The 115,343-nt window shown below is 42.6% G+C and carries 75 protein-coding genes (1 of these 75 running past the window's edge); 30 read left to right on the top strand and 45 right to left on the bottom strand.

Annotated elements, in window-relative coordinates:
• Positions 1–1,581, bottom strand: the 5' portion of a protein-coding gene (locus tag FNH22_RS07870) for a thioredoxin family protein (protein ID WP_221420236.1). The gene continues 393 nt to the left of window position 1, outside the view; 1,581 of the gene's 1,974 nt are visible here — the first part of the coding sequence; it begins with the start codon at positions 1,579–1,581; the stop codon falls past the left edge of the window.
• A gap of 258 nt (positions 1,582–1,839) precedes the next feature.
• Positions 1,840–2,292 (bottom strand): protein-disulfide reductase DsbD domain-containing protein, encoded by a 453-nt coding sequence (locus FNH22_RS07865; protein ID WP_143397808.1) that lies wholly within the window; start codon positions 2,290–2,292, stop codon positions 1,840–1,842.
• Between the two features lie 1,378 nt (positions 2,293–3,670).
• On the opposite strand from FNH22_RS07865, the gene FNH22_RS07860 reads away from it, so the two are divergent.
• On the top strand, positions 3,671–8,194 hold the full coding sequence (locus FNH22_RS07860; RefSeq protein WP_143397807.1) for an SUMF1/EgtB/PvdO family nonheme iron enzyme: 4,524 nt from the start codon (positions 3,671–3,673) through the stop codon (positions 8,192–8,194).
• A gap of 41 nt (positions 8,195–8,235) precedes the next feature.
• Here the strand turns inward: FNH22_RS07860 and FNH22_RS07855 are convergent, their stop codons facing one another.
• From FNH22_RS07855 to FNH22_RS07825, 7 genes are all read right to left on the bottom strand, one after another.
• Entirely contained in the window at positions 8,236–9,501 is a 1,266-nt protein-coding gene (locus FNH22_RS07855; RefSeq protein ID WP_143397806.1) for a hypothetical protein, read from the bottom strand.
• Positions 9,502–9,628: 127 nt separating this feature from the next.
• Positions 9,629–11,452: an FG-GAP-like repeat-containing protein gene (locus FNH22_RS07850; RefSeq protein ID WP_143397805.1), complete on the bottom strand. Its 1,824-nt coding sequence runs from the start codon at positions 11,450–11,452 to the stop codon at positions 9,629–9,631.
• A gap of 48 nt (positions 11,453–11,500) precedes the next feature.
• Positions 11,501–12,988: a hypothetical protein gene (locus FNH22_RS07845; protein WP_143397804.1), complete on the bottom strand. Its 1,488-nt coding sequence runs from the start codon at positions 12,986–12,988 to the stop codon at positions 11,501–11,503.
• A 144-nt stretch (positions 12,989–13,132) separates the two neighbouring features.
• A complete protein-coding gene (locus tag FNH22_RS07840) occupies positions 13,133–14,776 on the bottom strand; it encodes an aryl-sulfate sulfotransferase (protein ID WP_143397803.1) in 1,644 nt (547 codons plus the stop codon).
• 128 nt (positions 14,777–14,904) lie between these two features.
• Entirely contained in the window at positions 14,905–16,272 is a 1,368-nt protein-coding gene (locus tag FNH22_RS07835; RefSeq protein ID WP_143397802.1) for a hypothetical protein, read from the bottom strand.
• A 40-nt stretch (positions 16,273–16,312) separates the two neighbouring features.
• Positions 16,313–17,830 (bottom strand): RagB/SusD family nutrient uptake outer membrane protein, encoded by a 1,518-nt coding sequence (locus tag FNH22_RS07830; RefSeq protein ID WP_143397801.1) that lies wholly within the window; start codon positions 17,828–17,830, stop codon positions 16,313–16,315.
• A gap of 25 nt (positions 17,831–17,855) precedes the next feature.
• Entirely contained in the window at positions 17,856–20,891 is a 3,036-nt protein-coding gene (locus tag FNH22_RS07825) for a TonB-dependent receptor (protein ID WP_143397800.1), read from the bottom strand.
• Positions 20,892–21,406: 515 nt separating this feature from the next.
• Between FNH22_RS07825 and FNH22_RS07820 the strand changes: the two genes are divergently transcribed.
• Entirely contained in the window at positions 21,407–22,318 is a 912-nt protein-coding gene (locus tag FNH22_RS07820; protein ID WP_143397799.1) for an AraC family transcriptional regulator, read from the top strand.
• A gap of 4 nt (positions 22,319–22,322) precedes the next feature.
• On the opposite strand, the gene FNH22_RS07815 is transcribed toward FNH22_RS07820, so the two are convergent.
• From FNH22_RS07815 to FNH22_RS07800, 4 genes are all read right to left on the bottom strand, one after another.
• On the bottom strand, positions 22,323–23,906 hold the full coding sequence (locus FNH22_RS07815) for a sodium:solute symporter (RefSeq protein WP_143397798.1): 1,584 nt from the start codon (positions 23,904–23,906) through the stop codon (positions 22,323–22,325).
• Between the two features lie 4 nt (positions 23,907–23,910).
• Entirely contained in the window at positions 23,911–25,464 is a 1,554-nt protein-coding gene (locus FNH22_RS07810) for a hypothetical protein (protein ID WP_143397797.1), read from the bottom strand.
• Positions 25,461–26,495 (bottom strand): glycosidase, encoded by a 1,035-nt coding sequence (locus FNH22_RS07805; protein WP_143397796.1) that lies wholly within the window; start codon positions 26,493–26,495, stop codon positions 25,461–25,463. The genes FNH22_RS07810 and FNH22_RS07805 overlap by 4 nt, the downstream gene beginning before the upstream one ends.
• A gap of 261 nt (positions 26,496–26,756) precedes the next feature.
• Positions 26,757–27,293 (bottom strand): dihydrofolate reductase family protein, encoded by a 537-nt coding sequence (locus FNH22_RS07800; protein ID WP_143397795.1) that lies wholly within the window; start codon positions 27,291–27,293, stop codon positions 26,757–26,759.
• A 548-nt stretch (positions 27,294–27,841) separates the two neighbouring features.
• Here FNH22_RS07800 and FNH22_RS07795 point away from each other — a divergent pair.
• The gene (locus FNH22_RS07795; RefSeq protein WP_143397794.1) at positions 27,842–29,620 is read left to right on the top strand and encodes a hypothetical protein; all 1,779 of its coding nucleotides are present in this window, start codon (positions 27,842–27,844) and stop codon (positions 29,618–29,620) included.
• Between the two features lie 117 nt (positions 29,621–29,737).
• Here the strand turns inward: FNH22_RS07795 and FNH22_RS07790 are convergent, their stop codons facing one another.
• From FNH22_RS07790 to FNH22_RS07765, 6 genes are all read right to left on the bottom strand, one after another.
• The gene (locus FNH22_RS07790) at positions 29,738–30,247 is read right to left on the bottom strand and encodes a group 1 truncated hemoglobin (protein WP_143397793.1); all 510 of its coding nucleotides are present in this window, start codon (positions 30,245–30,247) and stop codon (positions 29,738–29,740) included.
• A gap of 22 nt (positions 30,248–30,269) precedes the next feature.
• Positions 30,270–30,722 (bottom strand): hypothetical protein, encoded by a 453-nt coding sequence (locus FNH22_RS07785; protein WP_143397792.1) that lies wholly within the window; start codon positions 30,720–30,722, stop codon positions 30,270–30,272.
• A 143-nt stretch (positions 30,723–30,865) separates the two neighbouring features.
• Positions 30,866–31,249 (bottom strand): group 1 truncated hemoglobin, encoded by a 384-nt coding sequence (locus FNH22_RS07780; protein ID WP_185154120.1) that lies wholly within the window; start codon positions 31,247–31,249, stop codon positions 30,866–30,868.
• Positions 31,250–31,660: 411 nt separating this feature from the next.
• Entirely contained in the window at positions 31,661–33,013 is a 1,353-nt protein-coding gene (locus tag FNH22_RS07775; protein ID WP_143397791.1) for a RagB/SusD family nutrient uptake outer membrane protein, read from the bottom strand.
• A gap of 11 nt (positions 33,014–33,024) precedes the next feature.
• A complete protein-coding gene (locus tag FNH22_RS07770) occupies positions 33,025–36,012 on the bottom strand; it encodes a SusC/RagA family TonB-linked outer membrane protein (protein ID WP_143397790.1) in 2,988 nt (995 codons plus the stop codon).
• A gap of 735 nt (positions 36,013–36,747) precedes the next feature.
• Positions 36,748–37,323 carry a hypothetical protein gene (locus tag FNH22_RS07765; RefSeq protein WP_143397789.1) on the bottom strand — a complete coding sequence of 192 codons (576 nt, stop codon included), beginning with the start codon at positions 37,321–37,323 and terminating at the stop codon, positions 36,748–36,750.
• Positions 37,324–37,625: 302 nt separating this feature from the next.
• Between FNH22_RS07765 and FNH22_RS07760 the strand changes: the two genes are divergently transcribed.
• The 7 genes from FNH22_RS07760 (at position 37,626) to FNH22_RS07730 (ending at position 47,582) form a co-directional block, all read left to right on the top strand.
• On the top strand, positions 37,626–38,678 hold the full coding sequence (locus tag FNH22_RS07760; protein ID WP_143397788.1) for a FecR family protein: 1,053 nt from the start codon (positions 37,626–37,628) through the stop codon (positions 38,676–38,678).
• Positions 38,679–38,714: 36 nt separating this feature from the next.
• Positions 38,715–42,323 (top strand): TonB-dependent receptor, encoded by a 3,609-nt coding sequence (locus FNH22_RS07755; protein WP_143397787.1) that lies wholly within the window; start codon positions 38,715–38,717, stop codon positions 42,321–42,323.
• 17 nt (positions 42,324–42,340) lie between these two features.
• Positions 42,341–43,762, top strand: a complete 1,422-nt coding sequence (locus FNH22_RS07750) for a RagB/SusD family nutrient uptake outer membrane protein (RefSeq protein WP_143397786.1) — start codon at positions 42,341–42,343, stop codon at positions 43,760–43,762.
• A 75-nt stretch (positions 43,763–43,837) separates the two neighbouring features.
• Positions 43,838–44,722 (top strand): PIG-L deacetylase family protein, encoded by an 885-nt coding sequence (locus FNH22_RS07745; protein ID WP_143397785.1) that lies wholly within the window; start codon positions 43,838–43,840, stop codon positions 44,720–44,722.
• Between the two features lie 71 nt (positions 44,723–44,793).
• The gene (locus FNH22_RS07740; RefSeq protein ID WP_143397784.1) at positions 44,794–46,026 is read left to right on the top strand and encodes an MFS transporter; all 1,233 of its coding nucleotides are present in this window, start codon (positions 44,794–44,796) and stop codon (positions 46,024–46,026) included.
• Positions 46,023–46,883: an ROK family protein gene (locus FNH22_RS07735; RefSeq protein ID WP_143397783.1), complete on the top strand. Its 861-nt coding sequence runs from the start codon at positions 46,023–46,025 to the stop codon at positions 46,881–46,883. Before FNH22_RS07740 ends, FNH22_RS07735 begins: the two co-directional genes overlap by 4 nt.
• 102 nt (positions 46,884–46,985) lie before the next feature.
• Entirely contained in the window at positions 46,986–47,582 is a 597-nt protein-coding gene (locus tag FNH22_RS07730) for an RNA polymerase sigma factor (RefSeq protein WP_143397782.1), read from the top strand.
• A 34-nt stretch (positions 47,583–47,616) separates the two neighbouring features.
• Here FNH22_RS07730 and FNH22_RS07725 read toward each other — a convergent pair whose 3' ends face one another.
• Entirely contained in the window at positions 47,617–50,244 is a 2,628-nt protein-coding gene (locus tag FNH22_RS07725; RefSeq protein ID WP_143397781.1) for a hypothetical protein, read from the bottom strand.
• A 307-nt stretch (positions 50,245–50,551) separates the two neighbouring features.
• Here FNH22_RS07725 and FNH22_RS07720 point away from each other — a divergent pair, with 307 nt between their 5' ends.
• Positions 50,552–51,763 carry an FAD-binding oxidoreductase gene (locus tag FNH22_RS07720; protein ID WP_143397780.1) on the top strand — a complete coding sequence of 404 codons (1,212 nt, stop codon included), beginning with the start codon at positions 50,552–50,554 and terminating at the stop codon, positions 51,761–51,763.
• Positions 51,764–51,810: 47 nt separating this feature from the next.
• Here the strand turns inward: FNH22_RS07720 and FNH22_RS07715 are convergent, their stop codons facing one another.
• The 14 genes from FNH22_RS07715 to FNH22_RS07650 all read right to left on the bottom strand — a co-directional run bounded on the left by FNH22_RS07715 (position 51,811) and on the right by FNH22_RS07650 (position 77,966).
• On the bottom strand, positions 51,811–52,506 hold the full coding sequence (locus FNH22_RS07715; RefSeq protein ID WP_143397779.1) for an aspartate/glutamate racemase family protein: 696 nt from the start codon (positions 52,504–52,506) through the stop codon (positions 51,811–51,813).
• Between the two features lie 30 nt (positions 52,507–52,536).
• A complete protein-coding gene (locus FNH22_RS07710; RefSeq protein WP_143397778.1) occupies positions 52,537–53,127 on the bottom strand; it encodes a DinB family protein in 591 nt (196 codons plus the stop codon).
• Between the two features lie 174 nt (positions 53,128–53,301).
• Positions 53,302–54,633, bottom strand: coding sequence for an MFS transporter (locus tag FNH22_RS07705; protein ID WP_143397777.1), 1,332 nt, complete (start codon positions 54,631–54,633; stop codon positions 53,302–53,304).
• Between the two features lie 100 nt (positions 54,634–54,733).
• Positions 54,734–55,648 (bottom strand): ROK family protein, encoded by a 915-nt coding sequence (locus tag FNH22_RS07700; RefSeq protein WP_143397776.1) that lies wholly within the window; start codon positions 55,646–55,648, stop codon positions 54,734–54,736.
• Between the two features lie 57 nt (positions 55,649–55,705).
• Positions 55,706–57,652, bottom strand: coding sequence for an amylosucrase (locus FNH22_RS07695; protein ID WP_143397775.1), 1,947 nt, complete (start codon positions 57,650–57,652; stop codon positions 55,706–55,708).
• Positions 57,653–57,654: 2 nt separating this feature from the next.
• Positions 57,655–59,316, bottom strand: a complete 1,662-nt coding sequence (locus FNH22_RS07690; RefSeq protein WP_143397774.1) for a glycerol-3-phosphate dehydrogenase/oxidase — start codon at positions 59,314–59,316, stop codon at positions 57,655–57,657.
• 147 nt (positions 59,317–59,463) lie between these two features.
• A complete protein-coding gene (locus tag FNH22_RS07685) occupies positions 59,464–61,185 on the bottom strand; it encodes a sodium:solute symporter (RefSeq protein WP_143397773.1) in 1,722 nt (573 codons plus the stop codon).
• 124 nt (positions 61,186–61,309) lie between these two features.
• Positions 61,310–62,923: an alpha,alpha-trehalase TreF gene (gene treF / locus FNH22_RS07680; protein WP_143397772.1), complete on the bottom strand. Its 1,614-nt coding sequence runs from the start codon at positions 62,921–62,923 to the stop codon at positions 61,310–61,312.
• The gene (locus tag FNH22_RS07675; RefSeq protein ID WP_143397771.1) at positions 62,920–64,272 is read right to left on the bottom strand and encodes a vanadium-dependent haloperoxidase; all 1,353 of its coding nucleotides are present in this window, start codon (positions 64,270–64,272) and stop codon (positions 62,920–62,922) included. The genes treF and FNH22_RS07675 overlap by 4 nt, the downstream gene beginning before the upstream one ends.
• Before the next feature lie 82 nt (positions 64,273–64,354).
• Positions 64,355–66,370 carry a glycoside hydrolase family 65 protein gene (locus tag FNH22_RS07670; RefSeq protein ID WP_143397770.1) on the bottom strand — a complete coding sequence of 672 codons (2,016 nt, stop codon included), beginning with the start codon at positions 66,368–66,370 and terminating at the stop codon, positions 64,355–64,357.
• Entirely contained in the window at positions 66,367–69,747 is a 3,381-nt protein-coding gene (locus FNH22_RS07665) for a VCBS repeat-containing protein (RefSeq protein ID WP_185154119.1), read from the bottom strand. The genes FNH22_RS07670 and FNH22_RS07665 overlap by 4 nt, the downstream gene beginning before the upstream one ends.
• Positions 69,748–69,795: 48 nt before the next feature.
• Positions 69,796–73,245 carry a VCBS repeat-containing protein gene (locus FNH22_RS07660; RefSeq protein ID WP_143397768.1) on the bottom strand — a complete coding sequence of 1,150 codons (3,450 nt, stop codon included), beginning with the start codon at positions 73,243–73,245 and terminating at the stop codon, positions 69,796–69,798.
• Between the two features lie 18 nt (positions 73,246–73,263).
• Entirely contained in the window at positions 73,264–74,934 is a 1,671-nt protein-coding gene (locus tag FNH22_RS07655) for a RagB/SusD family nutrient uptake outer membrane protein (RefSeq protein WP_185154118.1), read from the bottom strand.
• Positions 74,935–74,945: 11 nt separating this feature from the next.
• A complete protein-coding gene (locus FNH22_RS07650; RefSeq protein ID WP_143397766.1) occupies positions 74,946–77,966 on the bottom strand; it encodes a TonB-dependent receptor in 3,021 nt (1,006 codons plus the stop codon).
• A gap of 558 nt (positions 77,967–78,524) precedes the next feature.
• Between FNH22_RS07650 and FNH22_RS07645 the strand changes: the two genes are divergently transcribed.
• The 3 genes from FNH22_RS07645 to FNH22_RS07635 all read left to right on the top strand — a co-directional run bounded on the left by FNH22_RS07645 (position 78,525) and on the right by FNH22_RS07635 (position 83,568).
• Entirely contained in the window at positions 78,525–79,748 is a 1,224-nt protein-coding gene (locus FNH22_RS07645) for an alkaline phosphatase family protein (protein WP_143397765.1), read from the top strand.
• 775 nt (positions 79,749–80,523) lie between these two features.
• Positions 80,524–82,854 carry an alginate lyase family protein gene (locus FNH22_RS07640; RefSeq protein WP_185154117.1) on the top strand — a complete coding sequence of 777 codons (2,331 nt, stop codon included), beginning with the start codon at positions 80,524–80,526 and terminating at the stop codon, positions 82,852–82,854.
• A 447-nt stretch (positions 82,855–83,301) separates the two neighbouring features.
• A complete protein-coding gene (locus FNH22_RS07635; RefSeq protein WP_143397763.1) occupies positions 83,302–83,568 on the top strand; it encodes a hypothetical protein in 267 nt (88 codons plus the stop codon).
• Between the two features lie 248 nt (positions 83,569–83,816).
• On the opposite strand, the gene FNH22_RS07630 is transcribed toward FNH22_RS07635, so the two are convergent.
• Positions 83,817–85,295 (bottom strand): SusD/RagB family nutrient-binding outer membrane lipoprotein, encoded by a 1,479-nt coding sequence (locus FNH22_RS07630; protein WP_143397762.1) that lies wholly within the window; start codon positions 85,293–85,295, stop codon positions 83,817–83,819.
• Positions 85,296–85,305: 10 nt separating this feature from the next.
• A complete protein-coding gene (locus FNH22_RS07625; RefSeq protein ID WP_143397761.1) occupies positions 85,306–88,446 on the bottom strand; it encodes a SusC/RagA family TonB-linked outer membrane protein in 3,141 nt (1,046 codons plus the stop codon).
• 459 nt (positions 88,447–88,905) lie between these two features.
• On the opposite strand from FNH22_RS07625, the gene FNH22_RS07620 reads away from it, so the two are divergent.
• From FNH22_RS07620 to FNH22_RS07610, 3 genes are all read left to right on the top strand, one after another.
• The gene (locus FNH22_RS07620) at positions 88,906–89,535 is read left to right on the top strand and encodes a TetR family transcriptional regulator (protein ID WP_143397760.1); all 630 of its coding nucleotides are present in this window, start codon (positions 88,906–88,908) and stop codon (positions 89,533–89,535) included.
• A gap of 188 nt (positions 89,536–89,723) precedes the next feature.
• Entirely contained in the window at positions 89,724–90,368 is a 645-nt protein-coding gene (locus tag FNH22_RS07615; protein WP_143397759.1) for a hemolysin III family protein, read from the top strand.
• A gap of 170 nt (positions 90,369–90,538) precedes the next feature.
• Entirely contained in the window at positions 90,539–91,054 is a 516-nt protein-coding gene (locus tag FNH22_RS07610) for a hypothetical protein (protein ID WP_143397758.1), read from the top strand.
• A 336-nt stretch (positions 91,055–91,390) separates the two neighbouring features.
• Here the strand turns inward: FNH22_RS07610 and FNH22_RS07605 are convergent, their stop codons facing one another.
• The gene (locus tag FNH22_RS07605) at positions 91,391–92,398 is read right to left on the bottom strand and encodes a 2-hydroxyacid dehydrogenase (RefSeq protein ID WP_143397757.1); all 1,008 of its coding nucleotides are present in this window, start codon (positions 92,396–92,398) and stop codon (positions 91,391–91,393) included.
• Positions 92,399–92,760: 362 nt separating this feature from the next.
• On the opposite strand from FNH22_RS07605, the gene FNH22_RS07600 reads away from it, so the two are divergent.
• Complete coding sequence (locus FNH22_RS07600; protein WP_143397756.1) at positions 92,761–93,402, top strand: hypothetical protein; 642 nt, start codon at positions 92,761–92,763, stop codon at positions 93,400–93,402.
• 125 nt (positions 93,403–93,527) lie between these two features.
• Here the strand turns inward: FNH22_RS07600 and FNH22_RS07595 are convergent, their stop codons facing one another.
• Together FNH22_RS07595 and FNH22_RS07590 are read right to left on the bottom strand one after the other, a co-directional pair.
• On the bottom strand, positions 93,528–93,722 hold the full coding sequence (locus FNH22_RS07595) for a cold-shock protein (protein ID WP_143397755.1): 195 nt from the start codon (positions 93,720–93,722) through the stop codon (positions 93,528–93,530).
• A gap of 85 nt (positions 93,723–93,807) precedes the next feature.
• Positions 93,808–94,791, bottom strand: a complete 984-nt coding sequence (locus tag FNH22_RS07590) for an acyl-CoA desaturase (RefSeq protein ID WP_143397754.1) — start codon at positions 94,789–94,791, stop codon at positions 93,808–93,810.
• A 375-nt stretch (positions 94,792–95,166) separates the two neighbouring features.
• Between FNH22_RS07590 and FNH22_RS07585 the strand changes: the two genes are divergently transcribed.
• On the top strand, positions 95,167–95,673 hold the full coding sequence (locus FNH22_RS07585) for a hypothetical protein (RefSeq protein WP_143397753.1): 507 nt from the start codon (positions 95,167–95,169) through the stop codon (positions 95,671–95,673).
• A 104-nt stretch (positions 95,674–95,777) separates the two neighbouring features.
• Here FNH22_RS07585 and FNH22_RS07580 read toward each other — a convergent pair whose 3' ends face one another.
• Positions 95,778–96,698, bottom strand: a complete 921-nt coding sequence (locus FNH22_RS07580) for a DUF4476 domain-containing protein (RefSeq protein ID WP_143397752.1) — start codon at positions 96,696–96,698, stop codon at positions 95,778–95,780.
• 382 nt (positions 96,699–97,080) lie between these two features.
• Between FNH22_RS07580 and FNH22_RS07575 the strand changes: the two genes are divergently transcribed.
• From FNH22_RS07575 to FNH22_RS07550, 6 genes are all read left to right on the top strand, one after another.
• Complete coding sequence (locus FNH22_RS07575; RefSeq protein WP_143397751.1) at positions 97,081–97,452, top strand: DUF1801 domain-containing protein; 372 nt, start codon at positions 97,081–97,083, stop codon at positions 97,450–97,452.
• Between the two features lie 253 nt (positions 97,453–97,705).
• On the top strand, positions 97,706–98,554 hold the full coding sequence (locus tag FNH22_RS07570) for a DMT family transporter (RefSeq protein WP_221420235.1): 849 nt from the start codon (positions 97,706–97,708) through the stop codon (positions 98,552–98,554).
• Between the two features lie 82 nt (positions 98,555–98,636).
• Positions 98,637–99,494 (top strand): methylated-DNA--[protein]-cysteine S-methyltransferase, encoded by an 858-nt coding sequence (locus FNH22_RS07565; protein ID WP_143397750.1) that lies wholly within the window; start codon positions 98,637–98,639, stop codon positions 99,492–99,494.
• A gap of 4 nt (positions 99,495–99,498) precedes the next feature.
• Positions 99,499–100,218: a 2OG-Fe(II) oxygenase gene (locus FNH22_RS07560; RefSeq protein WP_143397749.1), complete on the top strand. Its 720-nt coding sequence runs from the start codon at positions 99,499–99,501 to the stop codon at positions 100,216–100,218.
• 4 nt (positions 100,219–100,222) lie between these two features.
• The gene (locus FNH22_RS07555; protein WP_143397748.1) at positions 100,223–100,468 is read left to right on the top strand and encodes an Ada metal-binding domain-containing protein; all 246 of its coding nucleotides are present in this window, start codon (positions 100,223–100,225) and stop codon (positions 100,466–100,468) included.
• The gene (locus tag FNH22_RS07550; RefSeq protein ID WP_143397747.1) at positions 100,455–101,060 is read left to right on the top strand and encodes an alpha-ketoglutarate-dependent dioxygenase AlkB; all 606 of its coding nucleotides are present in this window, start codon (positions 100,455–100,457) and stop codon (positions 101,058–101,060) included. The genes FNH22_RS07555 and FNH22_RS07550 overlap by 14 nt, the downstream gene beginning before the upstream one ends.
• A gap of 14 nt (positions 101,061–101,074) precedes the next feature.
• Here the strand turns inward: FNH22_RS07550 and FNH22_RS07545 are convergent, their stop codons facing one another.
• A complete protein-coding gene (locus FNH22_RS07545) occupies positions 101,075–101,530 on the bottom strand; it encodes a hypothetical protein (RefSeq protein ID WP_143397746.1) in 456 nt (151 codons plus the stop codon).
• A gap of 297 nt (positions 101,531–101,827) precedes the next feature.
• Here FNH22_RS07545 and FNH22_RS07540 point away from each other — a divergent pair, with 297 nt between their 5' ends.
• The 5 genes from FNH22_RS07540 (at position 101,828) to FNH22_RS07520 (ending at position 111,046) form a co-directional block, all read left to right on the top strand.
• Positions 101,828–102,391 (top strand): hypothetical protein, encoded by a 564-nt coding sequence (locus tag FNH22_RS07540; RefSeq protein WP_143397745.1) that lies wholly within the window; start codon positions 101,828–101,830, stop codon positions 102,389–102,391.
• 286 nt (positions 102,392–102,677) lie between these two features.
• Positions 102,678–103,529, top strand: coding sequence for a DUF1571 domain-containing protein (locus FNH22_RS07535; protein ID WP_143397744.1), 852 nt, complete (start codon positions 102,678–102,680; stop codon positions 103,527–103,529).
• Positions 103,530–103,651: 122 nt separating this feature from the next.
• Positions 103,652–106,948 (top strand): glycosyl hydrolase, encoded by a 3,297-nt coding sequence (locus FNH22_RS07530; protein WP_143397743.1) that lies wholly within the window; start codon positions 103,652–103,654, stop codon positions 106,946–106,948.
• Between the two features lie 232 nt (positions 106,949–107,180).
• Entirely contained in the window at positions 107,181–107,732 is a 552-nt protein-coding gene (locus FNH22_RS07525) for a heme NO-binding domain-containing protein (RefSeq protein ID WP_143397742.1), read from the top strand.
• A gap of 278 nt (positions 107,733–108,010) precedes the next feature.
• Positions 108,011–111,046, top strand: a complete 3,036-nt coding sequence (locus FNH22_RS07520) for a hypothetical protein (protein WP_143397741.1) — start codon at positions 108,011–108,013, stop codon at positions 111,044–111,046.
• Positions 111,047–111,129: 83 nt separating this feature from the next.
• Here the strand turns inward: FNH22_RS07520 and FNH22_RS07515 are convergent, their stop codons facing one another.
• From FNH22_RS07515 to FNH22_RS32875, 4 genes are all read right to left on the bottom strand, one after another.
• Positions 111,130–111,591 carry a CBS domain-containing protein gene (locus FNH22_RS07515; RefSeq protein ID WP_143397740.1) on the bottom strand — a complete coding sequence of 154 codons (462 nt, stop codon included), beginning with the start codon at positions 111,589–111,591 and terminating at the stop codon, positions 111,130–111,132.
• Between the two features lie 188 nt (positions 111,592–111,779).
• Positions 111,780–113,561: a hypothetical protein gene (locus tag FNH22_RS07510; RefSeq protein ID WP_185154116.1), complete on the bottom strand. Its 1,782-nt coding sequence runs from the start codon at positions 113,559–113,561 to the stop codon at positions 111,780–111,782.
• Positions 113,562–114,213: 652 nt separating this feature from the next.
• Positions 114,214–114,477, bottom strand: coding sequence for a hypothetical protein (locus tag FNH22_RS07500; protein WP_143397738.1), 264 nt, complete (start codon positions 114,475–114,477; stop codon positions 114,214–114,216).
• 758 nt (positions 114,478–115,235) lie between these two features.
• Positions 115,236–115,343: transposase domain-containing protein (locus FNH22_RS32875; RefSeq protein ID WP_143397737.1), on the bottom strand; the 108-nt coding region annotated here is incomplete at its 5' end.

Raw genomic sequence — 115,343 nt, 5'->3', positions numbered from 1 at the left:
CAATCCCTTAGCATAATCATTAAAAGCCAGGATGTTATGAGGTGGCATTAAATGAGCTCCATCCGGTAACTCATCATGATTTGCTGCCGCTGTGCCACCACCGGACTTAGCGAAACCTACCCCATAAGGCGATTCACTATAATGTTGTGGAGGTGGAAAGGCACTTATTAAATTCAAAGGAGCTCCCCATAAGCCCGGGACCATGTAAAGGGTAAATGACAATGTTACTAATCCCAAACTCAGCCTGCCCACGGATATATGTGACAGGGGTGAATCATGAGGCAATTGAATTTTACCAAATAAATAGAGGGTCAAGCCTCCGAAGATGGCGATCCAGATAGAAATAAAGACTTCGCGTTCTAACCAGTGTAACTGCAATACTAAATCAGCATTGGATAAAAATTTAAACGCCAATGCCAGTTCTAAAAACCCCAGTACGACTTTAACCGTATTTAACCAACCTCCTGATTTTGGCAGTGAGTTCATCCACCCCGGAAATGCAGCGAATAAAGCAAATGGAATGGCCAGGGCCAGAGAGAACCCTAACATACCAATAACAGGACCAACCTGGCTACCTCCTGAAGCGGCTTCCACCAATAAGGTACCAACAATAGGCCCTGTACATGAAAAAGAAACAATGGCTAACGCCAGGGCCATAAAGAAAATGCCAATAAAGCCACCCCGGTCAGCCTGCCGATCTACTTTATTTGCCCAGGTATGAGGTAATACAAGTTCAAAGGCACCCAAAAAAGAAGCGGCAAATACTATCAGGAGCAGAAAGAAAATGATATTGAACCAGACATTGGTAGCCAACGCATTCAGGGCATCGGCCCCGAAAATTAAGCTTACCAATGATCCTAAGAAAACATAGATGATAACTATTGACAAACCATAAACCACAGCATTTCTCACTCCTGCAGCCTTACTTTTACTCTGCTTTGTAAAAAAGCTGACCGTCATGGGTATCAGCGGAAACACGCAAGGAGTTAACAGAGCAGCAAAACCAGAGAAGAAAGCGATAAAGAAGATCGTAAACAGGCCTTTTTCACTTTTACCGGCAGGATCTTTTGATGCCGATGGTGCATCACCTTCGTCATCAGTATTTTGGGCCTGACTGCTATTGCCGTCAGCAATGAAGAAAGTAAGTTCTACCTCATTAGGCGGTAAACATTTTGTGTCATCACAGACCATAAACTCTACAAAACCATTTACCTGCGTTTTATCTCCTACAACTTCTATACGTTGTTCAAATACAGCTTGGTTTTCAAAATACTTGATCTGCATATCAAAAACCGGATCATCTACCACATGTCCTTTCGCTTCAGAAGTATTACCAATGAGCTTAAATGCCCCATTTTCATCATCATAAATAAAGGTAGTAGGAATTGGGCCGCCTTCGGGCACTTCTTGTGAATACAAGTGCCAGCCTGGATCTATGGTGGCTGTGGAAACTAGTTTATAGGCTGTATCAGAGGTCTTCTCAACTGACGTATGCCACTTCACAGGGTCATGTACTTGTGCTAATGCATAAAATTGGCAAAGGAATGAACATATAAGTACACTGGCTACTTTTTTCATCATGGATAGTACAATTTGGTGTTAGTCCTGGGTTGATGTATATCTTAAAATATCCTTAAACAAACGTCATTGCGATGAAGAAGAATGAGGAAGAGTCAATCTCCTGATCGTGGCATGTAAATCGAATAAATACACGTGCCAAGACCAGGAGACAGCCGCGGTCGTATCCCCCCTCGCTGTGACGATGATCTTTTTCTTCCTTGGCTTTAATAGCTTGGGTATAAATATCTGATTTTTAGATAACTACACCTAAAAACCAACCTACTTTACTTCAAAAGTCAGGTCTACTTCCTTTGGGGGTAGGCACATCTCGTCGTTACATACCATAAACTCTACGACTCCGTTCACTTTGAAAGGTGTATCATTTTTGAGTTTAATGCGCTGCTTAAATGCTGTCTCCTCACTAAAGTATTTAATGCGCATTTCAAAGATCGGATCATCCACGGTATGGCCTTCCGCTTCTTTCGTATTCCCCTTTTTCAGATAATTGCTATTCCCTTCGAAAGAGAAAACGGTTGGTCTCGGTCCATCATCCGGTACGGACTGCGCATATAAATGCCATCCATCTTCAATATGAGCAGTGGCTATTAATTCATATTCCGTATCCGATACTTTTTTAGCTGAAGTACTCCATTTCACAGGGTCATGGATCTGCGCCTTTACTGTTCCTGCAACAAGTAATGTCAGTACTACTATCAAATTACTTTTCTTCATTTTATTTATATCTGATTTTCGTGCAATAATACATTTCTATTCTAAACTTCAAAGGAGGTGACCCTGATGCCATCTTTTTGGCACCAGGATCGTTTACCGTATCTAACCTAACCTAAACCAAAACGGTATGTTGACTCAGAAACATTATTGTTTCCTTATGCATTGACCTCCCCAGTTTTAGTTGAACTTCATAATGTTTTAAATCAACAGTATGTGCTACTGATCCAATGAACCTGATTTGATAATGATCAGTTGATCAGGATCTATATTTTTTTTATGACCTTATTGACCTCTTCTAATATAACGGCCTCTACATCTTTGGGATATTGATCAATGTAACCTGACTCCAGCTCTTTATTTGGTTGCGCTTCCTTGAGCGAGGGCTAATGGCTAAACAAATGTCACCAGCAAAGCCAGTAGGATTAGTTTCAATTTCATTCTTACGCGTTAATTTCTGTTTTTTAATATTTTCTATCAGCCACAACATCCTATTCAAAATATCTCAATAATTATAATACAATTTTAAGCCTTGTAACTCCCATTGGTCCGCTTTAAAAATTATAGCAAAAGTCATTAGACCAGGTTTGAATCTTGCTTGTTACTTTATTCTCTTTGCCATTTTTCAGGCATAGAACAGACTGTTAAGCCTTTATGGCCGTTTTTTCGATAGGTAGTGCCCATGATTTTCTTTTTTCTAAAAATGCTGTAAAAAGCCCGTCCATTAAGTTGTGGTACAGGGTTGGCTCAACCCAAGGTATAAGCCACATTTATATGTAATAGTACTTGCTTGTTAAGACTCAATCCTTTACGTCTGACAAAGCAGACTCCTTCATCTGTCTGATCCTTTCATGGCATTGGTCCTTGTCTGTATTTAATACTTTGGCACTACCTTATAATTAAGTAACTCCATGTTTAGCTAGCTACTTGAAAAGTACTTCTATACTCTTATATCGTCTTGCCTGAAGTTCCTATAGTATGAAATTATCTCATGTCATAAAAGACACTGACATCAAGAAAAATACATTAGAGGGTTACTTTTTCCTATCACGCTTGTAGTTATACTGAAAAGTTAATGTTCTTAAAGGATAAAATCACGACATGCCCGAAAGCAAGTCATTCAATAATCTAGATTTCTTCGGAGGGTATTTGTAAGATTTGCTGAATAAAATGTGGCCGTGACTTTAAAAATGACCAAGGTTGGTTATATGATTTCAGCAGTGCAAATCAGAACTTTAACCTTAAAGATTTTTGAACTTTTCAGAGAGAGTTAAAATAACAGGCAGCATACAATTTTTAAAAAATGTAACCATAATTGCGCGAAGTTGACCTGCTAAAACTTCATTTTTTGACGCACAGGCATACATACTAGATTAGTTTTATGAAAAAGCCATCATCATTTCAAGGACAGGTATGGGTCTTACTTCTTTTGTTAAATTCCCTGACCGCCACAGCTTATTCTTCAGACGTAGCATTGATGATCCCTCAGGACAAGGCGGACAGGTTACCGGTAGAGAATTCATTCGGTTTGGTATGGATCGATGTCCAGGTCCCGCCCGGTTCAAGCGTCGCTTACGACTTATATTTCGGAACGGATACTGATCCTTCATTATATAGATCAGGTATTACCGACGGATGGACCGATGGTACCGCCAGCGCACTTACCTTTCCACATAACGCCGACACTACTCTTTTTGTATATAGTGAAGGTACCACGCCATTTGAATACAACACCACTTACTACTGGAAGGTGGTGGCTAAAATAGACAATGGTACTGTGTATAGCAGTGAAGTATTCAGCTTTACCACCGTCCGGAAAAACACTGTACCTTCCCTTCCGCAAATAACTTACCCTGTGCATTTTGCCAAAGATATTCCCAGCAAAAACTTAACGCTTCAATGGTCACCAAGTAATGATCCGGATAATGACCCGGTGACCTATAAACTCTATTTCGGAAAGGCAACGGGTAACCCGCCTTTAATAGCGGAGGGGCTTACCGGCAACAGTTACAACATCCCCTTTCAGCAGGAAGACCAGGCCACTTATTTTTGGAAAGTGGAGGCAATAGATGGTTATGACGGAAGTATCGTGTCAGGACCGGTTGTAAGATTTACGGTTGAAAACTATTTTAATGATCCTCCCACCGCACCAACATCGTTATTACCTGATGGCAGTATCCCCAATATAGGGAAAGAAATCACCTTTAAATGGGGGATTTCAAGTGATAAGGACAAGGATCAGATAAGCTACAGCATATATGTTGATGACACTCCGAACCCCACCACTTTGGTAGCTGAAAACATTCAATATGATCAAGTCACCCTGTACATTGAGGAAGCTTACAACAGGAAATACTGGAAAGTGGTAGCTACGGATGGAGTGAATGCTACTGAAAGCCAGGTACTGTCCTACATCCCGTATGAACGCCCTCAGGCACCTGAATTGTTAATAAAGGACCAATTCATTAACATAGGCCGGCGACCTAGACTTCAGTGGACACCAACTACACTTAACCCCGATGAGGTTATTTATTACGATCTGTACCTGGATAAAAACCCTGCTCCAACTACCCTCATGGCTCCCGGACTTCGGGAAAATTTCTTTGAGGTTGCCGTAAAAGAAGCCTATGCTACTTATTATTGGAAAGTGGTAACAAGAAATGAAAGCGGGGTACTTTTCGAGTCTCCGGTACAATCCTTCACCCCGTGGAAAAACGATAATAACGCTGTTCAAATTGAAATGATTGATATAGACGGCGGAGAGTTTTCAATGGGTCATCCTGAGTTAACCATGCTTGTCCCGGGTTTTGAAACATTTGGTAAACTTTTTGTAAAGGAGATCACACCACAGCGCACCGTTTTCCTGGATGACTTCAGTATGGCCAAATACGAGATCACCTATGCTCAGTTCCTGGCTTTTTTGAATGCTACAAAAGATTCATGGTATGTGGATGCTGACAAAAACAGGCTGCTATACCATCCGGGCATCTTGAAGATGGATAACAATGGTCATTTCACAGACGTTGATCCTGTCGCCCTCTGTCACGTGAAATCAGACGCCGCTACCTTTGACTTTAAAAAACATTCCAAACTTACCTGGGACGGCAGCCAATTATCGATAAAAGCGGGGTTTGAACAATATCCTGCCAACTGGCTTACGATTAAGGGTATGGAACTTTTTGTAGACTGGGCAGATAAACGATTACCTTCCGAAGCAGAATGGGAATATGCAGCAAGAGGTGGTAATCAATCACAAGGATATACCTACAGTGGTTCTAATAATGCCCGTTCTTGTGCATGGTTTTTATTTGGAGATGTGAATTTAAACAACCCTATGACAGGGAATAACTTCGGAGACCCTTCCAAGAATAACAAGGGAACCAACATTGTCGGTTTGAAGGCAGCAAATGAATTAGGGCTCCATGACCTTTCAGGTAATGTCAGGGAGTTATGCTCGGATTATTACCTGGAAGAGCAGTATTTTTACACCGAGTACTTCAATCCTCAGGGTCCCACGTCCGGAACAACTCGAACAGCACGTGGAGGAAGTTATGAAGGCATTCAATCAAAAATTATGACCCGAGCCAGAAGCCTGGCAACACAAGGGGTCACAGGCATACGAACGGTAGCAAGTCATTCACAATCAACTACCATTTTATTACATGGTATAGTGCGTGACGAACACGAACAAGTGATAAAGGGCATTTCTCTGAATAGCGGAAAATCCATCGCTACTACGACACAAAGAGGACGATATCAATTGAGGGTAAATAAAGAGGAACCCATCGTTATTACACCGTCCCACCCTGATTACATCTTTTCCCCTTCGTCCATTGTACTGGAGGGTCTTGACAGAGTAACCACAGGGCTCAATTTCACAGCGTACCTGAAAAGAGAAGTTAAAATATCAGGAACCGTTACCGACCAAAATGGTAAAGGGGTCAATCGGGTTCACATCAAAGGCGTACCCGATGAAGTATACACGGATAGAAACGGTCATTTTTCCATTCAAGTACCGAAGAATACAGAATATACGATATCGACTGAGTTATTAGGGTATAGATCTACTCAAGAACGTGTTGTGAGTGTTGTACAAAGTAATATCCCGAATATTAATTTCACCATGGAACATGTGGGTTATGCCACATTAAGAGGAAAAGTAACAAAACAGAATGGTAATCCAATCAATAACATTTGGATTAGCGGACTGGACCAGGAGGTTTATTCACTTGGCGACGGATCCTATTTTACGCAATTGACCATTGGATGGTCAGGAGTGATCAAACCTGTACGCAACCATTCTTCTCTATTTTCTCCGTACACGGTTGAAATCGACAGTTTTGCGGGAAACATGGAGGTGAACTTTCAGGAATTGCCGGTACAGAGCGCCATATTTTATAGCGGAAAAGTGGTAGATCCAGAAGGTAATCCGGTGGAAGGGGTAAAAATTCATGGTTTCGATGGCAAAAAAGCAATCACGAGTAAAAAAGGTGAATTTGGCGTTAAAATGGCATGGAGTTGGACCGGCCCCATTACTCCTGAATTAGAAGGGTATACTTTTTCACCCCCTTATCATGACGCCTATGTTGCACAGACCTGGAATACCCCTCCCCCTTCGCAACCCTATTTCATAGCCATACCCAATGGTGATTACCAGATCTCCGGTACCGTCACGGATAAAAATGGCCACCCTAAGCAAGGGGTTTCCTTGAATGGTTTTAACAAAGCGGTAAGAACAGACCTGAACGGAAATTACAGCGTACGGGTAGCAACAAATGCCTCATATGTTATCCGGCCGGAGCTAACAGGATATAATTTCAGTCCGGAGGTTTTTGAAATAAGTAATGTCAGCGAAAATATTACTCAGAATTTCATAGCTACGGAGACCACCAATACAACGTATACGTTGACCTTCAAAGTGAGCAATGGCACAAACGCCATTGAAAATGCTATAATAAATTTTGATGGTTCGAATTATACTTCAGATATCAATGGAGTAGTCCCGGTCCCGAATGTAGCAAAAGGTACCTTCCAATATACAGTAACCGCACAGGGCTATGAAAACGCAAGTGGAACGGTTACCATAACCGATAAAAATAGCAATGAATCCATCGTATTAACCGCTTTACAAAACCCTGTTCATACCGTTACTTTTGATATAACAGATGGCACCGGTGCTGTCGCCGGCGCCATTGTAAACTTTGCCGGCTCACTTTACACAACAGACCTAAATGGCTCTGTACTGATCATGAATGTTGCTTCAGGTATCTATAGCTACACCGTAACTGCAGAAGGCCATATGGATATGAGCGGCACACTCACTATCATCGATCAAAGTATCATTGAAACCATCACATTGACCGACCGACCCGACCCCTTTTATAGATTAGCTCTTAATGTAACTGATGGCAGCCATCCGATCAAAAATGCCAGAGTAGACTTCAATGGTTCTGCTTATACTACTGACGCAGCCGGAGTAGTCATACTAAACAATCTGGAGGCAGGATCTTATGACTACCTGGTATCAGCAAAGGGTTATAAAGAAACCGAAGGAACGGTTACCGTTACAGACAAGGATATTATCAAAACGGTTGCTCTGGAAATAGTCACCAATAGGGAAGAAATTATCCAGGCGGAGATCAGGTGTTATCCAAATCCAACCGATGGTCAAACAACGCTGAGTATAGAAGGATATCCTTTCAGGCAGGGGCGCATAACGATGGTCAACCCACTAGGACAGTCTGAAACCATTCCTCTTACAGCAGGAGTTACCGGTTATACGTTGAATCAAGCAGGCAATAATACTTTTTTTAACAAAGGAGGTATTTATATGATCATGATATACCTGGATTCGAAATTGGTTGACACGAAAAAACTGGTTGTCAGCAAGAAATTCCAGGAATAACTCTCTTGAACCCGCATCATGACAGATATTATGTGAGCGATTCACTTGATGTCATTCATTTCATTGGCATACCGCTTAATGATCTCAAGTGTACTGCTGTCCGTATCATACACCGAATACCACCCCTGATATTCATGCGGAGGGTCTCCAATGAGGTCATCACCCTGTTTCCATATCGCTTTAGGCACCCTTGGGCGTCCTTCTCCTCCCCAGGCCCAAAAATTCACTCCGGACATGTTATTTCCTGATAATACTAATCTCTTTGCCGTCTCAAACAGAAAGGTATAATAATCATCTCTGTGACTGACGCCTGATGACGGGGAATGGTCGTCTTTGTCCCTGCTCATACCAAACTCCTCCAATACCATAGGTTTTTTAAGTTTGTTGGCTATTTCAAGGTGATCAAGCAGGTATTTTTCAGCTTTGTTCCTGGCTTTTTCCAGCGCTTTCGCCCCTCCCTGAGGATCGTACCAACCCCAGTTCTGCACCCAAATGTGCATCGTACAATAATCTACCCATTTTACCTGGTGGTCTTTACGAAAATTTGTACCCGCCCAGGAAGAAGCGGTATTGCCTTCACTTCCTATGGATATCAAGTGGTTTTTATCTTCGCTTCGAATGAACCGTGCAGCTAGTTTGATCCATTTTCTGTAAGCTTTTACATTATTCGCACCTTCCGGCTCATTGGCCAGCTGCCATGACATGATGGTGGGATCATCTTTATAAACAATACCGGTCAGGGAGTTGGTACGGTTCACCATTTTTTTAACATGGTCCTGATAAAACCTTAGGGCTTCTTTGTTTGAGTAAAACCGGGCAGAATACCTTTGATATTTTCCCCAGCTTCCGTTTTCGGCCGGTGGCGGGTATGGTATAGGCTCATGGGTAGCCCAGTTCACGTATTGGGCCATTCCTCCTGACCACGGCCAGAAGTTATTCAGGCACATCACCGCCAGCATATCTCTTTTACTCATTTCGTATAACAAATAATCCAACCCTCTCAGTAAATCTTCATTATACTCTCCGGGAGCGGTTTGTAAGGAGGGTTGGACTCGCCAGGGATCAGTGTCTGCTCCTTCTGAGGACGCCATAACACGTAAATTTGTAATTCCCAGATGTTGAAGTCTATCCAGTTCCCGGGTTAATCGAGCCGTATCCAATGCTCCTAAATGCATGCCGTACCAAAAATTAGTACCCAAGTAATAATATGGCTCGCCGTTTCTTATGAATTTACCATTTTCAATCGTGACCATATCCTGGGCATATGCTGTAAAAGTGATGACTATAAGAACGGCACAGAGCTTCATTGATTTTGAAAGTAAGAAATAAAATCTTTGCGATTTGAAAAGCATGAGCACGTTAAAAATGTTGTAATTCGAATGGGCTGACCCTGGTCTGTTCATGTGAGCGTTCAATCATCAAATTATTTAGGGATTAACGTATGCCATGGTGTAATAACTTTCCTTTTACGGACGTATTATTATAAGTTATGGTATAGTAGAACAGACCATTTGAAAGCGTGTCCAATCCATCGCTTCTCAGCTGATGTATACCTCCCCGATCGTAGTACCGAATGCTTTCATAAACTACTTTTCCCAGCTTATCCATGATTTTCAGGACAACATCTCCTCGCTCAGGAATGGTAATATCCCACGTCAGTTCATTTCCAAATGGATTTGGGTAAGGTCTTTTTAACTCAACAGCAACGGCATCTGTCAATGAAAGGACCACTTTTTCATTTTCTTCTATGGTTATGGTCTGATTGGCATTCACATTAAAAAATGTTTCTGTAATGCCCGTAGGCCATGTGATCTCAATTTTATCAATTTTTTTATTCGCTCCCAATCCAAAATGAACAGGTTTAATACTTTGCCCAAGAAAATTGGCCCCATGATGATAACGATGGAATGTCTCGTCCCCTACGCTAAGGCTGACTTTGCTGCCAAAAGCATTTTTATTAGAAACGGTCCCTTCCAAAGATATCTTGATCCAGTTCTTGGCATCTGATGCCGCTTGATCAACCTCATTCCTGTACAGGTAAGGTGGGTTTAACCAGTTGGCTACCGCAATATCCAGATCACCATCATTATCAAAATCAAACACTTCCACACCTTTTGCCCTAAACCGGCCATCCGCATTGGAAGTTAAAGATTGGTCTTTAAAGCCCGTCCCTCCTTCGGATGCGTCATTGACAAAAAGCACATTGCTTGCCTCGTAATTAAAATGTCCGTTACCAACGTAAAGGTCCTCATCCGTATCATGGTCACAATCTAAAAACCGGGTCCCCCAGGCCCATCCTGCTTTCCCGACTTTCATCTTCTTTGAATTTTCATCAAAATAGCCGTCACCATTATCTGTTAAAAGCGCATTAGGATGAATAAAATCAATATTCGTAATGAATATATCAAAGTGGCCGTTGTTATTGTAATCTCCTATGGTCACCCCCATTCCATCTCCTTTGTCATTTACTCCCCGTGCTTCTGACTCTTCGCTGAAAGGCAAATCAGGTCCTGCGTTTATGTAAAGCCTGTTTTCCCCGAAATCATTTACTACGTACAGGTCAGGTAACGTATCATCATTTACGTCAAGAGCAACACTGGCCCAGGTAGCGCCATTATCACCTATTTTAAGTTGATCTGTTATATCTCTGAATGTACCGTCAGCCCGGTTCTCATACATTACATTATAGCGATGCAGATCGGTAGTTGGATTATGCCAAACACTGAGGTATAGATCCAGGTCCCCGTCAAGGTCATAGTCCCACCATAGTCCGCTGGAATAGTGACAGGTATAACAGGAAACCAACCCGGATGACTCAGTCACTTCGGTAAAGGTGCCATCGCCATTATTATCAAATAACTGCACTTGCCGAAAATGGGTTAGTAAAAGGTCAGGATCTCCGTCATTGTCATAATCTGCCCATGAAGCGCCTTGCTTTTGCCCCATACCGGATAAAGGACCGTTATTAATGTATTGACTGGCAAATCCCGCTTCTATGGTAACGTCCACGAAGTGATCTCCTTCATTTTTGTAGAGTCTGCTCCATGTTGACGGATCGTCCTTATCGAATGATTTGGCCGCTACAAAGAAGATATCTTCGTCCCCATCCATGTCATAATCAGCTACCGCTACACCATTACAATGTTTTGACGCCGCTATTCCCGTAGCCTCGGCCACTTCTGTAAAATGCTGACCTTTTACTGCGTTAACCACCGTTAAAACGGACAATATGATGATCGCTATTGGGGTCCGTTTCATTTTACATTGAGCTTTCAGTATGATAACTGCTTCAGAATGCGAACATTTTTAGTAGTCAAAATTGGTGAATACTACCAGTGTTTCCTTTTCTATTTCAAAGGAATGCCCTGTGCCTAAATTCATTTCTACGTTTGACGCTACAGGAACCGGAAACCCGTCACTATCTACCGGTCGTTCCGTTTCTGCATAGATGAATTTTTTGCATCCGGTCAACACCGTATCATTGTCAAACTTCAGGTTGATGTTTTGAGTACTTTCAGTAGTGTTTAACACCGCGACCATATATTTCCCATCCCTGGTTACTGCAATAGCGTTCAACCTTTTCTTAGAGGGTATTTCCACTTTATAAACCTGTGTGCCGGTTTGCATATACCTCGATAACAGAGAGGACGGATAAAACCATGGACGTATGGCTTCTTTATCTGCTCCACCAAACAACTCTTCCCCTAAAATATTCCAGAAGCCCCATACTTTAAGGTCTTTACCATTTCCACCGTTGGTATTATGCATAGCGTCATCCATGCTCCAGGCGATCATTCCGGAGTATCCCACATTAATGAGTTGCATTGTGGCATTTGCCATGTCTATGCCGTAAAAGAAATCAGAAACAAACATATTGGAGTCGTCGCCGGCAAAAGGATCCGCTGCAATCCTGCTTTTGTTTTCCGTATCCAGGAACAGGTCCAGTGACGGACTATACTTGTAGCCCAGTTCTCCCATAACAATTTTCTTACCGTCAGGCACCTTATCTATATATGCAGCGATCACGCGGGTATATTCCCTGTTTCTCACCACCGACTGTGCCGGGTACGTGTGAATGTCATAAAGCCCTGTCTGATCTCCCAGGTCTCGCTCGGTATCTGTGATCCAATTCGTAAAATTAGTGTCCCAAATGGCGATGTCCGGACCGGCTATGCTTAATTTATCCGTCAACCCTCTTTCTTCCAGCTTATCGTAAAAAAATGTGACGGCTCTTTTCCAAAGATCATAATTACCATCTGTTGCAGACCAATTTCCATTGGGTTCATTTACCATGGTATAATATTTAATGCAAGTGAAGTTTTTGGTATTGATAAGGTAGTCCACGTACCTTGCGGCATCTGAAAGGTTGGCTTCATTGATCGTATTATTACCTGCATTTACCATACCACCACCCCAATCGCCAAACATAACAGTAATGTCATTGTCTGTACAGTATTGAAGGATCTTTGCCAACCCTTCCAGGTGAAGTTCTTCATCATACCCTCCTGCCTGGGCGTACTTCCAACCCGCAGCAATCATCACGCGCATGAACTTAGGGCGCATGTAATCCAATCGCTTGTACATTTTTTGCCAGTCCGCCTCTGATATTGGGCTGTTCCAATTCAGGTAAGCATTAGGATAGGCGTCCCATTGTGCTCCGTTCCCGATATAGCTCGAATTGATAACCTCTTGTGTTTTTACGAGAATCTCATCGGAACTTACATCCGTATCACCTGGATCGTCACTCTTACAACTGCCCATGAATATCGCTAAAACAAGTATTAGTGCACTCATCACTTTCATTATGAAAAAATTAGTCGTTAAAAAATATGCTGTTATAGTCTTTTTGTAAACCATTTTACTGAGGTCGGTTTATAGCATTCTCATGTTCCAATACCACATTCATTATCCGTACTTCCAAAGTATATTTCAAGTTGTTCATTTGTTCACCATAAGTCTTTTTCTGACTCCGTTTATTTGTAATACATATACACCGGGAGTCATTCCCTCCAGGTTGACCAGCGTTTCATGATCAAAAAACTCCTGATGAACCTGATAGCCATCCATGCGGTACATTAACAATTCAGATTTATGTATATTTGATGAGACAACTACGTAGTGTTGTGCCGGATTAGGAAATATAGAGAATACATTTTCAAACCCCTGATCCACACTGGTTACTATGCGACATGACTCAAGAGGAGTTGCCGGATTCAGCTCAATAGGACTTCCCCCCGAAATATCCTTATTGGCGAATCCAGCAAAACCCAGGGCATAGCGTTCCGCCCTGAAAACTACATTATCAGGATTTTCCTGACCATCCGGAATGATGGAAGTCCCTTGCTCCAGGGCGCCACGAATGGAAATGGGGTTAACATATTCCCATACGATCTCATTTTGTGGGTCTAGCTCGAAAAAAGTACCGTGAGCGCCATCATCTACCAGCAGATTACCATTTGGCAATTGTTGAACACCTGAAATAAACCAGGAGTAGAAATTCGTAGGTACCGGGGCGGTATATTCCCAGGAAAACTCCTGCGGCAGGTAACCGGCGCCTGTATAATCATATTTGCCTTCATCGTTCAAGGGCGGCTCTAACTTTACCAGTGAACTGTATTTTCCTTCAGGTCGTCCTTTTCCATTATTAAATATCAGTATCTTACCTTCATCCGGTAAGCCTTTCTCTATCCATTGGACGTTGTGCTGTTTAAACAATTTTTGGTCCGTACCGGTACCCTGGCCGTAGGTTTGAGGGTTACCCCAACGATACAACAGGTCTCCTTTCGGGCCAGCCGCATCTTCCCGGCTGATGCTATGATCGATCACCCAAAATTCATCAAAAGCATGTACACTGATCACGATCTGGTCCAGATCTGGGTTATAGTCGATAGCATTCGCGTGGTGCCAGTCAGCGGAGGAAGTGGGCGCATAGTTTATATCGACTTTTCCGGGATTTTCACTAATAACGCCATAGTTAGGCTTATTGCTATCGTAGTCCTGGACAAGATGGTCCCAGGAATGCCACTCCCAAACGATTTCGCCGGCATCCGCTCCCGAAGGTTTTATTTCCACCACCTGTTCCGGCCAAAGCGCCTTACGTTCGGGGTCAATAAGCTCTGGTTTTCTGCCTGCTGCTAACGCCTCTTCCTCCGTCTTGTACTCCCAGGCAAGCAATAAAATGTTTCCGTTGGGAAGCACCTCAAAATCATGGTGCTGTCGATTATTTTCATCGTTAAACACATAATGCCATATCAACTCGCCCTCCCAATTGAATTGCTCTATGATCCCTCCTGAACCACCAGCATTCATTCGGTCATTTTTCAACCTTCCGGCCCTGAAAAGTGAGCCGTCTTCCACTAAATACACCGCATTTCCCGGAGGATATTCACTGTTCCAACGATTGACAAGTTCTCCGCAGTTATTGATGAGATAGGCAGAACTATTGCCATGAGGCGAAAAAAGTGTGTAACCGTCGAAAGACTTTTCAGGATCGTACGATAAAACACCTACCGTACGGTTTTCCTGGGCAGGCAATTCGACGGTAATCACCACCAATAACCAAAGTATTAAAATCTTCTTCAATTTGAAGTGTTTCACGGGTCAAACGAATAAAACAGAGGCGACCAGCGTTCAGGATGACCTGAAGCATAAAACATAACGTTTCTGCCATACAAGACCCTATATACTTTTCTGATCGTCACTCTCAATTGTTATTTTTCTTTACTATGCGCCAGGTCATCAATGTAAACTATCCTGGAAACATCATCATTTCCTTCATCAAAGAACCAGGTAAGCTTCTCAATAGTCACACCGGACAGGTCCTGACCCGAATAATCGAAAATAAGCTCCTCCCATTCGTTCGTTTTGGTTGTTTCAGCTGATACTGAATTTCTTGTGTCTCCATACTCCAGTCTCATCGTCATTTTGACCGCACTGGCATTGGGGTTATACACTTTTAACCTGAATTTCTGACCGTTAGCAATATCAAACGTTAGATTAGATACTTCCACACCGATCAGGGCGTTGGCTTGAGTGTAACCATAGCTGCTGGCTTCTACCTTGGATAGTCTTACCACCTTGGAGCTTGTATTTGGCTCTGAAGCATCAGGGTTATCCAAAACATCGGCCGTTCCTCCCAACCAGGAGACAGACATGATATTATTTCCGTCTTCAAAGGACGCAAGGTTGGTAATGATCTCTTCTTTTTGCGGCACTTCTTTGAATTGCCTGAAGTCATCGATATAGAATACCCTCGCTTTATCTCCATTTCCTTCATCAAAGAACCAGGTAGTTTTCTCCACAACAACACTGCTAAGATCTTGCCTGGAATAATCAAAAAACACCCTTTCCCAACCACTACTCACTGTGGTAGTGGTAGATACAGAGTTACGAAGGTCACCGGATTCCAGCCTCATGGTCATTTTGGCCGGGTCGCTGTTAGGATTATAGACCAATAATGAAAATACCTGTCCATTGCTCAGGTCCCAATCCACCTTAGAAACCTCCAGACCTACCAACGCATTGGCTTGTGTATATCCATAACTAGACGCATCAATTTTTGATAACTGCATCACTTTATTGGACGGGTTGTCCTCATTGGAAAAAGGATTATCAATTTGAGTAGCCACACCCCCTAACCAGGATACTGTCATGATATTTTCACTTTCCTCAAAACTGGTCAATAAAAACCCTGCATCAGGCTCTGGTTCAGGCTCAAGGTTATTCACAAAAACCATCCAGTCTTTCGTACGTCCGTTAGCAGCCGTGATCGTATACGTTACAGTATCCGAGCTAAAGTCATGCGTACTGCCGGATGCAGGAGTGATACTGGTGCCCGGTGTAATTTCAATAATAGGTGATAATGCCGTCAAGTCATCTTCTTCGCCAACAATAACCTCCAGAAAGGCACGAACAATCTGATCATTGACGGCAGGTTCTCCCAGCATTCCCTCTACTGAAATGGTGGTGATCTCTGCCTCAAAACCCTTATCGTTGAGTATTCCGTCTTCTTCTTCACAACTGTTCAAAAAGGCCAGTGCCATGAACGCTGTCAGTATATATTGAATTCTTTTTTTCATTGCAAAATGTGTTATAGTTTGCGGATCAAATAAAAGCGTTTTACTCACCCAACGTAGGGTTTTGATTAATTTCCGTATCGGGAATTTCGAAGTAATAGGCATTTCTAACGATCGTTTTGCCATATTGCCCTTCCAGTACTTCCTCCATTTTACCTAGTCTTCTTAAGTCAAATAAATGTTGAAATTCGTATGCCAGCTCCCAGGTCCTTTCCTGGTAAACAGCTTCCCTGAATTCCTGTACATCGACAATGCCCGAAAGAGGATCGAGCCCTGCTCTTTGCCTCACCTGATTAATGGCTGCAAATCCTTCAGGAGTAGGGCCAACAGCTTCTGCAAACGTGAGCAACACCTCAGAATACCGTATAATGGGATAGTTATTTCCTGATATATCCACTCCGCTGGTACGCCCCGGGTCGAGGTATTTTAATGTAAATGGGCGGTCCATTCTACCGTTTGCTATCGAATATTCGGTAGTATCGCCGTCATTTGAAATTACCTGAACCTCAGTCCCAAACAATAATCTTTTTCTATTATCACTATCATCATAAGTATCGTAGAAAGGTATTTCTACCCATACATGCTGCCAGCCAGGACCAATGACATACCCTCCCTGCTCTTCGGGCAATACAGCATTCAGGTTATCGAAAAATGGGGTGGTCAGGGTACCGGCGATATCCAATGCACCAATGTCCGTTCGACTGGCAACAACGGAAAAGATCTGTTCCGGTCCGTTTAGCGCTTCATTATTGTATATAGAGATCAGATCATTGTTAAAAGTGTAAGTAGATTGATCGTTGATCACTTTCCCGGCAAAAAACGCTGCCGAATCATAGTAATCGTTTACTCTCGGCGTGGCAAATTCATACCCGGGAAGTTTATCGGTATGCTGCCCTGCGCTGGCCAGGAATAAATAAGCATCAGCCAAAAGACTCTGTGCAGCTACCTTATTGGCTCTTCCTCTACGTCTTTGAAAATCCATCAGACTTTCCGCTTTACGCAAGTCTGAAATAATGAACTGGTAAATATCTTCTATGGAACTTAAAGGAAGGTTGGCATCATCCAGACTTGCCAGGCTTTCTTTTCGCAGAGGAACCTGTCCGAAGAGTCTTACCAGGTTATAATAGCTGTGGGCCCTCAGGAAATATCCTTCCCCTACAAACTGGTTCCTCAATTCTTCATTCATCGTAACATTCGGCACATTCTCTATGATGAACAACGCCCGGTTTATTACAATATAGGCATGCCGGAAGGACGACCTGGTATCGTCATTGGTCCGGTCCTGCAAATAATTATCCAGGTCTATCTGGGCCTGAAAGGCATCACTCTTTTGTGTGAATTCCTCTGTGGCCTGATGCATGGTATAAAAGTGATTCCGGGAGTAATATCCGAGCGTCGGATAAACGGAATAGGCAAAAAGTACGGTAGATTCCGCATCTTCGGCAGATATGGGAAAGTCATCTTCATTTAATCTCCCGAAAACTTCTTCATCCAGTGAGCATGACTGAAGGGTTATGGCCAGCACACTGATCAGGGTTAAGTATAGCTTAATTTTTTTCATGTTTTTAACAGTTTACCGGATCGTATTATTGAAATGATACATTTAAGCCAAGCGTAAATGTCCGTGCTCTCGGATAACCCCCGTTATCGATGTTAGGTACTTCCGAATTAGCTACGTTAGGATCAAAACCGGAAGATATCTCCGGGTCGTACCCGGAATATCCGGTAATTACAGCAAGATTATCCCCCGTCACAAACACTCTAAGGTTACTGACATGCTTTACTTTTTCCATAGCAAAATCGTATCCCAGTGTAACATTGGCCACCCTCATGAAAGAACCATCTTCTATCCACCAGTCGGAAATCCTGTTCCTCCTTCCTCCTCTTAAGCTTGGCCATTCGTTAGTAGGATTTTCAGGGGTCCATCGTTTTGCCTGGTCAGGGCCATCAAATTTTTTAGCATTGAAAATGTCCTGTCCCAGGGATGCGGTAAGCAATACATTGAGGGAAAATCCTTTATATTCCAGGTTATTCGTGAAGCCCAGGGTCAGATCGGGATAAACATCTCCAATCACTGTTCTGTCTTTTTCGTCGATTACACCATCATTATTGAGGTCGACATATTTATATTCTCCGGGTAAATAATCCTCCGGTTCCAAACCACGTACATCGTAGATCTCCCCCTCCTGTATGATACCATCTGTTTTGAATCCCCAAATGATATTGGAGGTCTGGCCCACCTGCAGCCTCGCTGGCCGGTCTCTGAAATTTTCAAGGAAAGGTCCACGATCAAACCCGTCAGTATCCGGTTGGTCAATATCTATCAATGTGTTCCTGTTGAAAAAGGCATTGGCATTGATATTCCATCTAAAATCGTCATTGGATACTACTGTCGCATCCAAGGCGATTTCCAGTCCTTTGTTTTCAATTTCACCGTTGTTTACTAACACAAAATCGTGTAACGATGAAAAAGGTAATGGTTGCCGTCTAAGTACATCCGTAGTACGTTTCACATAGTAATCCGCTGTCAGGTTCACCCTGCCTTCCAGGAAACTCAGGTCAACGCCAATATCTAAGGTATTGGTCGTTTCCCATTTCAGGTCAGGACTACCGAATTGGTTGTGATCGGGACCGAAACCTACGGCAAGAACAGGCCTGGTATTACCGTTCGGATAGGACTGGTTCACCAACAAGTTCAACGAATTGTAAGGATTTAATGCTCCTACACTACCCGCAACTCCGTAACTCGCTCGCAATTTCAATTGGCTGATAGCCCCTGCGGACTGCATAAAGTTTTCCTCATGTACCTTCCAGGCTACCGCAGCCGCGGGGAAGAAACCCCATTTGTTATTGGCGCCAAACTGGCTGTGTCCATCTCTTCTGCCTGTAAGTGTAACAAGGTATTTGTCAAATAACGTATAATCAATTCGACCGAACTGGGAAAGTATCCTCGTCCTGTACTGATTGTTTTCCACAAGTTGAAGGGTCCCTGCCTGTAGTGCCTGGTTTCGCAATACATCATTCACAAACTGCTGACTGGTGAGCCTGGAAGAACGAAACTCTGTGTCCTGGTAGGTAGTCCCCAGCAATGCTTTGATCCTGTGGTCTTCATTGAATTCTTTCGTATAGGTAAGTACTGACTCGCTAAGGATCCGGGTTTCTTTGAAATTATTGATGATACCTTCTCCGTTAGTGGATGCGCCGCGTAACGTAGTCCTTGGATTGTAAGTATCCGTAATAGAATTACCGATCCGTACCCCGACATTGGTTTTAAAGTCAAGGAAATCAAAAATCCCCCAATCCAGGCCGGTTTGAAGGATCAGGTCCAGGTTCTCACTTTCTCTTGAAATGTCTTCGGAAAGCACGATAGGATGGTTCTGGTCCTGTTCTATAAAAAATAATGTACCATCCGGGTTATAAACGGGAAATGCAGGAAACCTTCCGATACCACCTAACGCTTCCGAGTTGACGTCATTGATAAAGCTCACCTTCACATCGCCATTGACCTTGACGTTTTCCAATACATTTTGCTGCACAGCGAATGCTCCTGATATCTTACTGTAATCGTTTCCTATCACCGTACCTTCCTGGTCAAAGTAGGTTCCGGAAAGCCTGAAAGTACCCTTATCAGAACCTCCTGAAAAAGCCACATTTACGTTTTGGGTAAGCGCCTGTCTGAGCACAAAATCGACCCAATTGGTCTGGTAAGGCCAGGCATCACTCTCCAGTTCAGCTATGGTGGGAAAATAGGTCCCGTTCCTTTTCTCTCCTGAAAAAGGGATAACGAAATTCCGGGTGTCATTGAGCACAGATTCATTGGCCAGTTGAGCGGAAAGAATGGGATCTGTTGTAATAGGCAGGTTATCGGTGATCACATTGGTAACGCTTGTTTGAGCATTGATACTCACTTCATTGCGTCCCTCGGTACCACGTTTGGTGGTGATCAGGATCAGGCCGTTAGCTGCCCTGGTACCGTATATGGCTATTGTAGAGGCATCTTTAAGCACTTCTACCGACGCCACATCTTGCGGAGCGATCTGCCTCAGGTCTCCTGCGTTGTCCAAAGGAAATCCGTCAAGAATGATCAGCGGTGAGTTATTTCCTCCTATAGATGCCCCCCCTCTTAGCTGAACAATGGACGCAGCGCCGGGCTCTCCACTACTATTGGTAATGCTAAGGCCCGGCACCTTACCCTGAAGCATAGGCTCCAGGTTAGCGCTGGGCATGATCGGCAGGTCTTTGGCCTTTACCTGAGCTACCGAACCTGTGAGGTCCTTTTTGTCTACTTCTCCATAACCAATGATCACTACTTCACTCAACTGCTCAATATCGGCTACCATAACGACATCTATAGTATTCTTGCTTCCTATCACTATCTCTTCCGTGAGAAAGCCGATAAAAGAGAATAGTAGCACATCACCGGAGTTGACATTAATTATGTAGTTACCATCAATATCTGTTGTAGTACCTGTAGCGGTCCCTTTCACTAAGATATTAACACCGGGCAGCCCTTCACCGGTTAATATATCACTTACCTTCCCCCGTACTTCAATGGCCTGACTAAACGCTGAATTCAGCATCAGCATTAAGCCGGTGATCAGAATAGTAAATTTTTTTTTCATAAGTATAGATTTGAATTTTTAATGAAATATGAACTGCTCATATCGTTGTAAAAAGTTTCTTGCTTTTTATCGATGCGATCCGTCATGTCCTTGTTACCGAATATCTAAATTATTGATTTACAGAGTTCTTGTTTGGCAGAAGAATATTGATGGATAACATTGATCATGGTTTGGATTTACTTAATGAATACAATAAAATACTAGATCAAAGGTCTTGAGATAAGGGCTCAAAAAGTAATACAATAAAGTAAGTAAATGATACGATCATGAATTAAACAGTATCAAACCTCAATCATGGCAATGTAATTCTGGCAAGATTTTCAGCTCGAAACGAAATATTATTTACAAATTGGCATAATTATCAGGCCTCTAGTAAATTAGATTCGATTATCTTTATTTTGACAATTTTGAAATTCTATTTCCGAAATGATACTATAATGAGGACAACATCAAGTCAGACCTCTCTTTTCATCATGTAATTCAATGAATTAACCTAAATTATCCATGCATTTTTTATGAAAATATATTCTGAAATAACTCCGCTAAATTCTGACGACATATTTGTGATCCTGGACCATCGCAACGCTAAATTTGATTATCCTGTGCATATGCATCCGGAATATGAACTGAATCTTGTCCTGAATTCCGCCGGAAATAGAATAGTAGGCGACTCCGTAGCAAAATATGGTGAAGCCGATCTGGTGCTTATAGGCCCTAATACGTACCACTGTTGGGAAAAAGATGATGACAGCAAGGAAGATACTCATGTTGTCACCATCCAGTTTGAGCAGAATTTCATTAACAATGATCTCCTGGCAAAGAACTCTTTAAAACATATCAAACACCTCCTTGAACATTCCGTGAGAGGCATAGAGTTTTTCGGTAAAACAAGGGCCATGGCCTCCGAGAGAATTCAAAAACTACCCGGACTCAGTGGTTTTGAATCTGCTATTGAATTTCTGACCATTCTAAACTTATTGGCAAGCAGTAAAGAGCAAAAAAACCTGACCAGCGTAGGTTTTAGTTCTAAACCTGAGCACAGCATCAGTACCCGGATCAACGAGGTTTATTATCATGTCCTTGAAAACTACAACGACGTGGACCTAAATCTGAGCAGTGTGGCCCGCAAAGTGAATATGAGTGATTCTGCCTTTAGCCATTTTTTCAAAAAAAGAACGAATAAAAGCTTTACTCAGTTTGTGATCGATCTCAGAATCGGACAAGCGTCCAAACTTTTGTTGGAAACAAGCGACAGCATAGGGCAGATCTGTTATTCCTGTGGCTTTAATAATGTCTCTAACTTCAACAGGCTGTTCAAAAAGAACCGGGGCTCCACACCAAGGAATTACAGAAATCAGTTTCAGGATCACAGCATTACCTCTGAACAGGTTCCTGAAATAAAAGAGGAATATTTAAGAGTCGTTTAATCCGTTACCAGTAAAGCAAAGCGAAGAGAAAACAAAAAGCAATCAGTACTATAGAAAGCACTCTGTAGTTATTATACCAAACTACTCCTTTGAGGTGCATGGATTCCTTTGTAAATAGACTCTTTTTCCATACCATACTTTCAATTACTTTTTCCGGAGATGGCTTAGTAACTAAACTTGCTACAATGGTAATAATCATAGATGCACCCAAAATGAATGGTACCATTAACAGGAAGTGCATATCCGCCATAAAGGTACGGTCCTTGAAGATCAACAAGAAAACAGCTACAAACAGCCCGCCTATCAGTCCTGAAAAAGCACCGGTAGCAGTGGCGCGCTTCCAAAATACTCCAAGAAAAAAAACACTTACAACAGGAGGTGCGATATAAGACACCATGGTTTGGTAATATTTCACCAAAGTACCAAACTGATCAATATGTGGCGCCCAGAGGGCCGCGATGATCACAATGACCGTAGCGGAGAGCTGTCCTACTTTAACCAGTTTTTTGGTATCTTTTTCACCACTTATTTTAGCATAAAAGTCCATGGTAAAGATGGTAGAAGCGGAATTGATCACAGCACTAAAAGAAGAGGCTAAAGCCGCCGTCAAAGACGCGATAATAATACCAATTAGTCCAATAGGCATCAGTTCTTTAATAAGTTTAGGGTACACCTGGTCCGGGTTCTCCAGGCCCGGAAATAAATATTGGGCCCATACTCCCGGAAAAATAAAGATGTAAAGCGTCAATACCATCAGGGCTCCTGCCAGGAACATCCCTTTTCTACCATGATCAATGGATTTTGCACTTAATATCCTTTGTACCAACATCTGATTGTTTCCCCAGAAATAAAAAGCCAATACCGGAATACCCACGATCATGCCTAACCAGGGCACAATAGGGTCGTCCATCGGTCTTACAATGTGTAGGGTCAGTGTATTCTCAAAGTTTTGATAGAAAACATCCCAGTTATCAATGGCGTTATACGTGAGAAAAGCGAGGATAATGGCTCCAAAAAGAAGCATGATCGCCTGAAGTAGCTCTGCGTTAATGGCAGATGAAAGTCCGCCGGGAATAGTATATAAAGCTACCACAGCGGCTATAAAAATAACGATGAGTTGAATACTGGCTTCAGGATAGATAAGCTGTATCAGAATAGCCCCGGCATAAAGGGTGACGGCTGCATCGGCAAACACATTACTGATAATGGTAATGAATGAAAAATAATATTTCGATCTTTTGTCAAAACGTTTTTCAAGGAACTCAGGCATGGTGAACACACCGGAATTAATATAAAAAGGTAAAAAGAACCACGCAAAAAACACCATGACCAAAACCGAAACCCACTGAAAGTTAAACACGGCAAGTCCCGTAGCATAAGCCTCACCCGACCAGCCCAACAGGGAGGAACTGGAAACTCCCGCCGCAAAAAGCGAAAAGCCTACGACCGGCCATTTCATATTTCTTCCGGCCAGGAAATAGCTTTCCGAGCTTTTATTACTCACGTGCTTCAATGCCCACCATACCATGCCTATGATGTAGACAAGAATGATGATCAGGTCAATCGTACTTAAATCAATATTGGCCATAAAGTCAGTCTTCCAGGGACGTTAATACAAGTACACTTGTTGGCACCAAATGGATATTGAAAGCCTCTGAAAAATCAATCATCCGGGAAACTTTCGGGATTTTGAGCTTATTATTCTTGGCATTATAGTTTGGCTCTTCATAACGATATATATCATACCTGCTGTTTAGCCCTAACCTGGGGATCTTGACTTTTATATCCTGTGCCGTTTCGGTGTTATTAACTACGGCAATAGTTATTTTATCTCCAATGCCGGCTGCCACTAATCGAACGCCGTCCACCCCGGTAGCGTCTGACTTCAAAATCGTAGCCCCTTTTGGAAAGTATTTACTCATCCAGCTCCACGGATAAAACCATGGTCTGATCTCTTCATCCGCCGGGTTATTGGTAACTTCCGTCCCCAGAATATTCCAAAACCCCCACCTTTTAAGTAACGTGGTATCTCCGGTATCTCCCGAGGTATGCATGGCATCATCCAAATCCCAAACTATCAGTCCGTCAACTCCACAGTTCATGCACTGGATAGCGGCATCTACCATGTCAACGCCGTAGTCGAAATCATATACACGCATATTGGAATCGGGCCCGGCGTAGGGATCCCCCTCTATCCTCCGGTCATTTTCCGATTTTAACTGTCCTGATTGTTCTTTCATACCAATTTCCCCCAGAAAAAATTGTTTGCCCGTACCATCAACAGCGTCCATGACTTTATCAAGATGCAAAAATTCAGCTACTTCACCATTTTTCACGGTATTCTGGCCCAGGTAGGCATGCACCTCATACGCCCCGAGTGACATATCCAGGTCTTTAACAGCGCGGGTGGTCCATTCCCATCCTTCAAAAGAGGTCTTTGGGTTATTGTATTGGGGGACCGTTCCAGGGCCTGTAATAGAAAGATGCTTGCCCAGACCTCTTTTTTCTAATTCATCCTTCAGCAACACAACTCCGGCAGCCCATTGTTCATAATCTCCGTCTGTTGAAGCCCAGTTCCCATTGGGTTCATTGATCAGGTTGTAGTATTTTATACAGGTGTATCCTTTTTCAATGATAAGATGATTAAGATACTCTCCTATCATTTCAATCCACCTGGGATCAGTAGCATCTGTGATATGATTTTCAGGTTTGTCTTCCACATCATAATTGGGGCTACCCCACTCTCCAAAAACGACAGTCACGTCATTTTTTTGACAATAATCAAGCAGTTTGTATAAGGTTTTTACTTCCTGGGTGGTGAAATCTATTATAGGATTTCCTTCAGTATCCATCCCTTTGTAATATCGCCACGTCGCCTGATCCATAATGCGAATAAACGGGGGCCTCATCTTATCCAGCCTGGCAATTAGTGTGTCAAATTTTGAAGGACTCATCAAAAACCTCCATTCTGCTTCCTCTGAATCAGCATGAGGATAAGCCGACCATTGTACACCGTTCCCGATATAATTGTCTCCTATGGGTGCATCGAGCCAGATGTTAACCGCATCATCTTCCGAAAGGGGAGCACAGGAAACAAACGTTAGTATCAGAAAAGCAAAGCCACAGAAATAATCGTTATACCTCATACTTCGCTTGACGCTAAGGTCTTTGTGTTCGCTTTTATGAAACGAATAAGTTCTTCTACCTGGCAAGTGGCTACGCCACAATATTGGTCTGCGCCACCGTAATAAACATAAAGCACACCGTCCACAATGACATTGCCTGTGGGAAAGACACACCCCTGGTATAATCCGTTTAATTCGTATTCATGCTCCGGCTCCATTATAAAATCCGTAGTCCTGCCTATTACCTTTTCCGGTTCATTTAAGTCCAGCAATAATGCTCCCACTCTGTAAGTGCCACCATAATCCACTCCGTGGTAAAGTGTCAACCATCCCGCATCGGTTTTAAGCGGGGGTGTGGAACCGCCAATTTTCTTTTCCCAGGCCTCTTCACCTTTGGCCAATAACCTACTGGTGGAAAAGTCCCAATCCATAAGGTCATCTGCATAAGTGATCCATATGGCCGGGTGATCTGTACCAAAAGTTTCTCCTACCCACTGTTTAGCGCGGCTTAATAAAACATATTTTCCATTCACCTTTTCCGGAAAAAGGATCACATCTCTATCGTCCAGCTTCGGTAGTGTCATTCTACCCAGTCTTTTGAATGTCCTCAGATCATCTGAAATAGCCAATCCTGTATTGGCGATATTCTTCTTTAATACGGAGGGCGCATTTTCGCCAAGATCAACGGAGGTCACTTCATCATAGGCAAGTTTCCAGTATTGCCCGGGAGGGTACGCCCTATACGCATAAGTAACATAGTATTTATCATCAAATTTGACAATACGGGGATCTTCCACACACCCGGCGTCAGGTCCGTCAATGCTGGGTGAAAAAACGGGTTCAGTAGAAACACGCTCAAAATCAAACCCATTGCTGCTGGTAGCAAGACCAAAATGCACATAATGTGTATCATCATGACCTGCCGCCCGGTACAAGAGGTAAAATACTCCATCCTCATACCACGCTCCCGGATTACAAACAGCCAATGACTCCCAACTATTAGTAGGATTAGGTATAAGAACGGGATTATTACTGCCTTTTTTCAATTTCATAGGAATGCGCTTAAACGTATTTACAGAGTATCAACTAAAGCGGTAAAGATAAAACAGTCAAAAGCGGGCAACTACCATTAAGAAGTCAAAAAGTGATACAATGTTGAATTAGCCGACGTCAATAGAAACTGACCGGAATTTTGATCGGCCCGTTGTAAATAGAAGAACAGAGATGATTTGAGGACTTTAAAGTAAGGGAGCCCACCCCAGGTGTTATAACAGGGCTCAACAGGATCTAAAATAGTTTTCTAATGAATAGATTTAGTCTTTAATCAATTCATATGTAATGATTTGAAGCCCATCATTAAATCTCTCAACATCCATTAATGAGGTATTCACTTTCGTAGAAGATGAACCAAACAACCTGATCCCTTCTCCTAAAATGACAGGGTTTAACTTCAGTTTTAGCAGGTCAATCTGTCCATGGTCAAGCAACCAACCGGCAAATTCACCGCCCCCACAAAGGTAAATGTCCTTACCTTCACCATTCTTTAAAGCAATGATCTTTTCTATATCAAGTTTAATTGCCTGTACTTTTTCATGAGGTGTCGGAAAAGCTAAAGTGTCGGAAAAGATATAGTGCTCCATGTGAGGATAAGCAGGCTGACCAGGCGTGAGCCCATACTGATATCCAAACTCATAGGTCTTTCTTCCCATGATAACAGTATCAAAGTTTAACAGATCATTCTGATATTTTTCAACACCCTCACCTTGCAGGATAAATTCGCTTATATCATTACCAGGACCCGCAATAAATCCATCGAGGGAAACCGCTACATAGTACACTATCTTTCTCATACTCTTGTTAATTACTTATTGTTTAAAAACCCCTTTCAGGACTCAGTACTTTTCTCTACTCAATTTTACATATTTTATTTTGGCTTAGTGATTTCTATAAATAAGTTGACAGACTCTATTTACCAGGTTTATTGTTTCGTTTTTTTCTTTTTGACACACGTTGGTTGCGGGATCCGAACCTGTATATATATGTATGACATGTTCAATCGCATTTAACCACTTTTCGCCAAGCTACCTTTACTTTATGTAAAAAAATAAATAACCCTCATGTACAAAACGCCTACAATTGCCTAATGCCTATGCAGGTTGCATATATGGTTCAAAAAGTTTTCAAAGCGATCCAAGATCTGCTTTAATGTGACAGACTTATTTAAAACATATTTCCAATTGTGTAATTTGGATCTGCGTATAACCATCTACATACTGTATACATACAGGTTAAAACCGTTTAAAGATTTCGTTACAAGATCCTAAAATTTAATCTTTCGCCCCTTTAAGCAACTTGTCGGCGTATACATGCCAATACTTTTCATAAATCCCGCTGAATAATGAAAAAATCTGTCTTATTGATTTTGTTAATGATCTTCTCCCGTCTTTGGTCCATGGCAAATACCAAAGAAGATGTCGATGCATTGTTTTATTTAGGACTAAATGGGAAAAACTTAGCCCCTGACTCTATCGTCACCATTGGAAAGAGAATGTTCATAATCAGTGAGGACCTCAATTACTCCAAAGGTGTAATGAAAGCCAGGGTCATTCAGGGAATTGGTCATTTGTTCTCCAACCAATTGGACTCGTCGTCCACTCAACTCTTAGCCGTACTGCAACTGGCCGAAAGATCAAATATGGAGGTAACTTTTGAATCCGGATTGGCCAAAAATTTCCTTGGGAGCGTTTTTACCCGACTCAATAACCTGGAAAGGGCCAAGCAATGCTTCCGTGACGCCCGTCAGATTTTTGAAGAGGTAAATAATAAAAGTTACCTCTGCCTGGCTACCACAAACCTTGGGGGCATCTTCGGTCAACAAGGTAGCTACCCGGAAGCTATGAACTACTTTTTAGCCGCAAAAAAACTAGCTAATGACCCTACTGTTCCCATAAGAAGAAAAGCAGAGGCTATGTCTAATATGTCGACATTATTCAGCCTTATGGGTAAAAAGGAAGAAGCCTTACGCTACGCATTCAGTACCCTGGCCATTGATAGGGAACACCAGTTGATGAGAGGTGTATACATCAGCCATAATTTAATAGCCAATATATACAACCGATACAACGACCTGGACAGTGCACTGTTCTACTACAACCTGAACATTGAGACCATTCCTTCCGGCAACCCCAGGTTTACCCCCGTATTGACCCGGGCGATCAGGGGGATCAGCCATATTCTTATTGAGCAGAATAAGTTAGATGAAGCCATTCGTTTGTTAAAAAAATTGGAAGCCAAAGGGGTCAATTATCAGAAAGAGGCATTTTACAATGCGATAGCATCCAACTACTTAAAATCAAAACAATACGACAGCACACTTTTTTATGCCAGGATAGCACTGTCCATCGCCCAGGCAAACAAAGTAAAAAGTGGAAGCAAGTACGCTTCTCAACATTTACAGCAGGCATATTTCCACCTGAAGGCCTTCGATTCTGCCTATTACTATCAGCGTCTCTGTCATATTTATAATGACTCCATATACAACGAATCCAACGAACGAAAATTCAACAACTCATTAATAGCACTGGCCACCCTTGAAAAACAGCAGGAAATAGATAAGCTCAGGCAAGAAAGGGTAATTGACAGATTGAACGGGCGTATTACAACGGGTAGTTTAGCCACCGGGATTTTGTGTGTACTTATTATTTTTGGCTTCTACCGTAATAAGCAACAAACAAAGCAAAAATCGCTTCAACGAAAACTCGAGCTAAATCAAAAGCAACTTACAAACCACACCTTGAATATGGTGCATAAAAATAACGGCTTTACACAAATAGAAGAGGAACTGAAAAAAATGCGCAGGCAGGGTGAAATAAACTTTCAGAAGCTTCTCAATATTGTAGTTCTCAATAAGTCCGCAGAAAAAGATTGGGACAATTTCCACAATTACTTTAGTATGGTCCACCCTGATTTTGAGAGGAAACTCATGCTCAAATTTCCAAAATTAAGCATGGGGGAAAGGCGGCTGACCTCACTTGTCAAAATGAAACTTACGAACGCAGAAATCGCCTCTATATTGAACATTGAATCCAATAGCGCCAGGATGAATAAGTATCGTTTAAAAAGAAAGCTGGAATTAAGTGAGGAGATGGACCTATACGATTATATAAGTAATTTGTAACTCGGAACATGAAAGCCTATAAACAAAAAAGAGGCTGACCAAACTAGTGGCCAACCTCTTTACCTAACACAATTGTATGACTGTGTTTCCGTTCTGTTGATAAGTGCTTTTATCAGGTTAAACTATTGCATTTCTACTCTGTTCCAATAGATTCCTGTACTCGGTAAGTATTGATTCATCTGAAATCCCCGCATCCTTGGCTCCCTGTATCATTGCATTTAAAAAGGCATCAAATACCTCATTGGTGATATTGTCCACATTTGCCATTCTCGGATTAGTAGGTGCATGGGCAGCTTCCATGCTAAGGCCGTTATAGGTTGCAGGACCACCTGAAGATGCATCAACAAAATCAGCGATATTTTCTTTCAATGCATCCAAACCTGGCCCCGAACCTCCTTCATCCACTAATACGACTTCAAAAAATGGTGTAAGGGCTGGGTCTGATGCTATGGCCAGAATGGATTTTTCTACTGCTTTGTCTATGCCTGTCCTCTCTCCCAGTTTTTGATAAAGTGATGATTCGCCGCCATTATCGTCGTCTTTCTCACACCCCCCTATTAAGGAGGAAACGGATACTATCATAACCATGGATAGCAGAGTTGAAAGATAAATTTTAGTTGTTTTCATTTTTTATTGTATTTGATTTAAACTATTTGGTTTTATTGTCTCCCATTAAATCCTGGAAAATCGAACCTATTCGATAAGTGAGTGATTTTTTGTCCAGCACCGGGCAACTGGTCACAGGCCCGACTCCTTTTTCAGGCACATATTGTGATGCTTCAAAATGACCTGCCCGCATAAACCTGTCAAACACCTCTTGCGATTTGTAGCTACCCTTCGCTGTAGCATATACCAAAGTGCCTTTTTCCGAATTCAGATAGCTATCCATCACTTCAGGTATGGTATCTATGACGCTTTGGGCTTTTAAAATGGTTAAAGAATCCAAAGGAGATTCCTGAAACTCAATTCTTGTCAGGTGCCAGTTGGTGCCGGGTTTCTCTGAAGAACGGGTGACGGAATACACATGTAAAAACAGTATTACCAAAGGAGTAACGATCAAAACAAGTGACCATGCGATCAATTTTTTAACGCGGGTTCTCATTATTCTTAAGGTTTAATATGACATCATTTGATAGTGCTTAATTGTGCCTTTAATAAAAAGCAGGCACCATTCCCGGTAATGACAAAAAATGCTTTAACGGTTATTTGCCTATTTTATTTATTCATCAGGTGTTTTGAAGAAGTTTAGCGGCTCAGCACATCACTCCTTGTACCGCCCACCAGTTTCATCACTTCATCGATAAGGTCTGAAGGGACCTTTAATTCGACCAGGGTACTTTGCAAATGTTGTGCTACTGCATCAAAGTGCTTATTACCGAGCCCTTTAGATACTAAACGACTATGTGCATTTCTCAAGTCTTTTCCACTATATTTTACCGGCCCTCCAAATGCATAAGTCAAAAAGGACTTTTGTTTTTCTATTTGTATCTTCATATCAACATCGGTGAAGAAATGGCTGACCAGATCATCTGCCAGTATTTTGTCATAAAATACTTCTACTGCCTTATCAACAGCGCCTTTTCCTCCGATCTGATCATATAAGGTCATTTGATCGTTTTGCTTTTCCATGGTTAATCGTGTTAAGTTTTGAACTAAGGCATACGCCTGTTAATCAATTTCGAAAGTGGGGAAAACTTCATGCGATATGGCATTTGGGGTGTATACAAAGTATCTACATCCATAAAAAAGGCCTTTATGGGGTCGAGGAAGCAGAAATAAAACAAAAAATTATTCGGGAGTGTCCCAGGTCCGGGTCCGGTAATAAGGTAATGTCAATCACTTGTGCATGGGAGTACTAATGTTCACCTTAGCAATATCATATTATGAATTGACCCGCAGTAAAAAAAGAAACTGTATAAGAACTCTTATGGTCAGAGGTTCTTTGGGGAATTAAGAATAATCGACAAAGTGAGTTCAGAACAGGTTAAAATAAAGAAAGGCACCACACGATGCCTTTCCTTGCCTTAAATCATAAACGGATTAGCCTGCATTAGCCAAATCCCATTGTACTTCACTAAACTCTCGCGGCATTCTGTCAAAAATAACATCATCAGGGTCATTCCGTGGCAGTTCTTCGAGTCGTCCGTATCTTCTCATATCCACCCATCGATGACCTTCAAACCACAGTGAGAATCGTTTTTGCCTTAACATTTCATTAAGCAATGAATTTCTGTCAGTAGCTCCGGAATAATCTGCCAATTCATAAGCATTCCTGATCACATCAATGGCCTCTATCCCATTCGTAGAATTATCTCCCTGAACTTGTATGGAAGCTTCTGAGAAGAGCAATATGAGTTCTTCATTTCTAATAATGGAAACAGGAGACAATTCACTTGCATACACTGCAAGTTCGTAATCTCCTGTTATTGGGGGTTGGCTTAATACTCTTGGTTCATCACGAAGTCTGACTTTATTGATCCTGGTATCTCCTGGCTCAAGGTCAGGTACAAATGACTCATGTGCAAAGATTATGCTTGCCGCTGAAGATTGTGGCGGATCATAAAAAGGGTTTAGAATATCCGGAGCAGCACCATAAACATGCGTGGGGCCGGTGCTCAAAGCTCCGTTCAGATCCAGAAATGACTCATTCAGCGCCGCCAGGGCTCCATCCCAGTCCTCCTGGTATACGGCTATTCTCGCTGCCAGGGCCCTGTTAAAGGTCCTGAATGTAGCCGGGGTATCAAAACCTGTAAAGCCTGAAGAAAGGGTAAACGGAAAAGCTGAACTTCCTCCGGATAGCTCCTGCGCACCTAAATCATTTAATCGCTTAATTTCTGCTAATGCTTCCGTATAAGAAACAAAGGGACCCGGGTTAAAAGGGTCTGCTACATCTATCCTTATTCCGTTTTCTCCCTGCATATTAAGATTATGTAACATAGCAAATGCCATAATGGTATTGCAAAAACCACTGATCACCGTTTTTTCTTCATCCGAAATGGAAGCGCTTATTTCAGCAATCCGTTTGAAATCATCTGCTCTCTTCCTCATATCAGAAAAGTCGTCCCAGTATTGATTCAGGAAGGTGGCGTTATCAATAGTCTTATCTCCTATCCTGCCCAGCAATTCATCATAAGCCCGGTTATCCGTAAGCTGAAGGTTATAAACCTCTCTCCCAAATGTTCCTGAGGTGCGATAATATCCGAACAAACCATCTCTCATTCCATCCATTACACCTGTTGCCAGTTGTTGGATCTGCGCCTGAGATGCGCCATTATCCAATGAGTTCAAAGATGGATTATTGGGATCGGCCAACTCATCAACGTCAAAAATGGCATCGCAGGAAAAAAGTGAAACACTCAATATGATCGTAATAATTATGTTAAACAGTTTCATGTTCTTCAGTTTTAAAGTCCTATTTCTAAGTGAAAAAATATGCGTCTGCTGCTGGGAAAGCTACCCAGATCAATGGCACCACCTACCGGTCTGCTACTGAACGTGGATACCTCAGGGTCCCAACCGTAAAGATCCGTGTAGTCCGATATGAGCAGCAGGTTATTCGCAGATACACCCACACGTATTTTTTCCAGGTTCCCATTGAGGATTGAATTCACCAGGGGTTTTGGCATTGTATAGTACAGCCCCACTTCCCTTAACCTAAAGTAAGAGGCATCTGCAATAAAGTCTCTTGAAAACTCCCTGTCCGCACTATTGATAGTCCCATTATTGTCAGAGTCTTCACCAAAATCATTGGAAACCCCACCTTCATCCATGAGCAATAAAAAAATGTTGCTATTGTAATTCCCTTCAGACCAGTGCCATAACATAGAAAACTCAAAACTATTAAGGAAGGTAATTGAATTGAGCCAACTCATTTGAAAATCCGGCTGAGACTCTTCCAGAGGACTTAGCTCTCCGGCCAAAGGTCCATCTTCTATTCTTGGAAGACCATAAAATCTTGTTGGCGAGTCTCCTTCTCTGAATTGATTTCTTCCAAAAGAATTCCCAAAGGCAGGTCCTATGTTGGTGACAGGTATAACGGATTTGGTCACTTCTGTTTCGTTGGTCCACCATTGCAATCGCGTATTCCAGCTTACTCTATTGGTTTTTACCGGATTCGCATTCAGGGCTAACTCAAGGCCTCTGTTTTCCATATCACCCACTGGAAAGGCCTTTACCTGTACCACGCCAGTGGAACGGGCAAGCACAAAAGGCCTTATCAGATCACGTACTTCTTTATTGTAGTAAGTGGCCTCAAGGTTGACCCGATTATTGAACAGGCCTACATCGAAACCAAATTCAAGCTCAGCCGCTGTCTCAGGCTCAATATCCGAATTACCTAAAAGTGTGGATGCACGAACCCCTAATGAGCCGTCAAAGTTCTCTGTGATAAGCGCTGTAAATATGTCTCCGAAAGCAGGAACGCCTCCTGTTTCTCCGTAGGCACTGCGCAATTTAAATTGGCTGATAATTCCCGACGGAAAGAAGTCAAATTCATGCAGGTTCAAGGCTACCGATGCTTTTGGAAAGGCAAAAAACTTATCAGGGTCACCGTTTAAATTTGATTTATCCAACCTGACCCCCAGGGTACCGATAAGCTTATCATCATAATTGGCCTCTTGCTGGGCCACCAAACCCACATCTTGCCAACTCACAAAGGTCTGGTCAAAGCTTTGATTGTTCCCATTCCTGGGGTTTCTGTCCCCTGCCGGCAACCCGGTTCCCTGAACCCAGCTAATATCTCTTTCCGTAGTAAGCCTGGTAACGCCTACCTGGGTAGTTAACCCGGTTTTATTCAGCTGCCAGTCGGCCAATAGAAATGCCTGCCAGTTAGTATTAAAGTTTACACTTTTGGTATGTCTTGCAGCACCCGGGTTGGCATTGCTCCGTTGCGATTGAAGGTCATCAGGCAGATACAAAAAAGAAGCTGTATTGAGATAATCTACCCCTCCCTGAAATGCAAATTTCACCGATACATTGTCCTTCTTCAGTAAAAAAGCGTTCAGAGATGCTGAAGTAATAAACCGATTGGTCGATTCATCATTTACGGCTTTATCAATTATAGCAAAAGGGTTTTCTCCACGATAAGGGCTATCGGGATAATTACCGAACTCATCGGGTCTCAAAAAATTAGCATAATTAGGAGTGTAGGCATATTGGTAGGTCAGAGAAACATCGTTATTGGAATTGGAAGTCCAGCCTCGCTGATTGTTTGAATTAATGTAGTTGGTAGAAATGGCTACATCAATGGCCTTCGACACTTTATGGTTTACATTGGCCCGTATTGAATTACGCTGATAACCCGTATTACGGACAATACCTTCTTCATCCAATAACCCACCGGACACAAAGAATTGTGTCTTGCTTGTCCCACCGGAAATACTAAGCTTCGTATTGGTAAGCCTACCTCTTTCACCAAATAACTCATCCTCCCAGTCTACCAGTCCCGAACCGGAAAGTGCATCAGATAACCTTTGTCTTTCCAGGTTGGCCCGGTCACTGCCTGCACCGTATATCAGATCAATCTTTTCATCTGTCCAGCCTGACTGGCCCAGATCGGTCAACCTTTCTGCGAAACCAATGTCCTGCTTGAAATTAATGGAGGTCTTACCTTCTTTACCACGCTTAGTGGTAACGATGATCACACCATTATTAGCCCTTGCACCATAGATAGCTGCTGCAGATGATCCCTTAAGTACTTCCATTGTTTCTATATCAGAGGGGTCAAGATCTGATACTCTGTTAGTAGGGTTACTCTGTAACGAACCACCGGCGGCATTAAATGAAGCCGAACCCCTTCCGTTGTCAAACTGTGAGTTATTTACATACACCCCATCTACGATCCATAGTGGTTCATTACTACCTGAAATGGTAGACACTCCTCTGAGCTGTACTGAGATACCTCCTCCCGGGGCGCCTCCGTTTGATTTGATGTTCGCTCCTGTAAATTTTCCGTAAATAGCAGCATCCACCGTCTGAGGGGTGGTGCTGCCCATAAGCTCTTCGCCGGAAACAAAACCCACAGAATTTGCAAGGTTTGATCGTTTGATCGTTGATGCCAAACCACTGATAACAACTTCTGACAGTTGTTCTACATCCGGTGACATCCTGACATTGATCACGGTTTGTGAGTTAACCTCAATTTCCTCAGTAGCCATGCCAATGAAAGAAAAGACGATCACCCGGGCGTTACCCGGAACGGATACGGTATACTCTCCGTCAATGTTTGTCACGGTACCACTGGTAGTACCCCGTACTACCACATTAACACCGGGTAACGGTGAACCATCATCGACAGAGGTAACCTTGCCACTTACCGTTTTTTCCTGGGCCCATAAGCCAGAGACCCCGATGATGTAAATTGAAATAAAATAGAATAGTAAAAACTTCTTCATCTTGTTTGAGTTAGGTTAAAAAAAGCTTCTCAGTCTTTACTGAATCATAAAATCATCAGAAGCCAATAAAGACCTTACTCAAAGGTCAATTACTATTTATCCAGATAAATCGGGGGGGAATGAGGGGATTCAACAATCCTACATCTATCTTATTTTTAATTAATTACAGGTAAAATTCAATAGTTAAACTCAAAATGTGGTATCAATAAATTAAAATAATCACCCAATTTGGGTACGATAAATAATGTAATTCATGGAGGAAGTAAAGCACATAAAGGTTTTTAGCAAATCCGTCTTGATCCATAAAATAATGGCCTTACTAAAGTCGGGCACTCAATCTCTCCATTAAAAATCAGAAGAGGCCAATCAAAAACACTTCAAAGGAATGCATGCATTTGTGACAGCAACTCTCGCTCTAATATTAGATCAAACACAATAACTTGGTTAAGTTATATCTATATGGAGAATAGACATGAAATGATCACTGTCTTATGATCTATCGAAAGTAGTTTTAGGAGGTTTATCGAAATAAAATTACACCTCTAATCCCGTAGTTGGAAATGAATCAAATGAACCTAATCTTACGAAGTTATAATCCGGAGGTTTTTTCAATGCAGGCAGCAAGAAATTTACCCCCAATAAAGGGGGAATAAATTTACCTATATGTCTATGGCTATGTTATTGAAGAACTTTTACCGATTCCTCATACAGCCATGTAATGATCTTGATAAGACCTTAGTCATTATCTACCACCCATGACCACCCTACTTCACCAAACCCTGTAGATAATCTGTTTTTTCGCTCTAATTCCATATCCTCTTCCCCATTCGCATTGAAATGTTCATCCAGGTTAAGGAACCCAAGCTGTCTGTCTTTTATCTTCGAAAGGGCAGTCCCGACGGCACCTATCCCCTGGATACCCACAGAAACCCAGGGATTACTGGCACCCAATGCAGCAATGAGTTGCGATCCATCCGAATTACCAAGAAATGACCCTATCTCAGAAAGTTTTTCACCAAAATCACGCTGTCCCTTACGTGAATGCATCAGCCAAAGTCTTGCTCTGACTGAAAAATCTGACGGCATATCCCGTTCCAACACAAAAAGCCCTTCCGTACCTTCCCCTTCCGGTTCAAATTGGACCAGGTTTTCTGCCGGTTTTCTTACTTTAATAAAACCAGAAGGTAATGTGGTTATGACCACCTCTCCTGGTTTTTCGGGATTATCAGTAGCCAGTACTATATAAAGTGACCATCTTTTTTTGTTTCTTTCTAAATCAAGGTAGTTCAATTCAAGCCGTATGCGATCCATTTCTTTATTGTTTTATTGAGGGAATTTTGAACTATTAAAATAGACTTTTAATACGGTTTGTTCAATACCCGGACGTAGGTATTTCCAGGTAATATGTCATCAAAATTCACATGGCTAAAGCACCCTGACAGAACCCTCTCATATATCATTCTTGCTTATAGCATCAAAACCCAAATTAATATTATCATAAAAAAAGTTGATATGAATCATATTAAACCAGTACAAAAAAAATTCTTACCCGTCTACTATAATACATTACGATAAAACCAACGCAATCAGAAATAAAGAAGTACGAACGTAAGATGGAAAAATATAGGGATTATAACGCAGAAGACTTAGCTTCTTTGGAATCTTTCCAGAACTGGTTTTTTAAAAGCAAGGAGGAAGATATTTCTTTTTGGGAAGATTGGATATCAAAAAACCGGGCCACAAAAGAAAATGAGTTGACAGAAGCTGTAGTAATTCTTAACACGCTTCAATTCACTGATCATTCCGGTAGCGCTAAATCGACCTCAGACTCCTGGGAAGAACTGAAAAATAAATTGCCGTCAGAGGTTGATCAAAACCATGAAATTCGACCGGAGGAGTCTGTCATTGGAAAGCAAAAACCCATGAATAATTCTTTATACTGGAGTATAGCGGCCTGTATATCTATAATGATCATAGCTGTTTTTGTATTTAGAGGCTTCAATGACCTGAAAGATGTTGAGCATAAAACCGGCTATGGTGAAACCAAAAGCATCACCCTACCGGATAATTCTACGATTACACTCAACAGTAACTCCAGGTTGACCTATGCTGAAGCATGGGACGAATCAGAACATCGGGAAGTTTGGTTAAGCGGTGAGGCCTTTTTCTCTATTGTACATACTCCGGATGACAAAAAATTCTTTGTACATACGAACAATGGGCTGAATGTTGAAGTTATAGGAACGGAATTCAATGTTAACGACCGGAAAAAACGTACCAGAGTTGTACTGAATTCCGGAAAAATAAAACTCAACATTAACAATGAGCGCATTGAGGAGCAACTGATCATGAAGCCAGGTGACCTGGTTGAATTCAAAGACACCTCAAAAATGTATGTCAAGAGAATCGTAAACCCTGAGGTCTACAGCTCCTGGAAATGCAAGCAGCTCATGTTTGATAATACCACACTGGAAGAGGTCATAGTATTGCTTGAGGATAACTATGGCCTTGAAGTTGAAGTTTCCGATCCGGCTTTATTGCAAAAAGAAGTATCCGGTTCAGTACCTAGTAACAATACAAACCTTTTGATGGAAGGTTTGGCTGAGTCTTTTGACCTGGAAATCATTTGGACCAAAAATCATGTGAAAATCACACCCCGACATTAGCGTTCGGGCAGCCATTAACCAAAAAAAACAGATTTTATGAGAAGACTACTACCTATTAGCAGCACCATTATTTTCTTCCTTTTTTGCTGGTTTACAGCTTTTTCTCAATTCATTGTTTCTACAGAAAAAGTGAGTTACCAACCGGTAAGAACAGGTGAAGAAATGAGCGTTTTAAAAGACGTCCTCTCGGAGCTGGAGACCACCTTTGATGTCTCTATTATGTATAACAGCGAATTGGTCGATGGCATTACCGTTCGTAAATCAGGTTATGTTTCAAATTCTATTGAAAAACGTCTCGGAGAGACCTTGAATTCCACCGGACTAAAGTTCAAAAAAATCGGTCAGAAGTTTTTTGTCATTACCAAAATGAGCAAAGAGCAACCTAAGGCATTGGTAAAAAACGGTTATGTCCCACCTGAAAATCCTGCTATAGAGAAATTAGCTACCATACGGACTGTGGATACACAACGTAAATACGCTCTCGCCAAAATTACCGGACGCGTAACCGACGCAAGTAACGGGGAGAGCCTGCCAGGTGTCTCGATCATCATTAAAGGAACAGCAACCGGAACTATCACAGATTTTGACGGAAATTATAACCTGGATGCAGACGTAGGCCAGGTACTCATTTTTTCTTTTGTTGGCTTTTCGTCCGAGGAAGTGACAGTGGGATCAAACCCGGTGATCGATGTTTCTTTATCACCTGATATCAAAGCATTACAGGAAGTGGTAGTGGTAGGCTATGGAACACAACAAAGGCGCGACATCACAGGTTCCGTTACCTCTATCTCATCCAAAAAAATCAAAGACCTACCGGTAACCAGTTTTGAAAATGCCATTCAAGGCCAGTTAGCGGGCGTACAAGTGACCGAAACCAGTGGTGAACCTGGGGCAGGTCCCACTATAAGAGTGAGAGGTTTGGGGTCTATAACGGCTGGAAATGAGCCCTTATACGTAGTAGATGGGTTTCCCATATCTAAAAATGTAGATATTGGGGTTCAGGGAGATGTATTCAGAAGAAGGGCTGCCTTTCGTCCGCCACCTTCTAATCCTTTGGCTACTTTAAACCCTAACGACATTAGCTCTATCGAGGTATTGAAAGACGCCTCTGCAGCTGCCATCTATGGGTCCAGGGGTTCGAATGGGGTAATACTCATTACTACCAAGCAGGGGAAAAGGGAAGGAAAACCGGAAATCAATTTCGATGCTTTTGTTGGGGTCCAGTCAGTCGCAAACCGGGTTGATCTGATGAACGCACAAGAGTTAGGTGATTATGTCAGGGATTCCAGGAATAACTCTTACTTACAAGACGTTCCCGGAGCAGATATCAATGATACCAATGCTGAGCGTAATGCTAAAGCAATAGCAGAGGGGCTTCCTGCCAGGGCCGAATACAGAATTCCGGATGACTTTGTTAATCCCACCGGTACGGATACGGACTGGCAAGACGAGGTGTTCAGCAATGCGACCATACAAAATTATAATATCTCTATGGCCGGAGGTACAGATAATGTAAGCTATTATGTCTCCGGAGGATATTTTGACCAAAACGGCATCATAGATGGATCTGGTTTTGATCGCTACAGTTTCAGGCTGAACCTTGAAGCAGAGGTTTTACCTAAGTTAGATGTTGGGGTTAACCTGAACCCTTCCTTTACTGCTTTTGACAGACTGCCGGCCGGGTCACCGTACTTTGCACGTCCTCCCGGGATCGTATATTCCGCACTTGTTCATTCTCCTACGGTCTCACCTTTTCTTCCTGACGGAAGTATCAACCAAACGGATAATCAAAGTCATCTATTCGCCGAAGATGGTTCAGGAGCCGGTATGACTACCGCAAGTAACCCTTTGGCTATTATGAACGCGATCACCGATGACCTTACTCAAAACAGGACCTTCGGTAATTTTTGGGCTGAGTATGAATTAGCGGATGGATTGAAGTTCAAATCATTTGTAGGGATAGACATCAACAATTACAACCGAACGTTTTTCAGGGCCAATAGTCTTTTACTTCGAAATGCTACTGTAGGAGAACCTTATGGTCAATCTAGCGCTTCCCAAAGTGTTAACTGGCTCACCGAACAAACGCTTTCTTACATCAAAGACTTCAATGACGACCACCACCTCAACGCAGTGATCGGCTATACAGCACAAAAAGAAAGTATTGAGTTTAATCAGGTCATTGCTGAAAATTTCCCTGATGATCAGGTAGTAACCGTTGATGGCGGTCAGGTAACGGGTGGTTCAGCGATAAAAGAAGAGTGGTCACTGGTATCCTCTCTGGCACGCGCTAACTATTCCTTCAAAGACAAGTACCTGGCCACAGCTACCATTCGGGCAGATCGATCCTCAAGGTTTGGTAAGGGTAACCGTACAGGAATATTTCCTTCGATGTCATTAGGCTGGCGTATTTCCGAGGAAGCTTTTATATCCGGCGTAGCTTTTTTGAGTGACCTGAAACTTAGAGGTAGCTGGGGGCAAACCGGAAACTTCCTGATCCCTAATTATGCTTCCATAGGGCTTTTGGGGCCTACAAATTACGTTCTAGGAGGAAATATTCAGGTAAACGGAATTGCTCCGCAAACGATCAGTAATTCGGATCTAAGATGGGAAAAAAACAATCAAATTGACATCGGACTGGAAATAGGTCTATTTGAAGACAGGGTGTTCGCTGTGTTGGACTGGTACCAAACGACCACCAGCGATTTACTGTTAAATGTTCAAATACCTTCTGCTCTCGGATTCACGGAAGCAATACAGAATATTGGAGAGGTCGAAAACAATGGGTTTGAAGTATCCCTGTCCACACGCAATATTATTGGTGCATTTAACTGGAATACGGATATCAATTTTGCCACTGTAAATAATGAAGTAACGCAACTGGGACCAAGTGGTGACCCTATCCTCAGTTCGGGTGGAGCCGGGAACCGCCATATCACCAGGATAGGAGATGCTATCGGAAGCTACTTCGGCTATGTGGTAGATGGTATTTACCAGGACCAGACAGAAATAGATAATGCGCCTACAGATACTCAGGCGCCTAATGCAGCTCCCGGGGACTTTAGATTTAAAGATGTAGACGGCGACGGGGACATTGACCCGGACGACCGTACCGTTATTGGTAATTATCTACCTGATTTTACCTGGGGCATTACCAATACTTTCAGTTATAAAGGGTTCGATCTAAGCATGTTAATACAAGGTGTAGAAGGCTCAGAGGTACTTAATTTAACACGCCGGCATTTAGGCAATGGTGAAGCTAATTTCAATAGTTACGCAGAATGGACCAATCGGTGGCGCTCACCCTCCGAACCCGGCAATGGTGAAATCCCAAGAGCAGATCGACAGACCGGTCTCCATGGAAATAACAATCGCCCATCGTCCTTCCAGGTCGAAGATGCCTCTTACATCCGACTGAGAAATATTACCATAGGTTATAATTTCCCTACTAAGATGCTGAAGAATACCTTCAAGAATTTAAGAGTATATGCATCCGGAACGAACCTTTTTACTTCTACCGATTACTTAGGTTATAACCCGGAGGTAAACAATCAAAGTGCCGCCAGCCCCAATGTACAAGGGGAGGATTACGGCGCTTATCCGCTTAACAGGGTGTTTTCATTTGGGGTAAATGCTACATTTTAATCTTAAACAACACGATGATGGCAAAATTTAAAAATCTATATATACTCGTTTTATCCGTTCTGACCTTTGCCTGTTCCGAAGATTTCACGGACCTGGCTCCCATATCTCAACGAAATGTCGAAAATTTTTACCAGACTGCCACGGACATTGAAGTTGCGGTAAATGGTATTTATAATTCACTACGCGCTGAAGGAACATACAACCGAAGCTATTGGATTATGCAGGAAATGCGATCTGATAATACTGATCAGGGAACAGATGTTACCGGTCTGGCACGTGAGATTACTGTGATTGAGGAATTTGAAGAAATATCCACCAGTAATATCGTAGAAGCGGCCTGGGTAGACTCCTATTTCGGAATAGCACGGGCAAATGCAGTAATTAACCGGATTGATGGCGTTGAGATGGAGGAAAGTTTACGGAACCGACTCACCGGAGAAGCGCTTTTTCTAAGATCGTTATTTTACTATAACCTGGCCATTTCATTTGGCAATATCCCTTTGATCTTAACGGAGACACAATCAGTTGAAGAAGGACAAGGGCACCGACAGGTCAATGCTACGGCCGTTTTTAACCAGATCGCTATTGATCTGGCTTCCGCTGAGAACCTGTTAAATCTACCCAGTGAAACAGGTGGATTAGATCTCGGCAGAGCTACAAAGGGTTCGGCAGCTACGCTACTGGCTAAAGTTCACCTGATGTTAGGAGATGATGGCCCGGCAGAAACTGTATTAAGAAGAATCATAAGCGATTACGGGTATCAATTGGTAGAAGATTACGGTAACCTTTGGGGAATAAGTAACGAACATAACACTGAATCCATCTTTGAGGTTGAATATCAAGGCGGTGGATTTGGAGGTGGTAATCAATTTACCAACTCTTTTACTCCGCAAACTCCCACCAATGGTGCGCTGGGTGTTTGGAGGAACAGGCCAACCAGTGAAATGTTAGCAGCCTACGAGGATGGAGATGAGCGCACTTATGCTTCCCTGGATACGATCTATTTTGAAGTGAATAATGGTGACACCACCTTCCTCACCAATTCTGCCAACGACGTCAGGTTCATCACGAAATATGGTATCGAAAACCCATTTCAAGAAGGAGATGCTTCTAACAATTTTACAGTATTCCGTTATGCAGATGTACTGCTTATGCTGGCAGAAGCCATTGGAGAAAGTGATGAGGCTTACGCGCTGATCAACCAGGTGAGAGATCGGGCTGGTTTAGGCGATATTGATGCCGCTACTCCGGGGACTTTCGAAGATAAACTACTCCAGGAAAGAAGAGTGGAACTGGCCTTCGAAAATCATCGCTGGGCGGACCTGGTACGTTTTGGTAAAGTGGAATCCGTTATGACTGCCATAGGCAAGACGCCAAGGTCACTCTTTCTTATCCCACAACGTGAAATAGACCTGAACGGAGAATTAGATCAGAACTAATCAAAGTAATCTGGCCCGATCTTATTCAGGCTTACAGGCCTCGATCGGGCCATTTTCCAGTATAAAATAAAAACTATGAGAAAACTATCCCTGACTTTAATACTAAGCAGTTTTGCCCTTATTTTCCTTGCCGAAGCCCAAAGCAATCGAACCCTTAATATCATTGCCATAGGTGCCCATCCGGACGATTGCGACTCGAAGTTTGGAGGAACTGCCGCATTATTCGCAGAAATGGGCCACCGTGTAAAGTTTGTGGCACTTACCAATGGAGATGCCGGTCATCAGGCTGAAGGTGGCGGAGCGCTGGGAAACAGAAGACGTGCAGAGGCTCAGGAAGCAGGAAAGGCTCTTGGCATTGCATACGATGTCCTGGACAATCATGATGGTGAACTGTTACCCACCTTGCAGGTGAGGCACCAGGTGATCCGCAAGATCCGGGAATGGGATGCCGATATTGTTTTAGGCTTAAGGCCCAATGACTATCATCCTGATCACCGCAATGCAGGAAAAGTTGTTCAGGATGCCGCCTACATGGTTGTGGTTCCAAATGTAACTCCGGACACTCCTCCCCTGCGCAAAAATCCACTTTTTCTATATATGCAAGATCCTTTCAAAAAGCCTAACCCTTTTAGCCCGGACATTGTAGTGGCCATTGACAAAACCATTGAAAAAAAAATAGATGCGCTTCATGCCCATACTTCTCAAATGTACGAGTGGTTACCCTGGGTAAATGGAAACCTGGATGAGGTGCCAAAAGATGCAACCGCCAGGCGCGAATGGTTGGCAAACCGTGTTAAAAGTCGTGGTATTTCCAGGGAGTACCGTGCCGGTCTGATAAAATGGTATGGAGAAGGAAAAGGCAAAAGTGCAAAAAATGCTGAAGCGTTTGAGATCGCAGAATATGGCTATCAACCTACGGAAAGCGAAATAAGGACGTATTTTCCAATGTTAGAGAAATGAGGGTTTAATGGCTGTATCCTATCGTTTTCATCACTCCTTAATTTCCTGCCATCGAGGTTAGTCATACGCTTATGAAAAAGAATTATTACATCCTGGCACTCATACTGTTCATCTTTTTTGTAATCTCATTTTTGACTAATATCATCGGACCGCTGGTTCCTGAGATCATTGAAGATTTTAACCTGAGTCTCACCATGGTAGCCATCTTACCCATGGCTTTTTTCATGGCCTACGGAGTGCTGTCCATTCCTTCCGGCATCCTGGTAGAAAAATTTGGTGAAAAGCGCATCATGGTCCTGGCATTTTCCATTTCATGTTTGGGAGCATTAATATTAGGCATTTATGCTAATTACCTGGTGGCCATCATTTCATTGTTCTTAATTGGCTGTGGAATGGCTATTCTTCAAGTGGCTATCAACCCGCTTTTGAGAACCGTAGGGGGTGAAGAACACTTCGCCTTTTATTCTGTCCTTGGTCAGCTGTTTTTCGGGCTGGCTTCATTTCTGAGTCCGCTGGTCTATTCAAAAATTGTGTTAGGGTTAGAAGCCAACGCACAAAATCCAGCCATTTATGTCCTTTCTCAATTGGTACCTGAAGGACTCTCATGGATCTCCATGTACTGGATATTTGCACTGGTCTCTCTGATAATGATCGTTTTTGTCGGGTTTTCCAAATTTCCCCAAGTTGAATTAGAAGACGATGAGAAAGTAGGCTCTAACCAGGCATATCTCCAGCTTTTAAAGGACCGTAAAGTGTTACTGTACTTTTTGGGCATCTTCTTTTACGTAGGTACCGAACAAGGAATAAACAACTGGATCTCAGAATTCCTTAAAACCTATCATGGCTATGACCCGCAAACGGTGGGAGCTACCGTCGTATCCCGCTTTTGGGGTTTCATGACGATCGGCACCTTATTGGGACTCCTCTTGTTAAAGTTGATAGACAGTAAAAAAGTACTCATCTTTTTTACCCTTTCTGCCATGGTAAGCCTGACATTCGCTTTATTAGGTAGTGGTGAGATCAGTCTGATTGCCTTTCCAGCGGTAGGCTTTTTTGCGTCAGTGATGTGGTCGATCATCTTATCCCTGGCTTTGAACTCGGTCAAAAATCATCATGGGGCCTTATCCGGTATCCTGGTTACCGGTATAGTGGGCGGAGCAATTTGGCCACTTGTAGTGGGCGCCCTGGGCGATGCTTTCGGTCTCAAAGTGGGACTTATGGCGCTATACCTTTCGCTAGGTTATATTCTTTCGATTGGTTTTTGGGCCAAACCTCTTATCACGAATAAAACCATAAATTCTTGAAACAGGCAGACCGGACCATAGGGATAGACCTGGGAGGAACAAATGTTCGTGCCGGAATAGTGGAAGAAGGTCAGCTATTGAAGATGACCAGCAGAAAAATCAATGCAGAAGGTACTAAGCAAGAAGTACTGGAAAGCATTTTCAATGCAGTGGATGAATTGGAGGGCACATCAGTCGCAGGTATCGGTGTTGGTGTCCCGAGTGTAGTGGATACAAAAACCGGAGTGGTATATGACGTTCAGAACATTCCATCATGGAACGAGGTCGCGCTGAAAGATATCCTGGAAGAAAGATACAAGGTCCGGACGCTGGTTAACAATGACGCTAATTGTATGGCGCTGGCAGAAAGACATTTTGGCCTTGGTAAAACTCATGATAACATGATTGGGCTTATTATCGGAACAGGTTTGGCCGGAGGGATCATTATTAATGGGCAATTGTACGAAGGTGTGAATTGCGGGGCCGGTGAATTCGGTATGGTCAAGTATCTGGACCACCATTTTGAATATTATGCAAGCGGACAATTTTTTAAAAATGTCCATAACACCGCCGGGGAAGATGTTTACATGAAAGCCATGGAGGGAGACAATGTTAGTTTAACACTTTTTGGGGAATTGGGAAGACATTTGGGACACGCAATAGAAACCATCCTTTTTGCTTATGATCCTTCACTTATTGTGCTTGGGGGATCACTGGGTGGAGTTTATCACTTGTACAAAGAAAGTCTTTGGCAAGAGCTTGCTCGTTTCCCCTATCGTCAATCCATCCAAAATTTAACGATTGAAGTATCTGAATTGTCAAACCCGGGCGTACTGGGTGCAGCAGCTCTGAGTTATAATTTCAGGTCTTTTCATTAAGTTCCAAGGGTGCTATTTATATTAAGACACTATTGATTAATTGTTACTTTATAATTATATTACTATATGGAATTAAGCTGTAAAACAGGGGGTTAGGGGGCGATGAGGATAAATGAAGATAACAGAAAAGGAGCTGTTTTATGGAGTCAATTCAAAAATGGTGATCAAAATGCATTCAAAGACATATACTCTGAGTATTACCCACAACTCTTCGGATACGGATTGAGATGGTTGAACGATTCCAATGAACTTGAAGATTCCATACAGGAACTTTTTTTAAAACTTTGGAGAAATCGTACCAGCCTGGCAGATGTTAAAGCTCCCAGGGCTTATCTTTTCAAAGCACTTCGCAGGGTTTTGACGGACGCAGCCCGTAAAAACAAGCCAAAAGAACGTCTTTCGGAAAACACAGAATTCAATGACCTTAATCTCTCCGTAGAAGATATGGTGATAAGGGATGAGATCCACAAAGAACAAAAAGAGAGTTTGAAGAGGTCCCTGGCCCTTTTAACCAATCGACAGAAAGAGGTCATTTACCTGAAGTTTTATAATGGCTTGTCTTACCAGGAAATAGGGGAAGTACTGGAAATCAACTACCAAAGCATCCGAAATTGTGTTTATGATGCTATCAAAGTCCTGAAGAAAGACTTGCTTTATGTTACATTAACACTTGCTTATACGATTTTCTGTATCGGATAAACCCGGTCACATATTCTCACCATCTAAAAGTCTATTATTTGGCTTTCTCTTCCCTGAGCCAATACAGTAAAGCCGGAACATTGTAGGCATGGGTCCAGCCAAACACTCTTAACCCCTGAGTGATGCTCCAATTGGCCTCACCACCAAACCTGGTATTTCTGGGGTCGTCCGGTAAATGGCTTACCTTGCTCAATGCATCCGCAAGGTCCTGTTGCGTATCATAATTATCCATGCTGGTGGGCAGCTTATCCGTTTTTAGGATTTCAGCTCTTTTGATGGCTTCTCGCAAAAACCCTGGTTCTTTGGAATATTCATAACCGATAAGTAAACTATGAATAGTGGAAAGGTAGGATTCATACATGTGGTTCCAGGGCGTATTATCGCGGATTGCTCTGGCATGTTTGACCAGAGCCCTCCTCACCTTCTCATCCCCGGTAATACGATAATACTGGCTCAGACCTTGCGAAGCATATACCTGGGAATATCCATAACGGTCCATGACCAGACTATTGTATTGATCAGGCCCTTGTTGTAGCTCCAACATCCGGTCCACACGATATTTGAGTTCCAGGCCATAGCGGTCTTCTTTGGTAGCGTCCCAAAGTTCAGTAAGGTTCCATACGGACAAATAAAGTCTTCTGCCTGTAAGACCATGTTCTCCCCAGATACGCCGGATATAAGCATCTCCGGTCTGCCTGGCTACTTCTAACCCTCTGTGGTATCCATTCAAATAATATGAGGTAATCCATCCTTGTATCCATACATGGGCACTTAATAATGCAATCCAATGCTGACTTGCATGCCGCCTTCCGATGCCCAGGTAAGGGGTACCGCTCTTCTTTCCCTGATAATCCCAATAATCCACGGCATCATTGCTTGCTGCATTATATTTTGGAAAAGCAGGCCAATGAATATTATCTACATCCATCGTATGTTTACTCGTAGCATCTGCCGCCTTAAAGTATCGCTGATCGCCTGTACGCATGAATTGCATCCAGAACATAAAGTCTTGCGCCGGTTCATTGTTAGACCACATATACCACCGTTTTTTATAATAGTAGGTCTGAAAATCTCCGTAATCGAACATACCGTACCATGGCTGCCAGTTTTGATTGAAAAGCATCCAATCAAATTTATAATCCATTCCCCTCTCATATTCACTGTGTTCGGACTTCCTGGGAGAAAATTTGCCAAACACGTCACTATCACTGTACCATTGAGGGTCCGCATGAGCAGCCGGTGGGTTTAAGAAGAAATCCAGCTCTTTGCGTAGTTGATCCGTACTTTTTTTGCTGTCATGAAAGTTGTACGTGACCTCTGTAGTTTTAGCTAATCCCTGGGCAAAGTTATCCAGCATTTGTCCGTCAAGCTTACCTGAGTTTCTGGCAAAACTCATAGGTTCTGACGTAGGCGGCCAAAGATAGACATTAGCTTCATTTTGCTTCAGATCAAAGCCTTTGGGATATTCCTCAACAAAGTTTCTTATACCTGCGGCTACTCCCCACTTACTATCCGAATAATCGATCCAACCTTCTGCTTTTGAAGCACTTAACTCATTCGTTTTATCACAGGTAATGTGCGCCGCGAAATCACCTACACGGTCATGGGCCGTGGAGAAGACAGTTGAAGGTGAATTTGCATTGGGACCTGATTGTACCAGGCTTAAGTTCTTAAACCCTGCAGAAACATTTGCCTCATATAACTCGGCACTTTCTTTATTCCACCAGTCACCATTCTCATAGCCTGCAATAAAATCTTTATTAACATCCAGATGATACGTCAGGTTAAGACCTGCTGCAGCAATTCTATCATTGGGTTGGACCCAACCCGGATCTTCGGTGTCGTACGTTTCGATCAAATGTTCGTTTTGAGTAGCGATATTCTTATGTTCGCCCTTTTGTACGGTGTGTTTATCCGGTATGCCTGTGTAAGTTATAGTATGTAGCACTTTAATGTAAGATCGGCCTGCAAACGCATGGATACGTGTAACGAAAGGGGAAGGATTGTTGTCTTCTCTTCCATACTGATACTCTCCTTCAATCCTGATAATCGCATGAAGTGGCCCGGAACCCTTCTCTTTGATGGTACGTGTGATAATTGCTTTGCTCCTATCCACTCCTGCATCATCCAGAATATCCAGAAAAGACCCTCTCTGTGTATCGTTAGAAGCTATGAGATCATTTTCTTCGAAACCATCATTATCTATGTCCAGGTAGGCTTCGCTAATAAATCCATTATCCCCATTATTGATCTTAAATTTTAATTTTCCGGTGTTTATTTCTGCAAACCCTCCGGGCCTTTGATTATTGGTCATCTCTATTCTTGGCCCTGAATACGGCTTTCTTATCACATCAGGCCCATATTCCAATGTATATTCATTGGACTTCTCGCTAAAGAAAAACACCCAAATCCATTTTATACTGTTGTCTACAGGTTCCCAGGTGCTCACTTCGGTGATTTGAGAAGGGATCTCCACACCTTTATGATTCAATAACCTTACTTTATCCGGAGAAAACAAAGCCCCTTTTGGAAAGGGAATACCCATGGTGATCGGAGCCTCACTACTATGTGCGCTGATCCTGATTGACACCTGTTTTTGGGCAATAACAGGCATGGTCATCATTACTAAGGAAATTATTGATAATAACGCAAGGTTCTTCATTGAACGGTACTTTTTTCTACTCTTTTTCCAGCTTTTAGAGATCATATTCAATTATAAGACGTCGCTTATATGCTGGTGTACTGAAAAGTAATGTCGTTAATTAAACAATATCATTAAGAAGAGAGATATGAGCGTGAGGCAAGTAGGTTATACCTCAGGAGCCCATTTTTTTATAAAAAAGTCCATTGGATGATCAAAAATAAAAGGTCATAATAAATTTTCAACACTTAATTTAGATCTGGCTTAAAGGGTCAGTACAAAAAAGTGGTTAAATCGTCTTTACTTCATAAACCAACCGCAACTCAACATGCAAAAAACCATTCAAAAGTTTGACTTCTTAGTAGTGGGAGGTGGTATTTTCGGCATCACCGCAGTTATTGAATTGGCGAAACGAAAATACCGTGCAGCGCTTATTAACCCGGATTCCATACCACATCATCTAGCGGCATCAACGGACGTGACAAAAGCAGTTCGAATGGAATACGGCTCCGATACATCGTATTTTAAAATGGCTGAGATATGCGTACAACGCTGGAAAGACTGGAATGATCTGTTCAATACAAAACTGTACCATGAAGTAGGGTTTTTAATGCTCTGTAAAAGTCACTTGAACAGTGAACATCAACATTTTGAAAAACATAGCTACGACAATCTCATACAAAATGGTTATCGTGCCCAAAGGCTAAATCGGGAGGACCTGAAAAAGCAATTCCCGGGTATCAACTCACTGGCCTTTGAGGATGCCTGTTATAACCCTGACGCGGGATACGCCGAATCAGGCCTTACCGTGGAGGTATTAAAACGTTATGCCCGATCCTTGGGGGTTTCTGTTTGTGAAGGCCAAACCCTGAAAGAAATGGTCATTAACAGTGGAAAGGTACAAGGCATCAAGACAAAAGAAGGCACCACATTCTATTGTGATCATGCCATCATAGCGGCAGGTTCCAGCACTCCTTATGTCATTCCTGAATTGTCACCCTATATGAAATCAACGGGGCATCCGGTTTTTTGGGTCAAACCTGAAAACCCAATGCATTTTAACGCATCAAGGTTCCCCGTTTTCACCGTAGATATCTCTAATTCCGGCTGGTATGGTTTTCCCTTTCTACCCAAGCATGGGATTATTAAATTTGCAAAACATGCTGCCGGTACAGTTATTCATCCTGACAAAGATGACAGGCACGTAGGCCAGGAAAATATCCGGGATTTGCGCACTATGCTACAATATGCATTCCCTGAACTCAAGGATGCCCCACTGGTAAATACACGTTTATGCCTGTACACGGACACACTGGACGGACACTTTTGGATTGACAATCATCCTGACATAAAAGGCCTTTCAGTAAGCACCGGGGGAAGCGGTCATGCTTTTAAAATGGCGCCTTTGTTGGGAGAATTAACTGCGGATATGGCTGAAGGCAAGTCACATCCATTCTCAAAAAGATTCAGGTGGCGACACCTGACCTCGGATAGCCTGCAAGCTGAGGAAGCCAGGTGTGTTACAGACCGAAGACTTTGATATCGTTGTAATAATTTCAGAACGTCAGGCTTGAGACGTTTTAATTCTTATCCGTCCAATGCCCATTCCACCCCTTTATAGGCATGTATCTTACTGGTATCAAAAGAGGGTACGTCCAATTCTTGCGATGGAATAAGTAACGGCAGCTCCGTACATCCTAAAATGACCCCTTCAGCGCCCTCTATTACCAATTGCCCAATGATACGCTTACATTTTTCCTTCGACGCCGTGGTGAACTTACCCAGCACTAATTCATTGTAAATGAGGTCATGCACTATTTGCCGGTCTTCTTCCCGGGGTATCACTACTTCTAAACCGTATCTCTTCTTCAGGATCCCTGTATAGAAGTCTTTTTCCATTGTAAATTTAGTGCCCAGTAAGGCTACTTTTTTTAATTTTTGGGATGATATTTCCTGGCCTGTAGCTTCAGCAATGTGTAAAAATGGTATGGTTACGCTTTGAGTGATCGCATCGCTCACCATATGTATTGTATTCGTGCAGAGAAGTATAATATCTGCTCCTGCCTGCTCTAATTGTTGGGCACAAGCCGCCATCATCTCTCCTATTTCATCCCATTTGTTTTCAAATGTAAGACGCTCTATTTCATTAAAATCGACAGAGATCATAATGCTTTTGCAGGAATGTGTGCCTCCCAGCAATTCCTTCACTCTTTCATTAATGAGCTTATAGTATACTTTGGATGATTCCCAGCTCATCCCTCCTATTAATCCTATTGTTTTCATTACACTTTACTTTTATTCTGATGATAGTAATTAACGAAACGCCAGCCAGGGCACAGCTTCCGGTTCCCGTAGTCCTTCAGCCATTTGAAAAGTATCATTTATCTTTTCATACGTCGGAAGGATCTGCCCCAGATGTCCTTCCATATGATGCACATAGTCCCATATAAGGTACGCCAGCGTTGCAGCCTGAGAGGCAGGAAATGGGTTCATACCTATCTGGTCCAGATTATGTTCACAAAATCTCTTATCAGGAAACTCTTCAGGCAAACTATTTATCGCATGAACAAGATGGGAATTGGTGAATTCCCAAAGCTGCAAAAGTTCATGAATATCCCTGTGCTGATAGCCATTCCTAATGACCCACTCGTCCTGGTCGTAACCTGCGAAAATGAGGTTTGATTGTTTTACTGCCCGGACAATTCTTTGGTGATTATTAAAAGCAGAATCAATTAGATGACCTAGTATCTCTTTTTTGGACCAGGCTTTCTGTGATGGCTTCGCGTTGAGATCAGCATTTGACATCTTGCTTATCTCTCTAACGGCCTTACTCGTAATGTTTTGAATGATTCCCTGGTAATCCATAAAATTCACTTCACTTAGATTGCAAGTACTGGATTCCAATAAATGGGTTAATTGGAATTGATTATAGCTGTCTCCCAGAACCTGCTAACAAACATATGAATACCCCCAGGTACAAACCTTAACTCATGTATGAAGTGTTTTCAGTGTAATGTTGAATTTTTTTCAGGTACTTCTACAACCAGGCGTTTAATGCGCAATCTGACTTCTTCATACCTATTCTTCATGCGATGAATAAAATCTCTTCTGCGGATTATCCGCTTTCAAAGCTGCAAGCGTTAACAAACCGTATATAGCAAAACAAACCCATCCGGCAGACTGGTATGAGCCCAGGTAAGTAAGTGAAGTACTAAAAAGTATGGGGCCAAGGGCACTGCCGAAGACGATCATCATGGTAAATTGACCGGAAATGGCCCCAAGATGTTGCCGGCCATAATATCGAGGCCAGGTAACAGAGGTCAAAACACTGAAAACTCCGGTAGTAATACCCGAACCCGCAATGATCATATAATAGGCTATTTCCAGGTCACTCAAAAATATAACTCCTGAAATGGCAATACATCCCCCAATACCCAAAGCGTATAACAGGTACTTCAAGGGAACATGGTCACTAATACTGCTGCCCGTGAGCGTTACTATAACCGCTATCACAGCAGAAGGCTGGAATATGGTGATTGCCTGGGTTTCTGACAAACCTGATTCTTTGAAAATAGAGATGACATGAAACGTAAACCCTGTAATATACAGACCTTGCATGGACAACATCAGCGCAAAAACCCAAAACGGATAACTACGTAAAGCTTCTTTTCTCGTGTATTCTTTCACCACGGGAAACAGGTGCTTGGTCACCTTGGCTGCCTTGTTATAGTTACCATCGGGCTTAAGGCCACTGTCTTCCGGCTTATCGCGAAAAAAGAGAATAATAAAAATGGGAAAAAGGACTCCGGCTAACAAGGCCATAAACTGCCAGGCACCCTGCCAGCTGAAAGAGTCGATAAGATAATAAAGAAAAACGGGAGAAGCTGAAAATGCCAGCGACACAAATACATTGCTAAAACCTGTGGCAAAACCTCTCCTTTTGTCAAACCATTCCATCATCATATTCCTGGAGGTCATAGTCAGTACTCCTTGCCCGAAAAAGCGTAAAAAGAGAAAGCCTATGGTCATAATGATGACAATGAATAACGAATTGGTCAGCGCTAGCAGATCAAAAAGAAAATGATCGACAAGACTCAGGAAAAGAAGGACACAACCCAAGCCAACAGAAGAAGTCAGCGCCAGGGAACGAGCCCCCCAACGGTCATACTTTCTACCGGCCCAGGGAAGAAGAAATGAGCTACCTATGGTGCCAAGCATATAGGCGATGCTTAACTGGTCCCTGGAAAGCCCCAGCACCTCTATAAGCGGATCGGTAAATACTGAAACCCCCATCGTTTGCCCCGGCACACTCATCACTACACCCAAAGCGCCGCAAATCAGTATGATCCAGCCGTAAAAAAAGGGCCACCTGGCAGGGTCAAAAGGTGTATTGGCACGTAGCTTCGGCATAGTGCCGCGAAGATAGAGAATATATGTATCTGATTCAGGCCTGCCATAGGCTGAAAATAAAAGGATCCAACCAACAGAGAGGATATTAAAAATAATGCACTTATTCTTCTACCAAAAAAGCCGCACCAAATACACCGGCGCTATCTCCCAGTTTCGGTTTCACGATACGTGTATCAAAGCGTGTATTAAAGGTATGTTTAGCTGCTGCTTCTACCCCTTTGGTATAAAGTATTTCTATGTTGCCTACGCCACCTCCAAGCACAATAATGTCAGGGTCAAGAATATTGATAACTGCTGATATCCCCAATCCAAAAAAGTGGACCAACCTGTCCAGGGTCTGTTGAGCATAAGGATCACCGGTAGCTCCCAGGGCTACGATCTCTTTGAGCGTTTTTTCCCGGCCGGAAATCTCATGATAGTAACGCTGTAACGATGGACCTGCTATAACACGTTCTACGCATCCAGTTTTCCCACAATAACACTCCCCACCGGATTCATCCAAAAAATTATGGCCCCACTCTCCTCCTATACCTTGACTTCCATTAATTACCCGGCCACGAACTACTACTCCTCCACCGACACCTGTACCCATAATTACTCCAAATACCACTTCTGCCTCCGGGCAGATATCTTTTACCACACCAATCCGGGTCTCTGCCAATGCAAAGCAGTTGGCATCATTTGCTATTTTTATCGGGATACCTAACAAAGTCTCTAAATCAGTCTTGAAAGCCTTTCCATTAAGCGCTGTTGAATTGCTATTCTTTAATAGCCGGGTATGAGGGTCCAGGGCGCCGGGAGTGCCTATGCCTATAATCTCAGGACGGTCTCCCACCTCATCTGACATTTCACCGATCAGCTTTTTAATCTGGTGGAGAATATGCTCATAACCTCTATCCGCCTCTGTGGCCAGCCTTTTTCTAAGTATCACCTGGTTATTACTTTGTCTGTCCAGCACCACACCTTCTATTTTAGTGCCCCCCAGATCGATACCCCATATCATCCTTTTACTCATTCGTATTGAAGTTGAAATTCAGCTAAACACTCTTAGTTTTACAATGACCCGGTACATTCATATCCTTTTTACCTTGTTCACCAGCCATACAAATTGATAGGGATCAAGGGTCAGCCAACCTTCGTCCAATTGTATAGGTTTATCCGTGTATTTGTCCCAGTAAACACCGACATGGAGACATGCTACCAGCCAATCTTTATGTACACGCTGAGGTCTGTCCTTAAAGTTGGCGATAACAAAGGTGATGTCCGTCTGAGACTTCCTTTCAAAACAAAACAGATGCTCATTTTCAACATCCAAAATTTTGCAGTTATTATGATCTGCCCATTCAGGTGACTCAGACCTTACTTTAAGCATTCTTTTGAGAGCTGTAAAAACGGTATGCTGTGGAGTACCACGTTCTTTCCGTTTTGAATTGACCTCCCAGTCTATCCGAGGTCTGTGTATCCAACGGTTGTCATCTGATCTTTTTGGATCATCCAAAAATGTGTAATCATTTAATGTCGCTATTTCATCCCCATAGTATAACATAGGAATACCTCCAAAAGAAATGACAACGGAATGCAACAGGATTATTCTATTCACCGCCTTTTTCACATTGGCCTTAACCCCGGTTTTTAACGACACTTCCAATCCGGCCAACGAGGCTAATGAACCTGAAATGCGGGCATCGCCATTCTTTGGGTTGAACATAAAAGGCATACCTTCGGCGAAGGAGCCTTCAAATTGTCCCGTAAAGAAGTCTACTATAAACCTGCGATGTGAATAGGGTGTATAACCGGCATTATGAATAGCTTCGTCCTCATAACCCAATCCTATGTCATCATGACATCTCACATAATTAATCCAGGTACTACCAGCGGGTTTCGGGGGCATAGACCTCATACCTTCATTCAGCACCTTAGCATTGTGAGTTGCGATAGCATCCCAGAGCAAAGCCATCAATGTGGCATTATAAGCTATGTCACATTCGTCGTTGTGGGTTTTTGACCCGCCAAAGTATTTGACAATTTCATCAGGTGAAACAATGGCTTCTGCTAAAAGTGCAACGCCCGGGGCCACAATTTGAGTACACAGTTTAAAGAGTTGCAAAACAATATGAGCTTCAGGAAGGTTTTGACTGCTGGTACCCAGCTGTTTCCATAAGAATGCCACTGCATCCAGACGAAAGATATCCACACCCCAATTCGCCTGGGTAAGTAGCATACGGATCATTTTAATCAACACTTCAGGGTTGGCATAATTCAGGTCCCATTGGTAATCATTAAAAACGGTCATCACCCAACGGTCCATTTCTTTACTATAGGTGAAATTTTCCGGTGAATTTTCAGGGAATATCTCAGGTAAAGAACGTTCAAACAGGTCTGGTACGATCCTGTCTTCAAATAAATAATAATAATCCTGGTACTGCTTATTGCCCTTCCGTGCTTCTTTAGCCCACTTATGCTGATCTGAGGTGTGATTGACCACCAGGTCCATCATTAAGTACATGTCCTTTTTGTGCAACCCTGAAATGACGTTCTTCAGTTCTGCATTTGTACCATACCGCGGATCTATTTTTTGATAATCGCTCACAGCATATCCGCCATCATTCTTTTCTTCAGGCCCCTTCATCAATGGCATCAAATGTACCAGGTTAACCCCTAGTTCACATAAGTAATCAATTTTGGATATAAAACTTTTGAGGTTATCACAAAACCGATCAAGGTATAGTGTCATCCCGGCAATCTTCTCAGACAGATGCCAGCCTTCATCTCTTGTCCTGCTCAGATCTGTCTCTCTAAGCTTTTCAGACCTCCCCTCATAACTCACCGCAAGCATATTCACCAAGGTAGTGAGTTGAAAATCGATATCATCACGCTGCCCGTAAAGCACTTGAAATCTGCTGTATAGCTCTGGAAAATTAGCTGTTAAACGAAGGATGAAATCCTGGTCTTCCCGGAGTTTAACAGGTAGATCAGACAGTAGTTCTTTAAGTAAAATATGCGCTTTTGGATGATACATACTTATTTGAAAACGGAAACTTTAGTAATTTCCTGATCAAGTTTTTTTAGCTCTTCCTTCCACCTGCTTTTACTCCATTTAAAGCAGCCCATCATATAATCTGCCACCACCTGTTTATAGGCCCTCACGCTATCAATATCAAAGTAAAGTCGTCCCGTTCTACGTATAAAAAAGTCCCTTAAATTATACATCATTTCATTTTCAATACAAAACCGGCATTCGGCCTTTAAAAAACGATGGTGGACATGTTTATCTTTAAACTCCTCAAAGAGCGACATAATGGTGTCCGATTGTTTCCCATAATTGCTGACGAGGTAAAATGCTGTGTATTCATCCAATCCATATTTTTGTAATCTTTTGAGTAACGAAGCTTTATGGACTTTCACTTCGTTGGCGTTAGAGAAAACACCACCGCTCAGAGGCAAGTTAGCCGTTTTGCACTGATCCAGTGGTTGATCACCATATTCTTTGACATATTTTTTCACTACCACGTCAACAATACGTTCCGCCATTCTGCGAAAGCCGGTCAGCTTACCACCGGCGATGGAAAGGAGGCCTGTATCTGACTCAAAGATCTCATCTTTTCGAGAAATCTCAGAGGCAGACTTACCTTCTTCATGGATCAAAGGTCGTAGCCCTGCCCAACTGGAAACAACATCCTTTAATGTTAGATTTAATGAAGGGAAAGCATTATTTGATGCCTCCAACAGGTATTCAACATCTTTTTTGTCTGTTCGTATGTAATCTTTGTCTCCAAAATAATCCGTATCTGTAGTTCCTATATAGGTAATCAAACCTCTGGGGATGGCAAAGATCATTCGCCCGTCAGGTACATCAAAATAGATAGCCTGCTGCAATGGAAACTTATCTTTCGGTATTACAATATGCACTCCTTTGGTTAGATGCAACCTCCTCTCGTTTAATGAATGATCTTTTTCTCTCAATTCATCTACCCAGGGTCCCGCCGCACTAACTACATATTTAGCTCCAATATCAAATTCCTGATCTGATAAGCAATCTCTTACTTTCACCCCGGACACCTTCCCGTGATCATAAGTGAAGTCCAGCGCAGAAACATAATTAAAGCATTCCGCTCCGTATTGCACAGCCGTTTTAATGACTTCTATCGTCAACCTGGCATCATCCGTTCTGTATTCGGCATATACCCCGGCACCTTCCAGAACGGCTTCATTCAGCAAAGGTTCTTTCTTTAAGGCTTCCGTTTTAGATAGCATTTTACGTTGATCACCGCGCTCTACTCCTGCCAGCACGTCATATACCATAAGTCCGATGGATGTAGTCAACTGTCCGAATGTTCCTCCCTTTATAAGCGGAAGAAGCATTTTTTCCGAAGGTACCAGGTGTGGTGCATTTTTATGGACTATCGCCCTTTCCCGACCTACTTCACGCACCAGGGCAATCTCAAACTGCTTCAGATAACGTAATCCTCCATGGATCAGTTTGGTTGACCGGCTACTGGTGCCTGAAGCGAAATCATCACGTTCCACCAGCGCCGTTCTAAGCCCGCGGGTAGCGGCATCCAGGGCTATTCCAGCCCCGGTAATACCTCCGCCTATGACGAGCAGGTCATACTTTATATCTTTTAATATATTTATAGCCAGTCTTCGATCCAGCGCTGAAAAGTTACCACAGACATTACTCATGCTACAACCGGTTTTTACTTTCTAAGCTCCATTTTAATTGACATTACCTGTAGATCTCATTGCTCTTTATTCGTATTGAGGTAGAACATAGGGCCCTTTTCACGAATAGTACAGAACAATAAACTTACTAATATATACTAACATCACTTACCAGAACCAACCAACCACCAGACTAGTTACAATCAGAAGGATTATAGAAAGCACCCTGTAATTACGATACCAGGACAATGCTTTTAATTCCTGTGTTTCTGCCACAAAAATTTCTTTACGGTAGGTATAGTCTTTTACAGCTGCTTGTAATGGCGCTGCTGAAAGTAAGCTAACCACTACGTGCACGGTAAGACACGACACGAATAGCAACGAAGCCTTACCCAGAAAATGTATTTCGTTCAGGGCAGGGACCCATTCGAATACTGCCGACAAAATCATAAAGATCGCTAATAAAAACCCAAACAATAGACTGACAAAAGAACCGGTAGGACTGGCCTTCTTCCAGAACATACCCAATACAAATGTAGATACTGCCGGTGGAGAGGTGAACGCAATCACTAATTGAAGGTAATCCCACAATGAGTCGCTCACCCTTTCTATAAAAGGCACCCATGATGCCGCCAGAACTACCAGTATGGCCGTCACAATCTGACCAACTTTGACCAGTTCCTTGCTGGTAAGCCCTGGCTTCATTTGTTTGACAAAGTCCATGGTCACTAAGGTGGAAGCTGAATTAAATGTGGCAGACACCGAGGACATCATGGCAGCCAAAAGGCCTGCTACCACCAGCCCAAGGATACCTGTGGGCAACAATTGAAATAACAACACCGGGTAAGTAAGGTTGGGACAATCCGACAGCCGGGTGCACGGTCCTTGAGGTGTTATATAATTTAAAGGTGAAATATCAAGGTCATTAAATAGTAAGAGCGCTAAAATACCGGGAACAACCATGATGAATATCACCGGCAGCTTTAGCAATCCGGCAAATAATGCTCCCCATCGCCCATGGTTCAGGTCCTTTGCGCCCAGGACACGCTGCACCATAAATTGATTGTTCGCCCAGAAATAGAATCCCAGTAAGGGCACTCCGGTGATGAGTCCCCACCATGGCATAAATTCGTCATTTGCCGGACGCACTAATGAGAAAACCTCCTGCGCATTTTCCGGTATAAACTTCCCTTCTTCCACTCTGCTACCAAAGTCCACCTGGCCGCTTGCCAGCATACTATCAAGTTTGGTCATCATCAGGTGCCAGCCACCTCCCAGTTGGTCATAAGCAAAGTATGTAAGCAGACAAGACCCGAAAATAAGCAGGATGGCCTGTACCACCTCCGTTTGAATGACCGAGTTAAGCCCTCCGGGTATGGTATAGGCAGCAGATGCCACGGCCAGAATGATGATGATAGCCAGGGAAGGCAACTCCGGGAATAACAATTTCAAGACTATATTACCAACATATAACCCGGCTGCCGTATCTACCATAACGTTCCCCACTACGGTGATAAATGAGAAGTAATAGCGGGAGCGACGGTCATACCGTCTTTCCAGAAATTCAGGCATAGTGTACACCCCTGATTTCAGGTAAAAGGGTAAAAAGAAAATAGCAAAGAAAATCAAAACCACCACTGCATACCATTCATAGTTGTACACATTGATATTGGTTTGAAAGGCGTCCGAAGCAAGCCCGACAAGCGTAGAACTGGAGATATTCGCTGAGAAAAGGGCAATACCCACAATAGGCCAGGTCATGGTACGTCCCCCAAGGAAATAATCTTCAGAAGACTGCTGCTTCCCTTTAGTGATCCCGTAGAACACGATCCCTATCAGGTATACAATAATGATGATAAAATCAATGCTACTTAATCCAATGCTTTCCATAAGGTTCCGGCCGTTAGTTTATCTTATATAGCCCCGGTCAAACACATAAGTGAAGGGCCTTTATTGATCAATTCATATTGCGATTTTACAGTAATTTCAATTTTCAGGATCATTCATGAACGGATCAAAGGCTTTCAGTCATCTGCTCAATCAATTCTTTTTCCCGGAGTATTTCCTCAAAGGCCAGCACAATGCCATTCGTCCATCCAAACCCGTCCTGAAGTGGATATTCCCCGCCACCTGCCAGTAGTGAAGTATCGACCACATTATATTTTTCCATCATTTTACCTGTTGCCTTATACACTTCGTTATTTCGCTTTAACCATCTTGAAGCAGCGTCATTACCTGCTTCCCCTCTACCGTAGTTATAAAAGGCATTGACGGTGATCCATTGCAGCGGTGCCCATCCATTCGGTGCGTCCCACTGTTGACCTGTTTGGCTTAAAGTGGTCACAAACCCTCCGTCTTTTAAAAAATCCGTCTCCAGTTTGTCCAGCACACTTGAAGCCTGGGCTTTGGTAGCGATCTGAAAATAAAGCGGGTATGCTCCTGCCAGTGACAGAACACCTGTTTTTTTTTCGCTTATAAAATCATAATCAATAAAGAAGCGGTCTTCTTCATCCCATAAATAGCGCTGGATCGCCTTTTTCCGGTCTTCGGCCTTCTCCAAATAAAACTGTGCCGAATCGAGTTGGCTGTCCCAGTTATACCCCTGGGCAATTTTAAGTTCGAGAAAATACAGGAGGCAGTTTAAGTCTATCGGCACAATATCCGTAGTGTGGATGGTAGAAAGGTCTTTCCCATCCGCAAACCATCGGCTACTATAGTCCCATCCTGACTCGGCGCCGGCACGCAGATCTTTGTATGCTTTTTCCGGGTTTAGACCCCCGGACTCTACCAGCTCAACGTCTTCTTTGAATGACTCCGGCCGGGGGCCTTCCAGGTCATCCCAGTAACGATTCAATACGGCACCATCAGGCATCAAAACCACCCGACGAAGCGCATTTTTTTGGGTAGAGAGCCGTTGCATATCTCTCATCCAAAACCGGTACTCTTTTACCATCGCCGGCAAGTAACCAATGAAAAGATCACGATCATCATGTGCGAGCCGGTTGACCATTAGGGCATAGAACGGGGGTTGAGACCTGCCGCGGTAGTAGTGCCTGTTGCCGTTAGGGATAAAACCCATCGTATCGATGAGAAAGGAGAAGTTATCTACCATATTTTTTGCCACCTGCTTTTTTCCCGAAGCCATCAGCCCTTCCAAAGTGAAGTAACTGTCCCAGTAGTATATTTCTCTGAAACGTCCGCCAGGCACTATGTAGCTCTTAGGAAGGGGTATTAACGAAGAGCGTGTATCTACATTATCGGGGGCACGGGTAAGCACGGACCACAACGCCTGAATATGGTCTTTCATATGCCTGGCAGTATCAGACCTGAAGTCAGAATTTTGCACTACAGGAAGTTCAAAGTGTTCCAGTACAAATGATTCTAAATCGAAATCCGAAGCATCTTTACGGTTTAGATAGTCAGTGTTTACTAAATCAATGTCTTTTTTGGGTGTGCAGTCTACGAAGGTTTTTGAATCAGGAAAAATACCGGAGAACTGTACGTCCTTAAAAAGAGCTGTACTATAAAAATCAACACTCTTAGGTTCTTCTCCCTGACAGGAACAAAGAAATAGTGCCGCTAAAAAGCAGGTCAGTGAATATAGAATATTTGTAAATCTACCGTTCATTTACTTTTCTTATTACCTGAAACATTTTCAGCCGCTTGCCCCATCTCGATTCTATCAACAATAAGTTTTCCAAGTGACCTCCCCTGGGCAACTCCGTTTTCAATAGCAGGCATGTAATGTATGCCTCCATATAGCCGGCTTATGGCTGCTTCATCAGAAGCCGAACGGAAAGAATCAAACTCACGTGCTGTCAATCCATAGCGTACTTCCGTGCTATCTACAAAATGAAAGGGCTCACCATAAATGGCGGTAAGTGCTTCTCCTGCTGCTCCGGATATCACACTATGCCCACTGGTATATTCGGGGAAAGGTGGTGTTTGCAAAAAAGGTAACCACTCTTCGTCAATGTACTTGTTGATCACAGTTTCCGGTCGGATTAAGCTACTGCGATACTTTTCATCCCAACAGCTGATAAAAGCATCTGCCAGGGCTATGGCCGTCAACGAATAGGCCTGGGCCGTTTTCATCAGGTCAGCTTCTGCTTTCTGACTGGCTATTTTGGCTATTCCCATCCAGTGACCCCCGGGTGTGATCTTCTTAGTGGCAAACATCACATGTCCATGGACATTCATCACGTATGGATTACAGTCCCAAAAACTGGCGATCTCTTTTTCTTCTTCGTCCAGCTCTTTGACGGCTGTGTAAACCTCCATGGTCTCCTTGTAAAAAGGACTGTTTTCATCCATATCAAATGCGGTGGGCCTTTCCGGTACAAATTGATTCGCTGAATCGATAACAAAAGGCCTTATCTTATTCCAATGCGGTTCTATGGCTTCCATATATCCCGGCGGTGTAGGCTGCCAGCGGGAGACGTCATCTGTAATGGTAAATTTTTGAAAGGTGCGGGTTTCCTTGTAATTGTCTTTATCCGCCCAGGTAAGCACGTGTGTAGCCACCTCTTCGGCGTAGGCGATTGAATGTTTCAATATGGTTTCATCCAACCCTTGTTGTTTCACTTGTTCATGCCAGTTTTTACGATACGTCTCCAGTTTTTCTTCGGAAAAGATCAGGGCTTTTCCTACCAGTAAAAACGCATCGACGGCGGCTACCTGAAGATCAATAGCAGCCTTTGGTTCCGGAATGGCCTCAAAATCCCGTAACTGGCCGGCGAGTGGCCGGTAGTTTGGGGCTTCCACGGCCAACACTTCATATGCTGCAATACTGGGGTAGGCATAGATCCTGCTGGCTACCGGTGGTGAAAAAATATCATGAACGATGACATCTGTTAACTCCTGCATGGCTTCATGTAATGCAGATGGCTCGGTAACAACAGTTTCTTTACCAGGGTTACAACTGGTAATAAACGAAAAGGCTAAAAGCCAGATAAAAATTTTATTTTCCTTTTTCATGGTAAATGTTGATAGTTCTTATGTCGTGCACGACTCTTTATAATCATTGAATCGCCGTTAAATGTAGCACAAACATGAATATCTACCTTTTTTTCCATCCCTTAATTTCTAATGCCTTCCATTCTTTGGGAAGCCTTTTTTCAGTTTCGATAACCCCCTGATCACCTATTTCAAGCCCACCAAAACCAAAAATCACGGTTTGTAACATGCCCCCGGCCCCGGTAGCAAAATAGGGGTTCGTTCCACCGGCTGTTTCAGAAAGCACACCAAAAGGAGGTACGGCATTGGGTCGATAGCTCTTCACAAAAATATCGAAAGCCTTTTCTGTTTCTCCTAACTGTGCATAGAGTGTTGCCAATACACAAAAACCCATGGCAGGACCGTTAGGCGCCATTTTGGTCTCATAGTAAGTAAGGTCTTTTTTTACCTGGCTTCTGTCTTGAATAAATTGAAGAGGGAATGCCAGCAGATTCACATCAGCCTGCTTGATCATGGACCCATTATACGTAGCATTTTCCCGGGTTACACCATCCGGAAACTGCAAAATGGGGATGTTAGCCGCTACATGCGCCCAATCCGGATCTGCCTTAGTATCCAGAATATCAGCGGCTTGTGTGGCATAGCTTAGCGTAAGTTTGGCAATGGCATTGGTGAAGGCATTATTATCTATATTTTCTTCCCATTCATTGGCACCTATCACATTCTTTATGTCATATTTCCCGGGTCCGTTCCGCTCCACGCGACTGGCCCAAAAATCGGCCACTTCCCTGAGCACAGGCCAGCCTTTCTCCTTCAGCCATTCTTTATCACCTGTCACCTGGTAGTATTTCCAGAAGGCCCACCCCACACAGCCGGTAATGTGGTGTTCAAAAGGCCCCGTAAGTGCCCATACCGGCGTATCTTCGGAGCCATCATCAGCCGATTCCCATGGAAACTGCGCTCCTTTATAGCCATGGGCAAAGGCATTTTGCCGGGCTGCTTCAAGACGCTGAAAACGATATTCAAGCAGAGACTTTGCTATGCCGGGTTGTAACACCAGTAGTGGTGGATACATCCATAGCTCCGTATCCCAAAACACATGTCCGTTATACCCCAGCCCTGAAAGCCCCATTGGAGAAAGACTGTAAGGGGTACCCTCTCTGGCAAATGAATACAGGTGGTACAGCGCCGAGCGAACCTCTCTTTGGGATCGCAGATCTCCTTTGATCCCGATATCACTTTTCCACAATTTTTCCCATGCTTCTTTATGTCGTTGTAACAGCCGCTCTTTTCCCTCCAACCTTCCGTAGATCGTCAATCGTTCCACCTCATTTTGCGGATCTGAAAAGTGCTCACTGGACAAGGAGGAAGCTACCAGTGCAAACTCATAGGTCTCCCCTGCTTTCAAGGTTTTAGAGAATTTGGCCCAATGCCGGTTGAAGTCCCAGTCTTCGTGAATGACATGGGGCTCATTCCCATGTTCTTCCGGAAAAATAAATGTACTGGAGGCAGCTACTTTCTTTTCTCCAGATGGACTGTCTGCCACTGAGGTCATCAACGGAAACGATACGTGAGGGCGATCTATATGAGCAAAGAATTGCCGTACATCACTGAGGTGGTCCGGCGCTTGTATCGTACTCTTTGTTACAAATGTCAAGTCTTTTTTTGCCTTGATCGTAACCACGACAAGGGCTGTAAAAGGCAAATGGCGTAAAGACATTACTTTATGGGTCACCGAAGCCTTGTCTCCCACATCGAAAGCGGTGATAAATTGGGCTTGCTTCATATCCAGCGTTTGACGATAATTGGTAACGGTATTACTGAATACTCCCTGGTTATCAATATCTATGTCCAGATTCACATGGTTGAAAGTCTTTAAAATATTCGATACACGGCCACGCTGGTAGTTATCATATACGCCATTAAGCACTACATCTTTCACTTTCATGGGTTCCGGTGAAGAAACAATCCCTACCATACCATTCGCCACCGTAACACCATAGTAGTTTGTGGGGTCAATGTCATCCGCTGTAATGTGCCAGGAAGATTTTTTTGCATTCTGCCCTATACACAGAATGCTTAGAAGAAACGCTGGTATAAGAAGAGTGTATTTGATCATGATTTCATTTTATAAAAGACTGGTGAATTATTATTTCGGACAATTATAAAGTAAATATCATTTCCTACTTTAAGTTTCTTAATAGCTATGGTAGCTTCTTTGACGAAAAAACCGGACTTATTATGAGTGGGGTATTGAAAATTACCTTTGCCATCCCCTAAAAGTATATGACCAAAACTAGCATCATACCGGCCCATTTGAATATTGGTGTGATAGTAATTACCGGTCACCATTATATCCTCGTTACCATCATGATCAAGGTCTTCTGCTAAAAGTGCCTGAACAGATGAGAATTGAACCGGTTTTTTGAGAGGTTTTATTGAAAACTGACCATTTCCGAGGTTTTCTATGTAGGAGGTTTCCAGTACATAGGCGTAATATTTAGTAGCATTTTCCAGCTGGTCCTCAGTAAAAATATCTTTCAGGCCCGCCTCCGCAAACTTTTGGTAGGACAGGTAATCTTTTTTTATAGAATTCAACGATTTAACCAGCTCATCTTTGGTTTGAAAAATGTGTTCCTCGCCTTGTATATAATGGGTTAACACTTGCTCAATTTTCCCATTTCCATCAAAATCGTTGACATATAACGTTAAAGGTTGGTCCTTTGACGCACGCAGTTTACTATTAAGCCCGAGGTTACCTCCTATTATATCCAGGTCACCGTCATTGTCAAAGTCTGTGATATTCAATACCGACCATAAACCATTGGAGTAAGCCAGTCCATTAGCTTCCTGGTCTGCCTTTTCAAAATACCCTCCCTTGTTATAGAAAATACTTATTGGCATCCAATCCCCGGTTAAAATAAAGTCTTCACTACCGTCGTTATTCATGTCAGCAAATACGGCAGTGGTCAAATGTCCGGGGTTTCTTAATTCCGGAGCCAACTGTTCTGTGACGTCTTTGAAATGGCCGGTGCCATCATTCAGAAGCAGATAACTATCGGGTATAACTCCGTAGTTCCAGGGCACTGCTCTTGCTCCGATAAACAGGTCAGGATCATTATCACCGTCAATGTCACTAACGGACACCGTTGCGCCCGTCAGGTAAAGTTCAGGAAGGTAGCCTTCACTTTTGGTGAAAGTACCTTTGCCATCATTCAGGTACAACCTAACTTGCATGGCAGGTGCCTTTTGAGCAAATTCATTTCCACCGGATACCACGATCAGGTCCAGGTCTCCATCTCCGTCTGCGTCAAAAAATTCACTCGCCACATCTTCACTCAGGCTATCAACACGAAACAGCTGGTCCTGAACAGGAACAAAGTTGCCGTTCCTTTGAACAAATAGCTGTGCACTTTGCCATTTAGCGCCTCCCAGAAACAAGTCTTCACTGCCATCGTCATTTATATCGCCTACAGCCACGCCCGGCCCTTCGGCTGACACCATAAACGGCATCAGAGGTTCTCTGTTGAATTCAACGAATTTGTTTTCTTTATGCTCAAAAGAAATATGGACTTCAGGCTTTTCTAATAGTTTTTTCCTTTGCTGATGGGTTGTAAAAAACTGATAGTCAAAAACAGGGTCGGTATCTTCTTTTTTAACAGTTATGGTTTGGTTAGTAGCAATATTATAACGAACGGTGAATGTCTTGTCCGGCCATATGACATAGGCAGAATCAACTTGCTGTGATGTTCCTATTCCAAAGGTCATGTCATGGGTTACGCTGGACTGAAATCCTTTAGTGGGGAAGTTTTCCTGTAGCTGCCGCCCATTGGAAGTGAATAACACCACTTTTGCACCAACGGCTTTCGGGTTCTGCTCACTTCCGATCAAAGCCAGCTTGAGGTAATTTACGTTTGATTGTAGCTCTATTGTATTGTTTTTATACAAGAAAGGGTGGTCATCAACATTATTGGTCACCAAATCCATATCTCCATCATTATCGAAATCTGCATAGGCAGCCCCATGTGAGAAGGAAGGTATGTCCAGTCCCCAGTCTCCTGCCATTTGCGTAAAAGTACTGTCACCGTTATTTAGGTAAAAGTAGTTGGCCAGCTTCACTGTGGGCATTGTTCTTACCAATTCTAATTCTGCCTCATCTACAACAGCCGCCTTCAATTTGTACTGGATAGAGTCTGTAGTAATAAAATTGATATAGTCCAGGTCGTTGGAGCGTCTTTTAATTCCATTGGTAATGAAAATGTCCTTCTTACCATCCAGATCAATATCCAGAAAAAGGGCCGACCAACTCCAGTCTGTTGCTGCTACGCCGGCCATTAGCCCAATATCGCTGAAGCTGCCGTTCTGTTGGTTCAGCTGCAAACAATTTCTGGAATACTGGTAGTTGTAACCAAAATTGAGTTTAAAATCATAGAGATCGTAGGCATCTTCTGCCGCTGAAGCTTTTAACATGACAGGGTTTTCCGGCAGCATATCCAATGTTATGATATCCGGATACAGATCGTTGTTGAAATCCGCAATATCATTCCCCATAGAAAAGCGACTGGTATGCATCAGGCTACTTTCCAGCATTTCCTTAAAGGTACCGTCCCCCTGGTTTATGTAGAGGTAATCGTTCTCATGAAAATCGTTGCCAATATAAATATCCGGGTAGCCATCTAAATTCACATCTGCAATACTAATGCCTAATCCATAGCCAATGACACTGCTATAGATACCTGCTTGTTCGGTGACATCGGTAAATTTGTTGTTATCATTTCTCAGCAGCCGATCTCCTGACAATGGATGTCTTTCTTTTCGCAGATCCGCCTTACCAAAGGTGCCGTTCTGATGCACTGAGTGGTTCAACTGAAACATATCCAGATCACCATCGAGATCATAGTCAAAAAAAGCAGCCTGGGTCGAGAACCCTGTAAGGTCCAATCCATATTCCCTGGCCCGGTCTACAAAGACAGGGATACCACTTTCATCGTTACCTTCATTGATGAACAGCTGGTTCTTCCCTTTAAAACTTAAGTAATCTCCCAGGTTATTCACATATATGTCCATTCTTCCATCACCGTTTACATCAGTGATCACTGTTCCGGTACACCAGCCCGGTCTTCCTGCCGTCTTGGTCCTGGCCGTTACATCTTCAAATTTCCAATTTCCCCGGTTTAAATAAAGTCGGTTGGAGTCCTGGTTAGAAGTGAAATAAATGTCTTTGAGGCCATCACCATTTACATCCTCAGCAGCCACACCTCCTCCGTTATAGAAGTACATGTAATTGAAGATATTCATTTCAGGAGTTTCTCTCAGCTCATTGCTGAAGTACACACCTGTTTCCTTTGGGGGTATCAATTCCATTACGGCTGGCGTATCTTGCGGTTCAGCGCAGGAAAAGAATACCATGATCATGACGATCAGGATAGTCTTATGGCCAGCCAGGAATGTATATCGGCGAGTGTCAGAATGCATCATTTCTTTAACACAAAACATTAGAAACATTTAAAAATCAGATGATTAAAAATCATTTACTGTATTGTTTTATCTCTCTTGCTCTTTCCACATAAATACTTTGGGCTTTTGATCATTTAATGCTACAATGAGCAGATCATGGTTTTTCGTTTTTATTCGACAAATACGACGTGCATCGCCTTCATATTCAAAGGCTGTGGGTTGCCAACTAAATTTACCCTTACCAAGCCCCTTAAAGTAAAGCCCGTCATTCGCATCATACCTCCCGATTTCAGGTTTGGTATAGCTGAAATTACCCACGGACAAAATGTCCTTTATACCGTCCGAATTGCCATCCATAACCAGGTAATCATAAATAGGTGCATATTGGGCCTCTAAGGGCAAAGGCTCAAAGGAAAACCCTCCGTTCCCATCATTAACGGCCACACCTGACCTGAATTCGTACGCCACATGGACAGTGGCGTTTTCAAGGTCTTCTTTTGAAAATAGTTGATCTATGGTCTTATCAGCGTAGTCTTTGTAATAAACTGACTGCTTTTTTATAGCTATGACCTGCTTCTCGAGGTCATGTTTTAAGGCCATAGGATATTCCCGGCCTACCTGACTGTGAGTGTATATGTGATCCAGGGAACGGTTTCCATCAAAATCTTTTACATACAGGCGGATGGGATCATTCTTATCCGCTTTAAAACGACTGTTAAGCCCCAAATTACCTAATAAAAAATCATCGTCACCATCATGATCGATGTCGGTTTTCACTATACAATTCCACCATCCGTTACTGTTTTCAAAACCCGCCGGAACGGTAGCCGTAAAAACACCTTCTTCGTTTGAGAGTAAGGTAAGAGGCATCCACTCTCCTACTACTAAAAGGTCCGGATCATTATCTCCGTCATGATCATACCAGATTGCATCGGTGATCATTCCAATAGATTTCAGCGCTTCGGATTTAGCCTCGCTGTATCGGGCAAACTTACCCGTACCATCATTTTCAAGCAGGTAAGAAGTAGGCTTTATACCATAGTAACCTGGCAAATGCCTCACTCCCAGAAAAAGATCAATGTCACCGTCAGAGTCAATATCAGCTGCACTAACACAAGAACCACTCTCGCTAATCGCCGGCAGATGATCTGTTGCTTTCGTAAAAGTAATTACACCTGAGCCGTCTTTTTCATTCAGATAGAGCCGGTCTAACAACGCTGCAGAAGAAGCCTCAAAGTCCGCGCCGCCGCTCACCACATACAGGTCGAGGTCTTTGTCGCCGTCAGCATCAAAAAAGAGCGCAGCAATGTCTTCACTCTGTCTATCCATTAACAGATCTTGTATCTCCATCCTTTCAAAGCCATTTTCCGACTGCAAATAAATAGCGCCCGGCTGGCCTTTGGCCCCTCCGATAAACAGGTCATCATAACCGTCATTATTAATATCTCCCTTTGTTAATGCAGGACCACTAAATGAAAGCATATTGTACAACAGTCTCTGCGTATCAAAATCTACGTATTCGTTTTCCTCGTGCTTAAAATCAAGTCCTATATCAGAGATTTCTTCAAAATAGGGTTTGTAACCGTCCACTTTGACGGGTATTTTAGGTTTTATAATCGCATCCGTTTGTTTTAAAGTATATTCTTGGGTGAGATCTATTGCCTCGATCAACTGTTCCGCGCCTCCCGGCCATTTTACCCGTAAAGAGTCAACAGGCCCGGCTCCGACTCCCACCACCACTTGATAATCCATGGAAGATTGAAACCCTTTGATTGGAAAGTGTTGATAATGAATTATGTTGCTATTAGAATATAACAGGAGCTGTGCTCCAATGCCAAAACGGTTCTTATTTTCCCCTTCCAGTGAGCAGCGAAATGTTCTCCTTGTTTCTGATGTTGATTGTGCGTTCCTGTAAACAAAAGCTTCCTGGTTCACATTGTTTATGACCAGATCAAGGTCTCCGTCATTATCAAGGTCGCCGTAAGCCGCTCCATTGGAGAACGTGGGTGCATCGATCCCCCATGCTTCTGTCACATTGTCAAAGGTCAGATCCCCCTTATTTCTAAAAGCATAATTAGACAGGCTTGTGGATGGCATTTGATCTACCCACTGCTGAAAATCTATTTTTTCTCCTTTAAAGGCTGCTTCCAGGTTTTTATCATTGGCCAAAAAATTCAAAAAATCCTGGTTTGTAACGTCCTTATAAATGCCATTACAAACGATAATGTCCTTTAGTCCGTCATTATCAAAGTCGGCCATCAGAGCTCCCCAACTCCAATCTGTGGCATCAATACCGGCAAGCTGTCCTATCTCGTAGAACGTTCCATCTCCCTTATTCAGGTGAAGCATATTTCTCATGTACTGGTGATAGTAGTCGTTATCCAGTTTAGACTGATAGACGTCCCAGGATTCAAAGGTGGAAGTAGTTTTAAGCCTGACATCGCTCTCCGGAAGCATATCGGTAGAAAATATTTCAGGGTGACCGTCATTATTAATGTCTGCAATGTCTGCCCCCATGGAAGCCAGGCTAACATGCCCCAAACGCTCTGGTAATTGCTCAGAAAACATTCCGTCACCCTGATTGATATAGAGATAGTCGCGCTCAAAAAAGTCGTTGGAAACGTAGATATCAGGTAAGTCGTCATTATTAACAAACCCCACAGATACTCCCAGTCCAAACCCTATAACACTGCCGTATATACCTGCTTTCTCACTTATGTCTTCAAAGATACCTTCCTTATTAAGGTATAATTTGTCCCCTCCTTTTTCATCCCGTATGTGACGGATGTTCTTTAAACCAAAGGTTGATACGGGCCGAAAGGAATTATTGAGCAGGTAGACATCCAGGTCACCATCCAGGTCGGCATCAAAGAATACTGCATGTGTGGAAAACCCGGCATCGTCCAAGCCTACTTTACCTGCTGCTTCTGTAAAGGTCAGATCACCATTATTAATGAATAGTTCGTTTTCCTTATCATCTCCTGCCACATTTCCCGAGTTACATACATAGATGTCTAAAAATCCGTCTCCGTTTATATCCACCATGGAAACACCGGTAGACCATGCTTTTTTACATGCTACTCCGGCACTATCTGTTATGTCCTTAAACCGAAAATCGCCCAGGTTTAAATACAATTTGTTTGATGTACTATTGGCTGTAAAATAGATATCTGACAATCCATCATTGTTTACATCTCCTATTGCCACGCCACCACCGTTATAATAATTTCGGTATCTAAACACATCAAATTCACCATTGATGGCTAACTGGTTCCTAAAAGTGATACCCGTAATACTATCCTGAAGCAATTCAAAAAGCACCTCCGGAAGACCATCTGTCAACGCTGTATTGTCCGCATCCTGCGTAGCGCAAGAAAAGGTTAAACACCCTATGATAAGAAAATACCTAAAAAAGACAGGGAGGTGAATGGCAGAATTCATGTGTGATAATGTCGACAATACCATCTGCCCCTCAAATGCTTGGGGAATAGATAGCTTAAGTAAGAAAAAGGCCGTGACGGTTGATATCACGGCCATCTTCCAGGTATATTTTACTTATTGATTTCCTAATGTCGGGTCCAAAAGCGGATCAGAATCTATCGCTGACTGGGGAACCGGAAATAATGTTCTGAATGCAGGACTTGCATCTTTCAATGTATACGCATCCGTAAACCTCCCGAACCGGATGAGATCACGGCGGCGATGTCCTTCCCAATACAGTTCAAAACCCCTTTCATCAAGTAAAGCATCTTCACTGATAGGAATACTCGTCATATTTCTGGCAGTCCTTACAGCGTCCAGGTCCGCCTGACCACCACCATCCAAACGAAATTGAGCCTCTGCACGCATCAAATAAACATCGGAATATCTCCATAGTATAAAATCATTATCTGTTCTTGTAATGACAGGAGCATTTGGATCCGGGGCATACTTCAGTACCCTTACGCCATTTGATTCTGTATTACCTGTCAAACTCAGATCTACCGTAAAGTTGAGCAATGGAGTATTGGCATCTGCAGGGTCTGCTACTGCTACCTGACCGTTGTCACTACTACTTACCCGGTGTAACACGTAGCGGCCCTGCCCATCAAACTGCTGGCCTTGCAGGAATCCCCTGTTTATTCCATTAAATACATAAGGATTGTTTTCGCTTACCGTAGATGCATTGGCAGCAGTAATTTCAGACTCTGCTCTAAACCGTGGATCATTCTGGTCCCATCTATTGTAGAAATCTGCTATCGTCGTAAACCCGTTCCAGGCGGAAAAGTCTAAATGACCATCATTGTTGCCATCACCACCACCAAAGCGTTGATTGTAATGCAATGTCTGTGTGATCATTGAAACATTATCTTCGCCAAGATCAAGGTCATTCACAAATGTGGCAACGATGATGCCTTCTCCCTGTGCCCTGGTCTCCGTATTATCGTTGGCGAACATTCCAAAGTAATCCTCTGCAGGGGCCAATGTATAGGCGGCACTTCCGATAACATCCGTTGCGAAGTTAACAGCATCTGTATAACGTGCATCCACCTTTTGATCTAAATATACCTCATGATTCAGGTTCAGTACCACCAATAATGTCCGGGCGGCATTTTTGGTCAAACGTCCGTAAGGCACTTCCGTTTCATTCAGCAGGTCCGCAATAGACTCTTCTAACTCGGTACGAATAAATTCAAACGCTTCTGCACGGGTCAATACCCTTCCGGAGACGGAAAAATCGATTTCATCGATCTCCCTGAAAGGTACCTGCCCAAACATATCCATGATGTAAAACATGAACAGGGACCTCAATACACGGGCCTCCGCAATGAGGTTGGCATCTATACCGGGAATTTGGTTTATAAAAGTATTCAGTGCTCCATTAGACCGTGATACGCCCTGGTTTAAGTCTTCCCAGGCCAAACGAATAAAGGTATGATTTGCGTCCCACGTATGGGTATGCAGTTGCCTCCAAATGCCATTATCATCCCAGTCAGAGCCTCTTGTTGGCCCGAGTGTTTCATCAGAACTATGTTGATTAACACCCCAAACTCCATCCCGTTGAAGCATTTCACGCATGACAGCATAAGCGGGCGCTATCAGTTGTATGGCGTCGGAAGCGCTGATCGTCTCCACCTGATCAGCAGTGATCTCATCTAACACCTCTTCTTCTATATTACATGAATTCACGAAAAAAGCAGCCAATATCAATAGAACCAGGCCTTTTATCTGTTGTATCTTTTTCATCATTCTATTGTTTAAAACCTGACATTTAATCCTAATTGCACCGTCGACGGACGCGGATAACTTGAGTTATCAATGCCACGGGCTGATGGCAACTCAACACTGTTTACTTTGGTTGCATTGGGTTGCGAGTTTACCTCAGGATCATACCCTGTATAGTTCGTGATCAAAAACAGGTTCTGCCCGGCCAGATAAACACGCATACTGTTCAACCAGCTGACCTTGGAAACATCGAAAGTATATCCGATGGTAGCGTTCGTTAACCTGAGAAAATCTCCATCTTCAATGAACCTGCTTGAAAACGGATTACCTCCCGTTTCACCGGAACTCAGTGCTTCATTGGCCACATCTTCTGTAACATTACTACCTGACCTGAAAGAAGATGCTGTAAATAATGAATTGGCTGTGTTGTTATACACTTCAAAACCAAGTTGTGCTGATAAAAGAAAGGTCAGGTCGAATTTTTTATATCTAAAGGAGTTGGTCAAACCAAGGATCGTATTTGGAATTGGGTCTCCCAGCACCCTGAATTGATCATCTGCACCATTTTCATTCTGAACAAATTGCGGGTTACCACTTGCGTCGACGCCTGTAAACTCCCGTCCTAAAAACACAAAGGGTGCCTGGCCATTGGTAAAATACTGGACAATGGTTCCGGAAAGACCCTGTCCTGAAGCTTCTGCACCATTGATACGGGTAAAGACCAGACCTCTGACCTCTGGCTGAACAGAAGTAAGGTTGAAATCCGTATTCCAGCTAAAATCCCCCTGGTTAATATTTACACTGCTCAGTGTAATCTCAAAGCCTGTATTTCTTATATCTCCATCTATATTTTGAAATTGACCACTGGTTGGTGCGGGTTGTATTGTTGGAATAAACACCAGAAGATCATCTTGTGATTTATTGAAATAATCAAAAGAACCTGTTAAACGTCCGTCGAATAACCCAAAGTCTATCCCGATATTAAACTGTCGTTGTTCTTCCCATTTCAGATCAGGATTAGGTGTTCTGATTAATGCAAGGCCTGGTAATCGGTCATTTCCATTGATAAAGCGGGTAGTGGCATCGGTAGAAAAAGCAAATACTTGCTGACGTTCCGGAATATCCTGACTACCAAGTATCCCATAACCTACCCGGAGCTTCAAATTACTAAATACGTCAAGGTCCTGTATAAAGGTCTCTTCACTTAACCGCCATCCTGCGGAAAAAGAGGGGAATGTACCACTGCTGTTCCTGGGACCAAACACGGAAGACTCATCCACACGGACTGTAGCCGTAAACAAGTATTTATCTCTAAAGTCGTAGTTGACACGTCCGAAATAAGACTGTATCTCCCGAAACCTTAAAAATGAAGTAGGCTCATTATTACTTTCTAAAGCAAAGGCGATGTTTGGCGTAATGTCTATCGTAGGTAAAATAGGATCTCCACGGGAAATAAAAGACCCTCTCCTTCTGAACTGTTGATACGAGTGGCCTACCAGGAAATCTATGCGATGATCTTCACCAAATGTCTTTACATAGTTCAACGTATTATCGAAAACCAGGCTACTTGTTTCCAGTACGTTTATAGTCCCTGACCCACTGTTAGACTCTGTAGGTAAAAGAGCGGAAAAATCCGTCCTCCTTTCTGAATTGGCAGCGTCACCGCCCATATTAAATTTGTAAGATAGCCCTTCCACGATCTCAACGCCTACAGATACATTTCCTAACACACGGTTCATCTCAGAATTGTCATCAATGAATTCAAGTAACGCAAGCGGATTGCTGGGAGAGATCACCACGGAACCGTCATCTTCAAAAGGTGATGACGTGGGGTTGGCCCGTAAGGCGTTAATGATCAAGTCCCCGGTAGCATTTGCTCCTTCTTCAATAGGAGGATGTAGCGTTTCAGTTCTTGTAGCTGTCAATTGCAGATCAATACTTACACGATCGTTTAAGGCCTTATGATTGGAATTTATCCTGGCCGTATACCTTTCCAATCGACTGTTTTCCACCACACCTTCCTGGTCCAGATATCCTAATGAGATACGGTAGCGGGAATCTTCCGTACCTCCACCATACGACAGGTTATGACTTTGTGTAACCCCCACTCTGAAAATTTCATCCTGATAATCGACATCACCACCTGCAAGGTTCTCCAGCAATGAAGACCGCTGATCAGGTGTTTCCGCTTCATCGGCGAGTTGTCTGATGGCGTTTTCGTAAGAACCCGCGTCCAGCAGGTCCAGCTTATTTCTGATGAAAGCAACAGAACCATAGGAAGAGTACTCAAGTGTACCACTACCACTTTGCCCTTGTTTCGTAGTGATCAACACAACTCCGTTGGCCGCTCTGGAACCAAAAATTGCAGCCGCAGAAGCATCTTTCAAAATGTCAATAGATGCTATATCGTCAGGGTTCAGGAAACTCAATGGGTTTTGAGGAGCGGATGAAGAGCCACTTGAGATGGCTACGCCGCCGGCATTCGGATTGTCGGAAGTGATAGGAACTCCATCCACCACAAACAAAGGCTGCGAGGTAGACCGTATGGAATTAAAACCTCTGATGTTAACATTAATTCCTGCCCCGGGTTCTCCACTATTGGCAGACACCTGTACTCCAGCCAGTTTACCTTCAAACAATTGCTCCGGAGAACTGATCACTCCTGGATTAAAATTCTCAGCATCAATAGATGAAATAGCGCCTGTAACATCATCTGCCTCCTGTGTCCCATAGCCAATAACCACAACCTCTGACAGTTGTTGCACATCTGTTGACAGGCTTATGTCTATCACGGATTTTCCGGCCGCCGGTATTTCCTGGGTAACATATCCCACAAATGAGAATAAAATGGTGGCCCCATCCGCTATAGACAAGGTGTAATTACCGTTGAAATCGGTGACGGTACCGTTAGTAGTACCTTTCTCGACCACATTCACACCGGGTATTGCTGCTCCGTCAGCTCCGTCAGTCACCTTACCGGTCACTGTATTCTGAGCCTCGGCCATGCCAAATACCGCCAACATGATAAACGTTAGTAGTAAAGTCTTCTTCATATAGGTTGGTTTAGATTTGAGTAATTATCAGCCAGCATTAGCCGATATACAGTTTATAATAATAGTCATTAATAAAGTGATATAAAGTACCATGTACTATTAAATATACGAAAACCATACCGCAAACGATTGCAAAAACATTAAATATACCACTCATTCATTTTTAAAGGAAAAATGAGTAAAAAATATCAAAAACATACATATGTTTAAACATCAAAATTGGAAATAAAAAGAGTGATATCAGTCACATCTTCTTCAAAAAATACAATGAAAAGTGATAAAAAACTATATAGTATTTACTCAATAATCAGGAAGAATATGCAGGTGATATTTACTACCATATGATCCTAATGCAAAAATATAAGGCAGGCACAGTATATGACTGGTGATTAGCTATTTGAATCTCATCACTTGCCACTGTGTATTGAACGGAAAAAAGTTCCGAACAATGACTTAAATTGAACATTTATTCAAACTATAAAATTCAATTAACCATTGGATAACATTACAACGATAACTTTGAAACTCTGATACAAGATCTTGCTAATGTATATTTCTATGATAAAAAAACTTACAGTGACAGCTATATTCCTGGTCTTCGTCGCTCATGGTAGCGCTCAAACGAAGAAAGCCGTTTTCATTCTGCTGGATGGTATCCCTGCTGATGTACTGGAAGACGTAGCCACTCCTACCCTTGACCATATCGCTCGGCAAGGAGGTTACACCCGATCATATGTCGGTGGACAAACCGGTGCTTACACTGAGACCCCCACGATATCAGCACCTGGCTACATGAACATGATCACAGGGGTCTGGGCCTATAAGCATAACGTATGGGGCAATAAGGTGAAAAAACCCAACTACCATTATTGGAATATTTTCAGGATAGTTGAAAGGGCGGACCCAACATTGAAAACAGCGATTTTTTCTACCTGGGAGGACAATCGTACCAAACTCATTGGAGAAGGAAAACCGACGGCAGGTGGTCTTCAACTGGACCACTCATTCGACGGTTTTGAACATGATACCTCTTCTTTTCCCCACCTGACTGGCAGAAAATTCATTTTCAATATAGATGAACACGTATCTCAACATGCCGCTGAATATATTAAAACGGACGCTCCGGACTTATCCTGGGTGTATCTTGAATATACTGACGACATGGGACACATGTATGGAGACAGCCCACAGTTAAACGACGCCATACAAAAGGCGGATATCCAGGTAAAGAGAATATGGGATGCCGTGCAGTACAGAAAACAGGAGCATAATGAAGACTGGATGCTGGTAGTCACCACAGATCATGGCAGAGACAGCAAGAAGGGTAAAAACCATGGGGGTCAATCCGAAAGAGAGCGCACAACATGGATCATTACTAATCAACATGATCTAAATGCCAGGTTTAACGCTACACCTGCTATTGTAGACATCACTCCAACTTTGTTGCGCCACCTGAATATAACCCCTTCTGATGAGATCAGCGCTGAGTTTGATGGGACCCCTTTTCTAGGTAAAATATCTGTGATGAACATGAAGGCCTCCATAGAAAGTGAAACGTTGGAAGTGACATGGGATGTCGTTGATGGTTCAGGTGAAGTAGAGATCTATCACACCACTACAAACAACTTTAAAGAAGGTAAAAAAGACGAATACCTGTTGATCGGGAAAGCTGATGTAAAAGCGGGAACGTTCAAAACAGGGTTCGATTTAACTTCCGGCACACATAAAATACTGTTGAAAGCTCCTTTTAATCAAACCAATACATGGGTATTTTTAAATTGATCGCATTAGCAATGTACCAAAGCACCTTAATTCACCCTGGTTTCTTATGGCATGAATCAGATGAATTGCTGTAAGGGACAAACAACATGTTAAACATGCTCAAATATTAAATGGGTTATCTACTCGCGAAGTTGATTGATGAGTAAGAAATCAAGCCTCTAAGAGTACAAATTGCAATATTCTTAAAAATGAGGGTTGAAATTGCCTGATCAATCTATAGTTACTGATTTTAGGAGGTGTCTATTGAATCTTTTCAATATATAGCACAATACAAGACGATTTTGATACTATACAAAAGATCAAACCTGTTATGAAATAGCATTTTTGTCAGGTGTAAAAGGTTGAAGTGTTATCAAGTGTATTCGCTTCAAATCTGAATTTGATTTGTAAAGCTTTTCTCACTTTTACCCAAGCCATTTTCTGAGCTTGACAATCAAATACCTCTTTACATTAATTACGATATGTTGAGTTATATAGCCTGTAATTTTTCAACGAAAACGATGTATGAAACAATATCTGATGCTTTCACTATAGTGTTACTTCCTTTTGCGACAGTGAATGTGAAAGGATACACTTATGATAACTGCTCAGATATCCATGGCAAGTACACTCTTGGAGGGATTAAAAATGGTTAACAAGTACTAGTCTGCAAGTACCTAACTATATAACAACCGAAGTTTCTGTCATAATGGATGTGGGAGGGTTGACAGAGCAAGATGTATGGATAAGGCTTAACCAAATAAATCGCTTACTACTATCTATAAACCTTATGAAAATGAAATCTCTTTACAAAAAAAGTTTGTTGGGCATGCCATTGTATGCTTGTTTACTCTTGACCATAAATGTTCTTGGTCAGAGCTTTCCAGGAGCGCCGGAACCCTGGAGGACTGAATACAACATAGATGTATCAGGTGTCCAGTTTAGTCACCCAATGACGGTATTGAATCAAGCAGACCTCAATACGCTGAAAGACCGTATTGCCAATAATGCAGAACCGCAAATATCGGCTTATAATGATCTGCTTGCTGAGGCGACCCTACAGCTTCAGTTTACCTCCATTGCCCCATCCAACCTTTGGATTCCCGGTGGTCATCAGGATGGCGCAGGACTGCAAGCTGCCAGAGATGTATTATGGGAACATAGCTATGCTGCCTATACGCTGGCGTTGACCTATGCGCTCACAGACAACACTACCTATGCTGAGAAAGCAGAGGAGATTTTGATGGACTGGACGAATACGGCGACCACTTTCTCCGGGGATGACCGAGGGCTGCAACTGGGTTCTTATTTCTCAGGGATGTTGTATGCCGCAGATTTGATTTACAATTATTCTGGCTGGACCAGTACAGACCGGGAAGCGTTTAAGGCCTGGTGGGGAAATGAAGTACTGACGGGTTCAGGTGCCGTGAGAGAGGTAAGTAGAGTAAAGGATAACAATTGGAAAGATGCCGGACTCTTAGGTTTGATTGCCGCGGCGATTGTGTTAGAGGACCCGAATCACTTACAAGAAGCACTAGTGCAACTGAAGAGCTATTTCTATTCACGCACTGACGGGAGTGTAAGAAATCCAGGCTCAGAATGGAAAATTTCGAAAGACAACCAAGGCGTTTATTTAGAGCGAGAGGTTGTGCGGTCTGGCGGAAGAAAAGGGATCACCTATACCCAATACGCTATGACTACTATGGTGCAGGCATTTGATATCGCCCGCTATGCAGGGTTTGATTATACCAGCTTGCAAACAGAAGAAGGCGCAACATTGCAAGATGTGGTTGAATGGATGTGGCGATGGGATGAAGGCGGAATTTCTTTTCCATGGAATAGTAACCCTGATTATCTGGCTACCCGCAAGAATGCTTATGAATGGGCAAACTCTCGATATGATGTCATTCCTGAATTGCGAACATGGGTCCAAAATAACAGACCCCTCAATGGAGCGCAAGGTAATACATGGATCACACTGACCCAGGGAGATATGTCCGGTGGTTCCGGTCCTACACCTACGATTCCATCTGCACCATCCGGACTATCTGCTATGGCGGCCTCTTCTACTACCATAAACCTGACCTGGACAGACAATGCAAACAATGAAGATGGCTTCAGAATCGAAAGACAGAGTGGTGGCAGCTTCACAGAAATTGCTACCGTAGGTGCTAATGTGACCAATTACAGCAATACAGGTTTAACGGCTTCTACTACTTACACTTATCGGGTTCGGGCATATAATACAGATGGGAATTCAGGTTTCTCAAATGAATCTTCAGCCACCACTCAGGGGGGCGGCGGAACCAGCGGTGCATTCCAGGAAAGCGGAGGAGTACTTTCTATTGAAGCAGAGCACGGAACTATCGGTTCCAATTGGATCATTGCTACTGATAACAGCGCATCTGAAGGTGAATACATAGAGATCGATCCGCAATTCAACACGACCCAAAATACGCCTGTCTGCACTACTGCGGAGTGCCTTGCTTCTTACAATTTTGATATCTCCACGGGTGGGGATTATGCATTTTGGTTCAGAATATATTCTGCCGGAGGTAATGACGATTCCTTCTTCTGGAGAATCGATAATGGAACCTGGGTGAGAGAGAATTCCAGAAACGGCGTAGGGATCTGGTATTCGACGAACAATACCATGGTCAACAGCTTAAATAGTGGAAGTCATACCCTGGAGATTAGCTATAGAGAAAACGGAACGCGTCTGGACAAATTTGTAATTCAACTGGATAGTCAACCCAACCCAACAGGCAATGGACCAGCTGAAAGTAGTCGTGGAGGAGCTGGCGCAAGAACAGCAAGTTCAGAGGTGCATAAACCCCGATCTCAGGAAGTACCTATGATTGCGAGTTCAATTTATCCAAACCCGTTCATATCTTATGCGAAAATCAAATACTCACTTTTAGAAGATAGCCAGGTAACCCTGCTTATCATTAATGCCATGGGACAGAAAGTACGAGAGCTGGTAAGTGAGTATCAGTTGGCAGGTGAATACGAGATCACCTGGGAAGCTACAGATTCGAGAGGAAGTAGCACAAGTCCAGGTATTTATTTCTCCAGGATACAAATAGGAGATAAAGTTTTTATGGATCGGATGCTGTTGATGAAATAGTATGTGATTTGATCCTTATGAATTGAATAGTATCGCGCTGGTATGCGTGATACTGTTTTTTTGAATTTGTTATTCCAATTGGAAATTACTAGTCCACATTTAAAAAAGTGGAAAAGGATTAGGGTGTAAATGATCTCATCATCAAATGGTTGAGATTTTCTAAGTTGGCATCCAGCTTTCTTTTACCCGATTAAATGCTTTTTAATTTCTACCTCAAACTCCAGACAGAAGTCATCGGCCTCAACGAAAAATTCTATAACTTTATCTTTTAACACAATGGTTGTTTTTTTAGGATCAACATACTGAAAATCAAAAATTTAACACACTCAAAAACAGCCTTTTTCAATAGACAACTGTTTAAAATATCATACTAATTCCTTATTCGATATTCACGTTAAAGTAGTTTTTTTAATAATTTTTTTCCCAAACTCACGTTAAATCAGCTTTATGATAGATATTTCTTCGGAATATTTCATCCTGTCCATGGGATGGTTAGGAACTGTACTTTTTATCGTGTCTTACCTGCAGCTAAACCGGGGCAAATGGACCGTGAAGACAAAGACTTATCATGTTTTTAATATCCTTGGCAGCCTGTTTCTGGTGATCAACACCATTTATGACCACTCTTACCCGGCCACTACGGCCAACCTGTTCTGGGGACTGATCGCTTGTTATGGAATGTGGAAATACAGAAAGGTTGAAAAGCAGGTGTAAACAGGGCTCCATTGAAAATTCATTTTGATCTCTTAACGGAAAAGCGGAGTGTATGTTGGGTGCTGGTGACTGGTAAATGAGGCTCAGGTCGCTTTGACAGAGAATGCTTGCTACTTCATCAAATACATTTTATTTCATTCAAATCGGATGCTTTCCTACCATTTTAATTTTCAGAGAAGGCCTAAATAAAAAAGAGGAAAAGATCACAGACCTTTTCCTCTGACATTTATAGTGATTGCAGCGGATCGTTATTCCTCCTGTAATAGCCACATAACCCCGTTGATGTTATCATTGCCAGAAAACTGACGCTGAATGGCTGTATTAACATTTACCTGGTTAAAATCAAGCTCCTGTTCAGGGTACATCCATCTTTTGGGTATTTCTCCTCCATTGAGTGTAGCCGGCCCTACTCTGAAAGTTGGGAAACCTGTCCTTCTCTGGTTGTAGAAAGGCTCCAGTTGAGAGTTCATAAAAAACGAAATGTATTTTTGTGTAATGATCATCTCTAGCCCCTGACCTGCATCGTATATTACCTGGGGATGCTGAAGATAAGCTTCGATGTCTGTCTCAGGAATATCATAAAACTCCATGGACGTCCTAATTCCATCCTCATAAAACTCAGCCGCATTACCGTTTATCCACCCCCTGGATACGGCTTCCGCCAGTATAAAGGATACTTCTGCATAACCGAGTGCAATACCTGGTTCGTTCACCGGATCATTTGCATATCGCTCAGCCATCAATGAGCCTAATCCCTCATCCGATACGGCAGCTACATTCTCTGACAAGGGTGCTCCTGCATCTAAACCGGAGTAAGAATCAAAATCCGTTTCAAACCCCGGATTGGCTGCTTGCCTTGACTTAACATCCGGTTGTGCGATCTTAAATAAGCGCGGGTCTTCACGTTCTTTTAACATATTTATAAAAGAAGATGAAAAATAGTAGGCCGTCGGCAGCGATCTGTTCTGGAACTCCGGATACCTGCTCCCATCCAGATCCTGAAAAACCAATTGTGCATTGTCCTCATTACGTTCAAAAATGGGGAAGTCTCCAGGGTTGTTGAAGATATTGGCAAAGGCGCTTCGCACGTTAAACCGTGTATTACCTTCTTTGAGCGATAAATTCATCAGCACTCTCAGATGGAATGAGTTAATCAACTTTTTCCATTGGGTAATATTACCACCATATACAATATCACCGTCAATTACGCCATTCGATTCGTCCAGCTCTTCGTTTGCTTCGGTCAGGTCCTTAAGGATCCCAATATAGACCTCTTCCTGTGGAATATACTCAGCTTCGAAATTATCTTCAAAGCCTGCCAATGTCTCTCCATACGGAATATCACCATAGCGTTGAGTAAGTTCATGATAGAAATAGGCCCTGAAAAACTTAGAAAGGGCAATGAAGTTCACCGCATCGATCCTTTCCGCTTCTTCGATCATTTTCTGGACCTGCCGGAGGTCATCGTATTCATTAAAGTTAAACCTCTGCCATCCATAGTACTGAAAATCCGTTACGTTATCCGTAAAAGTCATATACCTTACCGCTAATGCCGCATTTAGATCAACTTTTTCAAAAGCACGGACTTCAAGGTTGGTAAGAATTAATGAAGGGTTTACCTGTGTAGGCTCATTAGGGTTAATGGCAAGGTCATCAAAACTTTCACAGGAGGTCAGGCAGATCACTGCGATCAGGGTAATGAGCCTTATAGATTTTATTCGTTTCATGTCTGTTTTTTTAGAATGTCATGTTCAGATTAACTCCGAAACTTCTCGGTGAAGGTGTTTGTAGCAGCTCTTCCCCGGTATTGATATTGATGGATTCGGGGTCGAGGAAATCGACATTGGATTTCATAAGCAGGTTTCTGCCTACGAATGATATGGACGCATTTTCAATGAAAGTACGTTTTAACAATTGTTTTGGAAGCTGATAGGTAAAAACCACTTCTCTTAACTTAATAAAGGATTGGTCCTGGATATTAGGTTCTTCCGTCGGGCCGTGATAGAACCTGTTGACCCAATCAAAATAGAAGCTTTCAGTAGTATTTGGCGCAAAAGAACGGGTGTCAGATATGACGTTCCCATCGGCATCGGTTATCAACTCACCTTCTGTGACAATAACCCCATCCCCCACGTAAGAAGCAACTCCCTGGATGTCCATGTCCCTGAATTCGTTGACTGTAGCCGGATGGGTACCCCCCCAAAGCATTTTCCGGATGGTTTGTGACCAGAATACACCACCGTGACGGCCATCAACAGAGACATCCAGAGAGAAGTTTTTGTATTTGAAACTGTTGGTAATACCATAGTTCCAGTCTGGTGAAATGTGGCCCAGGATCTGTCGGAAAGGATCTGTTAAAGGAAGGCCTGAGTCTTCATCATAAATAATAGCGCCACCGGGTGAACGAAGGAAAGCATCTCCCAAATAAATGTCCGTACGTTCTCCTTTTTTCACCCCATTCAGTTCGGTTTCACCGGAAGGCAGCTCTTCAAGTATTCTCCGATGCCGGCTCCAGTTAATCGTTGTATTCCACTCAAAGGCATCAGACTTTACAGGAGTAGCGTTAAGTACAACTTCCCATCCGCGACGTAAGTATTTTTCTTCTGCATTTTCAATGATCGAGCTAAACCCTGATGAATTGGCAACTGTTCGCTGAGTAAGCAGGTCTTCATCTAAAGACCGATAATGGGTAACGTCCAACCCTATCCTGTTCTTCAAAAATCTTATGTCAGTCCCTATTTCAAGTGTAGAGGTTAAATCAGGTTTCAGGCTTGGATTCGCCTTCACTCCGGGAAATACAACAGAGCCTGTACTTCCAAAGGTGGTACCTTCATTATAGGTAGGTGTGGTGACAAAAAAATCGGTATCTGAAAGCCTGTCACTTCTCACCTGGGCCCAGGAGGTCCTGAATTTGAGGTAAGGGATAGCATCAGGTACTGCTACCAGGTCGGAAACTACCAGGCCTAATGAGGCTGACGGATAGAAGAAAGAGTTGTTATCAGGAGGCAGGAATGAAGACCAATCGTTCCTCCCGGTGAACCCGAGGAAAACAGCATTCAAAAAACTTACCTCACTCGTAAAATACAGACTGTTCAACTTGGTTTGTACTTCCTGATTTGAACCTCTGACAGGTCCCCTGGAATTAGATATGTTATACAGGTCCGGTACATTTAAGCCATCCGTCTCTACAGAAGAAGAACGCAATGTTGTAAAGTTGTTACTTCCGCCTATTGAAGCCCTCACAGCCCAGTCCTGGCTCAACTCTTTGCTGTAGTTAAGAAGGAAATCGGATACAATCCTGAACCTGGTCTCATTGGAAAGGCTAAACTCCCCATTCAGGTTGGTCCCCACAAAACTATAAGGCGTGTTTTCTGTACGGTTCAGGTTAGACCAGTTCACTCCTGACCGGACCATTAGGCTCAAGTCATCCGTAAAATCATAATTCATTGAAAATTGTCCGTAATTCACATCTTTGTAATAGCCTCGCTCATTTTCAAAAGCCTGAAAAAAGGGATTATTGTACCACCTTAAATTATAATGATTTTGTTGGAGTCCCTCCTGGCCTTCAATCCAATAATCACGCAGGGAATTGACATCTACATCGGTACCGAGCCAAAGCAATACATTATAAATGTAGTTTTGAGGGCCGTATCCCAGTGCAGGAAAATTGTCGGTATACTGTTTATTATAGGTAAATGACGCATCAGCTCTGAGTTTTTTGGAAAAATTGTATCCTCCGGATAGTGTAAAGGTGGAATTGTTTAAATCAGTATTGGGCACCATACCTCTTTGATATTGGTGGGACGCAGACACTCTAAAATCCCCTAATTCATTACCCCCGGAAACACTGATATTGTTAGTGGAAATTAAACCTGTCCTAAGAAAGTTATTGAGGTTGTCTTTTCCCCTGGCTGTCCATGGCGTAGGTGTTCTTTCCCCGGTGACGGGATCCACAGGACTATCAAACTGTGGGATTAACTGCCCCTCGAACTTAGGCCCCCAGATCCAGCCTGCCCCGTCCTGGATACCTCCTCCTTTACCATCCACGAAGGCATATTGTCCGCCAAAGCCAGCTCCATAAGTAGACTGCACTTCGGGAATGGCAATGAACCCTTCCTGAAACATGGTACTTGAGTTAAACTTCACCTGGGTGCCACCGCCGTTTGAGCTACCCTTTTTTGTGGTGATCATGATGGCTCCGTCCTTGCCTATTGAACCATAGAGAGCTGAAGCAGTAGTACCCTTCAAAACGGTTATTTTTTCGATATCGTCAGGGCTTATATCCCAAAAATCAGTATCATTAGGCAGGCCATCTACCACTATTAAAGGGGTTTCACCCCTCAGTTGGAATTGAGGCGAGCTGAAGAGGTCCGTTTGATTATTAACTACAAGGCCTGCAACTTTACCTGTTAAACTGCTCATAACATTAGGCTCCCTTGCCTTGACCAGTGATTGCCCGTCTACTTCCTGGGTAGCATACCCTAACGCTTTTTTGTCACGTTTTACACCCAGGGCCGTCACTACTATTTCTTGTAATTCCTTCACATCTTCGACCAGAACAATGTCAATAACAGATTGATTTTTCACTTCGACCCTTTCTGTCTGGTACCCTATGAAGGAGAAAATCAGGCTGGCATCTGTTGAATTCAAAGAGAGCTTATAGTTTCCATTGGCATCGGTGATGGTACCAAACGTGGTACCTTCAACGGTTACGCTAACTCCCGGAACGGACTGACCGTCTGACAATGTCACGTTACCTGAAATTGCAGTAGTTTGAGCTGATACTACATTCATCCATCCCAGGTAAAAACAAACAAGCACGGATACATGCCTTTTAAGCTTATGTATCAGGCTACGAATAGTAAATAATTCTCCCATAGTGGTTGTGTGATTAGTGATTAAAATTTCCGGGTAAAGTCTTTAAAAACAGCAGAATAATACCCCACACAAGATTAGGAAACAGCCGTTACCAAGGGATTAAGCAGAAGTTAATTTAAATTGAACATTCATTCAATTTAAATTAACATACTATTAAGACCAGGAAGTTTGAAAACCGATGGTTTTCATCCAAATTTGGATTATCGTTAGAACAGTGACAGGAAGCCTTGCTGATGTATTTATTCAATGTGTCAGTGTCATTCATTATGCCACTAAGCCTGTAGGGTAAAATGTAGACCTTCTTTAAATGTCACAATGAATAATATGTTATCTTATTCACCTGTAAAGTAAAAGTTGTTCTGAATACCTGACAAAAAAATCAGGGACATGAATTGAATGAATGTTCAATTCAAACTAATTTTTAAAAGAAATGTTGTTTCAATAATTATAGCACTGCATATGGGTAGGAAAAGCCTTAGATCGGATCGTCGTAAAGAAATCATTCAAGCTTTTTATAAAACTGCTAAAAAGGAGGGGCTTCATAATGTATCTATTGGTAAACTGGCAGGTAATATGGGGATAAACCCAAGCCTGATCATTCATTACTTCAGTTCAAAAGAAGAGCTCATACTGGGTTTGATAGAATATATCTTAGACCGGTATAAAAACTTGTATAAGGTCAGATCAAACAAGGACCAAACTTCCCTGGAAGCATTGCATGAAATTATTGATAATTTGTTTTCCAGGAAATGGAACAAGCTGGTGGATGATGATGTCTACTACAACTGCTTTACGTTTATATTCCGGGATGATGCCATTAAGGAAAAGTTTAAAGCCCTGCACGATTCACTACGTCTCATGCTAAATGACATTCTTCAGCGGTGCAAAAAAGATGGATATCTGGTGGCAGAAGATACTCACCAATTGGCCGATTTGGTTTTCCTTTTCTTAGATGGAGCGTATTACTACCTGAGCATGGTCAATGATCCAAAGGAATACGAAAACAAAATGGAAATCTACAAAAATAAAACTATGGAAATATTGGATATAAAAACCAATGTAACGCCTGTCCATAGTGTATCGACTTAAAAGGTCAAAAAAAATACAAATCACTGATAATTAAATAATTATAAAAGCACCATTTCTACCTGTTCTTCCATTACAATAATTGGCGCCCCACCACCTAAATGCTTCGATCAAAATCGATATACTTTAATAAATAAAATGTCATTACAACGCAATTAAACTCATTATTTTTGTGTTATAAGTTCATACGTATGACTAAAGATATCCTTACCTACTACCCTCGTAAAGAAGAGGTTTTAAATGTTGTCACACACCTGGCAGGTTTTGTATTAAGTATTGCTGCACTGGCATTGCTTGCCACATTTTCCAGCCTGTATGGTTCAGTGTGGCACATTGTAAGTTTCACCATTTTTGGAAGTAGCATGGCGTTGCTCTATCTGGCTTCCACACTTTATCATTCGGCAAAGAAAAAAACGCTTCGTAAAAAGCTAAATATCCTTGACCATTCGGCCATCTATGTATTAATAGCCGGCACCTACACTCCCTATTGCCTGGTGGCATTAAATGGCACCATTGGCTGGGTTCTGTTTGGCATCACCTGGGGCCTGGCACTGATAGGCATTATCATCAAATTATTCTACGCCGGGAAATACAATAGAATTTCCACTTTAGGCTATGTATTAATGGGCTGGATAGCTGTAATAGCAGCCAAGCCCTTGGTAGAAAGTTTACAGACCGGGGCACTGGTCTATCTTCTACTGGGTGGAGCAAGCTACACCATAGGCGCCGTGTTTTATTTATTACACCGTGTACCATACAACCATGCCATTTTTCATATTTTCGTCCTGTTAGGCACTACACTTCACTTTATCTCAGTCTTTTTTTACCTTCTGTAAGGGCAAGGAAATTCACTCCTACTCTACCGTATTCGATCTGTCTTTTCTCAAAAAAGACTAAATCATTTCAGTAAAAAGTGGGTGGTTTGGTACTTTAGTATGAGTACTTTCTCAACTCATAGCATTACTTTTAGCATCAATCGTCGTAGTATCCAAGACAAAAGACGCTCATGACAAAGTATCTGACACTCTTATTATCTTTCATTTTACTGGTTTCCTGTACTATATCCGAACCACTCAGTGAGGATGAAAAAGCGCTGATCCGTGATGATATTCTGGAAATGTTCGGTCATTATTTCGACGACATAAAAAGAGATGGCCTAATGGCGGAATTCAGATATCTTGATAAATCCAGGGATTTCTTTTGGGCTCCTCCCGGTTACAGGTCAGCTCTCTCTTATGATTCTGTCAAAATTATCCTGAAAGAAAACGCCAGGCACCTGGAAAAGGTAGAGTTTAGCTGGGACACACTACAGGTCTTTCCTATTACACATGAAATTGCTACTTATTCCGGAGTGGTTAAAGGCGTGATACATAATACATTTGGAGATGTGTCTTCTGTATTGATGATTGAGTCAGGCACTTTGATCAAGAGGAAAGATGGTTGGAAGTTATTGAGCGGTCAATCCGCCCATTTGGATATACAAGATTCCAAAGTAATTTCAACCACTGATTCAATTAAGTAGGGTTCACTTGAAAAGTAATTTTCAAGTTTTTGTTGCTGGGCGCTAGCCACTGGGTTACTGGCAACAAGATACATAACTATTTGATTATCATAATATTAAAAATCGGTTGAAAAATGATATTGCTCAGTCGCTTATTACCAATCAGACCGTGGTAGCGAGTAAAAACCTCAAAAATGGCATAATCCCACTGATTTTGAGGTTCAAAATACCAACATCGTCCATAAAACAGTGCGTCTAAACGCCAAAAACACACTTTCTTCTGAGCTAAAACTATTTTTCATGAGTGGCCTAAGTAACACTTACAGACATCTGTAGTAGTCTTTGCAAGTGGTTCGCTCAAGCCTTCACCCAATCCGGATTCACTTCATTTTGAATTTTACCCGCGTTGAAAAAGGCTGTTATATTACCTAAAGAAGTGCTTGCAATATTCTGCATAGCAGTATCGGTAAAAAACGCCTGATGTGATGTGATAAGAACGTTGGGGAAAGTGATAAGTCGCATAATAAGATCATCCTGAACGATCTGATCACTAAGGTCTTTAAAGAAGATAGCCTCCTCTTGCTCATATACATCAATACCCAGATAGCCTATTTTACCACTTTTAAGTGCCTTAACCAGTATTTTAGTATCTATCAGCCCACCCCGGCTGGTGTTGATAAGCATTACGCCATTTTTCATCTTTTGCAAGGAATTCTCGTTGATCAGGTGGTAGGTTTCGGGGGTTAAAGGACACTGAAGGGAAATAATATCTGATGCCAAATAAAGCTCATCCAACGTAGCGTAAGCTATTCCGGACTGCTGAAGCCCTTCATCAGGAAAAGGATCATAAGCTATTACTTTGCAACCTAACCCTAACATAATACGCGAGAATATGCGCCCTATTTTACCGGTACCGATCACTCCCACAGTTTTACCGTGAAGGTCAAATCCGATAAGCCCGTTAAGTGAAAAATTACTCTCCCTGACCCGGTTAAAAGACCGGTGGGTTTTCCTATTTAATGTCATGATCAATGCCAGTGCATGTTCTGCCACTGCATAAGGTGAGTATGCCGGAACACGGACCACAGCAATACCGTGGTCTGAAGCAGCTTGTAAATCAACATTATTAAACCCGGCACAACGTAAAGCAATCAGTTTTATTCCATTCTTCGCCAATTGATGTATTACAGTATGGTCAAGCTGATCATTGACAAACACGCAGACCGCATCAAAATCACTGGTATAAAAGGCCGTTTCTTCCGTTAAGGGATCCTCGAAATAAGTTATTTCACATTTATGTCCACTATTTTCTGCATCGAAAAATGTTTTATCATACGGTTTGGTACTATATACAGCTACTTTCATTGATCTATAAAAATCTGATACAAAACATACTAGGTAGAATGAAGCTTTCCTTATACTTAAAGATAAATACCAAACGTCTAATGTTAGCATGAAAAGCCACCGGAATAAACACACCGAAGTATCGTAAAGCCATAAATTATTCAACCTATACTTCCATCACAAAAGCCCGAACAGCCCGCTAAACGTTTTGCATTAAGTGAAAGCGCTCGAAAACTATTTGCCTTTCCGGTCCCATCGGGTTTTATTGAGATCATCTGTTTTGAGTTACTCAAGATCCAAGGCGGTCGGATGATAAGGTGTTAACAGATCTTTTGGAAATACTTTTATTCAAGTAAATTTACTATGCCTAATGAATGACCTACATGAATTACGTTCTATTACTTGCTCTCAACTGTTTTCTAACTGACAACAACCTTCCCAACACAACCCGGGAGATAAAATTCAAAACCATTACTATTGTCAATGACCACTACATGGTCGCGGATGACTGGAAAGACATCAGCATAGACCTGACTACCGGGGAAGATGTCAATAGTGAAAACTATGGCGGTATTTACTACCCTCCTACTTCCCATAGTTCATCCTTAAAAGAGCGTCGCATATCCATAGCCCGTGAAAGTATGGAGATAGAAATAGATCTTCTTAACACCACAAATGACCGATGGTTGCTGGAGTCCATAACATTAAATGTATTGAAAGTATATAAGGCGAGTGAAATAGACTTCGAAACAGGTAGTTGGGAAATTGGCAAACGTACTCTGGGCTACAGCCCCTATTTCGAGATAAAAGATGGCATCAATTCTATCACCGACCTTCCCACGGATGTATTTATTGGCACAAAGAAAAAACCTACGGATTCTCGTATGATCCTGAGGGTTTATGCGGAAGAAGTTACCGGTAAAATCTATGAATTTGGCTTTATACTCCATTTGTCTAAAGAGGGCAATCAAGACAAAAAAATGGTTATCACATCTGACAAAAGCTATTTCATAGCTTCTAACTGAGCCTGAACAAAGTGATAACTACAAATGGGCAATGATCGTAATCTGAATGTATGGTACTATTAAATATAATAGCGCAAAAAAAAGGCTACCCAATGGATAGCCTCTCTATATACTGATGATATTATTTAGTCAATCAATTCTACATTGACAGCATTCATACCCTTTTTACCTCTTTCCACTTCAAACTTTACTTTGTCGTTTTCGCGGATTTCATCAATAAGACCTGTTTCGTGAACAAAAATATCGTCACTTGAATCTGATGGCTTAATAAAACCAAATCCTTTGGAATTATTGAAAAACTTTACTGTTCCTTCTTTCATTACTTGTGTTTCTAATTATTATTATTTATTGTGTTCAGTGAAAATTCTATGCAATAACGACATACCTTGCCGTTATATTAGCAAGTTACATAACTTTATTTTCGTTCGTACTAACCTGTGCAAGTTCCAATCGTCCCAGGGAACGAAGCATTTTAATATGATCAAGAACTGCTCCTACAAACGTACGCTTACAATGGTAAGGCAAGTTAAATTCTTTCGCAGTATCTGCCACTATCTTTGATAACTTCTTATAGTGAACATGACAAATATTTGGCAATAAATGATGTTCTACCTGATAATTTAACCCTCCTATCAGCCAAGAGAATAGTTTGCTCTTTGGAGAGTAGTTCGTGGTAGTAGCCAGCTGATGAGCTAACCATTCATCAGACATATTTCCATTCTCATCCGGCAAAGGAAATTCTGTGCTCGGCATTATATGCGCTGTTTGAAATATAATGGTAATGCTAAGGCCTGTTATAAAATGCATGGCCAGAAAACCCAACAAAACTATCCAGGGAGCAACTGGCACCATAATGAGTGGCAGTACCAGAGCAAACGAATAATATAAGAGCTTCCAGCAGCAGATCTTGACAATCTCCAGGTTAAACTCACCTTTACGCTTGAAAAAACCTAATTTTCGAAAACGATTAATTCTTATAAAGTCTTTTGATATCACCCAGGAAATAGTGGACAGACCATAAAATATCCAAACATAAAAGTGTTGAAACCTGTGAAGCTTATTCCACTTGGCATGAGGTGAAAATCGTAGAAAGAAAGGTGCATTGATATCATCATCGGCCTCTTCGATATTTGTATAGGTATGATGGAGCACATTATGTTGTATCTTCCATACATTAGCATTGGCTCCGATCAGGTTCATGGCATATCCCATGAATTTATTCACTCTTCTATTTTTGGAATAAGAGCCATGGAGTGCATCATGCATAATGCCCATACCTACTCCTGCCATTCCCAATCCACTCAAAAGAAATAAAGCGAATAAAATCGCTACGTTATGTACGGTTCCAGATATAATGAATCCGAGAGGCACAAAATACAAGGAAAGCATGAAAACAGATTTAAAGATCATACTTGTATTACCATACCTGCTAATGTTATTCGTTTTAAAATAATCATTAACACGGCGCTTCAAGGTCTTTGAAAAGTCAGAATCTGTTGACGAGGAAAATTTAGGAGTCTTGATTGTTTTGTGTTTTATAGCGAAACATCTCTTAATTTCTGAGACCGTGTAAAGGTATTGAATATTATTTACAACCTATCTAAATAAATCAAAAAGGCACGAGGCACGACATATTGGAATGGCAAATCCAAACGGTAACGTTTTGTATCGTACGTTTTTGTAATAATGACAGGAAAAATAAACCACAGCCTAACTCCAATCTCCCTGAAAAAACATTACAGGTTAAAAAAGGTTTAGTATTACATGATCAAACAACCTCAACCACCTGGATTTAAAGACCATTCTTTTGAATTTTCTTTTAAAGTGGCTGCTGATGAAGCTATGGTCTGGCAGTGGCTCAATGATACCCGCACCTTTACGGATACCCAGGTATGGCCCTGGAAGGTAGAATTTTATAGCCCTGAACCGGATAAAATACCGAATGGGTTCTATGAAAGTGTACTCACTAATCACTCCGGTCCGTTCGTAAATTTTGCCGGCGAACTTACTACTATTAAAGAAAATAAGTATCGTGACCTGCAATACCTGTATGGTAGTTATGCAATCAGTTTCCGCTGGATAAGACCTTACAGGCTTGAATTCAGCACAGAGCAAACAGGTGAGTTAACTGAAATAACGGGCAAACTGAGCACTTACGTTAAACCTTACCTATACAACCCATGGAATAGTGCTCAAAAAATCTTCTGGGGACGTTTCAAACGATGGGCTACACGCTCTGTGCGAAAATTGAATAAAAAACAGCAGGCTTAATCCACTTAGGCACGGACATAACCCCAACCGGCCCTTTATTTAAGAAAAGCATGAAACTCACCTGGATAACTCCATGCTTTCCTTTATCAATAACCTGGTAAATATTATTGGCTATCCAAAAACTGACTCAGCTCTTCTACAGACTCTGAGTACGTAAGTGCATCATTTACCTGGTAATAATTGCCTTGATCCGTGGTTTTTGAATATGCAGCTTTAGCCACACCCAGCTTATTATCTTCGAACGTGAACAACTCCATAAAACCTATTACCTGCTTGACTGAAACACAGTTGCCCTTTAAAATTTGCTTCATAACGGTCATTTTTTCGTCACCGAAAGATTTATTATTAATAGATTTTTTGGCTCGTTCAAATGAGTCGTTTGTCATGGCGTTGCAACCTGCTTCTTCAGGCTGTACGGTAGAAGATTCAGTATAGGTAGTGGTAGTCACTGTGGTAGTAGATTCTTCTTCCAAAGGTTCCAAATCACTATTATCAAGAGCTACATTAACATTTAAACTTACATTAGCAGAGCCTTCAGTGACAGAGATCCCTACCGAAGCATTATCTCCACCGTTTTTGGTGCTTTGATCGGTTCGTTGGGATGTGGTGGTTGTTACAGTAGTCACCTGTTGCTCCATAGGGGCAGGAGTAGCCACTACCTCGGAAATACGTACCGTTTCAGAGGTCTTATCATCAGCTAACGGAACGGAACTTACAGGGCGCATTACATAACGCCCTTTCTTATTTCTTTTTATAATAGAAGTCATGGTCATGCCTGGGTCAATCATCATTTGCTGTTTGACCACGGGGGCGCCCGGAGTTTCAAACTCCAGTTTTATCTGGGCAAAATCTACCGCTATCTGCCCCGCAGTAACGCGCGATTGAGGAGTATCATTCTTTTTGTCACCATTGACAAAAAGAGTAAATTTTTCACCTTCTTCTGTGAAAAATACCAGGGAGGAAGATTGCGCAAAAAGTCCATTGCCAGCGAATAAAGCAATGATCAAAAAATAAATAGTTTTCATAATCTCGATAATTTGTTTTGGAGCACTTTACAGAAGTTGTGCCAATAACGCTATAAAGACCGAAATCCCGCGTTTTTCCATCTCTACATCTTCTCTACAAAAACCAGGAAAAGTTCTAAGACAAGCATTCAGCTTATTGCCTGATAGCAGATGTACTTACTACTGCCAGTGTGGATCAATCAAAGGGTATTGAATGTATAGATCTGCGATTTGGTTGGTGAAAATAGTATAATCATTAACTTTTTGAAAGATTAACCATCTTGCTCATATTGGTATGAATATAAAGGGGCACAAACAGGTAATTATAAATGTAAAGTTTATATTTAGATCGGACATTTGTCAAAACCCGGATCGCATCACAAATAATTTAAGCGCTTAATCCATGAGTGAAGTTGAAGATTTTATTTACCGGCAGAATGAAGGGCAACGCAAGATTATAACTTACTTGCATGAGACCTTAACTCGCCTGGACCTCACTTGTAAAATACGATACAAAGTACCTTTTTACTATGCTAAAAGTTGGATCTGCTACATTAATGTTTCAAAAACGGGAAATGTTGAGCTCTCATTCACTCGTGGTAACGAATTATCCAACGAACAGGGGCTGTTAGACCATAAAGGCAGGAAACAAGTCTTTAGCCTGGAATTCAAAACCTACCGGGATATCCCAAAAGACGCGTTAAACGAGATCATACATGAAGCATTGTTATTGGATAAGACCATTCCCTATGCTTCAAAAAGAAGTAAAAATTAGATCTATTCTTTTAAGTAAGGAACTGGCAATAACACTTAGTATTTGAAAGCCATGGGCTGAGTAACTTCATACATAGTTTAAAATGGGTTACCTCTTTAGATTTATCCGCAGCGCCTAAAATACCTGAATCGAATTCTTTCTTTGTTTCTTTGAAAAGCAAATCTTCCATTAAGAAGAACACAGCATATCTACAATTGAGAAGCGGTAGTACCAGTACTATTATGTCAGGTTCATATTCTAATACCTTCCTTTTATGAAAGCCGGTTTATGGATGATTGGAACATTGGCCTCTTTCTGTATCATGGCCATTGGAGCACGTGAACTTAATGGAGTGTTAGATACGTTCCAGCTGCTTTTCTACCGCAGTGCATTAGGGTTGGTGATCATGTCGTCCATCCATGTGTTATCCGGTAATCCACACCCTTTTCGTACGCAATATTTCAAGCAGCATATGATCAGAAATACTTTCCATTTTGCAGGACAATACGGTTGGTTCATAGGCATTGGACTATTGCCTTTGGCAGAAGTCTTTGCATTAGAATTCACTACACCTGTATGGACAGCGCTGATTGCCTATTTCCTGTTAAAAGAGCAAATGACAAAGGTCAAAGTATTTGCCATAGTAGTAGGCCTGTTAGGTGTACTCATCATTCTAAAGCCAGGATACACCCTTCTTAACGGATCTTCATTTATTGTACTCGCAGCAGCAGTGGCTTTTGCCATTGCACACATTTTCACAAAATCCCTTTCTTACAAAGAAAGCCCGGCAACTATTTTATTTTACATGAGTCTGATACAGCTTCCCCTCGGGCTGATACCCGCACTATTCAACTGGCAATGGGTTACAGGCGAAACATGGCCGTGGATCGTATTGATCGCAATTACCGGATTAACGGCACATTTCTGTACTGCGAAAGCAATGCAATATGCCGATGTCACCTTAGTAGTTACCCTGGACTTCCTGCGGCTGCCTCTCATTACACTGGCCGGTATTATTCTATACAATGAAGATTTTGACATTACATTGTTAATTGGAAGTCTTTTAATGCTGACCGGAAACCTGCTAAATATCAAAAAATCGATGAAACATCGAACCACTTAGGATATATTCATCGTATTGAGCAATTTTCGGGTTTTACATCATTCTCAGTGTTGCCAATTTTGGATCATAAAACAAAATGACCATGAATGATCAAAAAAATATCGATTACGAGCGAATAGCTGAGGCCATTGGCTACATTCAAGACAATTTTAAACAACAACCCTCCCTTTATGAAGTAGCAGAAAAGGTCCACCTGAGTCCGTATCATTTTCAACGACTATTTACCTCATGGGCAGGTGTGAGTCCAAAAAAATTCCTTCAATACATAAGTATCGCCTACGCCAAAAGCTTGTTGAAAAAAGAAAGAGCAACACTGTTCGACGCCGCACATGAGACCGGCCTTTCAGGTACAGGTCGTCTTCATGACCTATTTGTAAGCATAGAAGGAATGACCCCCGGCGAGTTTAAAAACGGTGGACAGGCTTTATCCATAAACTATAGTTTTGCAGAAAGTCCGTTTGGTAAATTACTGGTAGCCTCCACGCATAAAGGACTTTGCCACATGGCTTTTGTAGAAGATGAAACCGAAGCGATGGTCAGCCTAACCGGTGCATTCCCAAATGCAACCTTTCATCAGGTGGTGGATTTAATACAACAAAATGCATTGTATATTTTCACTCATGACTGGAGCAAACTAGATCAGATCAAGCTACATCTCAAAGGCAGTGACTTCCAGTTAAAGGTATGGGAGGCCCTGCTAAAGATACCCAGCGGGCATTTATCTACTTATGGCAAGGTCGCTAAGTTGATCCAAAAGCCTGAAGCATCGAGAGCTGTAGGTACAGCTATAGGAAGCAATCCGGTGGCTTTTTTAATCCCGTGCCATCGTGTGATCCGTACCAATGGTGAAATCAGTGGCTACCGCTGGGGTACGATCAGAAAAACAGCCATGATAGGCTGGGAAGCAGCACAAACAGATATAATCCCAGGCAACAACTGAAAATATGGAAACGTTTACACCGATAGAACGGTCCATTCAGGCACAGAATTGGACATCTGTTATTGCATCCATTGATACAAAAGGATATGCCAAATTACCTGGTTGTATTCCGGAGAACCAATGCAATGACCTTATCCGGTTGTATGATCAGCAGGAGCATTTCAGAAAAACAATCGTAATGGAGCGCTATCGTTTTGGCCTGGGCGAATACAAATATTTTAAGTACCCATTGCCAAAAGCTATTCAGGACATGCGGGAACTCATCTATCCAAACCTTGTTACCCTGGCGAATAAATGGGTGGCGTCGCTGAACCTTGGTCAAGCTTTTCCTTCAAGTCTGAAGGAGCTGCAAGATATCTGTGTTAAAAATCATCAGGTAAAACCCACACCGCTATTATTAAAATATGGTGAAGGTGGATATAACACATTGCATCAGGACCTATATGGGAGCATTTACTTTCCCCTTCAGGCTGTATTGTTTTTAAACTCTCCCGGTGATGACTATGGCGGTGGCGAATTTGTTATCACAGAACAACGCCCAAGGGCCCAGTCAAAAGCTACGGTTATACAGTGCAACAAAGGAGACATACTCATATTCACTACCAACTTCAGACCTGTTAAGGGCAACCAACGTTATTACAAGGCAGCCATGAAACACGGAGTGAGTGAAGTTTTATATGGTCAAAGACATACTTTAGGGATCATTTTTCACGATGCTGCATAATTGGATGGTTTTACACGACGAAATAACCAACTTTGAGCTTAATCAAGGGATCAGGAAAGGATCACTTCGCCTGGCAGGAAACAAAAAGCTGAAGATCTATGGCTCACTTGGATGCCGGTCAGGAAAACGACTGAAAAGAGAGAACAGGGTTTTCTTTACCGATCAGGAAGAAGCGTTGAAATATGGATACCGGCCTTGCGCTCATTGCCTAAGGGAGACATATAAAAGATGGAGAAATGGACCTGTTTAGCAGTGAAACCAGGCAAAACTTACTTCCGTATGACGGAATAGCAGATTATCACGGGATCATACTTAACCGATCTGATGCGGACCATTACTTGGATAGATTACTGTATACCGTTGATTGGAGAAATGATGAGGCCAAAATCATGGGCAAACATATTGTAACCAAAAGAAAGGTGGCCTGGTATGGTGACAAAACATATGCCTATACCTATTCCAATACCACAAAATACGCCTTGCCCTGGACGAAAGAATTAACTGAGTTAAAAAATCTGATAGAGCAACTTGTTCATACCCGGTTTAACTCATGTCTTCTCAATCTTTATCATAATGGCAGCGAAGGAATGGCCTGGCACAGTGATGACGAGAAAACCCTTAGTAAAAATGCAGTTATAGCTTCTGTCAGCCTGGGAGCAGAACGCGAGTTCAGTTTAAGGCATAAAGTCACAAGACAAAGCGTATCACAGGTACTGGCGCATGGCAGCTTATTAGTGATGAAAGGGGAAACACAAACCTACTGGCAGCATCGTCTCCCTCCTACTAAAAAGGTCACTCGCCCCAGGATAAACCTTACCTTTCGTTCAATTTTGGCAACGTAATGGATTGTAAGCGGTCATCCCTGGAGTAACGGCAAAAGCATGTCCACCAGTTGGTTCTTTTTAAGCTTACTCAGAACACCGCGCTTTTTTTCTTTATCCATAGCTGGATCGGTGAATAGGTTGTACTCTTCTTCCGAAAGAAGTGATTTAAGAAGTAAATCAGACGTTTTAGATTGATTATTTAATCCCAAAAGTACGACCTCATCTTTAGCTACGATTAGTAACTCCCGGCCCTTCTTTTTGCACATTTCAATAGGTTTATAATCCGAAGCCGAATCACGCAATGCCCAACTGCTATAGTCAATTTTAAGATTCTCTATTTCGGCTATTTTAGTGTTATTTTCACCAAATACTAAGCTTAAAACGTACTTGGTAGCTCCTTTCCAGGCTTCCAGATCAAAGTCCGGTGCAGACAGTTTTTGAATCTGTTGATCAATGAGTTGGGTGTATTTTTCCTCAGTCGTTTTCATATATTAAAGCTACAAAAATCCTTGAATCAATGATTAAAAACATCCGTGGTATATTCCGACAAGGCTTTTCAACAAAACCAATGAACTAATTATCAGAATAATATGATTTTCAAATCGTATTTAGGTCCTGGAAGATTAAATAATAAGACCACCATCATTTAGGCATAAATCGGATTACAAAACAATAAAATTAAAAATTCTTACATGTGTACTTATTTAGCAATTAATAGCTTTTTAAAGGGGTTATTTTAAGTAAGTTTATGGTTCATTTTTTAATATCAGATACTAAACGGCCTTATGAGGGGACTTGCACTTACAACTCTTTTGATCACCCTATTTTTTTCCACCCCATTTGCACAAAAAATCAACAGAAACTGGAACCAGGATCTTCAGGCAGATATGTCGGCATTCAAAGACTGCGCAAACGTATCCGATAATGGATTATCCTGTAATCAATATCCCGGAAAGTCATTATCCACGGTGTATGGTTTAAAAGACTTTTACTCCGCTTCCAAAAAGCGATATCTTTCTGTTGTCGAAATTTCCGAATACTTAAAGACTAATGCCAAATGGGAGGAGCTTGGGCACGCCTATGAACCGGATGTATTGCAAACAGCGCAGGAGCGAGCCAATAAAAACAGAGCCAGTGTTGCTATTTATATCAATGAGGAAGGGGAAGGACATATGGTCGTTATTGTGCCGGGAGAACTTAAACCTTCAGGTTCATGGGGTTTGAAGGTGCCTGCATCAACTTCCTTTTTCGCGAAAAGTCCGGAAAAATCGTATCTGACCCGGGGCCTTTCCTATGCTTTCCCTAAAAACCTGATCAAAAACGTTTTCCTTTACGGTAGAAAGTATTAAGTCTTGAAATTAAGGTAAGGTTAGGCTTCTGCCTGGCCCCTGCTCACATCAATTGTTTTGTTTCCTGATGCACTACAAAGTGGCTATCCGCTAGTGCGATACACAACGAAATAATAATCTGTTGGTTTTCATTAGAATATTCCGGCTGACGTTAAAAAGACCGTAAAACAACTGGAAAATAAGGCAGGAACAATTACATTAACGGCAAGAGAGATAGCATTTATTTCTGCAAAACGTCAACCATTTGTTATCTGCTACTGTCTTTACTGAAACTTAAAGTTTGCTTATGAACATAGCCCGTAAGATTGTCGCATCCGTTTTTACATTATGTTTCTGGCTATCTGCTCACTCAATACACGCCCAAAACGCCTGCAATCTGGTGAGGGAAATGTCTGCAAAAACGAAAGAGATCAATACTTTAAGCTATGAAATGCATAAAAAAGAAAGGGTGAATGGTAAGATGCTCAAACAGCGATCTGCCGTAAAGCTCCAGCGGGACCCTTTCAAAGTATACACCAGACAGCTACCCCCTGGTAAAAATATAGAAGTCCTCTATCATGGTGGCAGTAAAACGGCGCTGGTCAATCCGGACGGATTTCCATGGTTCAACTTAAAGCTGGACCCACTTGGAGCACAAATGACAAAGGACCAACACCACACCGTAATGGAATCCGGTTTTGATTACTTCGTGTCTATCATGGAACACCTGATGGATAAGTACCATCCGCACCTCAGCAACATGGTTGAGTTATCCGGGAGTACTGACAAACATGGCAACGACTGTTGGATAGTTGCGTTTAATAATCCTTATTTCACTTATGTTGATCACAAAGTAGATAAAAAAGGGACAGTGCGTTCATTAGCTGCCGAACATTTGGTCAGCGCACGCATGATCCTGGCACTCAACACGCACCTGGACGATTTTGACCATGACATCACCGGATATACGTTGAAGATGCCAAATGACTATAGCCCTAAAATGATCTTATACATTGACAAGCAGCGTCTTATTCCGTCAGGTATTCATGTCTATGATGATAAAGGGCTCTACGAGCAATATGACTTTCTAAATGTTGAAGTAGATCCGGCTTTTCAACCTAACGAGTTTACTGCGTCATTTTCGGAATACGATTTTTGAATTATAAATTCGTAGAAGATTAAGGCATTGCCCTCACATCTCATACAATTTTGATGGGTGGTTTTCAAATCCGTTAGACGGCCCGTAACTTCGGAAAACCTAAATCAGACCTGTCAAACATTATGAACAAGACTTTTATCAGAACGGCAATAGTTCTCGCCTTTATTTGTGCCACACTATATGCGTTTGGGCAACGAAAAAGCAGAACAACAAGCTCTTCAGCTACTACTACTTCTCTTTTTGCGGATTCTGTTTTTAACGGGATCAAGTTACGGAACATAGGCCCGGCATTTATGTCAGGCCGAATAGCAGATATCGCCATCCATCCGCAGGATGAAAACACCTGGTTTGTGGCCGTAGGCTCAGGCGGAGTATGGAAAACGACCAACGCCGGCACTACCTGGACGCCGGTTTTCGACAAAGAAAAATCGTATTCAATAGGATGTGTTACCATAGACCCGCTGGACCCACATGTGATATGGGTGGGTACCGGTGAAAATGTAGGTGGTCGCCATATGGGATATGGAGATGGCATCTACAAGAGTAATGACGGGGGCATAACCTGGAAAAATATGGGGCTGGAAAAATCTGAGCGTATTTCCAAGATCATCATACACCCGGAAAACTCTGACATTCTCTGGGTAGCGGCACAAGGACCTTTATGGAAAAAGGGAGGTCAACGCGGCTTATACAAATCCACTGATGGTGGAAAAACATGGAGGCGAAAGCTCGGTAATGCTCAATGGACAGGCGTAACGGACCTGGTGACCGATCCTCGTGATCCTGACCGGATGTACGCCGCTACCTGGGACCGGCACCGAACGGTGGCAGCCTATATGGGCGGAGGACCTGGCTCAGGAATCCATCGCAGTACCGACGGTGGTGAAACCTGGACCAAGCTTACTAACGGTTTACCTACCTCACATATGGGCAAGATCGGGCTGGCTGTTTCTCCACAGCAACCGGACATCATTTATGCCGCCATAGAATTAGACCGTCGTACAGGAGGTGTTTATCGCTCTGCTGACCGCGGCACTACCTGGGAAAAAAGATCTGATGCCGTGGCAGGAGCTACCGGGCCTCATTATTATCAGGAATTATATGCATCACCTCACCAGTTTGAAAGACTCTACCTTGGAGACGCCTGGATGCAGTACTCGGAAGATGGCGGAAAAACATTCAAGCGACTGAACAGGGACCACAAACATGGCGACAATCACGCCATTGCCTTCAAAAAAAGTGACCCGGATTACTTGCTCGTAGGTACCGATGGCGGCGTATATGAAAGTTTTGATCTTGGAACCCACTGGCGCTATATGGAAAACATCCCCGTCACCCAATATTATAAAGTGGCTGTAGACGATGCCGCCCCTTTCTATAATATTTATGGCGGCACCCAGGACAATAGCACGCAGGGAGGTCCGTCACGCACAGACAATGTGCATGGCATCCAGAACTCTGACTGGAAAGTGGTACTTAACTGGGATGGACACCAGCCCGCCACCGAACCTGGTAACCCTGACATCATGTATGGGGAGCGGCAGGAAGGGAACCTATCTCGCATTGACCTTACTACAGGAGAGGTAACGGACATACAACCTCAAGCAGGTGCCGATGAGGGTCATGAAAGATTCAATTGGGATGCTCCTATCCTGGTAAGTCCGCATTCACCACAGCGCATCTATTTTGCCTCGTACAGGGTATGGAAATCAGATAATCGTGGTGATCAGTGGACGGCCATCTCAAGCGACCTGACAAAAAACCAGAATCGTATTGAACTGCCCATAATGGGCCGGACACAAAGCTGGGACAATCCCTGGGATTTTCTGGCCATGTCCAACTACAACACCATTACGTCTTTGGCAGAATCCCCAAAACAAGAGGGACTCCTTTATGCCGGTACGGATGACGGGCTGATCCAGGTGACCGAAAATGGTGGTGAAAACTGGCGGAAGACAGAAGTAGGAACCCTCCCGGGTGTCCCTGCTACAGCATTTGTGAATGACATCAAAGCGGACCTCTTTGACAGCAATGTGGTTTATGCTGCATTAGACAATCATAAATACGGTGACTTCTCGCCATACTTGTTAAGAAGTAGTGACAAAGGGTTGACCTGGAAATCAATCCGTGGCAACTTACCCGACAGGACCCTGGTCTGGCGTATTGTTCAGGACCATGAAAAACCGGGACTGCTCTTTGCCGCTACTGAGTTCGGGATCTACTTCACCGTAAATGGCGGAGGTCAATGGACGAAGCTGCAAGGGGGCGTTCCCACTATTTCTTTCCGGGACCTGGCCATTCAAAGAAGGGAAAACGACCTGATCGGCGCTTCTTTCGGTCGCGGATTTTTTGTTTTGGATGATTACACAGCACTTCGAAGCGTGACTGAAAGCCAATTGCAACAAGAAGCCACACTATTCCCTACCAGGAAAGCCTGGTGGTATGTCCCAAGGTCTCACCTGAGTTTCGATGACCAGAAAGGTTCACAGGGCGCCCAGCATTATGTAGCCCCTAATCCGGATTTTGGGGCCATTTTCACCTATTACTTAAAAGACGGGCTCAAATCAAAAACTGAAATACGTAAAGAAGCTGAGAAAAAGGCCAATGCTCAAAACAGGAATATTTCTTTCCCCGGATGGGAAGCTGTTGAAAAAGAAAGAGTAACCCCTACCCCTAAAATATGGCTTACCGTTAAAGACGCGAGTGGAAATGTGGTTCGTCGCGTTGGGGGAGCAGCAAAAAAAGGGTTTCATAGAGTAGCATGGGACCTGCGATACCCTGCACCGGACGCCATCCGCCTGGAAGCTGCGACATCGGCCCCTGACTTCCTTCCCAAAGGTATGATGGTTATTCCGGGCAAATACACGGTACAGCTGTCAAAAGAAGTCGAAGGCACGGTTACTTCATTAAGTGACCCGATGACTTTTGACGTAGTTCCGCTTCGGGAAGGGGCGTTAAAAGGAGCTTCTCATGCTGAATTAAAAGCTTTTTGGCAAAGTTACAGCGACATTGTTCGTAAACTGTCTGCCATTGATATTCGTTTTGCTAATGCCAGGAAGCGATCAAAAGCCATGCATCAGGCTCTTAAACAATCCGGCAGTGATCCTGGTGAACTCGACAAGCAATTGTATGATCTGGGCAATGCACTAACATCACTCGAAGGTAAACTGTACGGTAATGGTGCCAAAAGGCAGGCAGGTGAAAAAACCAAACCAACGCCTGGCGAGCGCACTTTCGCACTATTCCGCGGGCTGAGCAATTCTACCTATGGTCCTACGGAAACACATAAAGCCACTTTAACCATTGTACAGAACGAAATAAACACGATCGAAAATGAGTTGCAAAACCTTCAGAACATGCTGGAAACGCTCTCTAAAGCCCTAAAAGATGCGGGAGCTCCCTGGGTAGAAGGAGAATAAATAATAAAAACACTCGTTAAAAAAAACTTAAACGTACTAAAAACGGTTTAAACTATGCACGAATTGAAAAGGGCCTTTAGGGTCTTTTCAATTCCTTATTTTTAAAACCACAATCCTTTGTCGACCCGTAACACAGGAAAGCTCTCAACTCGCCACCAGCATTTGTGCTGCAATTGCTCCTATTCCTTTTATATAAAGCGTCGGCATTGTATTGATCAAACCCATTTACGCGATGCATGGTATTATTTTTAAACAGCTGTTCCAATTTGTAAGAGAAAACCATGGACAGAAAGCCCTTAAAGAAATACTGTATGGCTGTGGCTTAGGAATGAAGTACTATGATCCTACTCAAGCCTATCCCGACCATGAGGTGGAACAAATTTTGGACGCTGTATGCAAAATGCTGGGAGTGAGCAGAGACTCTGTTTTGGAAGCTTTTGGTCAGTACATCACTCCAAGTTTGTACAAAAGATTCAGCGCATTCATAAGGGAAGAGTGGGATGCGATGGACTTAATCGAAAACATAGAGGTCATGATATACGGGTCCGTTAAAACAACACAAAACAATGTAGCCTCTCCCACCCTCATCATTAACAGGAAAGGAAAAGATGAGATTACCATATCATACACTTCTAAACGAGACGCCCTGGCTTTTGGTATAGGCATTGTCAGGGCCATAGGAAAACATTACAATACTAAGTTAACCATCAAAAGATCTGGCGCTACAGGAAATGAGGTACTTACCATAAAAAGAGTCAGGAATACGACTCCCGTCCTGTCTTAGCCCAAGCATCAGAATGTAGCTATTTTAGTCATAATTATCCCTTGTCCATAGGGTAAGATAATGATAAAAGCATTCGCTGATCATAATACGGACTTTCTCATCTTGGCCGGGCTTTACAGTCTCCATAGGGACTGTAAAGCCCTGATTTGAATTCCCTCCCTTTCATCCTTACCCATAAGTATATGGAAGTAATGATGTGCCGATTATCAAAGAGTGCTCACAAAAACCATAGGAATAAATTAACATTGTCTGAACGCGCATCAATCTCTTCGAACCCTATGAAAGCGACCTCAACCATCCTTCTAGCCTTTCTTATTATCAACGCTCATTCCATAAAAAGTCAGGATTTCTCTGCCCTGAAATACAGAAATGTAGGGCCTGAACGTGGAGGAAGAGTGACCACAGTGGCAGGCATAGCTTCAAAACCTTCTACATATTACCTGGGAGCCACCGGTGGGGGTGTATGGAAAACGGAAGACTATGGTACTACCTGGAGCAACGTATCGGACGGGTACTTTGAAACACCTTCTATCGGCGCCATAGCAGTAGCTCAAAATGATGAAAACATCGTATATGCCGGCACCGGTTCCGACGGTCTACGTAGCAATGTCATCTCAGGGAAGGGTGTTTACAAATCCATAGATGCAGGGAAAACATGGGACCCCATTGGCCTGACCAAAACAGGACATATCGGTGCGCTGGAGATACACCCTGAAAATCATAATATAGTTTACGTAGCCGCTATCGGGCAGGCATTTCAGCCAAATGCAGAACGAGGAATATATAAAACTACCGACGGGGGTAAATCATGGAAAAAAAAGTTATTCATTTCGGATAAAGTTGGCTTCGCTGACCTGGAGTTACTCCCCGGAAACCCTGAGATCATTTATGCCGCTGCCTGGAAAGCCGAACGGAAACCATGGACGATCATCAGCGGAGGTACTACGCAAGAAGGTGGTATTTACAAATCAATGGACGGAGGAACTACCTGGGAAAAAGTTACTAAGGGGTTGCCAGAAGGCCTTATCGGTAAAATTGACCTGGCCGTTTGCCCGGGTGATTCACGGATCGTTTATGCTTTGATAGAAGCTCCGGATGATAAAGGAGGTTTATACAAGTCTACAGACCAGGGAAAGTCCTTCCAACAGGTTTCAGACCATAAAGGAATACGCGAGAGGCCATTTTACTATACGAACATAGAAGTGGACCCGAAAAACCCGGACATTGTATATGCCATGGCTACCAGCTACTATAAGTCCGTCAATGGCGGAAAATCCTGGTCAAAACTTTCTCCCCCTCACGGTGATAACCATGACATGTGGATCAACCCCAACAATACCGACCTGTTCATACAAGCCAACGATGGCGGGGCCAATGTTACTCACAATGGAGGCCAAAGCTGGTCCACCCAATTCAATCAACCTACTACTGAAATCTACCAGGTAGAGGTAGACGATCAGTATCCTTATTGGCTTTACGGTGGCCAACAGGATAATTATACGACCATATCTGTCCCAAGTATGGCCCCTTACGGTGTACAAAGGGCAGGTATCGGTTGGATCATGAATACCGGCGGATGTGAAACAGGCCCGGCCGTACCTAAACCGGGAAACCCGGACATTGTATATGCCAACTGCAAAGGACGATTCACCGTATATGACAAACGCACAGGAATTGAAAAATCATATTATGTCGGGGCATCAAACATGTACGGTCATAACCCCAAAGACCTCAATTATCGCTTTCAACGCGTCTCGCCGATCCATGTATCCCCTCATGACGCTGGTGTGATCTTTCACGGCTCTCAATATGTTCATCGCACACGGGATGAAGGAGTCACCTGGGAAACGATATCCCCGGACCTGACGGCTTTCAAGGCAGACAAACAAGTGATTTCCGGTAGCCCGATCACACGGGACATTACGGGAGAAGAATTTTACAGTACACTCTATTCGATACGAGAATCACCGGTTCAAAAGGGAGTGATATGGACAGGCGCTAATGACGGACCTGTCTACGTCACGCAAAATGATGGAAAGACCTGGGACAACGTAACACCGTCAAAACTACCACAGGGAGGAAGAGTGGATGCGGTGGAACCGTCACCTCATAATGCTGAAAAAGCTTACATCGCCGTACTGCGCTACCAGTTAGGGGATTGGAAACCTTACATTTATAAAACTGAGAATTACGGTAAAAGCTGGAAACTACTAACCACAGGAACTAACGGGATCCCCGCAGACTACCCCACCCGGGTGATACGTGAAGACCCGAAACGACCGGGGTTACTCTATGCCGGTACCGAATGGGGTATGTTCATTTCCTTCAACGACGGCGAACAATGGGTACCTTTCCAGCAAAATTTACCTTTGACACCTATCACTGACATCAAAATACATCGTAACGACCTTGTGCTGTCCACTATGGGGCGTTCCTTTTGGGTATTGGATAATATCGCCACACTCCGAGACAAAAACATCACAAACTTAAAAGACAACGCTGTCTTATTCAAGCCATCGGATACCTACCGTTTTCGTTACCCGAAAGTACGTACGGAAGGCGCTCCGCTAATTACTTATCCAAAACCCTCCGTGATCATTGACTATTACCTGTCCGAATCAACAAATACGAGTATACGATTAGACATTATGGACGATAAGGGAAATATTGTAAATACATATTTCGGGGACAGCAGTCAGATGAAAGGCGAAGAACAGGCCATAAGTGATATGAGTACAAATACCATCACTTACCTGGTGGATAAAAAATTAACTACCCATAAAGGTTTAAACCGGTTTCATTGGAACATGACGTATGCTGGGCCATGGAGTAGTAAGCAACGCCAGCGTTATAAAAATGGCCCTTTAGCAGCGCCAGGCGTTTACACCGCCAAGTTAACCATAGGTAGTGCTACGCTAACACAAACTTTTAACCTGATGCAGGATCCTCGTAATGCAACACATACTACCTCAGATCATATCTCCGAACTGCTAAAACTACAACTGGACCTGATAGCGCTTCTCACTGAAGCCCGAAAGCTGGAAGATGAGCTCAATAAAGAGTTTAAACAACTGGATAAAAAGAAGAAAGTGGCCGGTTTACCCGAATATGATACAGAACGTCATGTTACACTCTCCAACGTATTACAGAAATTAAAGACCGCAGAAGGAACCTATCCACAACCCATGCTTGCCGATCAGATCAACTACCTGTATAACATGATGAACAAAGCGGATCAGCAGCCCGGAAAAGATGCCCTGGAACGTTTTAAGGTACTTAAAAATGAACTGGGAAAACTAAAAGCTATGCTTTGAGCAATTTCTGATATTTCCGCTACTTAAGTATCTCCTTATTTACCCGCACTAGTATATAGTAATGTTTATTGCTTTTGAAGCAACTACCATGTAGCGTTTTTAAGTTTTTGTACCGCACGCATGACATCCTTCTGGCTGATCTGACCGACAAGTTTTCCTTCTTTTAAAACGGGAAACCTTCTCAACTTCATGGTCAGGAATAGTTGAGCAACTTCGAAGATGTTCATTTCCGGAGGAACGGTCTTCACCTCTTTTGACATATGATCACTCACTCTGCCTGACAGACTGGGTGTATTATTGTATTTTCCTTTTACCACTTCCTTCAGGCAATCTCCTTCGGAAATAACGCCTACTAACTGTTTGTTTTCATCGACCACAGGCCCTCCGGCAATCTTCTTATCCAACAAGACCTTGATCACTTTATCCATTGTATCATCCGGACTAAAAGTGATTAATTGTCTACTCATATAATTATCAACGGATATATCCTGAGGTTGGGCTTTCACAGGCTTTACCTGTCTTACCCCTTGAAAACTTTTTACCATAGTTTGCGCATTTGATTTGGTGAGTAGATTAATTTAAGTAATTATTTGATCAATTCAAAGGAAAGGGGACTCATCCACAGTTCATTGGAATACAGAATATGTGTTTATGAATGATGCCAGGGCACTTCTTCTATAGAAATTTTTACCCCCTGACTGGCCTATTAAATAGCTTAGTCGATCGCCTATAGCTAAAATGGATCTTTGACAGGGCTACTTTTTTTTATCTTCTCAAGCATTTTTTTCCTTTTATGGGCTTTCTTCACACCATTGATGACGTCTTTCCGGGAAACACGTTGCTTCAGGTCTATTTCAAATCCCATGCGAATGTTAATAGGTCTTGCGTAAGGACTGGTATTGTCATGTAAAAAATTATACATGAGTTGCACCGTTCCTTTCATATGAGGGGTGATGTTATATCGGTTACCAACGCCCAAAAACAGGCCACGTCTCCATTCGCGTACACTGAGATCAGCCGGACCGGTCTTTGGTACATCCACCCTGACCTGTTCACCGGAAAGCAGGCCATAAAAGCCTTTGTAGAAACGATAGGTGAAACTCAATCTTGGCCCGTAAACCGGATTATTCAACAGCACACGACTGTCGTCTTTGTTAAAACGGATCCGGTACATATAGCTAAAATAGGCATGCCACCGATCATCCAACATAAAGCCTATGTAAGGCGCTGCATCCACCTGGATAATGTCATTACGCAACAACTCAAGGTTAGCTCCGAAAATAATTCTGTCCCGCAGTGGCCACTCTTCGGCGCTTTTAACTTCAATAAACCGTTTTACAGAGTCCATCTTAAGTTCTGCTAATTCTTTCTGAGCATCTTCTACCTTGCTCTTATACTTTTTCAATTGGTCGTTAGCCACATATTTTGATTTTTCCTGTATTCGCTGCTTTACAAACGCCGGATCACTGTACTTTTGTGCCCGCTTTATATACTCTTGTTGCAAGGAAAGGTATTCCTCATGCTCTTTTCGTGCTTCTTCCAAAAGCGCCGATTGTTCTTCCAGGTCATTCAAGGCACCTGCTTTCTTAAGCGCTTTCTGCTCCATCCGCTCCTCTACTTCCGTAAAATCTCCATCTGCCGCTGCCTGAACCTCCCGGGCATATTCACTTCCCTCTTCTGCTCGTTGAGACACCTTGTCCAGCTGTTTATTTGCCTTATCTGCACCGGCAGCCTCTTTTACCTTATTCACCTCTGCAGATGGCAATGCCTTAACATCACTGACCTGCTCCTGTAATTTGTCTAATTCCAGATCTTCTTTTAACGGATCAACAGCAGATCCTACCTGATCATCCAATGCCAGCTCTTCCTTCAGTTTTTCGATTTCAGAGACATCACCGGAAAGTCCAAGGTCCTGTTCCAAACCACTGGCTTTTCCAGCTATTTCATTTGTCGGTATCTTATCTGTTGGAGGGTCAATACCAGTCTCATCCATGCCAGGCGCATTGAACCCTGCTCTATTGGGGTCGGGTATACCGGCATTTACTTTATCTTCCAGTCTTTTTGTCCCTAACCTATCGCTTTGTTTATTGGCTTTTTCTTTCCATTTGGCCAGGTATCCCTGTACCTTCTCCTCCGGCAACTTCATCAGACTGTCCAGTCGACTGACATATTTTTCATGAGGAAGGTTGAGAGATTTAAGGCTGTCTGCAAACGCACGGTAACGTGTTAAGGAGTCCAGACGGTTCGATTTTAAAAGAGATGGATTATTCAGGTCATCTAATTGCCCCAACCACTGTGACCGAAGTGAATCTGCCTGACCTACTGGTAAGTTAAGATTCGCAATACTATCCAGTTTGGTCACTATTCGTTGTCGTGTAGTGTCTGTTTCAGAGATATTTTCCATCGAATCCGGAGAAAACTGAGCACGATTTTTCAGGCTATCCAGTACAGCAGGATCTTGTCCGTATAACAGCGGATAAGAGACCAGTAAAAGAAGGAGATAAGTGTATTTCAAACCAACAAGATTCGATGCAAAAATACGCAATTTTATGCGTTTGATTTTTTTAATGGTTGATTTTCGTTGGTGGGAAACTGTATTAAAAATACTTGATCTTTTTGTCTGATACGCGTTGATCCGAGGAACTGAATTTATTCAATGGTTAACTCGCGTTGGTGGTAAGCCGCATGGTAAATGCTGGCTCTTTCGTTTCTAACACTCCTTAACCCTTGTTGAAAAAACGAGGAATAGTTGGGGTATGCTTTTTAGCCAAAAGGCTCCTTGATACCCGCATTGTAAATGCTAGAACTTTCACCAATTTACATCCGGTAATCCGCGGCACAGACGCGGACTAGTTGGTGTGCCTAGAGGCAGACGCGTGAGGTGGCCTCAGTACAGCTTGGGTTCCTGCTTTACATGACGGATACGTAATACCCTGATCTGCTTGTCTGTAAAGCGATAAGCTACCCGGTAACTATGTGTTTCAAAGGCACGGTAATGTCCAGGATGTTACGTTTAAACTTATCTGGTGGGTATTTCTCAGGACGGGTTTTCAAGGCTTCTAATGACGTAAGGATCGCTGTTTCTACTAACTCAGCATTTTAGTAAGACCCCTCACTGATACGTTTAAGCTCCTTAGCCAGATGTTGCAAAGGCCGCTTGTTCCAGACTACTGTTCTCTCCATGAACGGATCGCTTTGACCGCTTCTTCGTGAGAAGTATAGTCACCTGCTTCTATTTCAGCGTCAGCAGACTCTATATCTTGATTATAAGCTTCAATACTGGTACGCTGACGAGATGCCTTCCATTGCGCTAATTCCTCGATCAGCGATTTATCTTGTAAGGCGGCAAGCCATTCCAATAATTCCAGCTTTTTGGCCTGTGTGCCACTCATAATCAATGCGTTTGACTCAAAATAACGATTTATCCTCATTTTTGTATGCTTTAAAGGTAACGCTTTTTAGAGGATTTGGTTCCATAGGAGCTATTACTCCCTCTTCCCTTGCTGATTTATTGAACGGGAATAATTGGACTATGCGCCTATAACTCGCCTTGCACTACTTCAACTTCCATCAAGCCTCTCCGTCCTGCATAATCTCCCGTGCTACTGTAAAGAATGCATGGGTTGTGCAGCAATACTTGCTTGTGTATCATTATTGTGAACGTAGTCGTCAATTTTATTCATGATATCTATACAGGCTAAATCAATCGATGATTATGGTCTTTTTCATATTTTAAAACACTTTGGCTTCTTGATACAACCCGGCCGGAGGCCTACTTAATATACATCTCTTCTCTTGCCAAAGGCACAGCGATTGTTATGCTGTGTTTGAACTACGCGAGAGACTGAGGAGTATATGCACGCTAGTTGGAGCAGATGGGCATTGCCTGATGTGAAAGATGTGGAAATCAAAACAGCTTAGCCCGTTATTTCGATTATTCCGTAATTGATCTTTGGTGGTAATTCGGATTCTATAGAGGGAATATATTCGCGTAAAACATCATAGCGATTGGTGGGGCTGATCAATAAAATGATGACGACACCATGCTTTTCAAGGTTTTGCTAATGACGTAAGTGCTGATCTGCCGTCACTAAGATGCTAAAGCCATTCGCCTGCATCAACTTCAAAAGTTCACCATTTTTCACAGAGTTCCGTATCCCTTCGGTGTTGGGCGTGTATTTAATTATGATTATTTTCTTATAGGCAGTAATTCATGTAACTGGTTGATCTTATACTCAGGGATTTTTCTCAGGGTTTGGGTAAGCCACTCTAATGGGTTGATATCATTGAGCTTGCA

Source organism: Fulvivirga sp. M361 (assembly GCF_007097395.1).
Taxonomy (GTDB): Bacteria; Bacteroidota; Bacteroidia; order Cytophagales; family Cyclobacteriaceae; genus Fulvivirga.
Note: the sequence above shows the minus strand (reverse complement) of the source record. Positions and strands in the feature narration are given on the sequence as shown.

Excerpts from the sequence above, each read along its gene's own strand:
- FNH22_RS07525 (WP_143397742.1), top strand. The coding sequence starts at position 107,181 with ATGCATGGTATTATTTTTAAACAGCTGTTCCAATTTGTAAGAGAAAAC.
- FNH22_RS07520 (WP_143397741.1), top strand. The coding sequence starts at position 108,011 with ATGAAAGCGACCTCAACCATCCTTCTAGCCTTTCTTATTATCAACGCT.
- FNH22_RS07515 (WP_143397740.1), bottom strand. The coding sequence starts at position 111,591 with ATGGTAAAAAGTTTTCAAGGGGTAAGACAGGTAAAGCCTGTGAAAGCC.
- FNH22_RS07815 (WP_143397798.1), bottom strand. The coding sequence starts at position 23,906 with ATGGCCAATATTGATTTAAGTACGATTGACCTGATCATCATTCTTGTC.
- FNH22_RS07675 (WP_143397771.1), bottom strand. The coding sequence starts at position 64,272 with ATGAAAAAGGAAAATAAAATTTTTATCTGGCTTTTAGCCTTTTCGTTT.
- FNH22_RS07865 (WP_143397808.1), bottom strand. The coding sequence starts at position 2,292 with ATGAAGAAAAGTAATTTGATAGTAGTACTGACATTACTTGTTGCAGGA.
- FNH22_RS07780 (WP_185154120.1), bottom strand. The coding sequence starts at position 31,249 with ATGGAAAAGCAAAACGATCAAATGACCTTATATGATCAGATCGGAGGA.
- FNH22_RS07645 (WP_143397765.1), top strand. The coding sequence starts at position 78,525 with ATGATAAAAAAACTTACAGTGACAGCTATATTCCTGGTCTTCGTCGCT.
- FNH22_RS07575 (WP_143397751.1), top strand. The coding sequence starts at position 97,081 with ATGAGTGAAGTTGAAGATTTTATTTACCGGCAGAATGAAGGGCAACGC.
- FNH22_RS07500 (WP_143397738.1), bottom strand. The coding sequence starts at position 114,477 with ATGAGGATAAATCGTTATTTTGAGTCAAACGCATTGATTATGAGTGGC.
- FNH22_RS07685 (WP_143397773.1), bottom strand. The coding sequence starts at position 61,185 with ATGGAAAGCATTGGATTAAGTAGCATTGATTTTATCATCATTATTGTA.
- FNH22_RS07720 (WP_143397780.1), top strand. The coding sequence starts at position 50,552 with ATGCAAAAAACCATTCAAAAGTTTGACTTCTTAGTAGTGGGAGGTGGT.
- FNH22_RS07750 (WP_143397786.1), top strand. The coding sequence starts at position 42,341 with ATGGCAAAATTTAAAAATCTATATATACTCGTTTTATCCGTTCTGACC.
- FNH22_RS07580 (WP_143397752.1), bottom strand. The coding sequence starts at position 96,698 with ATGAAAACTATTTATTTTTTGATCATTGCTTTATTCGCTGGCAATGGA.
- FNH22_RS07670 (WP_143397770.1), bottom strand. The coding sequence starts at position 66,370 with ATGATCAAATACACTCTTCTTATACCAGCGTTTCTTCTAAGCATTCTG.
- FNH22_RS07695 (WP_143397775.1), bottom strand. The coding sequence starts at position 57,652 with ATGTATCATCCAAAAGCGCATATTTTACTTAAAGAACTACTGTCTGAT.
- FNH22_RS07845 (WP_143397804.1), bottom strand. The coding sequence starts at position 12,988 with ATGAGTGCACTAATACTTGTTTTAGCGATATTCATGGGCAGTTGTAAG.
- FNH22_RS07795 (WP_143397794.1), top strand. The coding sequence starts at position 27,842 with ATGAAAAAATCTGTCTTATTGATTTTGTTAATGATCTTCTCCCGTCTT.
- FNH22_RS07610 (WP_143397758.1), top strand. The coding sequence starts at position 90,539 with ATGACAAAGTATCTGACACTCTTATTATCTTTCATTTTACTGGTTTCC.
- FNH22_RS07620 (WP_143397760.1), top strand. The coding sequence starts at position 88,906 with ATGGGTAGGAAAAGCCTTAGATCGGATCGTCGTAAAGAAATCATTCAA.
- FNH22_RS07830 (WP_143397801.1), bottom strand. The coding sequence starts at position 17,830 with ATGAAAAAAATTAAGCTATACTTAACCCTGATCAGTGTGCTGGCCATA.
- treF (WP_143397772.1), bottom strand. The coding sequence starts at position 62,923 with ATGAACGGTAGATTTACAAATATTCTATATTCACTGACCTGCTTTTTA.
- FNH22_RS07855 (WP_143397806.1), bottom strand. The coding sequence starts at position 9,501 with ATGAAGCTCTGTGCCGTTCTTATAGTCATCACTTTTACAGCATATGCC.
- FNH22_RS07615 (WP_143397759.1), top strand. The coding sequence starts at position 89,724 with ATGACTAAAGATATCCTTACCTACTACCCTCGTAAAGAAGAGGTTTTA.
- FNH22_RS07570 (WP_221420235.1), top strand. The coding sequence starts at position 97,706 with ATGAAAGCCGGTTTATGGATGATTGGAACATTGGCCTCTTTCTGTATC.
- FNH22_RS07770 (WP_143397790.1), bottom strand. The coding sequence starts at position 36,012 with ATGAAGAAGTTTTTACTATTCTATTTTATTTCAATTTACATCATCGGG.
- FNH22_RS07660 (WP_143397768.1), bottom strand. The coding sequence starts at position 73,245 with ATGGCCGTGATATCAACCGTCACGGCCTTTTTCTTACTTAAGCTATCT.
- FNH22_RS07595 (WP_143397755.1), bottom strand. The coding sequence starts at position 93,722 with ATGAAAGAAGGAACAGTAAAGTTTTTCAATAATTCCAAAGGATTTGGT.
- FNH22_RS07665 (WP_185154119.1), bottom strand. The coding sequence starts at position 69,747 with ATGTTTTGTGTTAAAGAAATGATGCATTCTGACACTCGCCGATATACA.
- FNH22_RS07590 (WP_143397754.1), bottom strand. The coding sequence starts at position 94,791 with ATGCTTTCCTTGTATTTTGTGCCTCTCGGATTCATTATATCTGGAACC.
- FNH22_RS07850 (WP_143397805.1), bottom strand. The coding sequence starts at position 11,452 with ATGAAACGGACCCCAATAGCGATCATCATATTGTCCGTTTTAACGGTG.
- FNH22_RS07635 (WP_143397763.1), top strand. The coding sequence starts at position 83,302 with ATGATAGATATTTCTTCGGAATATTTCATCCTGTCCATGGGATGGTTA.
- FNH22_RS07835 (WP_143397802.1), bottom strand. The coding sequence starts at position 16,272 with ATGAAAAAAAGAATTCAATATATACTGACAGCGTTCATGGCACTGGCC.
- FNH22_RS07565 (WP_143397750.1), top strand. The coding sequence starts at position 98,637 with ATGAATGATCAAAAAAATATCGATTACGAGCGAATAGCTGAGGCCATT.
- FNH22_RS07535 (WP_143397744.1), top strand. The coding sequence starts at position 102,678 with ATGAACATAGCCCGTAAGATTGTCGCATCCGTTTTTACATTATGTTTC.
- FNH22_RS07700 (WP_143397776.1), bottom strand. The coding sequence starts at position 55,648 with ATGAGTAAAAGGATGATATGGGGTATCGATCTGGGGGGCACTAAAATA.
- FNH22_RS07725 (WP_143397781.1), bottom strand. The coding sequence starts at position 50,244 with ATGAAGAACCTTGCGTTATTATCAATAATTTCCTTAGTAATGATGACC.
- FNH22_RS07740 (WP_143397784.1), top strand. The coding sequence starts at position 44,794 with ATGAAAAAGAATTATTACATCCTGGCACTCATACTGTTCATCTTTTTT.
- FNH22_RS07820 (WP_143397799.1), top strand. The coding sequence starts at position 21,407 with ATGAAAATATATTCTGAAATAACTCCGCTAAATTCTGACGACATATTT.
- FNH22_RS07550 (WP_143397747.1), top strand. The coding sequence starts at position 100,455 with ATGGACCTGTTTAGCAGTGAAACCAGGCAAAACTTACTTCCGTATGAC.
- FNH22_RS07545 (WP_143397746.1), bottom strand. The coding sequence starts at position 101,530 with ATGAAAACGACTGAGGAAAAATACACCCAACTCATTGATCAACAGATT.
- FNH22_RS07760 (WP_143397788.1), top strand. The coding sequence starts at position 37,626 with ATGGAAAAATATAGGGATTATAACGCAGAAGACTTAGCTTCTTTGGAA.
- FNH22_RS07825 (WP_143397800.1), bottom strand. The coding sequence starts at position 20,891 with ATGAAAAAAAAATTTACTATTCTGATCACCGGCTTAATGCTGATGCTG.
- FNH22_RS07805 (WP_143397796.1), bottom strand. The coding sequence starts at position 26,495 with ATGAAATTGAAAAAAGGCAGTAATAATCCCGTTCTTATACCTAATCCT.
- FNH22_RS07810 (WP_143397797.1), bottom strand. The coding sequence starts at position 25,464 with ATGAGGTATAACGATTATTTCTGTGGCTTTGCTTTTCTGATACTAACG.
- FNH22_RS07650 (WP_143397766.1), bottom strand. The coding sequence starts at position 77,966 with ATGAAGAAGACTTTACTACTAACGTTTATCATGTTGGCGGTATTTGGC.
- FNH22_RS07690 (WP_143397774.1), bottom strand. The coding sequence starts at position 59,316 with ATGAGTAATGTCTGTGGTAACTTTTCAGCGCTGGATCGAAGACTGGCT.
- FNH22_RS07605 (WP_143397757.1), bottom strand. The coding sequence starts at position 92,398 with ATGAAAGTAGCTGTATATAGTACCAAACCGTATGATAAAACATTTTTC.
- FNH22_RS07560 (WP_143397749.1), top strand. The coding sequence starts at position 99,499 with ATGGAAACGTTTACACCGATAGAACGGTCCATTCAGGCACAGAATTGG.
- FNH22_RS07860 (WP_143397807.1), top strand. The coding sequence starts at position 3,671 with ATGAAAAAGCCATCATCATTTCAAGGACAGGTATGGGTCTTACTTCTT.
- FNH22_RS07630 (WP_143397762.1), bottom strand. The coding sequence starts at position 85,295 with ATGAAACGAATAAAATCTATAAGGCTCATTACCCTGATCGCAGTGATC.
- FNH22_RS07775 (WP_143397791.1), bottom strand. The coding sequence starts at position 33,013 with ATGAAACTGTTTAACATAATTATTACGATCATATTGAGTGTTTCACTT.
- FNH22_RS07655 (WP_185154118.1), bottom strand. The coding sequence starts at position 74,934 with ATGAAAAAGATACAACAGATAAAAGGCCTGGTTCTATTGATATTGGCT.
- FNH22_RS07785 (WP_143397792.1), bottom strand. The coding sequence starts at position 30,722 with ATGAGAACCCGCGTTAAAAAATTGATCGCATGGTCACTTGTTTTGATC.
- FNH22_RS07585 (WP_143397753.1), top strand. The coding sequence starts at position 95,167 with ATGATCAAACAACCTCAACCACCTGGATTTAAAGACCATTCTTTTGAA.
- FNH22_RS07540 (WP_143397745.1), top strand. The coding sequence starts at position 101,828 with ATGAGGGGACTTGCACTTACAACTCTTTTGATCACCCTATTTTTTTCC.
- FNH22_RS07555 (WP_143397748.1), top strand. The coding sequence starts at position 100,223 with ATGGTTTTACACGACGAAATAACCAACTTTGAGCTTAATCAAGGGATC.
- FNH22_RS07790 (WP_143397793.1), bottom strand. The coding sequence starts at position 30,247 with ATGAAAACAACTAAAATTTATCTTTCAACTCTGCTATCCATGGTTATG.
- FNH22_RS07625 (WP_143397761.1), bottom strand. The coding sequence starts at position 88,446 with ATGGGAGAATTATTTACTATTCGTAGCCTGATACATAAGCTTAAAAGG.
- FNH22_RS07705 (WP_143397777.1), bottom strand. The coding sequence starts at position 54,633 with ATGCCGAAGCTACGTGCCAATACACCTTTTGACCCTGCCAGGTGGCCC.
- FNH22_RS07715 (WP_143397779.1), bottom strand. The coding sequence starts at position 52,506 with ATGAAAACAATAGGATTAATAGGAGGGATGAGCTGGGAATCATCCAAA.
- FNH22_RS07800 (WP_143397795.1), bottom strand. The coding sequence starts at position 27,293 with ATGAGAAAGATAGTGTACTATGTAGCGGTTTCCCTCGATGGATTTATT.
- FNH22_RS07730 (WP_143397782.1), top strand. The coding sequence starts at position 46,986 with ATGAGGATAAATGAAGATAACAGAAAAGGAGCTGTTTTATGGAGTCAA.
- FNH22_RS07530 (WP_143397743.1), top strand. The coding sequence starts at position 103,652 with ATGAACAAGACTTTTATCAGAACGGCAATAGTTCTCGCCTTTATTTGT.
- FNH22_RS07745 (WP_143397785.1), top strand. The coding sequence starts at position 43,838 with ATGAGAAAACTATCCCTGACTTTAATACTAAGCAGTTTTGCCCTTATT.
- FNH22_RS07755 (WP_143397787.1), top strand. The coding sequence starts at position 38,715 with ATGAGAAGACTACTACCTATTAGCAGCACCATTATTTTCTTCCTTTTT.
- FNH22_RS07765 (WP_143397789.1), bottom strand. The coding sequence starts at position 37,323 with ATGGATCGCATACGGCTTGAATTGAACTACCTTGATTTAGAAAGAAAC.
- FNH22_RS07600 (WP_143397756.1), top strand. The coding sequence starts at position 92,761 with ATGAATTACGTTCTATTACTTGCTCTCAACTGTTTTCTAACTGACAAC.
- FNH22_RS07640 (WP_185154117.1), top strand. The coding sequence starts at position 80,524 with ATGAAATCTCTTTACAAAAAAAGTTTGTTGGGCATGCCATTGTATGCT.